This is a genomic window from Paenibacillus solani (assembly GCF_001277345.1).
Taxonomy (GTDB): Bacteria; Bacillota; Bacilli; order Paenibacillales; family Paenibacillaceae; genus Paenibacillus_AQ; species Paenibacillus_AQ solani.
The window spans coordinates 405,338-520,680 of the sequence record NZ_LIUT01000001.1 but is presented as its reverse complement, the minus strand read 5'-3'; the positions used below and the strand labels follow the sequence as shown (position 1 = coordinate 520,680).

81 protein-coding genes, 3 pseudogenes and 1 riboswitch (1 of these 85 cut by a window edge) are annotated in these 115,343 nt (G+C 47.3%); of the genes and pseudogenes, 27 read left to right on the top strand and 57 right to left on the bottom strand.

The genetic code is table 11. The features are described 5' to 3' along the window. The 5 genes from AM231_RS02195 to AM231_RS02175 all read right to left on the bottom strand — a co-directional run. Positions 1 to 1,038 carry the 5' portion of a tetratricopeptide repeat protein gene (locus tag AM231_RS02195; protein WP_054401147.1) on the bottom strand. It extends 933 nt beyond the left edge of the window, so only the first 1,038 of its 1,971 coding nucleotides appear in the window; its start codon is at positions 1,036 to 1,038; its stop codon lies beyond the left edge, outside the window. 202 nt (positions 1,039 to 1,240) lie between these two features. Further along, entirely contained in the window at positions 1,241 to 2,227 is a 987-nt protein-coding gene (locus AM231_RS02190) for an ABC transporter ATP-binding protein (RefSeq protein WP_054401145.1), read from the bottom strand. A 16-nt stretch (positions 2,228 to 2,243) separates the two neighbouring features. Next, entirely contained in the window at positions 2,244 to 3,044 is an 801-nt protein-coding gene (locus AM231_RS02185; RefSeq protein WP_054401143.1) for an ABC transporter permease, read from the bottom strand. Next, entirely contained in the window at positions 3,041 to 3,817 is a 777-nt protein-coding gene (locus tag AM231_RS02180; protein ID WP_054401141.1) for an ABC transporter permease, read from the bottom strand. Before AM231_RS02180 ends, AM231_RS02185 begins: the two co-directional genes overlap by 4 nt. 322 nt (positions 3,818 to 4,139) lie before the next feature. Further along, the gene (locus tag AM231_RS02175) at positions 4,140 to 5,051 is read right to left on the bottom strand and encodes a LysR family transcriptional regulator (protein ID WP_054401139.1); all 912 of its coding nucleotides are present in this window, start codon (positions 5,049 to 5,051) and stop codon (positions 4,140 to 4,142) included. A 118-nt stretch (positions 5,052 to 5,169) separates the two neighbouring features. On the opposite strand from AM231_RS02175, the gene AM231_RS02170 reads away from it, so the two are divergent. Continuing rightward, positions 5,170 to 6,558, top strand: a complete 1,389-nt coding sequence (locus tag AM231_RS02170; protein WP_054401137.1) for an MFS transporter — start codon at positions 5,170 to 5,172, stop codon at positions 6,556 to 6,558. Positions 6,559 to 6,866: 308 nt separating this feature from the next. Here AM231_RS02170 and AM231_RS02165 read toward each other — a convergent pair whose 3' ends face one another. The 4 genes from AM231_RS02165 to AM231_RS02150 all read right to left on the bottom strand — a co-directional run bounded on the left by AM231_RS02165 (position 6,867) and on the right by AM231_RS02150 (position 14,757). Continuing rightward, positions 6,867 to 8,729, bottom strand: coding sequence for an ABC transporter ATP-binding protein (locus tag AM231_RS02165; RefSeq protein ID WP_054401135.1), 1,863 nt, complete (start codon positions 8,727 to 8,729; stop codon positions 6,867 to 6,869). Next, complete coding sequence (locus tag AM231_RS02160) at positions 8,710 to 10,452, bottom strand: ABC transporter ATP-binding protein (RefSeq protein WP_054403514.1); 1,743 nt, start codon at positions 10,450 to 10,452, stop codon at positions 8,710 to 8,712. Before AM231_RS02160 ends, AM231_RS02165 begins: the two co-directional genes overlap by 20 nt. A gap of 278 nt (positions 10,453 to 10,730) precedes the next feature. Further along, entirely contained in the window at positions 10,731 to 14,042 is a 3,312-nt protein-coding gene (locus tag AM231_RS02155; protein ID WP_242615049.1) for an FtsX-like permease family protein, read from the bottom strand. A gap of 13 nt (positions 14,043 to 14,055) precedes the next feature. Further along, positions 14,056 to 14,757 (bottom strand): ABC transporter ATP-binding protein, encoded by a 702-nt coding sequence (locus AM231_RS02150; RefSeq protein ID WP_054401131.1) that lies wholly within the window; start codon positions 14,755 to 14,757, stop codon positions 14,056 to 14,058. A 668-nt stretch (positions 14,758 to 15,425) separates the two neighbouring features. Between AM231_RS02150 and AM231_RS02145 the strand changes: the two genes are divergently transcribed. Together AM231_RS02145 and AM231_RS02140 are read left to right on the top strand one after the other, a co-directional pair. Continuing rightward, positions 15,426 to 18,950: a copper amine oxidase N-terminal domain-containing protein gene (locus AM231_RS02145; RefSeq protein ID WP_054401130.1), complete on the top strand. Its 3,525-nt coding sequence runs from the start codon at positions 15,426 to 15,428 to the stop codon at positions 18,948 to 18,950. 212 nt (positions 18,951 to 19,162) lie between these two features. Continuing rightward, positions 19,163 to 20,875: a cellulase family glycosylhydrolase gene (locus AM231_RS02140; RefSeq protein ID WP_054401128.1), complete on the top strand. Its 1,713-nt coding sequence runs from the start codon at positions 19,163 to 19,165 to the stop codon at positions 20,873 to 20,875. 165 nt (positions 20,876 to 21,040) lie between these two features. Here AM231_RS02140 and AM231_RS02135 read toward each other — a convergent pair whose 3' ends face one another. From AM231_RS02135 to AM231_RS02110, 6 genes are all read right to left on the bottom strand, one after another. Further along, entirely contained in the window at positions 21,041 to 22,969 is a 1,929-nt protein-coding gene (locus AM231_RS02135; protein ID WP_054401126.1) for a PAS domain S-box protein, read from the bottom strand. A 158-nt stretch (positions 22,970 to 23,127) separates the two neighbouring features. Further along, entirely contained in the window at positions 23,128 to 24,144 is a 1,017-nt protein-coding gene (locus tag AM231_RS02130; RefSeq protein ID WP_054401124.1) for a phosphotransferase family protein, read from the bottom strand. A 133-nt stretch (positions 24,145 to 24,277) separates the two neighbouring features. Next, positions 24,278 to 25,138: a ribosomal RNA small subunit methyltransferase A gene (locus tag AM231_RS02125; protein ID WP_054401121.1), complete on the bottom strand. Its 861-nt coding sequence runs from the start codon at positions 25,136 to 25,138 to the stop codon at positions 24,278 to 24,280. Positions 25,139 to 25,461: 323 nt separating this feature from the next. Continuing rightward, positions 25,462 to 26,559 (bottom strand): leucine-rich repeat domain-containing protein, encoded by a 1,098-nt coding sequence (locus AM231_RS02120; RefSeq protein WP_054401119.1) that lies wholly within the window; start codon positions 26,557 to 26,559, stop codon positions 25,462 to 25,464. Positions 26,560 to 27,196: 637 nt separating this feature from the next. Further along, entirely contained in the window at positions 27,197 to 28,384 is a 1,188-nt protein-coding gene (locus tag AM231_RS02115) for an MFS transporter (protein ID WP_054401118.1), read from the bottom strand. Between the two features lie 254 nt (positions 28,385 to 28,638). Further along, positions 28,639 to 29,196: a DUF4256 domain-containing protein gene (locus tag AM231_RS02110; protein WP_054403513.1), complete on the bottom strand. Its 558-nt coding sequence runs from the start codon at positions 29,194 to 29,196 to the stop codon at positions 28,639 to 28,641. Between the two features lie 149 nt (positions 29,197 to 29,345). On the opposite strand from AM231_RS02110, the gene AM231_RS02105 reads away from it, so the two are divergent. From AM231_RS02105 to AM231_RS02095, 3 genes are all read left to right on the top strand, one after another. Continuing rightward, positions 29,346 to 29,669 (top strand): ArsR/SmtB family transcription factor, encoded by a 324-nt coding sequence (locus AM231_RS02105; protein WP_054401116.1) that lies wholly within the window; start codon positions 29,346 to 29,348, stop codon positions 29,667 to 29,669. A 17-nt stretch (positions 29,670 to 29,686) separates the two neighbouring features. Beyond that, positions 29,687 to 29,914 (top strand): hypothetical protein, encoded by a 228-nt coding sequence (locus tag AM231_RS02100; protein ID WP_054401112.1) that lies wholly within the window; start codon positions 29,687 to 29,689, stop codon positions 29,912 to 29,914. A 79-nt stretch (positions 29,915 to 29,993) separates the two neighbouring features. Next, positions 29,994 to 31,355 (top strand): MFS transporter, encoded by a 1,362-nt coding sequence (locus AM231_RS02095; RefSeq protein WP_242615048.1) that lies wholly within the window; start codon positions 29,994 to 29,996, stop codon positions 31,353 to 31,355. Positions 31,356 to 31,456: 101 nt separating this feature from the next. Here AM231_RS02095 and AM231_RS02090 read toward each other — a convergent pair whose 3' ends face one another. After that, complete coding sequence (locus AM231_RS02090) at positions 31,457 to 36,502, bottom strand: fibronectin type III domain-containing protein (protein WP_131724714.1); 5,046 nt, start codon at positions 36,500 to 36,502, stop codon at positions 31,457 to 31,459. A 271-nt stretch (positions 36,503 to 36,773) separates the two neighbouring features. Between AM231_RS02090 and AM231_RS02085 the strand changes: the two genes are divergently transcribed. Then, positions 36,774 to 38,843, top strand: a complete 2,070-nt coding sequence (locus tag AM231_RS02085) for an ATP-binding protein (RefSeq protein ID WP_165593365.1) — start codon at positions 36,774 to 36,776, stop codon at positions 38,841 to 38,843. Between the two features lie 83 nt (positions 38,844 to 38,926). Here the strand turns inward: AM231_RS02085 and AM231_RS02080 are convergent, their stop codons facing one another. Beyond that, on the bottom strand, positions 38,927 to 40,828 hold the full coding sequence (locus tag AM231_RS02080) for a PfkB family carbohydrate kinase (RefSeq protein ID WP_054401105.1): 1,902 nt from the start codon (positions 40,826 to 40,828) through the stop codon (positions 38,927 to 38,929). 239 nt (positions 40,829 to 41,067) lie between these two features. Here AM231_RS02080 and AM231_RS02075 point away from each other — a divergent pair, with 239 nt between their 5' ends. The 7 genes from AM231_RS02075 to rbsK are packed head-to-tail and all read left to right on the top strand — an operon-like array spanning position 41,068 to position 47,566. Further along, positions 41,068 to 41,697 carry an ECF transporter S component gene (locus AM231_RS02075; RefSeq protein ID WP_054401102.1) on the top strand — a complete coding sequence of 210 codons (630 nt, stop codon included), beginning with the start codon at positions 41,068 to 41,070 and terminating at the stop codon, positions 41,695 to 41,697. 13 nt (positions 41,698 to 41,710) lie between these two features. Continuing rightward, positions 41,711 to 42,475, top strand: coding sequence for an energy-coupling factor transporter transmembrane component T (locus AM231_RS02070; RefSeq protein WP_054401101.1), 765 nt, complete (start codon positions 41,711 to 41,713; stop codon positions 42,473 to 42,475). A 30-nt stretch (positions 42,476 to 42,505) separates the two neighbouring features. Next, a complete protein-coding gene (locus tag AM231_RS02065) occupies positions 42,506 to 43,387 on the top strand; it encodes an energy-coupling factor ABC transporter ATP-binding protein (protein ID WP_054401099.1) in 882 nt (293 codons plus the stop codon). Beyond that, positions 43,356 to 44,168 carry an energy-coupling factor ABC transporter ATP-binding protein gene (locus AM231_RS02060; RefSeq protein ID WP_054401097.1) on the top strand — a complete coding sequence of 271 codons (813 nt, stop codon included), beginning with the start codon at positions 43,356 to 43,358 and terminating at the stop codon, positions 44,166 to 44,168. The genes AM231_RS02065 and AM231_RS02060 overlap by 32 nt, the downstream gene beginning before the upstream one ends. A 17-nt stretch (positions 44,169 to 44,185) precedes the next feature. Further along, positions 44,186 to 45,616: an MFS transporter gene (locus AM231_RS02055; RefSeq protein WP_054401094.1), complete on the top strand. Its 1,431-nt coding sequence runs from the start codon at positions 44,186 to 44,188 to the stop codon at positions 45,614 to 45,616. A gap of 19 nt (positions 45,617 to 45,635) precedes the next feature. Continuing rightward, on the top strand, positions 45,636 to 46,583 hold the full coding sequence (locus AM231_RS02050) for a nucleoside hydrolase (RefSeq protein ID WP_054401093.1): 948 nt from the start codon (positions 45,636 to 45,638) through the stop codon (positions 46,581 to 46,583). 44 nt (positions 46,584 to 46,627) lie between these two features. Further along, a complete protein-coding gene (gene rbsK, locus AM231_RS02045) occupies positions 46,628 to 47,566 on the top strand; it encodes a ribokinase (RefSeq protein WP_054401091.1) in 939 nt (312 codons plus the stop codon). A gap of 115 nt (positions 47,567 to 47,681) precedes the next feature. Here rbsK and AM231_RS02040 read toward each other — a convergent pair. The 8 genes and pseudogenes from AM231_RS02040 to AM231_RS02005 all read right to left on the bottom strand — a co-directional run. After that, positions 47,682 to 47,988, bottom strand: a pseudogene (locus AM231_RS02040) (hypothetical protein); the annotation flags it as partial. Positions 47,989 to 48,041: 53 nt separating this feature from the next. Continuing rightward, positions 48,042 to 48,434, bottom strand: a complete 393-nt coding sequence (locus tag AM231_RS02035; protein WP_054401089.1) for a GNAT family N-acetyltransferase — start codon at positions 48,432 to 48,434, stop codon at positions 48,042 to 48,044. A gap of 210 nt (positions 48,435 to 48,644) precedes the next feature. Then, entirely contained in the window at positions 48,645 to 50,237 is a 1,593-nt protein-coding gene (gene rlmD, locus AM231_RS02030; RefSeq protein ID WP_054401088.1) for a 23S rRNA (uracil(1939)-C(5))-methyltransferase RlmD, read from the bottom strand. Between the two features lie 270 nt (positions 50,238 to 50,507). Next, positions 50,508 to 51,488 (bottom strand): DMT family transporter, encoded by a 981-nt coding sequence (locus tag AM231_RS02025; RefSeq protein ID WP_054401087.1) that lies wholly within the window; start codon positions 51,486 to 51,488, stop codon positions 50,508 to 50,510. A 139-nt stretch (positions 51,489 to 51,627) separates the two neighbouring features. After that, a riboswitch (FMN riboswitch) is annotated at positions 51,628 to 51,794 on the bottom strand. Between the two features lie 222 nt (positions 51,795 to 52,016). Beyond that, positions 52,017 to 52,397 (bottom strand): hypothetical protein, encoded by a 381-nt coding sequence (locus tag AM231_RS02020; protein ID WP_054401086.1) that lies wholly within the window; start codon positions 52,395 to 52,397, stop codon positions 52,017 to 52,019. A gap of 209 nt (positions 52,398 to 52,606) precedes the next feature. Next, entirely contained in the window at positions 52,607 to 54,229 is a 1,623-nt protein-coding gene (locus tag AM231_RS02015) for an extracellular solute-binding protein (RefSeq protein WP_054401085.1), read from the bottom strand. A 32-nt stretch (positions 54,230 to 54,261) separates the two neighbouring features. Continuing rightward, positions 54,262 to 55,143 (bottom strand): carbohydrate ABC transporter permease, encoded by an 882-nt coding sequence (locus AM231_RS02010; RefSeq protein WP_053489552.1) that lies wholly within the window; start codon positions 55,141 to 55,143, stop codon positions 54,262 to 54,264. Between the two features lie 16 nt (positions 55,144 to 55,159). Then, positions 55,160 to 56,050: an ABC transporter permease gene (locus AM231_RS02005; RefSeq protein ID WP_242615184.1), complete on the bottom strand. Its 891-nt coding sequence runs from the start codon at positions 56,048 to 56,050 to the stop codon at positions 55,160 to 55,162. A 363-nt stretch (positions 56,051 to 56,413) separates the two neighbouring features. On the opposite strand from AM231_RS02005, the gene AM231_RS02000 reads away from it, so the two are divergent. Next, on the top strand, positions 56,414 to 58,681 hold the full coding sequence (locus tag AM231_RS02000) for a helix-turn-helix domain-containing protein (protein ID WP_054401083.1): 2,268 nt from the start codon (positions 56,414 to 56,416) through the stop codon (positions 58,679 to 58,681). A 163-nt stretch (positions 58,682 to 58,844) separates the two neighbouring features. Continuing rightward, positions 58,845 to 59,303, top strand: coding sequence for a GNAT family N-acetyltransferase (locus AM231_RS01995; RefSeq protein WP_278044600.1), 459 nt, complete (start codon positions 58,845 to 58,847; stop codon positions 59,301 to 59,303). Here AM231_RS01995 and AM231_RS01990 read toward each other — a convergent pair. Next, positions 59,300 to 59,830 carry a GyrI-like domain-containing protein gene (locus tag AM231_RS01990; protein ID WP_054401081.1) on the bottom strand — a complete coding sequence of 177 codons (531 nt, stop codon included), beginning with the start codon at positions 59,828 to 59,830 and terminating at the stop codon, positions 59,300 to 59,302. The two genes, AM231_RS01995 and AM231_RS01990, sit on opposite strands and share 4 nt — an antisense overlap. Positions 59,831 to 59,887: 57 nt before the next feature. Beyond that, the gene (locus AM231_RS01985) at positions 59,888 to 60,844 is read right to left on the bottom strand and encodes a helix-turn-helix transcriptional regulator (RefSeq protein ID WP_054401080.1); all 957 of its coding nucleotides are present in this window, start codon (positions 60,842 to 60,844) and stop codon (positions 59,888 to 59,890) included. 275 nt (positions 60,845 to 61,119) lie between these two features. Between AM231_RS01985 and AM231_RS01980 the strand changes: the two genes are divergently transcribed. Beyond that, the gene (locus tag AM231_RS01980) at positions 61,120 to 61,602 is read left to right on the top strand and encodes a PH domain-containing protein (RefSeq protein WP_054401079.1); all 483 of its coding nucleotides are present in this window, start codon (positions 61,120 to 61,122) and stop codon (positions 61,600 to 61,602) included. Next, positions 61,595 to 63,226 (top strand): PH domain-containing protein, encoded by a 1,632-nt coding sequence (locus tag AM231_RS01975; RefSeq protein WP_106406042.1) that lies wholly within the window; start codon positions 61,595 to 61,597, stop codon positions 63,224 to 63,226. The genes AM231_RS01980 and AM231_RS01975 overlap by 8 nt, the downstream gene beginning before the upstream one ends. Positions 63,227 to 63,242: 16 nt before the next feature. On the opposite strand, the gene AM231_RS01970 is transcribed toward AM231_RS01975, so the two are convergent. From AM231_RS01970 to AM231_RS01940, 7 genes are all read right to left on the bottom strand, one after another. Further along, a complete protein-coding gene (locus AM231_RS01970; protein ID WP_054401078.1) occupies positions 63,243 to 63,896 on the bottom strand; it encodes a TVP38/TMEM64 family protein in 654 nt (217 codons plus the stop codon). Positions 63,897 to 64,008: 112 nt separating this feature from the next. Beyond that, on the bottom strand, positions 64,009 to 67,635 hold the full coding sequence (locus tag AM231_RS01965) for a family 10 glycosylhydrolase (protein ID WP_054401077.1): 3,627 nt from the start codon (positions 67,633 to 67,635) through the stop codon (positions 64,009 to 64,011). A gap of 300 nt (positions 67,636 to 67,935) precedes the next feature. After that, on the bottom strand, positions 67,936 to 72,048 hold the full coding sequence (locus AM231_RS01960) for an S-layer homology domain-containing protein (protein ID WP_054401076.1): 4,113 nt from the start codon (positions 72,046 to 72,048) through the stop codon (positions 67,936 to 67,938). 211 nt (positions 72,049 to 72,259) lie between these two features. Beyond that, positions 72,260 to 73,255: a Gfo/Idh/MocA family protein gene (locus tag AM231_RS01955; RefSeq protein WP_054401075.1), complete on the bottom strand. Its 996-nt coding sequence runs from the start codon at positions 73,253 to 73,255 to the stop codon at positions 72,260 to 72,262. A 39-nt stretch (positions 73,256 to 73,294) separates the two neighbouring features. Further along, entirely contained in the window at positions 73,295 to 73,621 is a 327-nt protein-coding gene (locus AM231_RS01950; protein ID WP_053489563.1) for an antibiotic biosynthesis monooxygenase family protein, read from the bottom strand. Between the two features lie 191 nt (positions 73,622 to 73,812). Continuing rightward, entirely contained in the window at positions 73,813 to 79,944 is a 6,132-nt protein-coding gene (locus tag AM231_RS01945) for a phosphodiester glycosidase family protein (protein WP_054401074.1), read from the bottom strand. Positions 79,945 to 80,304: 360 nt separating this feature from the next. Continuing rightward, on the bottom strand, positions 80,305 to 81,348 hold the full coding sequence (locus tag AM231_RS01940) for a CapA family protein (RefSeq protein ID WP_054403512.1): 1,044 nt from the start codon (positions 81,346 to 81,348) through the stop codon (positions 80,305 to 80,307). A gap of 314 nt (positions 81,349 to 81,662) precedes the next feature. On the opposite strand from AM231_RS01940, the pseudogene chrS reads away from it, so the two are divergent. The 4 genes and pseudogenes from chrS to AM231_RS01920 all read left to right on the top strand — a co-directional run bounded on the left by chrS (position 81,663) and on the right by AM231_RS01920 (position 84,037). Then, positions 81,663 to 82,149 (top strand): annotated as a pseudogene (gene chrS / locus AM231_RS01935) (chromate efflux transcriptional regulator ChrS). 33 nt (positions 82,150 to 82,182) lie between these two features. Further along, positions 82,183 to 82,779: a chromate efflux transporter ChrB gene (chrB, locus tag AM231_RS01930; protein WP_278044599.1), complete on the top strand. Its 597-nt coding sequence runs from the start codon at positions 82,183 to 82,185 to the stop codon at positions 82,777 to 82,779. After that, on the top strand, positions 82,779 to 83,321 hold the full coding sequence (gene chrA / locus AM231_RS01925) for a chromate efflux transporter ChrA (protein WP_054401072.1): 543 nt from the start codon (positions 82,779 to 82,781) through the stop codon (positions 83,319 to 83,321). The genes chrB and chrA overlap by 1 nt, the downstream gene beginning before the upstream one ends. Before the next feature lie 167 nt (positions 83,322 to 83,488). After that, positions 83,489 to 84,037 (top strand): hypothetical protein, encoded by a 549-nt coding sequence (locus AM231_RS01920; protein WP_054401071.1) that lies wholly within the window; start codon positions 83,489 to 83,491, stop codon positions 84,035 to 84,037. A gap of 140 nt (positions 84,038 to 84,177) precedes the next feature. Here AM231_RS01920 and AM231_RS01915 read toward each other — a convergent pair whose 3' ends face one another. The 14 genes from AM231_RS01915 to AM231_RS01855 form a co-directional block, all read right to left on the bottom strand. Continuing rightward, on the bottom strand, positions 84,178 to 84,537 hold the full coding sequence (locus AM231_RS01915) for a Rieske (2Fe-2S) protein (protein ID WP_053489570.1): 360 nt from the start codon (positions 84,535 to 84,537) through the stop codon (positions 84,178 to 84,180). A gap of 52 nt (positions 84,538 to 84,589) precedes the next feature. After that, the gene (locus tag AM231_RS01910) at positions 84,590 to 85,645 is read right to left on the bottom strand and encodes an amidohydrolase family protein (protein ID WP_054401070.1); all 1,056 of its coding nucleotides are present in this window, start codon (positions 85,643 to 85,645) and stop codon (positions 84,590 to 84,592) included. A gap of 29 nt (positions 85,646 to 85,674) precedes the next feature. Next, positions 85,675 to 87,225: an ABC transporter substrate-binding protein gene (locus AM231_RS01905; protein WP_054401069.1), complete on the bottom strand. Its 1,551-nt coding sequence runs from the start codon at positions 87,223 to 87,225 to the stop codon at positions 85,675 to 85,677. A 59-nt stretch (positions 87,226 to 87,284) separates the two neighbouring features. Then, positions 87,285 to 88,145, bottom strand: a complete 861-nt coding sequence (locus AM231_RS01900) for a carbohydrate ABC transporter permease (RefSeq protein ID WP_054401068.1) — start codon at positions 88,143 to 88,145, stop codon at positions 87,285 to 87,287. A 12-nt stretch (positions 88,146 to 88,157) separates the two neighbouring features. Then, positions 88,158 to 89,078 carry an ABC transporter permease gene (locus AM231_RS01895; RefSeq protein ID WP_054401067.1) on the bottom strand — a complete coding sequence of 307 codons (921 nt, stop codon included), beginning with the start codon at positions 89,076 to 89,078 and terminating at the stop codon, positions 88,158 to 88,160. A 192-nt stretch (positions 89,079 to 89,270) separates the two neighbouring features. Beyond that, the gene (locus AM231_RS01890) at positions 89,271 to 91,586 is read right to left on the bottom strand and encodes a helix-turn-helix domain-containing protein (RefSeq protein ID WP_054401066.1); all 2,316 of its coding nucleotides are present in this window, start codon (positions 91,584 to 91,586) and stop codon (positions 89,271 to 89,273) included. A gap of 222 nt (positions 91,587 to 91,808) precedes the next feature. Continuing rightward, positions 91,809 to 92,345, bottom strand: coding sequence for a hypothetical protein (locus AM231_RS01885; RefSeq protein WP_054401065.1), 537 nt, complete (start codon positions 92,343 to 92,345; stop codon positions 91,809 to 91,811). A gap of 238 nt (positions 92,346 to 92,583) precedes the next feature. Continuing rightward, on the bottom strand, positions 92,584 to 93,525 hold the full coding sequence (locus AM231_RS01880) for a hypothetical protein (protein WP_207383523.1): 942 nt from the start codon (positions 93,523 to 93,525) through the stop codon (positions 92,584 to 92,586). A 243-nt stretch (positions 93,526 to 93,768) separates the two neighbouring features. After that, positions 93,769 to 94,530 (bottom strand): CPBP family intramembrane glutamic endopeptidase, encoded by a 762-nt coding sequence (locus tag AM231_RS01875; RefSeq protein WP_054401063.1) that lies wholly within the window; start codon positions 94,528 to 94,530, stop codon positions 93,769 to 93,771. Beyond that, positions 94,511 to 95,056 carry a PadR family transcriptional regulator gene (locus tag AM231_RS01870; protein WP_054401062.1) on the bottom strand — a complete coding sequence of 182 codons (546 nt, stop codon included), beginning with the start codon at positions 95,054 to 95,056 and terminating at the stop codon, positions 94,511 to 94,513. The genes AM231_RS01875 and AM231_RS01870 overlap by 20 nt, the downstream gene beginning before the upstream one ends. Positions 95,057 to 95,226: 170 nt before the next feature. Then, positions 95,227 to 95,565 carry a hypothetical protein gene (locus AM231_RS01865; RefSeq protein ID WP_054401061.1) on the bottom strand — a complete coding sequence of 113 codons (339 nt, stop codon included), beginning with the start codon at positions 95,563 to 95,565 and terminating at the stop codon, positions 95,227 to 95,229. A gap of 46 nt (positions 95,566 to 95,611) precedes the next feature. After that, positions 95,612 to 97,252, bottom strand: a complete 1,641-nt coding sequence (locus tag AM231_RS01860; protein ID WP_242615047.1) for an outer membrane protein assembly factor BamB family protein — start codon at positions 97,250 to 97,252, stop codon at positions 95,612 to 95,614. A gap of 25 nt (positions 97,253 to 97,277) precedes the next feature. Beyond that, positions 97,278 to 97,523, bottom strand: coding sequence for a hypothetical protein (locus tag AM231_RS29805; RefSeq protein WP_242615046.1), 246 nt, complete (start codon positions 97,521 to 97,523; stop codon positions 97,278 to 97,280). Between the two features lie 156 nt (positions 97,524 to 97,679). After that, the gene (locus AM231_RS01855) at positions 97,680 to 98,030 is read right to left on the bottom strand and encodes an IS5 family transposase (RefSeq protein ID WP_242615182.1); all 351 of its coding nucleotides are present in this window, start codon (positions 98,028 to 98,030) and stop codon (positions 97,680 to 97,682) included. Between the two features lie 75 nt (positions 98,031 to 98,105). Between AM231_RS01855 and AM231_RS01850 the strand changes: the two genes are divergently transcribed. Together AM231_RS01850 and AM231_RS27960 are read left to right on the top strand one after the other, a co-directional pair. Then, positions 98,106 to 98,987 carry a DMT family transporter gene (locus AM231_RS01850; RefSeq protein ID WP_054401059.1) on the top strand — a complete coding sequence of 294 codons (882 nt, stop codon included), beginning with the start codon at positions 98,106 to 98,108 and terminating at the stop codon, positions 98,985 to 98,987. 253 nt (positions 98,988 to 99,240) lie between these two features. After that, positions 99,241 to 99,567, top strand: a pseudogene (locus AM231_RS27960) (SDR family NAD(P)-dependent oxidoreductase); the annotation flags it as partial. A 310-nt stretch (positions 99,568 to 99,877) separates the two neighbouring features. On the opposite strand, the gene AM231_RS01845 reads toward AM231_RS27960, so the two are convergent. From AM231_RS01845 to AM231_RS01825, 5 genes are all read right to left on the bottom strand, one after another. Continuing rightward, positions 99,878 to 102,805 carry a hypothetical protein gene (locus tag AM231_RS01845; protein WP_054401058.1) on the bottom strand — a complete coding sequence of 976 codons (2,928 nt, stop codon included), beginning with the start codon at positions 102,803 to 102,805 and terminating at the stop codon, positions 99,878 to 99,880. 242 nt (positions 102,806 to 103,047) lie between these two features. Beyond that, entirely contained in the window at positions 103,048 to 104,355 is a 1,308-nt protein-coding gene (locus tag AM231_RS01840; protein WP_165593364.1) for an ABC transporter substrate-binding protein, read from the bottom strand. A 13-nt stretch (positions 104,356 to 104,368) separates the two neighbouring features. After that, positions 104,369 to 105,514, bottom strand: coding sequence for an efflux RND transporter periplasmic adaptor subunit (locus AM231_RS01835; protein ID WP_054401056.1), 1,146 nt, complete (start codon positions 105,512 to 105,514; stop codon positions 104,369 to 104,371). A gap of 19 nt (positions 105,515 to 105,533) precedes the next feature. After that, entirely contained in the window at positions 105,534 to 106,322 is a 789-nt protein-coding gene (locus AM231_RS01830; protein ID WP_106406078.1) for a carbohydrate ABC transporter permease, read from the bottom strand. A gap of 159 nt (positions 106,323 to 106,481) precedes the next feature. Further along, positions 106,482 to 107,348: a carbohydrate ABC transporter permease gene (locus AM231_RS01825; RefSeq protein ID WP_054401054.1), complete on the bottom strand. Its 867-nt coding sequence runs from the start codon at positions 107,346 to 107,348 to the stop codon at positions 106,482 to 106,484. 176 nt (positions 107,349 to 107,524) lie between these two features. On the opposite strand from AM231_RS01825, the gene AM231_RS01820 reads away from it, so the two are divergent. Both AM231_RS01820 and AM231_RS01815 read left to right on the top strand, forming a co-directional pair. Then, positions 107,525 to 108,238 (top strand): response regulator transcription factor, encoded by a 714-nt coding sequence (locus AM231_RS01820; protein WP_054401053.1) that lies wholly within the window; start codon positions 107,525 to 107,527, stop codon positions 108,236 to 108,238. A gap of 1 nt (position 108,239) precedes the next feature. Continuing rightward, a complete protein-coding gene (locus AM231_RS01815; RefSeq protein ID WP_054401052.1) occupies positions 108,240 to 109,604 on the top strand; it encodes a sensor histidine kinase in 1,365 nt (454 codons plus the stop codon). Positions 109,605 to 109,676: 72 nt separating this feature from the next. Here AM231_RS01815 and AM231_RS01810 read toward each other — a convergent pair whose 3' ends face one another. The 4 genes from AM231_RS01810 to AM231_RS01790 form a co-directional block, all read right to left on the bottom strand. After that, on the bottom strand, positions 109,677 to 110,111 hold the full coding sequence (locus tag AM231_RS01810; RefSeq protein WP_054401051.1) for a hypothetical protein: 435 nt from the start codon (positions 110,109 to 110,111) through the stop codon (positions 109,677 to 109,679). Positions 110,112 to 110,720: 609 nt separating this feature from the next. Continuing rightward, on the bottom strand, positions 110,721 to 111,944 hold the full coding sequence (locus AM231_RS01800) for a sensor histidine kinase (protein ID WP_423212900.1): 1,224 nt from the start codon (positions 111,942 to 111,944) through the stop codon (positions 110,721 to 110,723). Positions 111,945 to 111,959: 15 nt separating this feature from the next. Beyond that, complete coding sequence (locus AM231_RS01795) at positions 111,960 to 112,652, bottom strand: response regulator transcription factor (protein ID WP_054401048.1); 693 nt, start codon at positions 112,650 to 112,652, stop codon at positions 111,960 to 111,962. Positions 112,653 to 112,801: 149 nt separating this feature from the next. Then, on the bottom strand, positions 112,802 to 113,986 hold the full coding sequence (locus AM231_RS01790; protein ID WP_054401047.1) for an acyltransferase: 1,185 nt from the start codon (positions 113,984 to 113,986) through the stop codon (positions 112,802 to 112,804). A 495-nt stretch (positions 113,987 to 114,481) separates the two neighbouring features. Between AM231_RS01790 and AM231_RS01785 the strand changes: the two genes are divergently transcribed. Next, on the top strand, positions 114,482 to 115,228 hold the full coding sequence (locus AM231_RS01785; protein WP_054401046.1) for a class I SAM-dependent methyltransferase: 747 nt from the start codon (positions 114,482 to 114,484) through the stop codon (positions 115,226 to 115,228). The last annotated feature ends 115 nt before the right edge of the window (positions 115,229 to 115,343 follow it).

Here is a 115,343-nt window from a genome sequence, read left to right as displayed (position 1 = left end):
GGCGAGCGGGGAGTCGGGCTGTCTTGCGTACAGTTTCGAGATCAGCTCATAGGCCGGTTCTTCCCTGCCATCCTCGCGATAAATCCGGGCCAAATCGAAATATGCCCGATAATCGTCGGGTGCTGCTTCTATCACCTGCTCCAAATCCGCTTTGGCAGCAGCTTTGCTGCCCGATCGGTTTAATACCTCCGCTCTCTTTAAGTAAAGGTCGTATGAATCCGGATACCGTTCAATGGCCTCCGACAGATAGCGCTCTGCCTGTCCCATGTCCCCAAGCTGTATATACAGGTCTGCCATAGGTTTTCGAAAAGAGTATACTTCCCGCACTTGCCGCTGAAACGTCTGAAAGGCACCATAGCTATAATTGGTGCTGCCCGCAAACATTGCATAACCGCTATCCGCTTCCGCCTCATACCGATCGACCAGCTGGATTCCCTCCTGCAGAACGCCTATGGCTTCCTGCACATGATCCATCAGATCCAGCGATACGGACAGCATATAGTAATACATGGGAATGGCACGCTCGGGCTTTTGGATGCTTAGACGAAAATAGTGCGCAGCTTCCTCCGGGTTACCGCTCTCATAATAAGTCATGCCCAGTTCATAGTAGGTCGAAATAACCGTGCTGTCATCCTCTCTTTTAATGCTTTCCTTCAGATCCCTTATCGCCTCGTCATACTGGTTCAAATCCTTATAGGCAATTCCCCGCGTATACCAATTCAGATAATTATCGGCATTCAAGCGAATCGCTTCATTTAAATCTTCAATTGCTTCAAGCTCCCGATTCAATTCACGCAAAATATGCGCTCGGCGCTCATAAGCGCGGTGGCTGCCGCTTGTATCAATCACCTGTCCCAAATAAGCTACAGCCTCTTCCGAATGACTGCTGTTGTGCAGCAGTTCCGCATAGAGCAGCTTATCATTGAAACGGATAATGGCTTCTTCACCTTTTCTCATATATTTAAGGGCTTGTTCAAAATCCCGCTTCTTCCGGTAATGGTTACCGATACGGAACCAGATCCACTTCATCAACTTCATGGTAGCTCATCCTTTATATGTAGATGTTATTCTATGACTTATGCACTTAGAGCACAGGACTCCTCCCTCTCATCTATATATTATACTTCCTCTACCTCCATTTGTACCCAAATGAAAGAGGAACCTAGCAGGCTCCTCTTTAGATGTATACTCTATTATATTGTATGATGATGGCAATCATGTCCACTCCAGCGCACAAAATCTAATACACCTTATGAATCACATCTTCGAAATCGGGATCTTCCATATCAATATCATCCAGCTCACCCCAGCGGCCCAGCTCTTTAAAAATATCAAGCGTCTTCATCTCGCGGCGGTTGACTTCTATTGTGACTGTATTGTCCAGAGAGCTTGTCACCCGGATGGGGACGGCAGGATTCCCTTGCCTCTGGAATTGCTCAGGGATTGCAAAAGGGCCGCGAAACGTCACGGTAATGACCGTAGGCAGTCCGATCGTATCACGCAAGGAATTTACCGTGCCATCATAGGAGAGCTCACCGTTATTGATAACCATCACCCGATTGCACAGCTGCTCGATATCATCCATATCATGGGTCGTCAGCAGAATGGTTTTGCCGAATTGTTCATTGATCAGCTTGAGAAAATGGCGGATATTCCGCTTGGCGTTCACGTCCAGCCCGATGGTCGGCTCATCCAGGAACAGCACGTCAGGATCATGCAGTATCGCGGCCGCAAGGTCAGCGCGCATGCGCTGCCCGAGCGACAGCTTGCGTACAGGCGTTTCCCAGAACGCCTGTAGATCGAGAAGCTCTGCAAACTGTCCGAGCCTCCGCTCCTTGTCCCCCACATCCACGCTGTACATTTTGGCCAAAATATCGTAGGAGTCCTTCACCGGCAGGTCCCACCAAAGCTGGCTGCGCTGACCGAACACCACGCCCAGGTTGTTCACGACGCTGCGCCGCTCCTTGTGCGGATTCATGCCTCTGATCGTTACGTGACCCGAGGTGGGATGGAGAATGCCAGTCAGCATTTTGATCGTGGTGGATTTGCCGGCCCCGTTCGGACCGATGTAACCAACGAATTCCCCCGGCTGCACTTGAAAGCTGATTCCCTTCACGGCTTCCTTCGTCCGGTATTCTCTCGTAAACAGGGTTCGCAGCCCGGAGAAGCGCCCCTCTTTCACAACTGGCGTTTTGAATTCCTTGCGTATGTTATGAACTTCAATCATTGATGCGTTCCTCCCTTTAGCTCCCTGTACTTTGATACTTCGTCAATCCAAAATGCCAGAACTTCAGACTTAGGCAGAGGCATAAAAGAGCAACTCCAGCCAACGCAGGCAGCACCCAGACTCCAAGCTCGCCCCGCAGTATGTATAACGACGGAATATAATTGACCAAACCGACCGGAACCACGATCAAGAGAATCGACGACATCCATTTGGGATAAAGGGTAAGCGGATATTGGGCTGCCGTCCGGGCCGCATCTTCTGTCAGATTCTGAAGCTCGGTGATCCGAGTCGTCCAGAAACCGAAGGTTGCGGTCGCGAGACCAATCGAGAATAGGATGACGGCGCCCGTGACAATAATGTACAGCGATTGCGGCACCGCGCTCCAGCCCACTTGACCTGCCGCCATCATGCCATGCAGCGACCACCAGAGCAGAAAGCCGCCCTGCAGCACTTCACCCAGCATGATCCGGAATTTCTGCGGCATGAGCGCCAGCAGTACCGGCATGGGACGGGTCAGCAGCTGATCAAGCTCACCGTTAACCAGGTAGTGTTCAAGATGGTGCACTTCATCCGCAAACGTCCGATAAAGCGTCTTCGACAGCGTCATAACCGCAAATAAATACCCGATTTCATGCATGGACCAGCCCTGAATGGCTCCGAACTTGAAGAGGACAATGGCGACCATGAGAAACTCGGAAATTTGGATTAACGCGGCAAGAAATGATGCCAGGATGAAGTTGAATTTGTATTGCATGCGGCTTTTGATGCTCGTTCGAATGAGCAGAGCATACAGAGATAGCCAGGATCTTGTTGTCATCCTCCTTGCACCTCCACTTTCCGCCTCAGGAAGCCGGTAGCCAGCAGACAAGTCAGCGTCAGCAGAACGCACCATAAGAGTGTTCCCCACAGATAGGAGACATCATCGAAGCCCAAATAGATCCGGGTCGGCACATAGAGCAGATACGGATAGGGCGACCACCAGGCAATCGTCTGGAGCCAGCCCGGCAGCCATTCAATGGGAATGAAGAAACCTGCTAAGAGATTGATCATTGCGTGGTTGCCCCAATACAACCAGGACGATTCCGTTGTCCATAATGCGGATGCGCCGATGAGATAGTTGATGCAGATCGATAAATAGGCAGCACCTGCGAGCGCAATGGCAACGTAGAGGAAGGTGACTGCTTTTCCGGGCAGCTGCAGCGAGAAAGCGAAGTAATACACCAGGTAGATCGGGATTGATTTGTAAACGAATTGATAGGCGATTTGTCCCCATTCCTTGGCCATCAGATGACTGAACAAATGAACGGGACGCATTAAATCCAGAGAAATATGGCCGGTTCGCACGGCTTGGGGAATGCCGAGGCCATTCGTCACGAAACTGGAAACCCAGAGTGCGGCTTGCGTAAAGGCGATATAACCGACCATTCCCTGCGTTCCATAATCTCCGAGCGCGTAGTCTGCACCGAGACCAAGCCAGATACAGGCATACATGAAGCCGAACATCGCGCTGGCGATATTATGCACCATGTGGGCGCCACGGTACTGCAAATTGCGGGCATAGGCTTTGGAAGCCAATGTGAAATAAAGCATGAAGCACCTCCGATAAGCATTTTAGATGGCGGTCCCATCCACTTCAGACAAGGCGAAAATGAGAGAAGGACAATAGCATACCAGAACGTTCCATTTCAGGCAAGGATTTTTTGTAAGCGAAATCAGTGACAAGATCCGGCAGGCAAAAAAGAAGCCTTCTCCTCCCAAGGCGATTGAGAACAACCATCTTGAGTATGCAAAGACTTCACTGTTATGAAACATATTGAACGGGCGGAGCATCCTCTTACCAAGCTTAGGAGGCTCATGCTTTGAAAACTATATATCTCGTATCTGAGAGCTTGGAGAAATGAGTTCAAACTTGTCAAATCACGTCCCTGTGTTTCATCGGCCCCTGAATCTCGCCGAAATAGTCTACCAGGAATGACTGGAACTCCTTTGCTGCCTTGGACAAATAGCGCCGCTCCAGCCAGGCTATAGTGAAGGTGCGGTAGCAGGAAGGCTTCTCAATGCGCACCATGGCGTAGGGCGGCTTTTCGTCCCCTCTGCAGCCAGGTACAAAGGCAGCTCCAAGTCCGGCGGATACGAGACTAACTATAGCTGCCGGTTCATCCACTTCACAGACGACATCACGGCTGATCCCCGCCAACCGGCAGAACTCCTCGTTCATTTTTCGAAACGGGTGACCTGCTTTGTATTCGATGAATGCTTCTCCTGCAACCTCCTGAAGGGAAATGCTGGTCCGTCCAGCCAATCGATGATCGTAAGGCACCGCCAGGAACACCTCCGCATGGAGAACCGGGATCTCCTGAATGTTGTCTTCTTCCAATGCCGCTGCAGTAAAGCACAAATCGACTTCTCCGTTTCCCAGCATCTGCACCATCTCCATGGTGGAGTCAGGCGGGATTTGAATAATGCGAAAATTCACGTCAGGATATCGCTCGCGAAAAGCGCCCAGGGCTTTGGATAGCCGGGGTAAAGCCGTTGTAGCTATGCGGATGCTCCCCCGCTCCATGCCTGCCAAATCGGACACCTCTCTCTTCCCTTCTTCAATGGCAGCTAAAGCCGTATCCACGCTTTTCAAAAAAGCCCTTCCGAATGAATTAAGCTTGATTTGCCGATTCTGCCGATCAAACAGTTGTACTCCCAAATCCTCCTCCAACCGGGCAATCGTCTTGCTAAGCGCAGGCTGAGCAATGCGGAGTTCCTTGGCGGCTTTTGTCATGTGTTCCATTCGGGCCACCGTCTGAAAATATTGCAGCTGCAGCAGTTCCACGGAATCTTCCTCCTTAATTGATAACCTATAGTATATGAATGCATGTCATAATATATATTTTCACTTATTAACTATCGATTGTAGAATGAATCGTAACCAAAGGGAAGGGGGAAATAACATGAACGAACATCAGCAACAACCACCATCGGCTGAAAAGCTAATACGTATTCTCGCTTTTACGATGATTCTCTCGTCGATGAGCGCAACGATGTTTAATATCGTGCTTCCGGAAATAAGCAAGCAGTTCCAGCTATCCATTTCCCAGGTCAGCTGGGTATCTTCAATCTATATGCTGATATATGCCATAGGTTCTGTCATATACGGGAAATTAGCGGATACCTATAAACTCAAAAATCTGCTCACTTTCGGTTTGCTCCTCTTCTTTGTCGGTTCCATTGCAGGGTTATCAGCACAAGCCTACTGGATGGTCCTGCTGGGCCGGATACTTCAGGCTGCAGGGGCAGCCGTTATTCCTGCAACCGCCATGATCATTCCCGTCCGTTACTTCCCTGCAGAGAACCGGGGCCGTGCGCTCGGTATAACCGCTACCGGCCTCGCGATCGGAAACGCAATTGGACCGGTGGTCTCGGCTTTGATCGTCAGCGTGTTCCACTGGAGATGGCTCTTCTGCATTCCGCTGTTGATTCTCGTCACCTTGCCCCTATATCGTAAATATTTAGGCAATGAACAAGGCCAAGGCGGACGAATCGATTGGCTCGGAGGCGGCCTTCTGGCAGGGACGGTTGCGCTTCTGCTCCTTGCGGTGACACAGGGAGGCTGGATATATGGCTTAAGCAGCTTGATCTTGTTCTTATTATTCCTCCTGCGCATTCGATCGGCTAAAGCCCCTTTTGTTCAGCCCCGTTTATTCCGCAACACCAGCTATACCGTCGGTCTTGTTCTCGGCATGTTCATTATGAGCGTCGGCTACGCACTGCCTTTTCTTACCCCACAGCTGCTGGCAGATCTCAACGGTCTGGCTCCGGGATGGATCGGATTTGTAATGGTACCGGGAGCCGTCGTCACGGCTATGCTGGGAGGAAGAGGTGGTAAACTCGCAGATACCAGGGGAACCCGCTATTTATTCTATGCGGCATCCACCCTGCTGCTGCTGTGCTTTGCCCTGTTGTCTACCTTCGCTGGCGTTTCGCCGCTTCTAATTGCACTGTTTCTAATCTTCGGCAATGTGGGCCAAATGTTTATGCAAATTTCGCTCTCCAAAACGATATCCTTGTCGCTGCCCAAGGAGCAGACCGGCGTCGGCATGGGACTATTCTCCCTGCTTAACTTTCTGTCCGGCGCAATCGCCACTGGGGTATACGGCAAAGCCGTCGATCTTGGCGCTGAAAGTTCCTGGAATCCACTGAACCCATTCCAGGGCGCCTCCACTTACAGCAACATCTATATCATCCTGGTTGCTCTGCAAGCTGGAGTTCTTCTATTGTTCATGCTGCAATTTGGCAAAGCGAAGCAGCGTAAGCTGCTGGTTCAAAACAACGGGCTCTAAATGAGGCTAGGACAAGAATTGTGTAAAGGCTGAGTTTGCCCGCATATTACTTGGCATGATATGAAGCCCGGCTAAAGGGACACTGCAACTATATTTTACAAGCTCAAAAGAAAACCACCGGAGCTACAACAATCGGCTTTTCAAGCCTCTCCGGTGGTTCTGCTATTCCGTTTTAATACTTAGTCCAATAAACAAAATGTGCAAATATCACAGTTTATGCCGGGTAATCTCTATGCGGCAACCTTAGAACATCATAGTAGTACTGGGCGTTAAAAATACGCATCTTTTTCTTGCCATGGATCCGAATATTACATCGCTGCCCGCTTTAACTGACTGTAATACAAGTCGCTGTAAAAGCCTCCCTGCTTCAGCAGCTCATCATGGGAACCCTGCTCCAGCAGACGCCCATCCTTCAGTACCAGAATACGGTCCGCCGAGCGGATCGTGTTGAGACGGTGGGCAATGACGAAGCTCGTCCGCCCTTTCATCAACCGCTGCAACCCTTCCTGGATTTTAATTTCCGTTACGGTGTCGATGCTGCTTGTCGCTTCATCCAGCACCAGCATCGAAGGGTTAGCCAGAATCGCCCTCGCGATCGCAAGCAGCTGCTTCTGGCCTTGGCTGATGCCGCTGCCGTCAGGCTTGAGCAGCTTGTCATAACCGTCCTTCATCCGCACGATAAAGGAGTGAGCATTGGCCAGCTTCGCAGCCTCCTCCACTTCTTCATCGGTGGCGTCCAGCCGACCGAAACGAATATTCTCCCGGATTGTGCCTTGGAACAGGAACGAATCCTGCAGCACAAAAGCCATCTGCGAGCGCAAGCTCTCCCTGCGGATCGAAGAGATATCCCTTCCATCCAGGGTAATGCTCCCACTATCCGGATCGTAAAACCGGGAGAGAAGCTGGATTAAGGTGGTCTTTCCTGCACCGGTCGGACCAACCAGGGCAATCATCTCACCAGGCTTCGCTTCAAAACTGATTCCTTCCAGAGTATCTCCGTCTTTCTCATAAGAAAACGAGACATTGTCGAACTTCACCGCACCCTCTACGCTTTTTAGCGAGACAGCAGCGCCTTCATCCTTCGCCTCCACCTCTTCGTCCAGCACCTCGAATACTCGTTCCGCGCCCGCTATAGCAGACAGCAGCGTATTCCATTGATTCGCCAGATCGTTCAGTGGCCTCGTAAACTGTCGCGCGTAACTCTCGAATATAATGATGACGCCAATCGTAATATGGCCCTTAATCGCCATAATGCCGCCAATGCCCGCTACGATGGCAAAGCTTAAATTGTTGAGCCCATTCATAAGTTTGGGGATAAAGCCCGAAATGCTCTGCGCCCAAAAGCCCGATAAACGAATCCGTTGATTTCGCTCATCAAATTCGCGTACAACGCGTTCTTCCTGGGAAAAAGCCTTAATAATCCGCTGCCCCGACAGCGTCTCTTCAATATAACCATTCAGATCCCCGAGGTTGCTCTGACGTTCTTTGAACAAGGGGCCTGTTCGCCGGGTAATCCAGCGCATGCCCATCATCATGAGCGGCACAACCAGGAATGTCAGCAGCGTCAGGAGCGGACTAAGCCATAACATAACGGTTAATGTGCCGATCAAGGTCAGTACGCTCGAGAAAATTTGGATCGCCGAGCTGTTCAGCGTTGAACTTACGTTCTCGATATCATTTGTCAGACGGCTCATAATCTCGCCCTGTTGACGCTTTCCGTAAAACGGAATCGGCAGCCGATGCAGATGTGTAAACAGATCCATCCTCATCCGGTACACCGTCTCTTGAGCGATGCCGATCATCCAGACGTTATGCAGCCAGGTGGTTAAAGCCTGTAGGACATAGACGGCGGCCAACCCAACGAGAAAATACAACCAGGCCGAGTCGATGGAGCTGCCCGGTTTACGCACATCATCCAGAAATTTGTCCACCCCGACGCCAAGAAGATAGGGACCAAGCAGTGCCAATCCCGAGCTGATCATTACCATCAGCAGCACCAGTGCCAGCTTCCCTTTTCGTCGGGCAAGATAAGCCCATATCCTGGAGAGGGTCCCCGACCAGTTTTTGGCCTTGGCTTTCGGCTTGCCGCCACGGCTGCCTACATCCTTGTTTTTATCAAGATCAAGCTTCGGTTTTGGGTGACGAAACGGTTCAGTGAATGCCTTGAGCATGCTGCTGCACCTCCTCTCCGTATTGGGATTCATAGATGCGTCGGTACAGAGAGGAATGCTCCATCAACGTGTCATGGTTCCCCTTTCCAATCAATCGTCCATCATCCAACAGCAGGATCAAATCGGCTGAAGTCGTCGAACTGATCTTCTGCGTGATCAGAAATGTTGTGCAGGACAAATCCTTCAAGGCATCCAGCAGTGCACCTTCCGTTCGCACATCAAGCGCGCTGGTGCTGTCGTCCAGAATCAGTATGGCAGGCTTTCGCACAAGCGCACGTGCAATCGACAGACGCTGCTTCTGACCACCGGACAAGTTGACTCCGCGCTGGCCCAGCATTGTCTCATAGCCATTAGGCAGATGCTCTATCGTCTCATGAATCTGGGCTCGCCGCGCCGCTTCCTGAATTTCTTTCATAGAAGCATCCTCGCGTCCCCAAGCAATGTTCTCCCGAACCGTACCCGAGAAGAGCAACACTTCCTGCGGCACATAACCGATGCTGCTGCGCAGATTCACCTCATCGATCGACCCGGCATCCATTCCGTCAATACATACTGTGCCTCCCTCTTCCTCGTAAAGCCGTGGAATCAGCTGTACTAACGAAGATTTGCCGGAACCTGTTGCGCCCATGATTGCGATCCGCTCTCCGGGCTTTGCCTCAAAGGAAATATCCTTCAGCACATCGATATCGCTGCCAGGATAGCTAAAGCTCACTTGTGCAAATTTTACGCCGCCTTGAATTTCAATCTTGTTCTTCTTGGCTTTGCGAGCGCTGGGCACATCCTCCTCCGTCTTAAGCACTTCCTGCGTCCGCTGAGCCGAGGCCCGCCCGCGTGAGAACGCAACGACAACCCAGGACAGGGCTGACATGGCACCGATACAGCGGAGGGAATAGTTTACTACTGCCACTACCTCGCCCACGCTGGCACTGCCGGCTGCAATGTCCTTGCGACCAAACCACAATACTGCCATGATCCCGGCATTCATAATGAGAAGAACAAAAGGCATCGTCGTCTCCGTTAATCGCAAGGTTGAGACGGTGGTGCTCATCAGCTTGCCGGAGGTACGCCCGAAGCGTTCAATTTCATGACCCATACGTACGAATACGCGTATCAATCGGATCCCTGTCAAATTCTCTTGAATGACACCGTTCACCGCGTCCAGCCGCCGCTGTACATTGCGGAATGCATCCGCCGCCCGCTTCATCATCCAAGCGATAAAGATAAACAAGAGAGGCACGGTTAAGACAAGCAGCAAGCCTAGCTTCACATTCACAACCAATGCCATGATAATGCTTCCTAACACAACTAACGGAACGCGCGTCATAAATCGCAAGCCCATAAACACCGTATCCTGAATCTGAGTGACGTCACCCGTAAGCCTGGTTATCAACGATGAGGTAGCAAACCGGTTAAATACCGAATACGAGAAGGACTGCACCTTTTCATACAATTGATCACGCAGATCATAGCCTAGTCCCTGACTCGTATGCGCCGCAAAAAAGGAGCTGGATATTCCAGCTATAAAGGCAATGATAGCGCTTCCGGTTAAAACGGCACCCCATGTCCATACAACGGTCAAATCCTGTTTCTGAATGCCTTCGTCAATAATTTTGGAGATGAGCAGCGGCTGTATGAGCTCAACCGTGAGCTCGATCAGCATCATCGTCAGCGCGGCAAAGGCTGCTACGCGGTACTTTTTCAAAATCGAGAAAACCATTCCCATATGCATTCCTCCGAAGCTGAAGACCTTTATCATGTATTAACATCCATTACCCGATGGTCTTCATGTAGTAGCAATATTACTTCATTTAAGAGCTGGATATGTCTATTATAATATATTTTCTCCTAGAACTTACCGGCAGATTAAAATTATCAAGAGAATCCTATTATAATTCTATTCATAAGTACTGATATGTAGGAGTCGAAGAACAACAATATGAAAAAAGAGCCCTATTCTTCAGGATGCTCTCCTTGAATAGGACTCTTTTGCTAAAGCTTGCTCTATTCTACCGATTTCAATGCTTCAATCATATCGATTCGCTTCAGCTTTACATGCATGGAGTACATGACAATGGCCGAGAACAACAACGTCAACAGCGCCGCATAACCATAACTGATTCCATGGATAACGGGACTGAACATCATCGCATCCACTTCGGCAGTCAGAAGCACGAACCTATGCAAGAACACGCCTCCCACACAGCCTCCTATTATTCCGAATACCGTCAGAATCATATTTTCGCGATAAATATACATCGTTACTTCCTTATCATAGAAGCCGAGCACCTTGATTGTTGACAGCTCCCGTATCCGTTCGGATACGTTAATATTCGTCAGATTATACAATACGACAAACGCGAGGGCCGCCGCAGAGACAATCAGGACAACCACCACCAAATTCATGCTATCCATCGCATCACTGAACGCATCGCTTACACCACTCGTGAAACTAACCATCGCCACCCGTTTGCTGGCGGTTAGCGATTCTCCAAGCTGGTCTTCCCATCCCGGATCAATCATGTCATACCTGAGCAACTGACTGTTCACTTTCGGTTTTGCATCAAAAATCTCTTCGTAATACTTCGGCGTCATATACACGTAATGCAGGGTATAGTTCTCCGATATCCCGGCAACACGTATTTCAAAGGGATCATTGTCGCTGTTCTGGATGGTGAACGTGCTGCCGACCTTGAGACCAAACAGCTTAGCTAACTTCTCCGTAATGATGGCGCCGTCATCTGTCAATGGGAGCTGCTGCTCCTTATTCTGTGATTCCAGTACAATAAACGAATTAATCTTCTCCGGCGTATTCGGTACGAACAGACTCACATCTTGAGTGTTCACCCCGGGGGCTGCCGCCGTCATGGCCTCCTGGGTAGCATCCAATGTATCCATAATTTCCGGCGTATCCGATATAAGCTTGTTATATTCCTCCAGCACGCCGCTGTCACCGTTATCTTCTTGGAATACAACCATAGCTTGATATTGCATGATCTTGCCGTATTGCATCGGTACCATATTCCCGATAGAATCCTTGAGGCCAAACCCAGTCAGAATTAGCGCCGTACAACCGGCAACGCCGCAGACCGTCATAAACATTCGCTGTTTATATCGGAATAGATTACGCGCGGTTACCTTACCGATAAAACCGAGCCGATTCCAAACCCAGGGCAATCGTTCCAGCCATATCCGGGATCCGTTCTTGGGCGCCCTTGGGCGCATGAGCACCGAAGCATTGCTACGGAGTTCCACGCGTGCGGCCACATAAGCTGTCATGGTCGTACAGAGCACAGCCACCACAACAGAAATGATGCTGTAGCTGAGATAAAAACGGGTTCTCACATCTGGCAGATTATATAGAGCACCATAAGCGTTATAGATAATGGAAGGAAACAATGTGAAGCCGACGGCTAGGCCAGCCGCTGCTGCGGCCACACTGGCCAGTGTCGAATAGACCAGGAATTTTGTCATCACATCCCGGTTGCTGTATCCGAGTGCTTTCAGGGTTCCGATCTGCAGCCGCTGTTCCTCAACCATACGGGTCATCGTTGTCAGGCTGACGAGGGCCGCAATCAAGAAAAAGAATACGGGGAAAGCCGTCGCAATGGAAGCTAAGCGGTCCGCATTATCGCTGTACTCGGTATATCCCGGATTGACGCTGCGGTCCATGACATAGACTTTGGGCAGCTCAAGCTGATCCAGCTCCTTCTGCCCCTTCGCCAGTTCCTTCTCGCCATCGGCGATTTCCTGCTCAGCCTTTACTTTTTCTTCATTAAATTTATTCAGGCCTTCCTGGTATTCCTTCTGCCCGCGGCTTAGTTCCGCCTTCGCATCCGCAAGCTTGGCTTCCCCTGCTTGTCTGGCTGCAGCCAGCTCCTCTGTCCCTTGCTTCCATGAAGCCTCACCCTGAACGAGCTGCCGCTCGGCTTGCTGAAGCTTGGCTTGCCCTTGATTTAGCTCGGCCCTGCTTGCATCCAGCTTCTGCTGCGCCTTGTCCAGCTGCAGTGACGCTTCGTTTAAACCACTCTGGAACGCAGAAGCTGCCTTTTGCAAAGCACCGCCATCCAGCTCGCCATCCATGAAACCTGCTGTGGCTGCTCCCAGTTTGGGGTCGGCTGCTTGAGCTGCTGCGAGCAGCCCTTGTCTCTGCTCTTCAGGTATATCCTTCGGATCTAATCCGGAGATTTGCTGCAACTTCTTCGCTAATTCCTGTCCTTGGGACAACTTCGGCGCTAGCTCCGACTTCTGTTGATCCAGCTGACTTTGACCCGTTTTAAGCTGGGACAAACCATTTTCCAACTGCTGCCGGTTCCGTTTCAGCTCCGCTCTGCCCTCGTCCAGTTTTTTTGCCGCCTCATCCAGCTTGGCTTGCCCCTGAGCGAGCTCAGCTTGCAGCTTGTTCACACCATCGCGGTATTCTTGCTCGCCTTCACTTAGCTTGACCTTCGCGTCCTTCAGTTCCTGCTCCGCATCGGCCAGTTGACTTTTGGCATTCTCGATCTTGTCCTTGGCCTCATCCAGCTTCTTCTGTCCTTCAGCACGGATCTCGGCTAGCCGTTCCTGCGGCATATCCGCAAGCTTCTGTTCAACAGCTTCCTTATGCCTGCTGATCTTCTCGTCATATTCAGGTGTATAAGGAGCTATTCCTGCCGTATCTTCGAAGGTCAAATAAACTTCCGTAAATACAGGCAGTTTAAAGTCATCCTGCGGAATGACTGCGAACACATCCGCCGTCCCTTTTCCGATACTGCTTGTCCCCCGGCTCATGCTGCTGATATACAGTGGGCTCTTCGCCTTTCCCACGACTTTATACGTCAGGTTATCAAAAGTCTCGTGCAGATCCACTTCCTGATTGGGATGGGTAAAGGTAATTTCATCCCCCAATTTAAATTCATTTCCGCGGTCTCCCGCATCGATGACAATCTCGTTTGCAGCTTCCGGCATTCGTCCCTCTGTAAGTACATATTGATTCAGTTTATTTCCTGGGTCATAGGAGAGGACTTTCGCGATCTTTCCGCTGTCACCGAGTGATACATTTGCGCTGTAACCAGGCTGGATAACATCTACCCCTGCTATCTGTTTCAGTTCATCAATATCGCTTTGCTCGAGACCTAAGGTAGATTGCACCTTGAGATCCATCAGGTTTAAATCATGGTAATAGTGATCTGCCGTATCCAACATATCCGGTCCAGTGGCCTTGATGCCGGCGAAAAAACCGACACCGAGCATAATAATGGCAAAAATGGACAGAAACCGAGCTTTCGTCCGTGATATTTCCCGGAAAATATCAGTCCATAACGCTCTTTTCTTCATTATACATATCTCCCTACCACTCGATGTCGTCTATAGAAACGGGATTCGGATTTACCACTATTTTCCGAACCTTGGCATTGTTGATCTCGATAACACGATCTGCCATCGGCGCCAAGGCAGAATTATGCGTAATGACAATCACCGTTGTTCCGGTATGTCGGCAGGTGTCTTGCAGCAGCTTAAGCACCTGTTTCCCCGTAAGGTAATCGAGTGCGCCCGTGGGTTCATCGCACAGCAGCAGCTTCGGCTGCTTGGCGAGAGCTCTGGCAATGGCAACCCGCTGCTGTTCTCCGCCGGATAACTGCGCCGGGAAATTGTCCAGACGATTGCCCAGCCCGACATCCCGCAGTACTTGTTCCGCGTCCAATGCGCGGGGGGAAATCTGCGCAGCAAGTTCCACATTTTCTTTTGTCGTCAGATTGGGGACCAAGTTATAAAATTGAAACACAAACCCGACGTCATTGCGTCGGTAGCCAGTCAATTCCTTGCTGTTAAACTTGGCAATATCCGTCCCATCCACCAGTACTTGTCCCTCATCTGCCGTATCCATGCCGCCCAATATATTCAGCACCGTGGATTTACCGGCACCGCTAGGACCCACAATGATTGCGAACTCGCCTTTTTCGATCTCCAGGTTGATTCCATCATTGGCTACAATCGTGGTCTCTCCCATACGATAGCGTTTGTATTCGTCCTTCATGCTCACAAAAGCCATTTCACTCCACTCCCTACTGCTGGTTGTAATATTGGCTAGAATCGTTATGTAAAATTATGTATCTCTAAAAATGCGGCGTCTCGGTCTCAAGTTGCTGGGATATTCACCGAAAAAGGAACCGTCTATCGGCTATTTTGATCACTTTGCTATGTCTCGCAACTGTATAACCCCCGTTGTTAGACTCCTTGTTACCAATCAATTAAGCAATGAAAATGCCTTTCAACCAGTGTAGCACAAACAAATCATTGAAAGAAAAGACAACTCCCTCAGTGAAGGCTATGTCACAGAATGTTCCAAATTCGAAAGCAGCCCAGGCTGATTCCCAAATTGAAAGCTCTGCTAGGCATTACTTAGCACTGCTCCCTACACACTCAAAGACCTCTACAGATTCTATCCGTCAGTTCTGGCAATGATCTATCGTTAAAGATGTCTGTCATAGAAAGAGACTGCTCATCCTTTATTCAACCTCAGAAATTTAAGGAATAAAACTTACGGGTGAGAATCTAATCCCAAAATAAGTGAGGTTGACGCCCAATACACATCGTTTATGATTGGCTTCTAAATAAATATTTTTAAATCACCGATGGTTCGTTGAAACTTTATTCTCGTCGGATGCGTCTTATTGTTGAGGAAAATAATAACAAAGAAAATTTTAGGAGGTTGAGTGTGTGAAAAGATTATGGACTGCCCTGCTAGCAGCTATACTGTTAATTCCTATGATGTTCCAAACACAGGCGCATGCGGCAGTGAACATTAGCGTCTTGATTGATGGTGTCAGGCTGAATACGCCTCAAGCACCGGTTATGATTCAAGGACGCGTCATGCTTCCGATGAGATCCATCTTCGAAGCCCTGGACGCATCGGTTAAATGGAATCAAAAAACGCAAACCGTCACAGCGGTCAAGGATGGCACAACCGTCATTCTGAAGATCAACTCCAAGACGGCTACCATCAACAACCAAACGGTAAAGCTGGACGTTCCAGCAAAAAACTTAAAGGGCAACACTATGGTTCCGGTTCGCTTCGTCAGCGAAGCTCTGGGGCAAAAAATCGGTTGGAATTCCAAATCGAAAACGGTAACCATCACAACGACGAACTCTACAGGCGGAAATGGAAATAATAATACCGGGATCACACCAGTCAATTATGTGACTCTTCGGGATATCGGCAATGCCGGGGATGGACGTGACCTGCAAGTCAGCTTCTCCAAGTCATCCACCGAATCTTCGATCTCCCATTACCGCGTCATGATTGTAAAGCAATCCAAGAGCTTGACCCAGGCCGAGGCACAGCGCTTGTCATCTGCTTTTTATACATCGGTATATCCAGCCGGATCGGATCTGTCTCAGACTCTCACATCGGATTCAAGGGATGTAGATGGCGACCTGATCCGTAACAATCAGGCTTATAAAGCTTATGTACTCGCAGTAAGTAAGTCAGGAGGTACCTATGCCCTTTCCTCCGCTTCGCCTTCGTTAACACTGACTAACACCAACTCGGTGAATGGGGCAACCAATGTCAAGGCAAACGATGTGAGCGACTACGGCGACGGCCGTGATCTGCAGGTCAGCTTCACACGTGCACAGAACGAGAGCAATGTACTCAACTATCGCGTATTCGCGGTAAAAACGAAGGATGCAGGTAGTTTTAATCTGTCAGCGGCCAGATCAGTTCCAACCCAAAACTATACAACCGTATCTAAAACCAGCACTTCTAATACGACACTGTCCACTAATTTGAGTTCTTCTGCCCGCGATACATCAGGCGAGCTCATCCGCAACGGAGTCGCTTATACTCTGTTTGTTCAGTCGGTCAGCAATAGCGAGAACGCGATAGCAAGCAATCTGTCATCGGGTTCGTCTTCCATTACGCTAAACACGGGATCCGCAACAGCACCAACCGTAACGCAGGTGACGGATATCAGCGATTATGGTGACGGTCGTGATCTTCGCATAAGCTTCAACAAGGTATCCGATGAATCCAATATTGATTCGTATCGTGTCCTTGTTGTGAAGGACAGCAACTACAGTAGTTTCTCTTTAAGCAAAGCCATTAGCGTCTCCAGTTACAACTCTACCTATGTCGCCAAAACGGGCAATAATATCAACAACTTGACGCTCGCCTCGGGTGCCAAGGATGTGGATGGAGATACGATTCGCAACGGCGTATATTATCGTGTATTCGTCATGGCTGTAAACAAGAATAACTACAATAATAATGTGCTGTCCGCTCCATCAAGCTCTATCCTGTTGAGCTCTAACTCCAATGTGGGTGCGGTTACCAATCTGACAGTCACTGACGTGAACAACTATAATGACGGACGTGACCTGCAGGTATCATTCAACCAGCCGTCCGACCGTTCCAACATCAGCCATTACCGTGTGTTTGTTGTGAAGTCCTCGAATGCTTACTATTTCGATCTGTCCAGAGCCAGCAATTTGGGAAGCTCCCACTATACACAATTTGATAAAACGAGCAATAACACCATAACTCGAACATTAAATTCCGGCAACTTAGATGTAGACGGTGTAAGGATTACTAACAACGTCGATTATCATGTATTTGTTATGACTGTCGCATACTCCGGAGAGAAAGTTTTGACTTCCTATGGTACACAAATTAAGCTTAGTGGTACTCAGATCGTGCAGCCTATTTCAGGATTAAACGTCCATGACATCTCTGATAAAGGCAATGGTAGTGATCTTAATGTAACGTTTAATCGAACTACAGATGACTACTACATCGATCACTACCGAGTTTTTGTTGTAAAGGCCAAGAACACCTTATCATCGTCTCAAGCGAACAATATTAATACACCTCACACAAGAGTAAACAAAGCAGGAAGCGTGCTATCTCAGACATTTGACAATAACGCCAAAGATACGGATGGGGATCTAATTAAAAATGATGTAGACTACAAAGTATATGTCCTGTCCGTTGGTAATAGCTACTCCAACTTCACCAATGCGCTTTCTGGACCTTCAAGCCTGTTTAAATTGCAAGGGACGGCTCCAGTTAACCAAGCAACTGATGTTGTGGGTAGAGACAACGGGCTCAATTCTGGTGATGGACGTGATATGACGGTCTCTTTCAAAAAACCAAAAGACCAAAAAAATATTCAAGAGTATCGAATCTTTGTAGTGAAGTCAGGGAAAGCAAACAGTTTTACTCCTTCAATCGCGACTGGCATCACGGATGAAAGAAGATATACTGTCGTAGGAACAAATAAAGAAGATTACAGCAGCAGTCTCACTGATTCTAGGAAAGATACAGACGGTGATATCATTAAAAATCTGGAACCATATAAAGTTTTTGTTCTCTCTGTGAGTACACAGAGCCCAAATAATAACGCTTTGTCTGCTCCTTCTGCTGATTTCGAGCTTACGGGTGTACCAGTGTCACCACCAACGAGTATATCTGCAGCAGTAACTGATACAACGGGTGAAGTTAGTGATGTTGAGATCAAATTCACAACTTCACCTAACGCAGCAAGCGTTAAAGAATATCGTGTATTTATCGTTCCGGAAAAGAGTGCTTTTGGAGAGGTCGAGGCAGAAGCAGCCAAAAGTTATATAACTCAAAAACCTCAGCCTGGTGAAATAAAACTCAACCTGTCAAGTAATACCAAAGATCATATTGGCAATGCTCTTATTGTAGGTAACGCATATAAAGCTTATGTGCTCGCTGTTGCCGATAACATTAACACAAGGGAAAACAAATTGTACCCGACAGGGAGCGAGCTCTTTGTTATACCTGGAGTTGGGTCTAATGAAGCAACTGGAGTAGAAGTAACCCCCATTAAAGCAGACGATAGAAGTATTTCGCTTAAATTCAATAAAGCTTCAAATGAGAAGAATATTACATCATACTGGGTATTATTCGTGCCAAACAGTAATGCTAAAACCTTTAATATAAGTGATGCATCTAAGGCAATTGTTGATGAAGAACAGAAAATTCAACTTCAAAAAACAAGCAACAAAAGAGCTCAATCTAATACAAATACGTTGACTCAAGAAATACGAATTCCAACAAACGATGCTTTCAATAAACCTTTAGTAGATGGGGAATACGCCGTTTTCATCTTATCTATTAATGAGAAGGACGGAAATAATCCGGTTCTTGCATTATCAGGTCCATCCAAATCTCCAATAACTATAAAAGTTAGTAAAGAAGAAACGAAAGATCAAAATTAGAGTCCTTTTTAAGAGTTGCCTGGTTTATATACCAGGCAACTCTTATTTCAATTTAGCTGTGTAAGTAAATTCCTAACTTTTCTACCCATTAACTAAAATCCACATGATTTTAAGTTAAATAATCCGGGTACTGCCTAATGGAAAATTATGATAATTTATATTAGAAAACGCTTTCAATCTTGATTCCAAATTCACTAACAAAGGAGATGCTAATGATAAATTTGAAAAAGAGATCCTTCTGTTCCTTGACCCTGATTGCCGCTCTATTTATTACTCTGCTACCCTCCTACGCATCAGCATACAAGAAGGAGCCTGCGCTTCCTCAATCTAACGGTCTCCAAGCCTATGTCCAGGATATGCAGCCTGGCTGGAATCTTGGCAATTCGCTGGATTCGGTAGGAGCGGATGAAACAGCATGGGGAAATCCGTGCATTACCAAAGCCCTGATCGATCAGATTGCTGCTCAAGGCTACAAGAGCATTCGGATTCCGGTAACGTGGAATGAACATATCGGCAGTGCGCCGAATTATACCATTAATTCTGCTTACATGGATCGGGTCCAAGAGGTTGTTGATTGGGCACTTGATGCCGATCTGTATGTCATGATCAATGTTCATCACGATTCTTGGTTATGGATTAGCCATATGGAGAATAACCGTAATGATGTCACGGCCAAGTACAATGCCATCTGGACTCAGATTGCCAATCGCTTCAAGCATCATTCCAACAAACTGATGTTTGAAAGCGTCAATGAACCTCGCTTCACGGATGGGGGCACAACCAACGAGACAACAGCATTTCGGATGCTGGATGAGTTGAATATGTCGTTCCATCAGATTATTCGCAGCTCCGGTGCAAACAACGCTAAGCGTCCGCTCGTATTATCTACCTTGGAAGCCTCTCCGACCCAGGAGAGAATGAACGAGCTGTACAAAACGATGAACAAGCTGAATGATGCCAATCTCATTGCCACGGTCCATTATTACGGGTTTTGGCCGTTCAGCGTAAATATCGCAGGGTATACCCGTTTTGAAGAGGATACCCGGAACGATATCGATCAAACGTTCAATAATGTGTACAACACCTTTATCGCCAGAGGCATTCCTGTCATTCTGGGTGAATACGGACTGCTTGGTTTCGATCAAAGCACGGACGTTATAGAGCATGGTGAGAAGCTGAAGTTTTTTGAGTACTTAACTCACTATCTCAAACAAAAGAACATTACCCATATGTTATGGGACAATGGTCAGCACTTCAAGCGAACCGCCTTTAGCTGGAATGATCCGGAGCTGTATAACATCATGAAGGCAGGCTGGAGTGGTCGCTCTTCCACGGCTGATACCGATTTGGTTTTTGTGAAGAAAGGAGCAGCCCTTCAGGATAAAAAAATATCATTGAACTTGAACGGCAACACGCTGACCGAAATTCGTACAAATGGACTGCCCCTCGTTGCCGGGCAGGATTATACCCTAAATGGAAATACGCTCACATTTACATCCAGTCTGCTATCCAGGCTGACTGCATCCGGCCAATTCGGCGTGAATGCTGTACTCACGGCCAAGTTCAACCGCGGAGCGGATTGGAACTTCAAAATCATTTACAACGATAAACCTGTACTGCGTAGTACACAGGGTACCATCAATTCATTCAGCATTCCCACAACGTTTAACGGGGATCAGCTAGCAACGATGGAGGCTGTTTACGCTGCGGGTGGCAATGTTGGTCCGCAGGACTGGACCTACTTTAAAGAGTTTGGATATACGTTCTCCCCGTCCTATTTGAGCAATCAAATCACGCTCAAGCCTGCCTTTTTCAATGAGGTACGAGACGGTGATGTCACTCTGAAGTTCCATTTCTGGAGCGGCGAGATCATCACATACAAAATCACGAAAAACGGCAGCAGCGTAACGGGCAGCACATCATAGGATGACCCTGTATATTGCTTCTTCACCTTAGCCTTCCTTTGCCCAGATCCCTTTCAGCAAAACAACAATAAATAACCGGTTGTATAACACATTAATTTACAGTACGAATTTACAGTACGAAATAACTAAAAGCTCAAGTGATTTCACTTGAGCTTTTACTCTGTATTAAGATGGAGTTGTACTCTTCTCCTCCAGGTATTTATCAATAATATTCGAAATCACATTCATGCTGACAGGCTTACTTACATACTCATCCATACCCATCCCTAAATATTTCTCGCGGTCACCTTTAATGGCATGAGCCGTCACGGCTACGATATAAGGTTGCTTGTCGGGCGGGGCCGATTCTTGAATAACCCGGACCGCTTCCATCCCATCCATATAAGGCATTTGAATATCCATGAATACCATGTCATACGGATAACGTTTGAAAGCCTCAACTGCCTCAAGGCCATTCGTAACGGTAGTGGAGTCATGACCCAGTTTCTGTATCATTTTTTTGAGGACCAGTTGATTTACCTCATTATCCTCTGCAATTAGAATCTTCAGATCGCTAATTGCAGAATGATTCTCATGAACTGTTCCAGTCTCTTGCGTGTTGCCGCCGTTCGTTTCAACCGAAAAGTCAACCGTAAATGTAAAGATAGATCCTGACTGGTTGGGATTTCGCTCATACCAGATGTCTCCACCCATCAATTGAACAAGTTTCTTGCAGATAGCAAGCCCCAGCCCCGTTCCTTCAACCTGGCGAGTCATATAATGATCCACTTGGTAGAACGGTTCGAACAACTGGGCGACCTTATCACTTGCCACACCGATCCCCGTATCCGTGACAGAGAATTGGAGAAGAGCCAAATGGGCCCGGCTTTTGACACACTGGACTGAGATGGAGACTGATCCATTCGAAGTAAACTTAATGGCATTAGTAAGCAGGTTCATTAAAACCTGTCTTAACTTCGTCATATCCCCGTAAACCTGAGTCGGAACATCACATGCTACTGAAGTGGTCACCTCAATATTTTTCTCCAGCGCTTTCGGGAGAATCATGTTCAGCGTCTCGGACAGAGCCATTCTTATGTTAAATGTTTCCTCCACCAGCTCGGTTCGGCCGGATTCGATTTTTGAAAAATCCAAAATGTCATTGATGATGTTCAGCAGGGTTGTCCCGCTTTTCTTAATAATTTGAACATATTCCCGCTGCTCGGCATCCAGCTCGGTGTCCAGAATCAAATCCGTCATCCCAATCACGCCGTTCATCGGCGTTCGGATTTCATGGCTCATCATCGCCAGAAACTCACTCTTGGCTTTATTGGTCTTCTCGGCTGCTTCCTTCTCGATAATGAGCCTCTTCTGTTCCGTCATGTCTTTAGCAATAATGTAGTAGCCTACGTTCTTGTTATGGATGACGATCGGCGCCAGAGTAGCGAGCACTTCTACCGTGTGTCCATCTTTATGATGGATAACATTAATGGCCTTCTCGACAGCAGCGTAATCCTCCATGGAAGAAAGCACGCGAGAAAGATTGCGCTCACCGATCAGATTGGAGATTCTGGTGCCTATTAATTTCGGAATCTTATAACCGGTCAACTGCTCTGCCATCTGGTTCCCGTTAAGAACCCTACCATCCAGATTAAAGGAGATAATGGCATCATGATTATACTTTTTCAGCGAGGTATAGCGCTCAATGCTCTCCTGGAGCTTTTGCTCGGCTACCTTGCTATCGGTTATATCAACAATTTGGGAAATGAAAAACAACGGGGTTTGATCCTGTTCGTCACGTACCAGAGAAACATGCATCGAAGCCCAGATGAGATTGCCATCTTTATGTACGAATTGCTTCTCCACCGCATTAATGGATGATGATTCATCCAGAGAACGAAACAATTTATCTTTATTGGTTATACAATCAGAATAAATATATTCGGTTGCCGGCTGTGCCATCAATTCTTCTTCGGTGTAGCCAAACATTTTGCAAGCCGCCGGATTTACGCTGATCCAATTACCTTCGATCGTAACCAGGGCAATGCCAATTGGAGCACTTTTGTATACATGTTCAAACACAGCTTGATGGCCAAAAATGTTAATATCGCTCATACACTGCACCTCCTGATACCGAATATTATACATCAGCACCCCCAAATTTGGGATTTTTCAAAGTTATTTTTATATGCCAATCCTTTACAGTGATGACAAGCAATCAAACGGTTCGAAAATAACGTCCAGACTTCACATTACCTACGGTTATGTAGTTCTTATTCCTTTACAAAATCGGCCGCATACACATACGTTTTGGCCCATTCAGAGAAAGAGAGCTCTGGGTCCCAAGTGACTTGGCCGATTGCGTGTGCACATCCCCAATTCAAAATACACTGATGCAGCATATGTACTCTGAAGCGTTCAGCAAAAAATGACTTGTCAGCCGATCCCAGCAGGTATGTCTCGATAAAATGCTGAGCTGCTTCTGGTTCCCCGAGTTCCAGATACATAATCACCATTTTAGGCAAATCAGCTGCTCCATCTCCGTAATAACCCGTCGTAAAATCAAAAATACCACTGACTCTCCACTCCAGCCGAGTGTTGTCATACTGGAACAGCATATTGTCCGCTTTGAAATCGCCCATAACAAAAGTAGGTGCGCACAAACGATCGAAGGCCTGCTCCGAGTCGCTCAGCACCTCTTCCACCCATTTCATATCGCTTGGAGAAATGACCGAGTACTGTTTAGCATCATCAAGCCAAAACCCTATACGATTATACAGCCACTTTTTATAAGATCCTTCGAAGGGTCTAATCGTACCCGTCATTGGTTCAAGTTCGCCGTATTGCTCTACTTTCCACGTATGCATTTCGTTTAATATCTTCGCTGATATGGCTGCAATTTCTCTTCGGTCTGGTTCGCTAGACTCTGCTCGATAAATAGGGTCATTCATATGTACCCCTTCAAGGCGATGCATAATCGCATAGCTCCAGCCAAATATATCCGCTGATTCATCTACCAAATAAGGAGACGATACAGGAAGTGATGTGTATTTAAGTAAATGCTCCACATAAAATTTTTCTTCGATTAACTGCTCCGCATATAAGGGGTTTCCTTTCAAAACATATCTCCCGCTGTCGGTGTCAACGAACAAGGTTTGATTTCCAACGCCCTTAGACGTTTTCTGAGCAGAAACAAGTCTCCCCAGATTGAATCGGTTCAGCATCAATTGGAGCTGTTCATTCGTCACATGGCCCAGTTGATTGGTTGAAAAGTAAATCTTCGTTGTCAATTCATCACACCGCCTTCACATTATTCGATATATAAGTTCTACACCTGTCGATTTATGACCTCTTCATTAAAAAAGAAAAACCTCTGTGTCGTAATAACACAAGAGGTTTCCATATAAATTATCAATTCAGTTTTTAAAAACCTTTACGTTTTTTGACATTCTGACGAAGCTGGGGCCAACGACTCGGTGGCACATGCTGAAGCATGGTATACAACACAACTGCCCATTGTTCTTCGTTCAGCCGACACATGGGGAGTTCGCGATCTATTCCAAGCACACGTACCAGCCTTGTGATTTGAGGAGGCGTGAAGATGCCGATCAGAGCTGCGGACAACGGCAGTCTCGGATCGAGCAATCCGTAAGCTCCAAGTGCTCTAAACTTCAGCTGGTGCTGCATGTCCACAAGCGGCTTACTTCTCCTACTAATTGAAAGAATAGCGGAGTCCACTTTGGGAGGCGGTGCAAAATGCTGGGGTGATACCGTCCTCACGAGTCGAATTTCGTAGTGCATCCTCCAGCTTAAGATACGCGGATCTTGAATTGGAACAGCTGTGAAACGTTTGGCTGCCCCCTTTTCCACAAGCAGAATTGCTCTCTTAAGCGGCACACTGGGATAATCCAATAATCTTCCCAGGATCGGTGTCGTTATCGAATAAGGGATATTGGCCACGACTACAAACGGACTTTTGGGAAGAACGGCCTCCAAAATATCGGCATACTTGACACGGATATTGTCTCTATTCTTCATATGGCTGAGCAGCTTATCGACGAATGCCGGATCGGCCTCAATGGCGATCACATGTGCACCTGTCTCTGCCAGTGGAACAGTTAATGCTCCCGTCCCTGCTCCGATATCGAGGATAGTATCGCTCGATTGGACCTGGGCCAGGTTGATCATATCATAAATCAGACGTTTGCTGATTAATTGATGCTGCGCGGAAAAGTTGGACGCTTTTGCCCCTTTTCCCCGCTTTTTTTTATTATATTTGGACACAAAAAAGCACCTCATTCATTCGTATAGTAATGAAAAAGGAACAGCACAAATAATCCTCCACATTTTCACATTAAAATGGATGGATATAGATGTTCTGTACCTTCATTAACGAATACGTATGAATGCGATGCAGCACATGTTAGGACAATCCTCCTTGCGGTTACAGGTAAATTGCAACCACATTATAACACAGCCCCCTGCCTGGTATTTGGGAACATTCTTTTAAAAGAGTTCTTCACCATCGGTGCAGGCGAGGGATTCCTTTTAGGAGTGAATTCAAAATAGCTGAATCCTTTAAATCTGCTTAGGATGCTTGGTGTAAACTAATAGGTTTCATATACAAGGTCGCCGATTATTTCAAGCTCGTTATTAAAAGCTACGTATATGTACAAATGTCCCGCCGGTGTTTCACCTGCATTGTACCCGAGTCGAAACATGTTGTCCTTGTCAAATTCCAGCTCGGACAGAACCAGCTCACTCACATCCTCATCGGGATGCAGCTCAGCAATACGGTTCAGCGCTTTGTCGTTCAGTTCTGTTAGATTTGCCCAAACCTTCTTGATGATCGGCGACAGCCGCTCTATATCCGCTTTGTTTGAGACATTCGCACGGAGGGAAAGTTCCTGCTCCATGAATTGAAGCGCGGATTTATAGGAAGGAAATGACACATCGTATTCGAATGCTCCAACACCCTGAACCGTATGGTCAGGCTCCATGATGAGGTTATTGGAATAATCCACCCCCTCCAGCTTGGGATTATGATGAGTATCCAGCTTTATAATTTTGTTCTCTGCACAATAGAGCTCTGTTATTAAGGCGTTGTGGCTGAGCTCCAATTCGGCGATGTGATTGTTGAAACATCGTAAGCTTTGAAGCTTGGGACTACCGGTTATGTCCAGCTTCGTCAGATGATTATGATTGCAGCGGATTTCAATCAAGTCAACGCAACCCTCAATGCTCAAATTGATTAAGTAATTGTTTCCGCAATTGAGATAGATTAGTTGGGAATTGCACTCCAATTGCAGATCAAATAGAGAATTGTAACTGCAATCCAGTTCTCGTAAATTCGTGTTCTGATCGAGGCGGAGCTCAGAGAGAATGTTCCAATAACATACCAGTTTGGCGAGCTGGTTATTATGACTGACATCCAGATTACGAATTCGGTTAAAACCGCAATTCAGCGTTTTTAGGTTTATATTGCTGCTGATATCAAGCTCTATCAAATGATTAGACGAACAGTCCAGCTCCTCAAGACACTTAAAATGTTCGATTCCTCTCAAACTGGAATATCCTTGATTTGCAAGCTTAAGCGATTCGATATGATCTACATCGCTCGTATGAATCCGTTCACGGTTCCCGCAAAACATTTCCAGAACATAGGCCTTGAAACGTTCATCAATGAAATCCTGGGTTATATCCATTACGACCTCCTCGGAAAGCTCCTGATCTATTTTGTTCCGAATTGGAAAAATCAGGACATGTTATTTTACGCTTTGATACGTCCGTTGGTTTCTGATTGTTTACAGGAAGCTTGGAAATTTGGAATGTTTACTCATACTGCTCCTGAATAGCACTTTCACATGTTCGGCATTCCCGAGGATAGTTATCCCATATCACTTTTCCCTTTCCAAGTATTCGTGCTTAGGCGGAAATGGGTATTTCCGTTTGCAGCTTGTAGGCAATCTACTCCGCGGCAACCACAAATCCCTCCTTGTGAGCTCCAAGAAGCCCCACCAGTATGGTGGGGCCTGAATAGGGAGTGTCCCTAAGTATGGATATTATGACAAAGGCAGCTCGTTTTTTCTTTGAGGGTGTCCATTTGAAGCCACCATTCATACAGCCGTTTACAATATTGCTTCTCCCGACGGTAATAGTACACGCCCAAAACGGAGCGGCTGCTCCGTCTATTTAATCCTATCTATTTAATTCAGGATGAGAGATCGGTCTTAATAAAATCTCTGACTAGAAATGCGTCTCGTCATTTCATCAATTAATCCCAAAAAGAAGAAAAGGCATCTGCAGCCTAACGCGCATAAGGAAATGGAATCGCTATGCCATTTATGAGTCTACTGACGACAGTACTTTTCTCAATCGACTTCCCGTAAAGATACTGCTCAATAGCAGTACAAACCCACCAAACAGATAGGGCAAGTTAAAGTGGACTTCAAACAAAATACCTGCCAGCATTGGTCCAAATATCGTACCCAGACTCGTATAAGCGTTATTCATCCCTGCAACAAACCCCTGTTCAGCTCCGGCCACTCTGGACAGCAGTGTATTGATTGTGGGGCGCAATATATTATTGAACGTAAAGAACAACATCGTGACCACCATAACATAGTAGAAGTGGCCTGAGAATAATAAGAATACAAGTGATAAGGCCGATAACAACAACATGGCAGCTATTATCCGTTTTTCTCCGAATCGTCGTGTGATCCCGTCGGTCAACAATAGTTGATTCAAGGTGCCGATGAGCGAACATACGGTAAGCAGTATAGCGATTTGACGCGTCGTGAATCCGTATACCTGGACGACAAACAGCGGAAAAATTGCTTCAAAATGTGTTAAACCAAAGGTCATGGCGAAAACAATGAGCAACAGGACAAAATAGCGAGAACGAACCGAAAGCACGATTTGCCGGAGCACATTGTCCCTTTTTTCCTTCACTTGACGATGCATCTGGCGAATGTTCTCCGACAGTGATTCAGGCAATCCCCATAGACTGCAAACCATTGCTAGCAGCCCTACACATGCGGATACATAGAATGGCGTCTTTATGCCCCATTCCGCAAGCAATCCGCCGACACCCGGTCCAATAATAAACCCCGATGTCATCGACGCACCTAACCATGACATGGCCTTGCTGCGCTGTTCATCTGCTGTAATGTCCGCAATATACGCAATAATGGACGGAATTAAGGCAGCTGAGCCTACTCCGCCAATCAACCGCGATACGAATAATAAAGTTAAATCGCCCGCTAACGCTGCGAGCAAGTTGGAGATGGCGAATAAGATCAAACCTATGATAATCATGGGTTTTCTACCATATCGATCTGACAAATTGCCTGCAAGGGGTGAGAATATAAACTGGGTCAGACCAAAGCAGGAGACCAAATAGCCCGCCGCCTGTCCGCTTGCCGTAAACTGTTCGAGAAGTTCTGGCACAATTGGAATGACTAGCCCCATACTTAGATTGGCGAGAAACATGTTGAGTAGTAGTAATGGAAACGCTGACTTAGTTGACATTAAGGACCACCTATATCAAATTAATAAAACTATGAATCGAGAAACCGAAATCAGTCCCCTCTCTAACTGCATTTGTATATGTTAGCATGTGGCTATCAACAATAAAAATATGAAAAACATATAGGGACTTAATCTTTTTGATATACATGGGATTGTCAAAAATCAACATAGTACTAAAAGATCCAAACGATAACAAACCCAACAAAAAAAGAGGGGGGCGCCCCTCTCTTTGCTATTTCCGCCAATTGTTCAAATCAGACCCTAAGCGAGCCACGGAATCCCCTGGCACCATAGTATGATTCAGCTCCATTGTGGTATACAAAGACAGTGTCGTAGCGACGATCACAGAAGAGGGCACCGCCGAGTTTTCTAATGCTAGCAGGTGTTACCACCCAGCTCGATGATTTCATATCGAAATTTCCGAGCTTTTGCAGTTCTCGATATTGTTCTTCCGTTAACAGCTCAATGCCCATAGCATTCGCCATTTCAACAGCATTATTTTTCGGTTTATGTTCTTTCCTTGAATCTAACGCTTCACGGTCGTAACAAATACTTCTGCGGCCTTTAGGACTTTCCGCTGAACAGTCATAAAAAATGTATTCGCCCGTCTGGTTGTCATGACCGACAACATCCGGCTCGCCGCTAGTTATCTCCATTTCATGGAGTGACCATAGTTTTTCAGGATTTGCTACGAGCTTTGCTTGTACGTCAGCCCATTCAAGGCCAGTATGACGGTTCATGTTTTTCTCAAAACGTGCTCTCAATGTATGGAGCAGCCCTTCATGTTGTTCTGGTGACAATTTCTTTGCCAAGTTAGATTCCCCCTCATACAATTTCAAACTTATAAAAGTATTCTCGGACTTGCTCATTTTCCCTTCCACTGGAAAGATTTAATATGACAAGTATAAGTAATAAAATTATTCAAAACTAGTTTATAACTAAATAAATAATAAAATGACTCATGACAGAGAACGGGAATGGTTTGCTACGTATTTTGGAAGCCCTGTCCAATCCCTACCGTCTGCGCCTCATTGCATCGTTGAAGGACAGACGAAAATATGTCAGCGAGCTTGCTCGGGAAATCGGTATAAGCCGGCCTTTGCTTTACTTGCATCTACAGAGGTTAGAAGGAGCCGGATTAATATCAGGCAGCTTAGAGCTATCAAATGACGGGAAGGCAATGAAGTTCTATGAGCTGACGGATTTTAATATCCCACTATCGCTCGAGACAATTGCGAAATTGGTCCCATCATTGAGTGACAAAGATTCTAAAATAGGTGATTGAGATTAGGAGGTCCATCCATGGATCAAGCCAGCGGAAGTTTATATGGTTATTTCGGAATGGCGTTCGCATTCGGTATTCTCATTCTGGGAGTAATTATCGCACTCGTGGTCACTCCGCCATTTTTGGAGCGGATGTCTTTTTTGGAGTTCGCTTACGTCTCTAATCTGGCTATGATACAATTGAATTGTTTTACATTTCACTTATTTGGAGGCGTATTTGAACATGCGACAAAACCATTCTGTTAGGGTACAACAATTAGGGGAAGACGCATAATTGACCCTATAAACTGCGATTCCTCTTGATCTTAAAGGGGTTTATATGCAAGTGCTACATCGAAATGAAGTTCACGATTCACGATTCATCCTTTGGCTGAGCATATTGACGTTTTTCAGCGTGATGAACGAAACCATGTTTAATGTATCATTGCCGGATATCGCCGCTTATTTTGATATTGCACCGTCGGCAGCCAATTGGACCAATACCTGCTTCTCGCTATCCTTCGCCATCGGCATCGCCGTGTACGGCAGGATATCGGAACATATAGGCATGAGAAAGCTGCTGTTATTCGGTATGCTGACCTACGGCTTCGGTTCGATTGTCGGCCTATTATGCCATGCCTGGTATCCAGGCGTGCTGTTCGCGCGGTTTTTTCAGGGAGTTGGCGCTTCGGCTGTTCCATCGCTTATTATGGTGATCATCGTCAAGATTGTCGAACCGGAAAAACAGGGCAGGGCGTTCGGCCTGATTGGATCTGTGGTTGCATTTGGCGAAGGGATCGGCCCAGTCATCGGTGGTACGATTTCCGGCTATATTCATTGGTCCCTGTTATTTGCACTGCCATTGCTGTCACTGCTAGCCCTTCCTTTTGTACTGCGGACACTGCCTGACGAGACTGCAGAGAGAAAATCATTCGATTTAACCGGCGCCGTGCTGTTATCCGTCGGTATTCTCTCGTTTGCGCTGTTCATGACGCTGTACCATTGGATGTACCTGGCTGCAAGCCTGGTTCTGTTCGGGCTTCTCTCTCGTCACATCCGCCGGCAACAGGTGCCGTTCCTGGAGCCGTCCTTGTTTCGGAAGAAAAGGTATATGGCCGGTGTGCTTACCGGTGCCTTGCTGCTCGGCACGGTCGCAGGATTCTTCGCCATGGTTCCTTATCTAATGAGAGCCGTATACCATATGTCGACCAGCCTCATCGGAAGCGCCATTCTGTTCCCGGGCACACTGAGCGTCATCTTGTTTGGGATGCTTGGCGGGATGCTGGCTGACCGGAAGGGTCATATTACCGCGATGTTGTCCGGGCTCGGCATGATTGCAGCCGGTTTTCTGATCGTACTTTTCTATACGGATCAAGCTCCTTGGCTTATTGCAAGTTCGGTGGTCATGACGTTTGGCGGTCTTTCGTTTGTGAAAACGGTCATTTCGGCAAGTGTCGCCAAAACGCTGGAGCCGGATGAAGCAGGTTCCGGCATGGGCATGCTCAACTTCGCCTGTTTCCTTGCCGAAGGCATTGGCATTGCCAGTGTGGGCGGACTGCTGACTAAGCCGTGGCTGGACTCCCCGCTGATCGCGACCGTAACCAGTCAAGCAGCCGCGCTTTACAGCAATATCATGCTGATTTTCATTGCACTCGCAACGTTGGGCGGCCTTCTGTTCGTCTTGTCGTTCAAGCGCAATCGTCCTTGATTTACTGCTCCAGGGATTTTCAGAAACTTCAATGAACATAAAGCCTCCAAGTCCATTTCAATCATGGATTTGGAGGCTTCTTCACGTTTAGTTTATTCCCTTTATTCCTCTTTCAGTTGTCCAAGCATTCGAAGCAGCATAACGATCCCTTCTGCTCGTGTCGCCGTTTCATTCGGAGCAAAGCGGTTCCCTCCGCGACCATCCACGATGCCAATTGTGCGAATTGCCTCTATCGGTCCTTTTGCCCATTGCGGAATCGCATCGTCGTCATCAAAGCTGGTAGACGCCTTGGCGTTGAGTTGCAGCTGAAGCGCCCGCGAAATCATAGCTGCCATCTCCGAACGGGTAATGTAGGCATTCGGACGGAAACTGCCATCTGCATATCCGTTGACTATGCCTGCTTGCACCACCTGGGCAACTGCCTCTTTTGCCCATCCCCCGATTAGATCGTTATCACTGAACGTAATGGATAATCCATTATTCCCCAGATTCAATGCCCCTGCCAGCATAACTGTAAACTCGGCGCGGGTAACGGGATTACCCGGTTTAAATGTGTGGTCCGGATAGCCGCTGACGATACCTTTCTCGGCAGCACGCTTGATGTCATGTTCCGCCCAATGTCCCGTGATGTCGGTAAAATGGATGATCGGCTCAGATGGCTTTTCAGATGGCTTTGATGTTTCGCGATAAATGGTCAGCGTATACTCCATTTTGTCCCCATTTTCCGCCTGCACGATCAATACGATCTTGTTGTCTCCTGCTTCCAGATTTACTTTCGTTCTGCCTGTAATCACTTTATCCTGCAACATCACTTTCGCCGCAAAATACGCCGGTTTCACTGCAATTTCGATCTGCTCAGCTTCTGTTCGAGCTGTATTACGTTTTGTGCCGGCTGTAAATGATGGTGTAAGCTCAAGCTTCTCGCCCTTAACCCATACCAGCAATTCTTCCAGATCGGTATTGCTGGATAATACGGGCCCGCTTCCACTACCTTCCGAACCGTTGCCTCCGCCCGAAGATCGGGCTGTCGTTACTTGTTTGATTAAAGGTGTACTCTCGTTACCAGACGCGTCGTAAGCAGTCACTTTGATCGTGTAGTTGGTGTTTGCGCTCAAACCGTCAACCGTCGTTGCGGTGACACCGCCACTTATCGTTTTGTGCTCCGTATCATTGACGTAAATCCGATAGCCACTCACCCCAAAATTATCTGTCGCAGTAGACCACGATATCTTAATGCTCGTCTGCGTAATGTCCGACGCCGTCAATTCACTACCTTCCAGCCACTGCGGTGCTTCGCTGTCAGGGTCCGGCGGTTGAGGTAGCGTCTTAGCCAATACGGTCAGGGCATCACTTTCGTTACCCGCTTCGTCAAAGGCTATCACTTTGAATGAGTAAGTGCTGTCTGCGCTTAAACCATCGATCATCGCTGCGTTGACATTGACACCTACCGTTTTATGTTCGGTGCCATTGACATAAATCCGATACTCGCTCACTCCAATATTGTCTGTCGCACTTGGCCACGACAACTTCACGCTCGTCTTCGTAATGTCCGAGACTTTCAACTCACTACCATCCGGCCATTGTGGTGATTCAGTATCTGGTTCCGGTGATTGCGGCAGCGTCTTGGCCGAGACGGTCAGGCCGTCACTTTCGTTACCCGCTTCGTCAAAGGCTATCACTTTGAATGAGTAAGTGCTGTCTGCACTTAAACCATCGATAGTCACTGCGTTGACATTGTCACTTAGCGTTTTATGTTCTGTGCCGTTGACATAAATCCGGTACTCGCTCACTCCAATATTGTCTGTCGCACTTGGCCACGACAACTTTATGCTCGTTTGCGTGATGTCCGACGCCGTCAATTCACTGTTTTCCGGCCACTGCGGTGCTTCGGTATCCGGTTCCGGCGGTTGCGGTAAGGTCTTAGACGAAACGGTTAGGGCGTCACTTTCGTTACCCGCTTTGTCGAAGGCTATTACTTTGAATGAGTAAGTGCTATCTGCGTTTAGACCATTGATAGTCGTTGCGTTGACACTTCCGCTTACCGTCTCATGCTCCGTACCGTTCACATATATCCGGTAGCCGGTCACACCGAAGTTATCTGTCGCTGTAGACCATGACAGCTTCACGCTCGTCTGCGTAATATCTGACACCTTCAACTCGCTGCCATCCGGCCATTGCGGTGATTCGGAGTCCGGCTGTGGTAATGTTCTAGCCGATACGGTCAGGGCATTACTCTCTTTGCCTTCTGCGTTAAAAGCTATGACTTTGACTGTATAGGCGGTGTCTGCGACCAAACCTTCAATAGTCGTTGTGTTTACACTTCCGCTTACTGTCTCATGCTCCGTACCATTCACGTATATCCAGTAGCCGGTTACTCCGACGTTATCTGTCGCTGTTGGCCACGACAGTTTCATGCTCGTTTGCGTGATGTCCGACGCCTTTAACTCGCTTCCATCCGGCCATTGCGGCGGCACACTAGGCGACAAGGCTTCTGGCGTGGCGCTAACTTCCTCCGAATAGTCACTTTCGGTCTCATCATTTCCCGCTTTTACAGCATAGTAACGGGTAATGTTATTAGTCAGTCCTCTAAAAGTATAATCGCCCGTGAAATTTGTGATTCTCTCAATATTTTGATAACTGCCCGAAGCTTCACCCTCATAAATATCGTAATAAGTGGCTTCCGTCACGGGCTCCCAGGACAAAACAACCTCGCCATCACCGGCTGTTGCTTTCAAACTGTCGGGCGCAGGGAGTTTGTCCGGCTTATAGATAATAACGCCCCAGCCTTTTAGCAGTTGCTGTTCGACCCCCGGTGCCTCTACTACTATGAATTCGTTCACGGCATACAAAGGCGCCTTGTATACGAAAGAGAACTGTCCTTGGTCATCTGTGTAAGTGTTGATCGTTTCCTGGATAGTGGTGATCGTAATCGGCAAACGAGCTTTGGTATCGATGTTTCCATTGATTGTGATCGTTTTGCCTGTTCCCAATATATCCGGAACGTCAAGGGAAATATCCGTTGGAGCTTGAAGCAAAACAACGGATTCCAAATCGTCGCCAGTAGTCTTATTTGCCGAAATATCTATTCGGATGCCTGTAGCAGGAACTGGCTGTGATGCGAGACGGAACATGCTAGTGTCCATCAAAGGTTCTGCTGAGTCAATCTTTAGCGAATCTGCGCCATCTCTAACGACTAAATTACCGGACGGACCTCTCGCTGCAATCCCTTTACGAATATCATCAACGAATACACTGAGCCCATCAGCGCCTTTTGTCGTGAACAATAGATCTGCATAAGGCTCGTTCGTGAGATAGACATTACTATCTATTTTTTTAAACTTTCCCGATTCATCTCCTCCATGCGGATGATCGGGGTCATGAGGAACGGGCCTCAACTGCGAGATTAATTTGCCGGTGTAAATCGGAAGCGTCACGGCTGTGCTCTCGACTGGCGGCAAGCTCTCCGTCTCGAACGAAAGCTTAGCTCCCGTTACCATGGCTGTATTGGTTGCTCCAAGACCGCTAAAGGTGACAACACCTGCACTGGCCTTCGCCGTCGTTGTTCCTGTTAGCGCCCACGCCCCCAAGTCTTTCTTCGATGCCGTCACAATGGTGCTGTTATCGCCCGCGCTCGTATTGCCGAAAGCATCGAGAAGCGTGACGACAGGTTGCTGCGCGAACGTGCCTCCGTTGCTAGCCGGAGCCTTAATGTCCGTTGTGAGCGCCATCGAGGTCGCGCTCCCTGCTACTGGCATGATGATCAACGCATTTGCCTCTGGTGATACCATGTCCGCTACACTTATATTGATCGTTTGCTCCCCCGCTTTGTTCAGCGCCAAATTTACTGTGGCTACGCCACTAGCAAACGCGATACTGGTCGTGCTCGAAGAGGCACTTAAAGCCGTCCCGTTAAAGCTGCCATAGGAGCCATCCGGCGCTTGCAGGTACCCGGATATCGTCACTTCATGCATGCCGTCAAACGATGTGTCCGTGTTCCCTAGCGCATTCTTCACGGTCAGTGTGATCGTATCATCCACGCCGACTTCGGGGATGGACGAGGCGGCGGATGCGACGACAGTTTGTGCGCTCAATTTTCGAATCCGATGACTGAAAACATCCGCTATATACAGATTTCCACTGCTATCTACCGCTATTCCGTAAGGGCCATGCAAGTCCGCCGAGGTCGCCGGTCCGCCATCTCCCGAATAGCCGAACCGTCCCGTCCCCGCTATCGTGCTAATGATCCCCGATGTATCGATTTTACGAATTCGGAAATTGGAACCATCTACTATATATACATTTCCGCCATTGTCTACAGCTATTCCAATGGGGCGGTTCAAATAGGCCGAAGTCGCCGGCACTCCGTCTCCCCAATAGTTCACTTCACCCACACCCGCTATCGTGCTGATCTTCCCCGTCACATCGATTTTCCGAATTCGGTGATTAGATGTATCCGATATATACAGGTTTCCGCTGCCGTCTACGGCCACTCCAGTAGGGGATCTGAATTGGGCCAACGTGGCATCTCCTTCATCTCCAGAGTAGCCGTAAACTCCCGTACCCGCTACCGTGCTAATGGTTCCCGACGTATCGACTTTCCGAATCCGGTGATTGCCTTTATCCGCGATATACAGATTATCGCTGCTGTCTACCGCCACTCCGTCCGGATAACTCAATCTAGCCGATGTTGCAGGTCCTCCGTCCCCGGAATAACCGCTATTGCCGGTACCCGCTACCGTGTTGATTTCCCCCGATACATCAATTTTCCGTATACAGTTGTTAGAGTAGTCCACAATATACAGATTTCCAACGCTGTCTAATGCGAGCCTATAAGGGTTATTCAATTGGGCTGATGTCGCGGCCCCCCCATCCCCCGAATAGCCGGCCGTGCCTGTACCCGCTATCGTGCTAATCTTTCCCGAGGCATCGACCTTCCGGACCCGGTGATTGGTAGAATCCGCAATATATATATTGCCGTCGCTGTCCACCGCCACTCCGCCAGGATTATTCAATGAGGCCGATGTCGCAGGCACCCCATCCTCTGAAAAGCCGCCAACTCCCGTGCCCGCTACCGTATCTATCATGTAAGTGCCTGCAGCAGCATAGACTTTTCCTTCCAACCATTCAGGCAGCAACGACGTGATCAATAGAAAAGCCAGTACGCCGGCTGTCAGCTTTTTTATTTGCTTGCGAATGTTGTTCCACTCCTTTTATCCAATCTGTGATGTACAATCCCATTTCATTGTATAGGACTATATTCGCAGCGGTATCTCATATTTATCGCAAATTCGTCTCATGTATCAGATGGCTGCTGCCATCAGGAAAAGGATGTTTGCCTTTTATGTCGAATTGGTACGAAATACGGACGTTCCGGGCGCAGGACCAATATCCCAATTTGTCGAAAGGAGGGACATAACGGTGATGCAAAAGCTCGCCGAATTACTTGATTTAGAACGAAGCCGACTGTTTGTTGGCAGAAAATCAGAGCTTGCTCTGGTGCAAGCTTGGCTGGGAAATGCGCAAGCTCCCACTGAAGTGCTGTTCCTCTCCGGTATGGGGGGAATCGGCAAATCCGCGCTTTTGCTGCAATTTATGAATATGGCACGACAGGAAGAAGCAGCCGCAGTCTGGCTGGATGGCCGCGCTTGTACCGATTCTCCTGCCGGCTTTATGGAGGCGCTGCATGGGTATTTCACTTCTCATCCGCAGGCCCCCCATGAGCTGGGCAATATCTATCAACAGCTTGCGAATCTCATTGCGTCAAAAAAGACCGTACTATGCATCGATCATTACGATTCCATACAGCGAATCGAGAGCTGGCTGCGCGAGGTATTTCTCCCTAATCTGCCTGCAACAGGCCTGCTCGTTATCTTGGCGGCCAGGCGGGACTTATCCGCAGCCTGGTCGAGTGACTTGGCTTGGCGCAGCCGCAGCAGAAGTATCCAACTCGGCACCTTGTCACGTGAGGAGATTATCAACTACTTGAGCCATAGAGGCTGGCAGAATACGAATGAAATGGAGCGGCTATGCAGCCATACCCGCGGTCTGCCTCTGGCAATGACCCTCTATGCCGAGCGAATGCCACACTCGCCATTGGAATCAGGCCAATCGGACTGGCCGATCTCGATGCGAATCAGTGCAGAAGTGCTTGGCGAAGAAGCCGCCGCCGAATTCAATGATCTGAGCGAAATTTTATGCATCGTGCCTTATGCAACTATAGAGTGGCTGGGGAAATTCCTAAGCGCCCCGTTAACTTTACAAGAGCTTGCACGGATCAACCGGCTCTCCTATATTCGGCCAACAGTTGGGGGTATTACCCTGCATGATACAGCACGCTTTTTTCTGGCTGATGACTTCCGAACTCGCGAGCCTGAGCGGTATCGGACATTATGGCGCCGCATTATTGATGAATTGGCATTGGAGCTGAGCCATGCGGCTAGTCAGGAAAAGGGGCGTATTGTCTCCTTGATGCTATCTGCCTCACAAGATATGTATCAAATCGATTCGATCCCCTTGCTGTCTCCCAAGCTGGATGTCTTATATATGGAACCCTTCCAGCCGTCGGACTTGCCCCACTTGCATCAAATGATGAAAGAAGAGAATCAATACTCTATTTCATCCGAAATCGACCATGCCATCATGGACGTCTTAGCCTCCTATTTTCCAGACAGCATCCGCGTGTATCGCGGCTCAGATGAGAAGCCTCTTGCCTTTACGGCAGGGCTTCACCTATATAAGGAAACCGTAGCATTATTGGAGCGTTTATTTCCCGGACTGCTTGATGCTGTCTTCCCGAAGGAGATCAGGCTGCTGAGGCGAACATCGATGGAAGAGGCCGACACTTATTATCATTTGCGAGCAAGCGCATCATCCCATAGTCCAGACTATTCTTACCATGAACTGATTGGAGTCATTACGAAAGATCTAATCACACACCATTCCATTGGAATGCGCTTTATCCTTGTGACAGCTTATAGGGAGACCAACGAGCTTCTCGGCAATGCTGGATTTCGAAGTCGTGATTTGCCAGCTCACATCAGGGATCATCTGTTCCAGGGGGCGAAGGCATCCCTTCATGAACAGGATTGGCGCGGCACAAATTTCGTTGATCAAATATTTGACCTCATCCACTTTACTCCGGACGGCAACGAAACCAGATCTAATCAATTCGAGCTGACGGAAAAAGACGTTAAAACCGCAATCGCTTTAATGAACGATCATGAGGCGCTGGCACAAAGCGAGCTTGCAGCCAAACTATCTTGCAGCGGGTTCACCTTACAACAAAAATTGCACAGTGTGTTCTCCGACTCCCCGCCCTTCCCGCTTAACAGCAATAATCTCGCATTGCTAAAGCTATATGCGAAGGCGCCGCAGCTAGGCGTAGAAATGGCTGCCCAGCAGCTGCACATGAGCCGGGCTACTTACTACCGTATCCGCAAAGAAACGCTGCTTAATTTGAGAGACGTGCTTATCCGAAAAACAAACTGATCACATGAACATATAGAGAAGTGTGGGCATGTAAAAAGCCGCTCTTGTGCTGTTCGGAGGAACAGCACAAGAGCGGCTTTTTTCTAATGTGAGGATAATAATAATTTGGGGTCCTTCTTTGCAATATAGCTTTCTAGAGTAACTCGATCAGCTAATGAATGGATGACTCCATCGCGGGAAACGGAAAAACCAGCGGCAATGGTCGCGATTTGAATCGCACTTACCAAAGAACATCCTCTTAGCAAATAGGATGCTAATGCACTAATGAAAGCATCACTTGCACCCGTGCTATCGACAGCAGCAAACTCTGATGCAGGGAAAAATCTTTCAACCTCTGCATTTTTCAAATAACATCCTTTTTTTCCCAATGTTACAATGACATTTTTGACTCCTTTGGATAGGAGAAAATCTGCTTTTTGTTCTATAGAACTGAACTGTGGGCACAACTCTAAGAGCTCATCTTCGTTCGGAATCAAATAATCGATTTGTTTCAAGATCGTATCTGATATTATCTTGGATGCTGAGGGCTTGAGAATGATGGATAGTCCCTCATTTTTGGCAATGGAGCAGGCCTTTTCAACGGTCTTGACCGGAATTTCGGTTTGAATCAAACAAAACTTAGCATCAGAAAATAAACCCGTCTGCTGTTCTATTTTTTGGGGTGAAAGATCAGCATTTGCCCCTGGAAGGACGGATATCATAGAATCCCCGCTAGATTCGACAAAAATGTATGCCTGGCCTGTTTCAGTATCACTTGAACGTGTGATTCCAATCGTACTGACACCATTTTTTTCTAAATCCTGAAATATGCTATTGGATTCCATATCTGAACCTAAGCATCCAATCAGCCTGACCCGGTGTCCAAGCTTTGCCGTTCCTACTGCTTGGTTGAACCCTTTTCCGCCTGGGTGTTTTGTAAAGCTGGATATAAAATTCGTTGCTCCATTGTGCGGCAGCTGAGGAGAGTAGAGATACGTATCCATATTTATGCTTCCAACAACAAGGATTTTGGGCTTTCCGCCCTCATCTGGAAAACCTAAAGTGTTGGTATTGTCTAATACCATTTGTTCCTCATAAGGTTTTATCGGATCAGCTCCAGCTATAGAGCTGATCAGCACATTACAAATATAGGTGCCAAAGTTAGAATTATTGATGGTTACGGTCGATATCGTCCCTTGATCTGTAACCAAGGAGGAGTCGTAGTCATTTTGTATGGAAAGCAATGAATAGTCCTTCGGTGATTTCAGACCGCTCTGGATAGCCAAATTATAAAGTTCAATAGACTTATATAAATGCGAGGAAATAAATCCTGTAGTTTGTCCACCAATGATAAAGTCATTAATGGTTTCGTCAAGTGATGAAAGCACCATAGATTCTTGGAATTTTAGATTACTATCAAAAAGCGCGTGCTTATACCCCTCTATAAAGGCATTCCTTCTCTGCCCTTCCCCTACGATACATGCGATCTTCGTGTGTTTCTTATCTATCAATTGCTTGGTAAGGAAGTAAGCTGCCAGCTTATAAGGCAATTCCAGAGAATTAGCTTGTCCCTCTCCTCCGACTAATACAACGGGAATGTCTAAAGAATTAAAATGAGTACGATTTTTTAAGCTTTCTTTATTTACCGGCTCCCAGATTATCCCGTCCACTTGCTTCGTAATGAGTGAGGTCATGTTTTTTAACTCTTGGTCCAAATCCCCGCAGCTATTCAAAATTAATGGACTATATCCTTTGCGTTGCGCTTCGTTAATAATTCCGTTAAGCATCGAATCAGCCGAAATGGTTGAATTTATCAGAACCCCTATTATTCCAGTAGAAGCCGCTTTGTTAATACTAGATGAATAAGGAGTGTAGTTGTATTCATGGACTATTTTTAATACTCGTTCACGGGTTTCTTTACTAATGCTTTGATCTTTTTTATTCACAATTTTGGAAACTGTGGACACTGAAACCCCTGCCAAATTGGCGATATCTTTGATATTCATAACCTTCTCCCCTCATCGTACCATCTGAAATCTGGCAAGTAGTTGCATCAAGACTTTAGTTATCATTTCTTATTTTACAATACGAATCAAGATCAGGGTAAGTTCTAGTAACCTATAGACTTGATAAATAATCTTGTTGACATTTCAATTTATCGATGATAGTCTCAGTTTACGGGAAAGCATTTTCCGAAATAGATTTCTTAAATGATTATATTACATTTTTAAAGAGAAGGGCTACTATGAGACAATCTTTTTTTCGAAGGTTTCTTCAAACCCAATTTTCCACGAAAGCGTTAGTTTTGATACCGATCGCTGTAGGGATTAATTTAATTGGAGGCACCCTATCCTCAACCTTAAAGTTGCCGCTTTTTTTGGATATGATCGGAACGGTCTTGATTGCATGTCTTGCAGGTCCTTGGGTCGCCGCACTTTGTGGATTGGCAACAAATTTATTCTTATCCATCGTCACCAATCCAGTATTTCTTCCTTTTTCGATTGTAAGCGTTTTATGTGGTTTGGTAACAGGCTACTTGGTTAAAGCAGGCTTCTTTAAGAATAAGCTTGGTGTAGTGATTACTTGGTTGGCTTGTACGTTAACGAATGCGATAAGTGCCGCTTTCATCACGATCTTTATTTATGGCGGCGCTACTGGGATTAATAGCAGTTCCCTCTTTACAGCAGCATTGATCGCAACTACAAAAGAAATCATGCTTTCGGTATTTTCAACTTCGATACTCGAAAATCTTATCGACAAAGGGATTGTATTTCTAATCGCTTACTGGTTAGTAAAGAAAATCCCCCGACGTTTTTCAAGTCAGTACGCTCCGCTGGACAAGGATTATTTACTTAAAGGCCGCAAAGGGTCATGAAGGTGATGGAACAATGGAAAACATCAACAACTCTATAGCTGTTCTAGTTAGAAAATTAAATCCGATAACGAAGCTGCTTATCGTATTTTGTTTAGGAATTGGCTGTCTCATTTATCCGCTGCCCTTTGTTGGATACGGAGTTTTATGTTTACTCGTCATACTGGGTATTTTGATCGGACAAGGAAAACAGGTTTTAAAGTTGATTGTTGGTTTTGGCATTCCGGTAACGCTAATGCTGCTTTTTATCCAAGGTTTATATAGTCCTAACAATAAAACAATGATTGCTGACTTCGGTTTTGCACAAATGGGACTAGAGGGCACGATGTACGCATTAAAGATTTCATCAACTCTCTTAATATTTTTAGCCGCATTCTATTTAATGCTGCAAACCACAAAAAATTCAGAGACTGTAGCCGCCTTAACACAGTCGGGGCTTAACATGAAATTAGGATATTTAATTTTGGCAAGCCTTAATGTTGTTCCTCAAATGCAGAGAAAAGTCAAGGTTATTCAAGAAGCGCAAGAATCACGTGGTGTTGAAACCTCAGGATCATTCATACAACGGACGAAAGCATTTTTGCCGCTTATCGGACCGGTTGTTCTCTCCTCTCTGACAGACGCTCAAGAAAGAGGAATGACGCTTGAGACCCGGGGTTTTGGAATCAGTGGGGACAAACCGACGAGTTATATAAAGGTTGAAACGACAGGCCTCGACATCGTCCTAAGAATGATTGCAATTTGTTTCTTAATCTCGAGTTTGCTCCCAAGGATCCTCTGATGTTTTGGAAAAAGAGTGGAGGTGACAAGAATGACGAGTACATTAATACAAGTCAATCATTTTTCTTATCGTTACAACCAAGAAACAGAAGTTGCTTTGAAGAATGTCCATTTTGAAGTTGCATCGGGTGAATTTGTTGCAATAATTGGCGCGAATGGTTCCGGAAAATCAACCTTATGTAATGCATTGGTAGGGCTGATTCCTAATTATTTTGTTGGATTTAGTGAAGGGAGCATAATCGTTGATGAAAAAGATACGGCTGCCGTGAGTGTAGGGGAACTTTCGCAAACGATTGGGCTTGTTTTTCAAAACCCTTTTAATCAGTTGTCTTATACCGCAGATACTGTTGCTGAAGAATTAGCATTTGGGCTTGGCAATCGCGGGGTTCCCAGGGAGCAGATGTTTAGCAAGATAAAGGAAATAGCCGAGTTGATTCAGATAGATGAATTATTGGATAAAAACCCTCTTGAACTTTCCGGAGGTCAGGTTCAAAGAGTCGCATTGGCATCAGCAATCATTCTAGAACCGAAAATTCTCGTCTTGGATGAGTGTACAACACAGTTGGATCCTATTGGCAGTAGACAAATCATGAATATTATTAAAAAGTTAAATGAAAACGGAATCACGATTGTAATGGTAGATCATGACATGGAAAGGGTAGCTAAGTTAGCAGATAAAGTCTACGTCATACAGCATGGCACGATTGTTCTGGGAGGCACACCCGAAGAAGTGTTTTGTTCACCGCATCTAGCAGAGTTCTCAGTAAATCCGCCTGATTATTATGAGATAACCAAGAAATTTATCAAACCCGGCTATAGTGAACGAGATTTTGCTTTAACAGAAAGTCAAGCGATTTCATTATTACAGGAGGTGATTCTCTATGAAGATAGAAATCAAAAACCTCAAGCATAAATACCCTTCTGGAGGTGAGGCTCTCAGAGGAATAAATACTACTTTTGAGGGAAGTAACCCTGTAGCCATTATCGGCCAAAATGGAGCCGGCAAGACGACTTTTGCTAAGCACCTCAACGGTTTATTGCGGCCTACCGAAGGCCAAATTCTGATTGATGGTGAGAGTATCAGTGATCACACGACTGCCTACTGGTCAAAGTATATCGGCTATGTGTTTCAAAATCCCGATAATCAACTTTTTCTAGAAACGGTAAGAAAAGAATTTGAATTTGGACCTAAGCAACAAGGCTTGTCAAGACATGAAATTAATGACCGCATTGAATTTATCTCAGATTTGGTTGGACTAAAACATCGGCTTTCAACACATCCCTTTGATCTCAATGCGACTGAGAAAAAGTTTTGTACGATTGGTTCTATACTCATGATGGATCCCAAAATAATCATCTTGGATGAACCAACTTGCGGTCAGGATGTTGAAGGCAATCAACGATTAGCCAAGATCATCAACTATCTTAAGAACAATGATCGACTTTGTATAACGATTACTCATGATATGAAATTTGTAGTTCGTAACTTTGATCAGATCATCGTGATGTCAAAAGGTGAGATTTTGAAGTCAGGCAATAAGTATAATGTTTTTTCTGATGTCAAGACTTTATTAGAGAGCCATGTTGCACCGCCGCCTATCACTCGTGTAGGGCAAGCGTTGAGGCTTAAGGATATCTCATTCAGTAAAGAAGAGTTTATCGATCATTTCACAAGAAGAATACATCAGAGCTGAGAGTGAGGACAAATGAAATGGAAAAAGTAATTGGTGTTCCTGTTCCCAAAGAAGGAACAGCAGAATTCGAGCGTATGAATAAAATGGCAAAGAGGGCCATTCCGCTGGTTTTATTGATTTTTACATTAGGTATTTTGGAACAACAAGCATTTGGCATGATTTTTGTTAATATTGGCGAACAGTTAGGAGTACCTAACCTTTCTTCGTTAATTACTTCAATTCCTGGTATTGTTTTGGGTATTGTGTGTGTTATTTATGGTGCATTAGGTGATTTTGTTTCACTGAAGAAAATGACCCTTTTGGGGATAATCCTTTTTGTTGCCGGTTCAGCGATAGGGTTTATATTTGGACCAAGCAGTATTTGGGCAGTCGTTATTGCCCGCGTATTGCAGTCTGCAGGCGGTCAGGTGGCAGGATCTGTATTCCTGGTACTTGTCTCTAAATATATAACAAAAGTAAATCGCGTTATTTACTACGGCATTTTCGTTGCTGTTTTCCGCTTTTCTGCCGCACTAGGTGTAGTAGCTGCCGGATATATCACAAACATCGACTGGCGCTGGCTTTTTGCAGTACCGCTGATTGCTGTACTGTTCATTCCTTCTTTATTAAAAAACCTGCCGAACGAACGTGCTAAGGGCGCAAATATAGATTGGGTCGGGTTTACGCTTATTGGCGCTTTCGCCGCTGCGATGACCATGTTCTTTACAGATATGAATTGGTTCTGGGCTATCTCCTCTGTTGTAACTTTGATATTGTTCCTTGTCTACATCAACAAAGCTAAGAATCCGTTTATTACGCCTAAGTTTTTGAAGAACCCGGCTTTTGTCGCAACGATGACGGTTATCTTCATTGGTTACTTTTTCAGTTACACCCTGAATGCGGGTGTGAATGCTATCGGGCTGAACGTATTTGGTATTGATTCTGCTCAAGTTTCGTTGCTATTAGTTTGGTCGATTCTTCTGGCGGCTGTTCTGGGATTTGTGTCTGGTCCAATTGTGAAGAGGATTGGCCGCTCAGCTTCCATCATTATGGCTTTAACATTCATGGGGCTTGGATTGCTTGCAGTTGCGTTTCTTATTCCTTATGGCAAAGTTCTGGCTTTGGCTGTGGCGCCATGTATTTATTACTTTGGCACCTCCTTCCTCTATTCGCCAATCGTGGATACCGCAACGCTAACCGTAACGCCTGAAGAATCAGGTCGTGTACTTGGTGTGAATGACCTGGTTCAGGCCATAACTGGCTCTGTCGGTGTCGCTGTATTTGTGGGAATGATGTCATCAGGTGTTATGAGCGGTGGTAGTATGACTGGCACGGAAGCTGGGCTAGCATCCACATATGCCAATGTTTTCTTGGTTGGCGGCGGCGTTATATTCTTAGCATTGATCATTTTCCTCTTCACCAAAAAAATGATTTATGCGCATGCTGAAAAAATCCAACAAAAAAATTAGATTTACGGAGGAGCTAAATATGACAAAGAAAGTGATTTTGGATTGTGATCCCGGACATGATGATGCATTGGCTTTATTGATGGCTATCGCCTCTGAAAAAATTGATTTACTTGCCGTAACTACCTCTGCGGGAAATCAAATCCCCGAAAAAACATACGTAAACGCTAAAAGATTGTTAACCTTGGCAAAAAGCGAACATATTCCAGTAGCAAGAGGCGCATCAAAACCTTTGCGCCGAAATCTGATTATTGCTGATGATGTTCATGGAGAGTCAGGAATTGATGGAGCAGAATTGCCTGAATCTACTATTCAGGATTTTGATATCTCTGCCAATGAGTTGATAGCTAACATATTAAGAGAATCTGAGGAGAAAGTTACGCTTATTGCGACAGGACCTTTAACCAATATCGCTATTTTCCTGTTATCACATCCTGAGCTGAAAGAAAAAATTGAAATGATTTCATTCATGGGCGGTGCATGCTTCGGAGGTAATATCACACCCCATGCTGAGTTCAACATCTATGTTGACCCGGAAGCTGCAGATATTGTGGTGAAATCAGGAGTTCCTGTAGCGATGTTTGGTTTAGATGTTACGTTAAAAGCTCAATTGTTCGAACATGATATCAAGGAAATCAGAGAAGTCGGGAATGATGTTGCACGAACAATGGCTGACTTGTTGGATTTCTTCAATTTAACAACAACTCGTCCATTCTGGGCAGATGAAGACCATGTTGAAGGCATTCATATGCACGATCCTTGTGCCGTTGCGTATATCATTGATCCCGATATGTTTACCGTTTATCCGATGAATGTACAAGTTGAGACTAGTGAATCACTGGCACTAGGCAGTACAGTTGTTGATTATGACAATGTGTTTAAAAAAGAGAAAAATGTCCTTGTGGCGTTTAATCTTGACTTACCTAAATTCAAAAAATTAACGATGGATACGATTAAGTATTTTTCCTAAAACAAAATCTTTAAAAGAGCGGTACGAAGTGGAGACGAGAAAAAATGAATAAGATTACAGTAGTTGGCAGCATTAACTTTGATACCACTATTCGAACAGAGCATCTGCCAAAACCAGGTGAAACCGTTCACTCTAAAGAAATGTTTACGAGTGGCGGCGGTAAAGGCGCTAATCAAGCGATTGCTGCCGCCAGAAATGGCGGACAAGTTAACTTTATCGGTGCAACAGGAAATGATGATACCGGAACGGCTTTGCTTGGATTGCTCAATCGAGATCATATTAATACTGCAGGTGTGAAGAAGTTAGATACAACCAGAACAGGCAGTGCTTATGTCATGGTCAACGATGAAGGCGAGAACAGTATTGTCATTTATGGCGGTGCCAATCAAGCGATTACAGACGATCATATCGATGAGATGCGCGGTTTAATCGCTGAGAGTGACTATGTCATCGCTCAATTTGAAACCAATTTGTCCAGTATCGAGAGAAGTTTTGAAATCGCGAAACAGCATCAGGTTACAACAATTTTAAATCCGGCACCTGCGAGAGCAATGATTCCTGAACGGATTATTCAATTAACCGATATTTTGATTCCTAACGAAACGGAGCTAGAAATCATTTCCGGACAAGCCGTTACGAATCAACAAGAATTGATTGCAGCAACACAAAAAGTACATGATATGGGGATTCAAACCGTAATTGTCACTTTGGGAAGTAAAGGCGCATTCTATTCCTTTGCAAACGGAAATACAGGCTTTGTACCAGCATTCAACGTCAAGGCAGTGGACACTACGGCTGCCGGGGACACATTTATTGGCGCATTAGCTACCAAAATTTCTGCTGATTTTGGCAATATTAACGAAGCAATTGTATATGGATGCAAAGCCGCATCGCTAACCGTTCAAAGATATGGAGCACAGCAATCTATCCCATACGAATCTGAGATCAATAGATCTGAATCAGACAGCTTAGTGATAGAGTAACTAAAGATTTCTGACACCTTCAAGAACATTGAACCATGTCGTAAGATATGGGGATAATCTTGGAGGTGTTTTTGCGTTGGCAACTAAAGTGAGCTATCCCAAATCATTCAACATGTTATTCTACGCTCTTTAATGATTCAATCATATGGATGCGGTTCACTTTCCTCCTCAGCAACAAGCCGCCAAAGCTCTCCATGTAGTCCGGGGTACTGTAAAATGAAGGATTCGAGTACTGATTGGAAAATGTTCAAAACCTTCATATCTACCGCTTTATTATTCAGCACTGGTGCCGTGAACTTGATTCGAATGATATCTCCTACCGAAATATGATGTTTGTCGGCATAGGATTTGGGTACCAGCAAACCATGATCTTCCAAAGCGATTCTGTTATCACTTTCGTCTAAGAAATGAATGAGACTGTGCAGCACTCCACATGCATGGAATGCTCAATATTGACGAGAAGATAAGGGCTACCTTAGGCCCTTTTCATTCCAACTGCAAAAACTTCAAAGTTCATATTTTCATAGTATGACACTAACTCTTCTTCACAAAAAAATTGCAGATGCAAGTTGTCTTTTTTGCAATGCTCCACAAGTAAACGGGTAATTTCAGATCCAATCCCTTTATTTCTATAATCAGAGTGAACCCCCAAGCCGCATAAGTAAGCATTGATGACCCCATCAGAAACTATTCTTCCAGTACCGATTAGACGTTTTTCATGATATGCATAGATAACGTACCAGCTTTGTTTCATGGCGGTTAGTAGCTTATCTTTACTTAGTCCCAAATATTTATTCCAGTGAAGGTTCTCATATAGCTCATATAAGCTATCTTCTGTAGGTAGCTCTGTAACATATTGTGTTTCCATAAGAAGCCCCCCTTGCCCCAATTATATTATTTATTTGATTTATTATATTACTATTCAATTATTCACTGTTAAGCCTAATGACACATGTGTAAATTTACTTTTAAGTATGGATACAGAAAGGACAACTATCTAAGCAGCCCACATTAAAGCATAAAAAAGAAGTGGGCTATTAACCCACTTCGTCAAATTACCCGCCAATACACTCAACTACTAGTCTTTCCGTACTAATAGAGTGCAGCACTCCACATGACTTGTCTGCGGGAACATATCGACAGGCTGTGCCCATTCGATCTCATAGCCGCCCTCCAGCAGAACCTTACAATCCTTCGCCAGAGTAGAAGGATTGCAAGAAACGTAAACAAATTTTTTCGGCTTGGTGCGGAGCACGGTTTCCAAGAAGCGCGGATCCAGGCCTGTTCGAGGCGGGTCAGCAATGATTACGTCGGGTTTCATGCCTTCCTTGACCCAACGCGGCAGCAGCTCTTCTGCCTGGCCAACATGAAAGCTGGCGTTAGCCCGTCCATTACGTGCAGCATTGGCCTTTGCATCCTCGACCGCTTCAGGAATTGTCTCGATCCCGCGTACTTCCTTGGCATAAGGCGCTAGCCACAAACCGATCGTGCCGGTGCCGCAATACGCGTCAATGACGGTTTCTTTACCTGTCAGGCCAGCAGCTGCCCTTACCGATTCGTACAGCTTCACCGTCTGCTGCGGATTCAACTGGAAGAATGCTCTCGGCGAGAGTGAGAACTGCAGGTCACTCAGCGATTCCTGCATACTCTCGGCTCCCCACAGCGTAATCGTCCGGTCTCCAAAAATAAGCGAAGTCTTCTTTGGATTAATATTTAATGAAATGCCGCTAACCTCCGGAATCGTAAGGCGCAGCATACGAACGAGATCATCCTGCCTTGGCAGCTTACTGCCAGCCGTAACCAGCGTTACCTGCAGTTCTTCAGATTGGAAACCATGACGGACCACGATCGTCCGCACACCATCCTTATTTCCGTTCTCTTTATGAAGCGGGATCCGTAATTCTTCAAGAACCGACTTCACCTTCTCCACAGCTTCATTCACCTTCGGGTGCTGAATCGGGCAGCCGCTAATATCCACAATCGTATGGCTGTCCGCCTCATAGAGCCCTGCAATCACTTCGTTGCCCTTCCGTTTAAGCTGCAGCTGGGCCTTATTTCTGTAATTCCATGGATGCTCCATCCCCAGAATCGGCTTAAACTTCACATCGTCCCGCCCTGCGTATCGGCTGAAGGCTTCACGGACAATATCCGTCTTGGCCTGCAGTTGTCCTTCATAAGAGATATGCTGAATTTGACAGCCACCACAGATGCCAAACACAGGGCAAGGGGGCTCTATTCGGTGCGGTGAACGCTTCTCCACTTCCACGAGCTGGGCCTTGATAAATTTGGACTGGATTTCTTTCACTTCAGCTTTGACCACTTCGTTAGTAATTGCTCCGTCAATAAACACGGCCTTGCGGCGGTAATATCCGACTCCTTCACCGTTAATCCCAAGCCGTTTAATCGTTACGACGATAACGTCACCTGCCTGCAGCTCATCCGCATGCTCTCGTCCGGATGAAAGCTTTGGGCCACGTGCTTCCTGCTTATATCTATCAGATGCTTTCTTCCCCAAATATGATGGAGCTGAAGAGCTCCGATTCTTCCTATGATCATGCTGAATAGCCGACTTGGTGCCAGCTTGCTTGGCTGCTGTTCTCTCACCCGGCTTTTTTCCGTATGCTGTTGTTTTATTATTGGTTCCTTGTCTGGAACGCCGTTGTTCACTCATGCTATGATTTCTCCATCCTTAATGGTATCGTGTCCAATATACCATGCCAAACCCGTGAATGCGAACAGCCCATGGTTCCTTTTCCGGTCCTTTCGTATTCTTCTGTTTCGCAAGGCAAGATAATTCACTCCCATAAGCGTATCATCCGCAGATCCATTTAATCAAAAGAAGATGACCTCTCTGCATGGAGAAGTCATCTTCTTTTTTTATCTAGTCAACTATAAAAGCTACAGGATTATCCCAGCGAAATGATGTCTTCCCAATGGCTAGTTATGATGATGGCGCAGAGATTGTAGACTGTTGTCTGGATATGATAAACAGCACGACCCATATCAGCAGGAACCCCAGCAGCTGGGGAACAGTCACGATTTGCTGGAACACGATCCAGTTGATAAGCACCCCGACCATAGGAAAACTCAATTCCGCAAGGGTTGCCACGGAAGCTTTAGTCGTAGTTAATCCTTTATAATAAACGAGCAAACTCAGGAGACCTGGCAGCAGTGCCTGGCCGATCAGATTCAATGATACCAAGGCAAAGGCTCCTGTGCCCCATGCCGGCATATTCCATGCTGCCCCCTCGCTCCACGTCAGGACGGTCAAGAGTGGGAGTGCGAGTACAAAGCGCAATGAGGTGACCGTCTCGTATTTCAATTTACCTACCATCAAGCGCCCCATGACCGTTGAACCCCCCCATAAGGCTGCAGCCCCTAAAGACAGCAGGCTGCCGACTTGAATGAACTCACTCCAATGGCCAATCGGCAGGGTGAGACCAAAAGTCAGTAAATACGTGCCAGCTATGGCAATGACGAGTAATATTCCAAAATGACGCGGAAGCTTCTCCTTCAGGAGCAAACTGGCTAGAATAATGGCGAATAGCGGCTGGAGCTTCTGAAGCAGCAGAACCGCGTTCAGATTTCCGCTCGACAGTCCCATCGTAAACAATACCGTGGCTAGAGCCGAACCGCCCCACGATATAAACAGCAGCGCGCCAACATGACCCCATCCAAGCCCTCTTAACTCTTGGCGGTTCTTCCACAATACAGGAATCGCAATCAAGGAAATGATGATGTGTTCCAGCAGCACGATCTGCGCAGAGGTCAGATTCTTAAGCAGAATAACCCGAAATAAAGGATCCACACCCCAGAGAGCTGCGCCCAGAACGACCAGCCAGAACCCTCCTTTAAACCGTCCGCTTGCCTTTGTGTTGGAGTCATAGGGTTTAACCTTGACTCCCGTATTAATATTGCTCATTCTTGCCCTCTCCTGTCTTGAATACGGAGGTCTTACTAGCAGAAAGCCCCCGCAATCGACACAAGTCGATATATACGGGGGCTGATCAAACAAGCCTGCCTCAAGAACAGAAAAATCCCGTTCCGATAGCAAACTCATCATTGATCTTCTCCCATCCGGACTTTACCGTCGGCCTTGGAATTGCACCAAGTCAGTCGCTGCATTCATATAAGTACCAGAACGCAGCGAGTCGCGGGCTGAGTTTCGTCCAAGGAGGTACGAACCATCACCGCCGGTTAGGAATTTCACCTTACCCCGAAGATCCATATTCATGTTTTATTTTTGTAACCATTCCATACAATTAACCGACAATTCCTATTACTTTAGTTGCCTTGTTGAAATTATACCATGAATTCTTTCATGTAAATACATCTATTTTCACAATAAATGAAATTAGGCAGGATTACAATGAAGAACATCACTTTTATATATAATACTGAGAATTATACAGCAAGTATAATTTCGTTACCATCATGTTTTATTTCCATTTCAAATCTCTGACTTCAATTTCATGTTCCAATACGTACCGGATGAAATGCCAGCGGCTCCCGCTTGAAGGCTCAGCAATTCGAGAGCCTCCTTCGTATTAGTGTTCGTTCCCTCCGTTTGCGGCAATGGTGACACTCGCTGGGCTGAACTGGTGTCAGTTCCGTCATCGTGCTGTTTCATTTCACTTAATAATATTTTGCTGCCATCAGGGCGAACAATGTACTGACGTAAATAACCACCTTCTTTTACTGTCACCATCTTTCCTTTACCCTCTTCTTCCTTGTGGCTCTTCTGAAGCAAAAGTTCAAACCCTTCTTGGGCAGGTTTAGCTTGTTTCTGTCTAACCGATCTTCCATAAGTATATTCAGACGCAATATGCATGATCTCACATCCTCATTCCATTGTTCTTTTCATCCTAAACCATATATCGGAGAGCCACCTCAATCGTGTGAATCCACTATTCCCCAGATTGACATCAAATCGCGCCCTCTGTTTAGAATAATACCAGCTTTCTGGATGCTTCAACTGAATACCAAAAAGCGCGATGCAACAACCTAGCCGCACCGCGCCCTTGAAATGAACAAATCGTTTTATTTTCCCTGATAGCGGTCATATGCCGCCTGATATACTTCCATATACCGATCCAGTCCCATCTTGTTAAGCGTATTTACGTACTCCTCCCATTGGCTGAACGAAGCCGATCCGTTCACGAATTTCGCTTCCATCTCTGTTACGTAATCCTGAATGTCTTTACCCACCGAAGACATCAAATCAGTCTCCTCTAGCGTAAAGTTAAAGTTGTACAGGATATCCTTCACAGCATATGGTTCTGCTTTCTCGGCAGCAGCCAGGGCAGTTGGCAATGTCTCCGAACCTTTAAACCATTTTTCACGAACGAGTCCAGGATAGCTGCCGCCTAGCCATGTGAAGTTTTTGGCAAGCGCCTGATCCTGTGTCAATCCATTGGCATTCTCGGTAATATCTTTAACGTACTCCAGCTGTCCATCCGCACTCACCGTGTAGGTCTCGCCTTCCTTGCCCATGAAATAGAACTGAGCCCCTTCATCACCGTAGAAATAATCCATCCAACGAATCGTTGCTTCCGGGTTCGGGTTCTTATCTGTTATGGCAAAAGCCCCCACATGCACCATTGGCACCTTTACATGGGAATAGAGCTGGTCTCCGTTAGGTCCCTTCAGTGCTCCAAGTCCAATGTATTCCTTGCGTCCCATTACCGTCTCTGGATTCGGAACAATGGTTGAGCCGAGCAAGCCTTCCTGCCCCTTGGCATTCAACGCACCGCCTTCAATGGTGAAAATCTCTTTATCCAGCAATCCTTCTTTATAAAGCTTGTTCAAGAACTCCAGCATTTCCTTGTATTCCGGCTGTGCTTTGGTAAAACGGAGCTTGCCCGTATCCGGATCAACGTCCACGAATTTATGACCTAGTCCGCTCGTTCCCAGTCCCCAAGAACCTTTCAGATGATCAATGATGCCCGTAATACCTGTAGCAGCGAAGGGAACCTCATCATGTTGCCCATTACCGTTCAGGTCAGTTTCTTTGACCGCCTTCAAATAAGCGTAGAATTCTTCGGTCGTCTCCGGCTCCTTCATCCCCAGCTGATCCAGCCAATCCTGATTAATCCAGAGCGGCGTGCCAATCAGCATGGACAGCAGGGCCGGATCGTAGAAGGAAGGCAGAGAATAGATGTTGCCATCCGGCATCGTCAATCCCTTGCGAATATCCGGATATTCCTCCATCAGCTTTTTGATATTCGGAGCGTACTTGTCAATCAAATCATTCAGCGGAATGAACACTCCCTGCTCACCATAACGCGTCAATTCTGCTGAACTCACCCTTGCTGAATAGAATACATCCGGGTAGTCTCCTCCTGCCAAAGCGAGATTCCGCTTCTCGGTCAGGGTCTCAAACGGAATGAGGTTCCAGGTCACGTTGATGTTAGACATTTCGCGATAGGTTTTCCATACGAGTGTCTCCTCGAATTTGCTTCCGTTCGTCGGCGATTTACCGGTAAAGAACGTGAGGTTCAAAGGCTCGTTTACGATCGGCATGCCAGTTTCATTAACGTTGGCCGCAGGTGATGCTCCTTTATCCCCAGCAGCCCCTTCTCCGCCCTTGCTTCCACAGCCAGCCAGTAATCCCGCAGCCAGTACGGCAGCCAATGTGATCGAAGTCCATTTTTTCATAACCATAAATTCATATCCCCCTCATCATTTGTCCGTAATCAACCTTTAATGGCGCCAATCATAACGCCCTTTACAAAGTACTTTTGCAAAAAAGGATACAATAACAGCATCGGCAGATTCGTCACAATTACCGCTGCATACTTGATCGCTTCTGCATCCATCAGGCTGCGTGCCAGCGAGTCATCACTGATATCCACCATCTCCTGCATTTGCCCCTGAACCAGAATTTCTCGCAGGAACAGCTGCAATGGATAGTTCGAACGATCCGACAGATAGATCAACGCGCTGAAGTACGAATTCCAGTGACCGACGGCATAGAACAGCACCATAACAGCCAGAATCGGTCCGGATAACGGCAGAACAATGCGCCAGAGCACCCGCATATTGGAAGCTCCATCAATAAACGCCGCCTCCTGCATCTCCTTCGGGATCGAATTCTGGAAGAAGGTTCGCATAATGATGATGTTCCACACGGATACCGCCGAAGGAATAATCATCGCCCAGATCGTATCCAGCATCCCCAGCTCTTTAACCAGCAGATAATTCGGAATCATCCCGCCGCTAAAGAACATGGTAAATACGATAATCGCGGTGAAAATACCCCGGCCGTTAAAATCGGCTCTCGATAACGGATAAGCGGCAGCGATTGTCATCATGACATTCAAGGCTGTTCCGGTAGTCGTATAGAGCAGTGTGTTCAGGAATCCCCGCATTAGCTCCGAATTAGCAAATAACCGTTCGTAACCGACAAATGACAATTCCCTCGGCCAGATCCACACGTCCCCCCGCATCACCGTTTCCGGAGCACTTATGGAAGCAATCAGAACAAAATATAAAGGATATAGTACAAGAAGCGTGATAAAAGATAGTATAATGTAAATAAATACTCCAGCTATTCGTTCACTGCGGCTTTGCGGCATATGCCATCATTCCTCCTTACCATAAGCTGTTCTCGCTGACTTTCCGGGCGATCCGGTTTACAGTAATCAGCATGATGAAGTTAACGATGGAATTGAACAGGCCCACCGCAGCCGAGAAGCTGTACTGCGCACCCAGTATACCGCTTCGGTATACATTGGTGGCGATGACGTCAGACGCTTCCATGTTCAGCGGGTTTTGCATCAGGAAGATCTTCTCAAAGCCGACGCCGAGAACAGAACCGATGTTCAGAATGAGCAGGATCGTCATTGTGGGCGCGATCCCCGGCAGATTAATATGCCAGATTCGCCGCAGCCAGCCTGCACCATCCACCTTGGCCGCTTCATGCAGCTGTGGATCAATTCCGGCGAGCGCTGCCAAATAGATAATAGAGCTCCAGCCCATGCCCTGCCATACACCGGACCATACATAGATGCTCTTGAACCACGAAGGTTCCGTCATGAAAGCTATAGGTTCTCCACCGAAGGAGGTGATGATGAAATTGACAAGGCCGCTGACCGGCGACAGAAACATCATGATCATACCAACCACAACGACCGTAGATAAGAAATGGGGTGCATAAGTTACAGTTTGTACAAATCGGCGGAACCGGCCCGACCTGGCTTCATTGATCATCAATGCCAGAATGATCGGAATCGGAAATCCGACTGCCAGCTCATATAAACCGATACCCATTGTATTTTTGATAATGCGCCAGAAATAAAAGCTGTCAAAAAAACGTTCGAAATGCTTGAAACCGGCCCACGGACTACCCATAATCCCTTTGTTAGCCATAAAATCCTTGAATGCAATCTGGACGCCATACATCGGCACGTAATGAAATACAATGAAGTAAATCAGAACCGGAGCAAATAGAACGTATAGCTGCCAGTTTTTGCGTACCTGCATCATCCATCTTCGCCAGGCACTTTTCTTGCCAATGTTTGAATGCGCTTCCAAGTTGTTAAGATGACGTTGTAAAATCAGTTATCCCCTCTCTTTCGTTTATGCGTTTCGTGTGACCCAAGGTCCACGTCTGAATCATAAACGACCCGAGTGCATAAGGGATATTGACCATTTTATTGATGTCTCGCTTTTCATTGGATAGACGGGTAAATAAGCCATTTTCCTAAAGCAATGCCTATAATCTAAAAATTTGACTATCCCATTTTTACGTTTGTTTAACACAAATCAGGTACATTCCTTATAACTTGTCCTATATAATGTTGGGAAGCCTAGAACATCAGAACATACACAAAAGGGGGGAAGGCTGTGAATTGGATCAGACATAAAAGCCGCAGTGTATTCTTTAAAATATTTCTGAGCTTTCTGGCCATCATTTTGTTATTCGGATTGTTCTATATGGTTATCTTCCAGCTTTTCAAGAACAGCTTTCAAAAAGAAATCATTGATACCAACCAGCGGGCGATACACGATACCACGGAACGGTTCACCAACCAATTCAGCAGGCTTCAGGTATTGATGTTTGACATATATAATCAATCGAATTTAATCGGGTTCAACAATCAGCTTCGCCACCAAGCCGGATACAATGTGAATTACTTGAAGGCCCGCGAAGTAATGATTCAGATGCGAAGCGATATCTACAATCCGCTCTTCTTCCTGGAAGACACCCTGATATATTTCAGGGAGCATAATTTTGTACTTAGCAAATCGGGAAGCAGCGATGCTTCATATATGTTCAATCGTTCCTATACAAGTCCTATGTATCCATATTCATTCTGGAACAGCTACGAGGGCGAGCAGGAATCCTTCACGCTCCTCCCAGCTGACACCTATCAAATCAGCAATGAACTGACTGAGAAGAAGCTAATGCCCTACGTCTATAGACAGCCGGACAGTCCATATGAGGTCATTGGGCTCATCGATATCGATAAAGCCGCCCAGTCGTTCTTCGGCGAATCGGATGATCGTGCCTTCGCCATCCTGAATGCCAAAGGCAAAGTGCTGTATGCTTTAGGTTCGCTTAACCAAGAGGAGCTGCCTTCATTTGAAGCAGGGCAAAAAGCGGTGCTAAAAGACGGAACCTACTATTTAATGGAGACTGGAGCGGAGGGGCTGACCTACGTTTCGGCTGTGCCGTACAGTCATGTTTCTTCCCAGCTCAATCGGTTAACCGGCGGTTTGCTGCTCATCTTCTGTTTGTCTTTAGGCGTGGCCCTTGCCGCATCCTATTTCTTCAGCCGCCGATTGCACAAGCCGGTGAAGCAGATTCTTACAACTGTACTGAACAGAGCCAGCAACTCACCAGTACCGGATACGGGAAGCATTACGGAGTATGATCTGATTCAGAACCGCATCCAGGAGCTGTTCCGGGAGAAAGAAGAAATTCGGGACCGTATGAACAAGCATAAGTCCGTTCTGACAAGTTACTCTTATATCAGCCAGCTGAAGAGCATCAATATGGACATCAGCGAGTGGGAAGATTTCTTGTCGGATGACGGAAGCTTTATCGTCGTTCTGTATCACATCCGTTTTCGGATGAATCCGGTCTACGAGCTTCCACTCCATACCGATCAGGCTGTCCGCCATATGCTGGAGCATATTCATTTGATCACGGCCGAACGCTATCCAGGATCTCATACATTCCAGATCGAGAAGAATGAGATTGTTTCCATCTTCAAACGGGAGGAGGCCACTCATTTAGAGGAGCTGCTGCAAGAGATCAGGGATGTGCTGAACGAAGAGAAAGAGTTGTTCCTTGTCACGATTGCGATCAGTTCCCAGGTAAGCGATTCGTCTGAGTTTAACCAAGCCTACCATCAGGTCAAGGGATTGACTGCCCAAGCTCAGCTTCTCGAGGAATCGCAAATCGTGACCAAGCAGCGGGTGCTGCCAACCACCGTCAACCTGAGCCCGTCACAGGAAAAAGGACTGTTGGATGCGCTCCAAGCCGGCAGCGAGGATCGCTGTTTGCAAATTATCGATCAGGCACTGGAAGCCATGCAGCGGAAAGAGGCAGGTATCGCACAATTTCGTTTCTTCGCCGATTCAGTCGCTGCCAAAATTATGGGTTATTTAGAAATGGCCCAGATCGACAAGAACGCCCTTCATTCCTTGAAGCAGTGGAGCACTCGAATAGCAGAATGTCACTGCTTATCCGATTACCAAGGGGTATTCCGTCAGCTCATTGAGGCTTCATGTGCGCTCATTCGCAAGAAGAAGGATACCGGAGAAGAGCCGCTGATCGCCATGTTTATGAAGATTATTCATAACCAGTATGCAGAAGATCTGTCTCTCGATTATTTATCAGCGAAGCTGAACTTATCAAGCGCCTACCTTTCTGTTTATATCAAGGAGAAGACCGGCCTCAACTTCAGTGATCATCTGCTTGGGATTCGTATGAACAAAGCCAAGGAATTGCTGGCGTGCACGGACTTGACCGTAAATGAGATTAGTCAGCGTGTCGGTTATCTTAACATTACCTCCTTCAACCGGACATTCAAGAAGGCTGCTGGCATGACGCCCGGAGCTTACCGCCGGCAGCATGTCGTGCAGACGCATGCAAGCAGTTCATGAGTCTCGCGGTTAACACATAGAAAACCTTCTCTTACATAGCGTGACCGGACCTAGCCCGGCTTGTACGCGGAAGAGAAGGTTTTTTTGCTTCCAAATCGAAATATAAAATATACAGAATCTGTATCAACAAAAAACCAAAAGGATGAGAATGATGCTTTTTCGTATGACAACCATGACCGCTGCCTATGCTGATCAAATTTTGTTATGGAGCTACGAACCGCCTTATGACTTCTATAATAGCGACCAAGATGAGGAGTCTTTAAGAGAGCTCTTGGAAAATTCATATTACGCAATCCTGGACGAGGAAGATCAGCTTTACGGCTTTTGCTGTACAGGTCCCTCTGCCCAAGTTCCGGCTGGAATCCCGCTAGGTGCCTATGAAGAGGATCTGCTGGATTTCGGTCTTGGGATGAAACCTGAATTTACCGGAAAGGGACTGGGAAAAGAGTTCCTCCCCTTCGTGCTGGCATCCATTGCTGAGCTTCACGATCACAAGCCACTGCGGCTGACCGTGGCTGCATTTAACCAACGTGCGATTCGTTTATACACCGGACTCGGTTTCACAAAAGTTACTTCATTTGATAACCGTGGCACCACGTTTATAACGATGGTCCAAACTTAATCTTGATTCTGTGATTCAATGGCTATGTAAACATCCACTACGGTATTCGCTGGATCAAATGCGTGGACATCATAGCGTTCATAATCGCCCGTATACGTCCTTCTCTCCGCTGCATGCTCAAAGTAACTCCAAATTTCACGCCATACCTGAGGGACAACTTCCATGACGGGACCTCGTCTAGTCCGAAATACCAAGTACCTGGATTCCGGCACGAATGCTTGTCGCTGTATCCCGGAATTGGTGTCCGCTGCAGCTGCGGCTCCCTCATCCATCGAACTGCCGATGATCACGGTGTAAGCCCCGGATGCATCGCTCTCGTATTCGGTATACAAGGCATAGATGGATTGATCGTTATCGGATATCTGTGCTTGCATACCGCTTTGGAAGTAGCTGTCCCATAATCTTGGTATCTTGCCTTGCGGCCCTGCTTCTTCTTTATTTGTCGTTCGAACTCCAATACCTTGAATAGACATGGCCGGCCTGGTCTCGATCCATCGTTCACTTTGATTCTGCTGATGATTGCTCATGAATTGTTGCCTCCTTGAAATGAATATAATTCTATTCTAAGGAGGTAATGTGGACACCTATCTGTCCTGGTTACCGTACCGACTAATAATCCTTTGTGCCCTTCGCTTTAATTCCTCCGCTGCCTCAGGCGGTTGCTCAACCAGCACTTGAGCCCCAAAGCTCAGAATCATGCCATAAAACCACTCATCCAACTTATATCTCGTTTGAACACGAATAGCCCCGTCCGGGGTAACAGTTACTTGTTCAGGCGGAAAAATATCCGCCACTCGCTGACGTGCGCTTGCCTCAAATAACAGCACCGTCTCCTGCTCCTGTTCCTGTTCATGCGACCACGACGTTTTCCATTCCAAAGATTCCTTACCGGAAAATGGTCTTGACTCATATTGCTCACTCAGCATCTCAATCTGCTGCATCCGCGACAGCCGGAAGATTCGCTCATCCTCCCGCACCAGACAATAAGCTTGTACATACCATACATTACCCTTCAAAATCAGGGATACTGGTTCAATGATTCTTTGCTCAGAAGCTCCCTCCGAACTAATATATTCTATGATAACCCTGCGGCTTTCTTGAATCGCTTGTTTGAGTATGCTTACACTGGTCTTTAAACCTTGGCGCTGCCCCCAGGGCTGAAAGTCCATCACAACAGACTCCCTGCGGTATTCACCACCAAAACTCTGCTCCACTCTATGAAGCAGTGCCTTTACTTTCTCAAGCAGGGTATCCATCTGCTGATCGGCCAAGGCGCTGCTCATTCCTTTGACGGCCGCAACCAGCGTACTCATCTCCTTAGCGGACAGCCAGTATTTGTCGATCATGTAATGCTCCATAATTTCAAATCCGCCAGATATCCCCTGATGGGCAACAATGGGAATCCCGGCTTGAGACAAAGTATCCATATCGCGATATATCGTTTTGCTTGATACTTCAAATCGCTCAGCCAGCTCCTTGGCGCTCAGTCTCCCGCGGTTGAGCAGCAGGACGGTTATGGCTAACAGCCGGTCAATTTTCATTACGCTACCCCTTAATTCTCAGTCATTTATTATATAGGAAAGTTGTGAAACCTCGATCCAGTTCGCCAAATTCCTTAACTCAAGCTTAACAGATTCGGCATGTGTTCACCCAACCGTTAGGTTAGGTTCAATTGCTCGTCAACCTGTTATGCTACAATGATAAGCACAGCAAGCAAGTCGGGGGCCTTGAAGAAACGAATCTTTCCCGAGTAACGTAGACATACATATAAATACAAAGACTGCTCGAATCTTTAACATCAAGGAGGAACATACATATGGATAATCGGCTTGACGCCATGCGCAGATGTCACCCGGACTCCGTAACGATCTCCCGCATAACGGGCATCATTACGGATGGGGTTATCCTGCTCGCAGCTGTAGCATATCTGATTATCGCCGCTATATTCGGGTGGACCCTAATACCAGGCTGGATCACCATCGGATTGCTGGTTCTCGGAATCTGGTTTACTTGGGCTGTGCCCTCCTTCACCTACAAACAATTCGGCTTCCGGGTAAGTGAGGAAGAATTGGAGCTACGATCCGGCTGGATCTGGCTCAGCGATACCCTGGTCCCCATGACGCGGGTACAGCATGTCGAGCTGGAGCGGGGACCGCTCCTCCGTAAATACGGCTTAGCTAAGGTAAAGGTTGTTACCGCCGCGACGACTCATGTCATTCAGGCGCTTAAGCTGGAGGAAGCAGAGGAACTGAAGAAACAAATCGGCGAGCTGGCAAAAGTGGTGGATCACGATGAATGAACCAACAAGACTTCACCGGCTGTTCATCCTGTTCCCGCTCGTAGGTAGCGTAAAATCGCTCATTCCGATCGCAGCTCTAGTATCCCTCAAATTCCTCAACGGAAAGTCGCTGCGTGACATCCCCTGGTACTGGCTGTCGGCTGTCATCATCATCCTGGTTACGCTTCTGCTTCTGTACGGATATCTGAAGTGGAAGCGCTTTGTCTATACGTTGGAAGAAGACAAAATCCTCATCCGCCGCGGTGTTCTGTTCCGTGAGGAATTGTCCATCTATACAGGTCGCATTCATTCCATGAATATGGAGCAGCCTTTGCTGCAGCGTATTTTGGGACTTACCCAGGTCCGAATAGAAACACCGGGCAAAACCGAAGGCGGAGGCATACTTCCTGCGGTCACCAACAGCGAAGGCGAAAGGCTTCAACGCTGGCTGCGCGAGCAAACGAGAACCAAGCAGACGGAACGTGAAATACACCAACATGAAAGCTCCGACCCATCCGACCACTGCCTTTCCGCGGAGAGTGAGAGGCCATCTGTTCAACCGTCGGAAACCCGGGAGAATCAGGAATTCATTCACCCGCCGAACCATAACCAGGGATTTGAAAGCAATCGTTTGGCGAATCCCGATTCCAACACCGCCGGGAGACACTCCGCGGGCAATCCAGGAACGGTAGAAGATGAACGCAGCACGCTGCTGCAGCTATCCTCAGGACGCCTGCTCATAGCCGCTCTCTCCTCGCCCAACCTGTCACTGGCTTTAGCCTTTGTGGGTGGTATTCTATCTTTTGCGGACGACCTGCTCCCGGATCGGATGTACCAATTGCTGTTTCAATCGGCAGGGAAGCTGCTGCCCGGCAGTTGGATCGGCATCGCCGCTTTGGCGCTCATCGCATCCTGGCTGCTCTCGGCCGTGCTCTATACGATCAAATATGCGGGCTTCACTGTTGAGCGCATTGGGAAACAAATCTCGGTCAGCTGTGGACTACTGGAGCGAAAGAGGCTGCTCTTCTCTCCCGAACGGGTGCTGGCCATTACTGTCAAAGAAGGCGTATTCCGACGCTGGTTCGGTTACGCTGAGGTGAAGGTCCATGTGCTGACGTCCGAGTCCGATAAGCATTTCATGCTTCATCCTTTACTGAAGATCGGAGATATTCCAGCACTGCTGAATCGGGTTACGCCTCAATTCAGCGCTCAGGCCATTACCGCTTCCCCGCCGCCCCGCGCAAAATGGATGTACCTGCGGTGGAAGCTGGCTTTTGCCGCTATCATTTGTGCTGTGTGCATTTGGTATTTTCAAAGTCTCGGTTTGTTATCACTTCTGCTGCTCCCGCTCTCGTTAGCTTGGGGACTCCTTTCTCACCGGGATTCCGGACTCAATCTAACGGACAAACAGCTCACGATTCGCAGCCGTTTCATTGCAGTCTCCACCAGATATATACGCCGCCCGCAGATCATTGCCATGGAGGTTAGCGGTACACGTAGACAGCGAAGAAGAGGGCTTCTGTCACTTCAAGTGAAGATGATATTTAGCGAGATCAACGAAGGTTTACGCGGAATGGATCAGCGAGAGATCGAGGCTGTTCGGGCATGGTTCCAAAAGAAAAAGGGCGAGACCTCCGCCTGCTAAGCGGAGTGGTCTCTCCTCATCGATTGATCAACTCTGACTGTTTGGCCTTCGCTCTTCCCGAAGTGCCAAAGCCAGATAACCGGTAAACCAGGAATGTTGCCACGAGAAATACACCGTACACACCGATAGTTATGAGTATATGTGAAGGATCGGTCATAAGACGGTCTCCAACTAAAGCGAACAGAAGCATAGCAGGGATTTTTCCCAGAGCGGACGCCATGCCGTATGAGATAAACGTCACTTTGCTGATCGCCGCATACACATTGACCACAACAGAAGGGATAAACGGGATCAAACGGGAGAAGAGTATGGCCAAAAAAGCATTCCTCTCGAACATCGTGGTCACTTTTCCCAGCCTGTTATAACGATAAAGCACCCGTCCGCCCCATTGCTGAAATCCGTAGCGGATGAATATAAACATCAGAATAGAAGCAGCAATAGAGCCGACCCAAGTGACGATCCCGCCGATGAGTGGTCCTAAGGCAGCACCGATTACGCCTCCTACCACCGGGTATGGGATCACGGGAAACAAGGCCATGATGACAGCCATAAGTATGATCAGCATTATCTCGTCAGTCGATCGTATCCAGGTTAATATGGCATCTCCATAATGGTAAACCAAGCCGCCTATCGCAGCGTATACCAACGCCATTCCTATCTTCTTAAACATAATCACGCTCCATGCCGTAATGCACCTATTGTATCACGGAGCATAGAAAGGCGGACAAGCAGAAATAGGGACATCCCCTCGTTACAGGGATGCCCCTTCTCTGTTTATATCTTTAAAGATTCAACAAGTTATAAATAATAACTGCTGCTTGAGCACGATTGGCGATGCCTTTTGGTGTAAATCGGTCATGACCAGTCCCTTGAATCACGCCTTTCTCGGCCAAGAGGGCGACAGCACTTCGCGCATACCCCGCAATGCTGCTGTTATCCTTAAATTTCGCCAAGGCTCCGCCCTCGTCGTCAGCCTTCATATCGGCGAATAAGGACAAGGCATTAGCACTCATAATAGCCATCTCCTGACGGGTAATCGGACGATTCGGCTCAAATTTACCCCCGCCCACGCCTTGAACTAACCCAGCATCTACCGCAGAGGCGATCAGCGCGTAGTGCCAGTCGGTTGGTTTCACATCCGTAAATTGAAGATCTATCGATCCTTCCAGCTGGAAAGCACGAACCAGCATCGCCAAGAATTCGGCTCGAGTTACCGGCTTTAGCGGCTCGAACGAGTCCTGTCCCATTCCTTCCACAATGCCCAGCGCAGCCAATTTCTCAATAGCCGACTTCGCCCAGCCCACCTTCTCTATATCGCTGAATTCCCGTGTCTTCGGCGTTGTCGGCGGCTTTACGGGAGGATTCACCGGTGGTGTCACGGGTGGATTCACTGGCGGTGTCACCGGTGGTGTGACTGGAGGCGTCACCGGCGGTGTGACCGGTGGCGTCACGGGTGGATTCACCGGTGGTGTGACTGGAGGCGTCACTGGCGGATCCACCGGTGGTGTCACCGGCGGATGACCATTGTCACCTGTTTTGACCGTCACCGATGAATTCGAGTCACTTTCGTTATGAAGCCGATTAACCGAAGTCACCACGTAAGTATACTCCTGATCCTTCAATACGCTACGATCCACCAGCGATTGCACCGTATCCGCGGACTTTCGGAATGTCCCTATCAAATGTGATGGATCCTGGATATTGCCTGCCTCTTCGCCTTCAAAGCGATATACGGCATAATACGCTTCATCACCTGCTGATGACCAGCTAAGCTTTACCCCTTCCTGTATAAACTCAGCCTTCAGACCCTGCGGAGATGACGGCGCTGTCGAATCGATCCAAGGCATCGCCGGGATTAACGCCGGATATCGGTATAGGTCATTTTTCAGCCTGTCTGTGAAGCCAAGCGCGTTATCCCGAAACCATTTGGAGCTGAAAAACATACTGCCCTGGACTTCTTCATAGTTGCGGTTGTATTTGATCTGGTTCGGCAATTCCTCGGGGTTTGACCAATCGGTGTTCGAACCGATTTTATACAGAGCTTGTCCGCTGTACAAATGAACCCTTTTGCCTGAGACTACCTCGCTCCACCAATCGATCAGCTTATCATAAGCAGCCGCGGAATACCCGATGTTCCAATAAATCTGCGGCGTTATATAGTCGATCCATTCTTCATCCACCCATTTTTTTGAATCAGCATAAATGGCATTATAACTTTCCAAACCGTTAGTTTCAGAACCTGCCGGATCACTGGATTTATTTTTCCAGATGCCAAACGGGCTAATACCGAATTTCACATAGCTCTTCTCCGCCTTAATGGCAGCATTCACGTTCTGTATGAATTCGTTGACATTATTTCTTCGCCAGACACTCTTATTTGTAAAGGTACCCTTGTATTGATTAAACGTGTCCGTATCCGGGAAATCCACACCGGTTACAGGGTACGGATAGAAATAGTCGTCAAAATGCACAGCATCAATATCGTAGTTCCGCACGACCTCCATAATGCCATCGATAATAAACTGCTGTGCCTCCGGGATCCCTGGATTAAAATACAGCTTGCCGCCATATTCTTCAACCCATTCCGGATGCTGCTTCGCTGGATGGTCCTCTACAAGTTTGTTGACATCCCCTTGCAGACTGATGCGGTACGGATTAAACCAAGCGTGAAACTCCATGTTCCGCTTATGGACCTCTTCAAGAAGGAAAGCCAGCGGATCGTAACCCGGATCTTTGCCCTGGATACCCGTCAACCATTCGGACCAAGGGCCATATTGGGAGGGATAGAAGGCATCTGCCGTTGGTTTGATCTGCATAATTACGGCATTCATCCCTGCATCCTCGAGCTGATCCAGCAGAGTGATAAACTGTAACTTCTGCTGCTCCGGATCGGTGACGCCTTTGGCAGGCCAGTCAATGTTGTCCACGGTCGCAATCCAAGCAGCTCTCATCTCGGTCTTCGGATGCCCGGAAGCTTCATTTACCGTAACATAGAGCGAGCTGCTCTTTCCTTGAAAATCAGCTGTTATTCTCGTGGAACCTGTCATCAAGCCGGATACCACTCCTTTAGGATCGATAGTAGCTACATTCGGATTACTGCTCGTAAACGTAACACCTTCCGTAATAATCACCGGCTCCTCCATCCAGGAGTAGGTTGCCGATACTACGGTCTCGAATGAGTCACTGACCGTAACCGCTGTAAGGCCTTGAAGCTCGATGCTCTGCAGTACAGGAACCGGGTCCGTTACCGTAATATCATGCTTCGCGGACATGCCGTGGTACGAAGCGGTGATGGCTGCCGTTCCAGCGGAAATAGCAGTCAATTGGCCGGCTTGGTCTACCGATACAACGCCCGGCTGGTCGCTGGCATAACTGATATCTTCTGTCAGCCACACAGGGTCCGTCGGGGTACCGTAAACGGAATAAACCACACTGGTTCTCATCTTGCCGGTAACGCTTGTCTCCATATGAAGCGGCCCGGATAACAGTAATTCACCAGGGTGTGGCGTATCCGCCGTAATATGAAGCTCATACTGAGATTTCGGCGCGTCACCGTATTGAGCTGTTATCGTGACCGTTCCCGGTGCCAATGCCTCGATCGTGTCGTAGGTCACTCCTGTCACTGTGGCAATATTGTCGTCACTGCTGGTCAGCTTCACACCGTCAGTAACCAATACAGGCTCGGTTTGTCCTTCGTATGTAGCATATACTTGAGGCTTCACCGTTTCTCCAACACTCAGGGGAGTCAGTCCACCTATATCGAGCCCATACACTTGGGAATTCGAATAGAATGCGGACAACCTGTCGAAGTACACGGTCCCCCTGTTCTTATTCGTGTCTTTTAATTCCGCGATATAGATTTGGTTCACTTTAAGGGGATACTTGATAGCAGACGGAACGTTAAATTTGACGTACCTCCAGCCTTTCCAGCTAAAGCCGCTCGTCGAGGTTAAGTCCACGGTATGCGTGCCACCGGATGAATCCAGAAGCTGAGCTCGAAGCCAGTGATCCCCGCCATCGCCGTAAACCCATAACCCTAGAGCAGTCGGTGAGCCTGGTACGCTTCTGCCCATTGACCCGTCCGGGTCTCTGAAGTTGAGATACGCCGCCGAAGTGCCGGATTCACCATCTACAAAATCATAACTTAAAGCTGCAGCATGATGACCATAATAGATCGGCTCAGGCCTCCCCACTAAATCCAGCTGGGCCTTTCCCCGGGCCGAAGAAGCGAGCAAATTCGTTACGGATTCAAAATTCTCCAGGACGACATGCTCAGAACCTTCAGAAGTTGCAGACATATCAAAGAAATTTTCCGCTGCGGAAACTGCCGAGCTGAACATTACTGTAAAAGCTAAAACCATGGGCAAAATGATTCTGCTGCTTCGCTTGATACGCCTCTTAATTCTCATTCACTAATTCACTCCTCATTAGAAAATGTATGCGCTTACGATTCATGAAAACCGAAGTCTGATCGAAATCGGCAGTTCCCACCTCCAATCAAATAGTCAAATTAGATGATCCTTATGGAACAAAAAAACATCCAAATTCATCTCTCCTCTATCATAATGAAATTTTATTTCAATTTTCAATAGTTTTTATAAAATATAATTTTATAAATTAGGCAGGAATTTTCTATCTCACGACGTATGAGACCAAAAAAAGAAGCCAAACGAGAGTTCTCTCCCCTTGGCTTCAGCTTCAAAATTTATTCAGTTCACGTATTCAAGAAGTTCGATGATCAGCGTCACGGCTTCCGCACGTGTTGCGAATTGCTGTGGTGCAAAGCGGTTGTTACCTACACCGCCAACCAATCCTACTTCCACTGCAGCCGCTACATAGGGACGAGCCCACGCTTGTATCTCCTTCGCATCTTTAAAAGTCAGCTTCGCTGACGAATCCGGGCTGATTCCGCTGGCGCGAACGATCATCGCTACCAGCTCCGTCCGATTTAGCGGCTTATGAGGGCCGAAGGAGCCATCCTTGTAACCGCTGATAATACCAGCTTCCACTGCTTGTGCTACAGCATCCTTCGCCCAAGCAGGAATTTGGGCTGCGTCACGGAATGAGAGCTGAACACCGCCTTCATCAAGATGCAGCGCGCGTACCAGCATCGTGATGAACTCTGCCCGTGTAACCTGTTGATTAGGCCTGAAAGTTCCATCTCCATAGCCGTTAATGAAACCAGCTGCCACAGCCTTATCGATGGCTGATTTGGCCCAGTGCCCCGCAGTATCCTTCAGCGCTGGCGGATTACCTTTGTCTGAATCCGTATCTTGATTGCTTCCATGCTGGGAATCTGTACCCGATCCATTATCCGGCTTCGTCCCATTCCCCGTACCTGAACCGTTTGCAGGGACTGAGCTTGTTCCATTCCCAGAACCGGAACCAGGATTGCTGCCCGAACTAGAACTGCTTCCCGGTCCTGGATTGGAAATGCCGGAGTCCGGATTTGGTGTCCCAGGATTCGGTGTCCCAGGATTTGGAGTACCCGGATCAGGTTTCGGCACAACAGCATCCTTCTTCACAATACCGAATTGATCAACGATAAACGGCTGTGCTCCTTTAAGATTTTGGTCAATTTCATACGTGACCGCAGTCAGCTTGCCGCCATCTATCGTAATACCGACGAAATTCTGTACCTGGCTGCGTTTCGGTCGCCGATTATCGTTTGGATCGGGGCCATATTTAGCCGCGTGGTTTTCTTCCGCACGTTCGAACAGTCCGTAGTATGCATCTCCAAGCTTTTCACTCGGATTCTTATAATAGACCTTAGGTCCCGCGGTGGCTGGAATCAAATAGATTGCACCTTCCGGATTGACCGAATATTCCAGCTTCTCACCATTTAGCATTTCCGTAATTTTCTCTACCTCTGCCGCTTTTCCGTCAGCTTTGATCGGTTTGGTGCGGGCATAAATATGATCATGACCCTGTAATACCAAATCAATGCCGAGCTCTGCCATTAACGGAGCAATCTTGGATCTAACGCCATTGGCTCCCATAATATCGGAGTCCGTCGCATGATTCGAAGTGGTGTACGGACCCTTATGAATATTAACGATCACCCACTGTGCGCCGGCTTTTTTAGCCTTTTGCACATCTTGTTTAAGCCATTCCACCTGTTCGACCGAGAAATTATCGTACGTGTCCGAATCCTCATTGGAATTCAAAACAACGAAATGCGCGTTGCTGTAATCGTACGAGTAATACGCTCCAGTCTCTGTTGCCGAGTTGTCCGGCTGCTGCACATTGAAATGCTCGATAAAAGCGTAGTTCTCATCCTCATGGTTGCCCGCAGATGGCACCAGCGTTGTATGGAGCAAGCTTTGCTGCGAATACCCTAACAACCAGTTCCACTGTTCTTCCTTGACGCCCTTGTCTACAATATCGCCGTTATGGATGACGAATTGTGCTTCCGGCACAGTAGCCAGAGCTTTGGCCAGTGTCTCGGATGAGAGCAAGGCCTCCTCTTCTTCCTTCGCCTGCGTATCGGCCAAATCAATAAACGTGAATGCACCTTTCTCCGGCGCAGTCTGGAAGGTTCCCGTCTCGCTCCAAACCCCAAGCGCTGCATCCCCTACGCGGAAATAGTAGGATGTGTTAGGCTTGAGCTTTGTTGCTTCTGCTTTGTGCACAAGTTCTGCCTCAGAATTAGTAGAAGCAGCCGAACGTCCTTGGAACGAGATCCCATTCGTAAAGTCAGCCGCAGCCGCAGACTTCTCCACAACTTGAAGATCACTGTTTGTCACCTGCTGAGAAGTATACCAGGTAAAACCCTTGGACGTTTTGGCATCACCATGGAATGTAACCGTTACTTTACTCACTTTTTCTTGAACAGGATCCGGTTTTGTCTCCTTCATGATACCGAACTGATCCACGATAAACGGCTGCCCGCTGTTCTGATTCTGATCGATTTCATATGTTACGGCCGTCAGCTTGCCCCCGTCGATCGTAAAACCGACAAAGTTCTGAACTTGACCTCTGGCAAGGCTGGTTGAATCCCCGTATTTACGGGCATGATTCTCTTCTGCCCGCTCAAACAAATTGAAATACGCGTCTCCCAGCTCCGGCTTTTGGTTCTTGAAATAAACCTTGGCCCCTGCGGTAGCAGGAATCATATAGATGGTTCCATCCGGTTTAACTGCGTACTCGATGCTCTGCCCATTTAGCGTCTCGGTAATTTTGGTGACATCCTCTGCAGTTCCATCACGCTTGATTGGCTTCGTACGCGCATAGATGTGGTCATGTCCCTGCAGCACCATATCAATCCCAAGCTCGTTCATCAGGGGAGCAATTTGGTTTCTTACTCCATTAGCGCCAATTATGTCTTTGTCAGTTGCATGATTCGATGTTGTATAAGGCCCTTTATGGATATTGACGATAATCCACTTTGCTCCAGCAGCCTTCGCCTGCTCCACATCCTGTTTCATCCACGCTACTTGCTCTGTTGAGAAGTTCGCGTACTCGGATGAATTCTCATTGGAGTTAAGCACGATGAAATGCGCATTGCTGTAATCGTAAGAGTAGTACGCGCCAGTAATTGTCGCAGCGTTATCCGGTTGCTTCACATTAAAATGCTCATAGAAGGCATAGTTCTTATCCTCATGGTTGCCCGCTGCCGGCACGATGGTTGTGTTCAAAAGACTGGATTGCGAATGGCCCAGCAGCCAGTTCCATTCCTGCTCTGAGGTGCCGTTCTCGACCACATCTCCGTTATGCATCACGAATTTGGCATTCGGGATTGTGGCAAGCGCTTTGGACAAGGTGGCTGCCGACAGACTGGCCTCGTCCTCTTCCTTCGCCTGTGTATCCGTCAGATCAATAAATGTGAAGGGACCGCTGATAGGTGCTGTTTGGAAGGTTCCTATCTCACTCCATAAATTCAGACTTTGGTCCCCGACCCTGAAATAATAGGAGGTATCTGCCGATAAGCCTGTCGCTTCCGCTTTATGTACATGCTCACCTGGAGAATTCGAGGAAACGGAGGTTCGCCCGCTAAATTCCAGGGCCTGGCTAAAGTCCGGCGCAGTGCCGCGATTCTCCACAACCTGTACATCACTTTGCGAAGAGACCAGCGGAGTATACCATGTAAACCCCTTCGTGCTTGTCGCATCTCCATAGAAGGTTACGGTAACCTTTGAAATATCAAGCAGCGGCGCCTGTGCTAACGCGGCAAGTTCCATATCAAAATACAGATCTGAGCTGCTATCACTCTGCTGATGAACCTCGACCGCGATTTCGTTGTTGCCATCCTGTAAATATGCTTTCAGCGGCTCCGTCAGATCGACATCCTTATACACAACAGGGAGGTCCTTGTTCGAGGTCGCCTTTGTATCATAAGTAATCTCACCCTCAGGTAAACCCATACGTCTGATTTCATGACCATTGACATAAACGACGGCGCCATCATCAACACCAAACGTGCCGAGAATCTGGCCGTAACCGTCAATTTGATCCTTGTTGACATGAAGATTCGTACGGAAATAAGTTGTGCGGTGTTTGAGCTTCTTGTCCGGACCATAGGAAACTTCGGTATTTAGCGACCCAAATTCAGCAGTAGATACCCCACTACCGTTATCTTTATACCCGAAAGGAGCCAGTCCGGATTCCCAAGAGGAATCATCATAAGTGGCGCGCCATACGGTTGTTAAATCTTGGCCCTGATCAAAATACTTCCACTCGGCATTCCGATGCAGCAAAATATCTGGTTGATCCTGTGTAGCGGCTTCTACTGCTGTAGGACCCCCAATACCTGTAAAAAACCCTAACACAAGTGCCGTAGATAACAGCATGGATAATAGCTTCTTGTACATGTGATTAATCATTTATTCTCTCCTTTTGTTATGTAGGTGGGTCTGTATCAAGAACTCTCAAACAGCTCCAGCATAACAAAGGGGGATTAATGGGTTGTTATCCCAGCGTAAAACGTATGTAAATAAAGACATGAGAACCTAAATACTGCCCCTTATTCATCCCAACTAAAAAAAGCAGTGCGAGAACACTCTCTCACGCTGCTTCCTTAAACTTCTATTTGGCTTAACCTTCCGACGGGTATTTCAGCCCCCACTGCCCCCGGATTTGATCCAGCAGTCTCATAATGGCAAGCGACTCATCCAGCGACATCACGTCGCTCTCAAGCCTTCCTTCCAGCAGGCATCGCCCCACTTCGTAAGCCTCGAAGCTATATCCCTTCTCCTGACGGTCATCCGTAATGATCACCGGTTCCTTGCCATCTACATGAAGCGATGCGGATGTCGCATTCAGAAAGGATGGAATGTGAATATGCCCGCCCGTACCATAAATGTAAGCTTCATTTGTCAATCCAAGCCGGATTGCCCCGTTTAACGATGCAGTTTTGCCTGACTCATAGGATAGAATAACGGAGAACTGCTCATCCACCCCCGTCTCGCCAATATGCGCGGTACTCCATATCTTATCTGGATCTGCTCCAAAAACCATAGAGGCAAATGACACCGGGTAAATACCTGCATCCAGAAGTGCCCCGCCACCTAGTTCCAAATTCAGCAAACGGCCTTGCGGATTCCAGCCGCTCCGAAACCCAAAGTCAGCCTTCAGCAGCCGAACGTCACCGATAAGCCCATTATTCAGCCATTCGCACACTTGCCGGATCGGTGGAAGGAAACGCGTCCACATGGCCTCCATCAGAAACAGCTTCTGCTCCCGTGCAGCCGCCACCAATTCCTCGAGTTCATCCTCATTGATCGTGAACGGTTTCTCACACAGCACGGATTTACCGGCCTGGAGACACATCAAAGCATGATCCCGATGCAGCGGATGCGGAGTTGCTATGTACACGACGTCGACATCAGGATCCCTCACGAGTTCCTCGTAACTGCCATAAGCCCGCGGTATGTCATATTTCGAAGCAAACTCGCCTGCATGACTTGCCGTGCGAGAGCCCACGGCCAGAAACTGGGCATTCTCCACATACGCCAGATCGGCTGCAAACTGCTCTGCAATCCAGCCCGTCCCCATGATGCCCCATCTAATCTTGCCCCGATTCTGCTCCATAAATCTTCTCCTCTCTTCCTCTCCATGATATAGCGCTACCTAAAGGTTGTAGAAGCTGTCCCTCTCCACCCTGCAAATTCGCAAGCCAAAGCTTTCATACCACTCGTTCCTGCCCCGCTCCTGCGCTACCTGATGAGCGGCATTCTCCTTCCATAAACGAATGGCCTCCAGGGAATCCCAATAGGATACCGTAATTCCCAAGCCTTCGTCCCGGGCAGACTCCACACCCAAATAGCCGGGCTGCTGCGCTGCGAGCTCTGCCATTTTGTCCGACATCACGCTGTAACCCTGATCCCCTGCTGTGCGCTTGGACACAAAAATGCAGGCATAATAAGGCGGTTTCGGCGTATTCGCGTATTCCGTCATTCTTTCGCCTTCTTTCCGGTTACCAGATTAACCATTACTTCTGCTTACGTTCGTATTTGAACTATGTATATCATTATATCGGAACTTCCGTTATTTCTTAACCTGCAAAAGAAGGACTTAAAAAGAAAACCGCCTCCTTCTTCTGTGATACTTTACAGGAGAAAAAAAGCGGTTCTCTGGCTTTCCATTCTTTACTTCAGTTTGTGCAACAGATTATAGATGACCTGCGCGCTTTCCGCACGTGTCGTCAAGCCTTCCGGTTCAAAACGGTTCGGAGTGTGTCCCTCAACTAAACCTAGGACATGCGCGGTTTCTACCGCTTCCCGAGCCCATTCCGGGGATGAAGCGAGATCAGCAAATTCGCTGCCTGACCTGCTGTCCCCCTGCGGTTGGTTCTTCGCGTGGGCATATGCCCGAACTAACATAGCCGCCATTTCCTGACGCTTAATTGGAGTTTCGGGATCAAAATGCTTTGTGCTGGTTCCGTTCACGATGCCTGACTGGGCGGCTGCTACCACCGCCTTTGCGTACCATTTGCCAGAAGATACATCGTCAAACGGCGCAGAGCTCTCTGCCCGGAGATCAAGCAGACGAACCAGCATTGCTGCAAATTCAGCCCGGGTCACCTGCCGAGCTGGAGCAAAGCGTTCCATGCTGACCCCTTCAATAAGCTGCTTCGCGGCTAACTCACTAATCACATCCGCAGCCCAGAACGAGGCTTTCACATCGGCAAATATTTTCTCATAGTTGAGCAAGCCGTATGCACTGAAATGCCTGATCTTCCCGATTATGCGGCCATCTTTGTTCATGCCGTCAATATACTCCAACGCACCGTTGTCTGAAATATAGTACATGGAGATTCTCTTGCCACCAGCATCTGTTGGCAGCGGTAATTCAAGCATGATGGGTTGTGCAAATTCAGTTAAGCTAAATGCTTGGCCATCCGCGGTGATCCTTTGCAGCTGGAACTCCAATACATCTCCCGCAGCCGTCAGTTTAGCGCTGGAGACGCGGGCAGCTTGTGTGATCCGCTGCTTCAGCTCCGCATTCGATAGTGTGGCGGCGCTCAGTTTTATCGTGCCCTTCTCAAGCTGATCAGCCTCTGCAAGGCCACCCACCTGACGAAGCACTTCAGCCGGAATTGTAATAGCCATGTTACTCGCTTCTATACGAAGGGAGCCATTCTTCTTGAGAATGTCAGCTGCATTTCCTGGCAGCGTGATATCCGTAAAGTTTCCGTTTAGCATTAAAATTGCCTGTCCATTTGACAGCTTGGCTGCCAGTTCGCTCGCGGATAAGGCAATGCTGCCTGATGGCGGTGATACGGGCGGTGCTATTGGTGGCGTCACCGGTGGTATTACGGGTGGTGTTACCGGCGGTTGGACCGGTGGGTTTACCGGTGGCTGAACCGGTGGATTCACCGGTGGCGTTACCGGAGGCTCCGGACCAGGATTACTACCATCAACCATTCTTACTTTCAAATCATATACCGACTTAAATCCTTCGTAGGTCGCCGAAATCACGGTCGCTCCTTCTGCCAATGCAAGGACTAAGCCCTGTTCATCAATGGAAGCGACCTCCGGCTTGCTACTCTCGTAAGTAATACCATCAATCAAACGGATCCGGCTGCCATCGGAATATACCGCCTCTGTAACAGTCTGATCCGTATCCCCCACCTTCAGCTCTGTTCTGCCGTTCAGGGTAATCGATTCAACGCTTCCCTCTGGCACACGGTCCACCGTAATTAACACATCTGCATAGACCTCCGGGGCTGCCGTGCTGGTCGCTCTTACAACCGCGCTGCCGATATTTTGTGCCGACACGATTCCGTCTACGGAAACACTGACGACATCCTCCGCAGGTTCGGATTGGTATACAGACCACACCACCGTCCGCTCAGCCCCGCTTGGCTTCACTTGGACGCTTAAAGGATGGCTCTCGCTGACGGCAAGACTCAGCTGATCAGGATTTATGATCAACCGCTCCGGCTTGGGCTTCATTACCGATCTCGTCAGTGTAAATTCATCCACGACTCGGCCGCCAATCGTTTTGGTTACAAAGTGAAGCTCGTCTCCCTTCACTTCCACGGAGGCATACATCTGCGCCGGTTCATCATCGACCACCTCATGCCAGCCCCGCTCCGTATGGGAATAGAATTTAGGCCCCGACGAACCTGCGACGACGTAGGTTGAGCCTATTCCATCGGCTGCAATTTGGTTATTCATCATTGGGAAGGTACGAATATAGATATGATCATGACCGTTCAATACGAGATCCACACCGAATTCCTCAAGCACTGGCGCCCACAAGCTCCGTACCTCTGCGGAATCATAGATGCTTCCATATGGCCCGCGGTGGAACATCGCAATGGTCCAATCCTTGTCATTGCTGGCCAGGTCCTGCTGGAGCCATTTTTTCTGATCTTCCAGCTGATACTCGCTGTTCAGCATAATGAAATGAATATTCTTGTAGTCAAAAGAGAAATTGGTTCCCTTCAGACTCTCCAGACCATTGCCCGGCTGGTTGAAGTGAGCAAGGAAATCCCCGTTCTCCTTCGTTCCCATCACTTCATGGTTGCCGATGGCAGATACAAGCGTCGTATGGAGGAAATGTTTCTGGGCTTCTTCAAACCAGTAGTTCCACTGTGCCTCCAAAAACCCCTTATCCACCATATCGCCGGCATGCACCATAAACTCAGCATCCGGGTGCTCGGCTGCCGCCTTATCGATCGTCTTCCCCCACAGCTCGAACTCTTTAGCAGAGGATGCCTGTGAATCAGCAAAATATAGAAATTTTGTCGTATCTCCCGTTACCTCTGTTGTTCTAAAAGAGCCTTGCGTGCTGTAATGACCTTGTCCATCACCGACACGATACACATATTCCGTGTCTGGCTCAAGACCGGCTGCCGTTGCCTTATGGACACGGACAGTGCCCAAATCCAGCGTATGGTACAACTCGCTGGTACCAACGAATTTTTGGATATTCCCCGCAGCGAAATCCGTAAATTCCGATTGCTTGGCCAATTCCACAACAGTATGTTCCGTAGCAGGATCTGTATGCCAGTTCAGCATCCGTGACGTGGTAGGATCTTCGCCCATGCCTACGCTGATATTAGTTGGGATCGGGCTTCCCGCCAGCGGGGAAACCTTGAACTCCAAGGCCGGGCTATATTGATTATTCTTCACGGCCTGTACTTCGTACGTCTTTACCTGAGATGTCAGCGTTCCCGTCTTTAAAATGCCTGCTGCATCTGTCGTCCCAACCGCTGCTCCATCAGCCATAATCATAGCGCCTTCGACAGGCTGACCCTGTGCATCGGTTACGGAGAACTCGGTTTCGTACCCCTGCACCGCACCCTCCTCACTCCAGCTAAGCGCATAATGCGTAGCAATCTGCGAGTTCAGCGGAAGACCGTAGAATGAAAATTCGGTATTACCCGTATCAGCAAAGGACACTCCACCGGATGTAAGGGAAATGATGCTGCTTCCGGTTGCGTTCTTCTTCACGTCATATCGGATTTGTCCAATCCAATCCGTATCCTGCAGAGAAGCGGCATGAATATCCTTCCAGGTCACTCTGACCTTTCCTGTAGTAGGGTCAATGCTTACGCTAATCTGGGATGGACTCAGCTTGTCCCCTGGTATAAGCTGCAGATTCTCCACCTTGGTTAGATCAAATTGAAATTCCAGATGTCCGCTGTGTATTAAAGATGTTTTTACCCCGCTAATGTCCACCGTATAGCTGCCGCCTGCGTAGACCGTATCCGGTGTGCCATACACTACCTTGGCAGCATCCGTGTTTACCGTGAAATGCCATTCCTCGGTCGTTTGGTTGCCGGAGAGGTCACGGACGGTTACTTTCGCCTGATGCACACCATCGGCAAGCGGAACACTCGGGGTGTAATAGATCTTCCCTTCCGGCGGATACAGGGTATGCTGTACCAAACTGCCGTCCAGGTAGAATCGGATTCTGTCCGGATCGATCAGCGTCGTTCCGGGGTGTACCTCAGGATCATAGCCTGCATCCTCCGCGTAAACGGTAATGGTCGGCGTATTCACCTTGATCTCTTCACCGTCCGCAGGCGAAAATTTCTTCAACACCGGCGGATCGATATCGTCATCTGCCGGACCATATAATGCACGTATCTCATCTACGTAGATAACCCCGGCATCCTTCTTCGCGGCCTGAGGCTCCATATAACGAACGGGCATGTCCATCTTCAGAGGAAGGGTTCTTCCCTTGGGCACGGAAGCTTCAAGATACTTCCATCCTTTGAAATCAACACCGATGCTCTGATCTGTAAAATCGAGCGGTATATTGCCCTTGCTGTCATAGATCTGGGCGCGGAGCCAATGCCCGTTACCATCTCCGTAAACCCACATACTAATCTTCTCTGGATAACCCGGAATTTCGATATGATCTCCGGCCTCCTTCGCCTGCAGATAGGCGCCAGAAGTGCCTGTCGTTCCGGTAAAATCATATTCCAGCTTTAATGCTCCATTTCCTGATCGAATGTAGGTCTCGTCGGTCTCAATGGATACTTTGGTTGACTTATACTGGGCTCCTGCGCTTGGTAGATAACGGTCAAGCCCATTCTCGAAGTCCTCCAGCATGACGGGTGGAATTCCCACGTTCACATCCATGGAGGCCTCCACTTGACCGTACTTCACGAAGATTTTACCGCTGACATCCTGTTTATCCGTTGCGGTGATCACGCCGTTCCCGTCAATCGTACCGATCTCTCCTTCCGTTCGCCACTCCAAGCGGTTATTGTCTGCTTGCACCACTTGTCCATTGCGGAGCGCAATGACCTTGAGCGTCTCTTTAGAACCCGAAGAGAGGGTTTTTACGACGTCGGGAAATCTGAGCTCTGTTAGCTCGTCCACCACCTCAACTTTAGCTGTTCCGGTCAGATTGCCGGATTGCACCGCAATCTCCGTTAGCCCGGCAAGTTCCCCGGTCTTGAGAGTGCCGCTAGAGTCAATGGTTCCATAAACTGGGTCGATACTCCACATCAATGACTCAGTCATCCTGGCCGGATGCAGATTCTCATCCACCGCTGCCGCCTTAAAAGTTGCAGAGGAACCCGTTAATACTCTCTCCATTGTGGGAGCCACGACCAGTTTATTCGCTGCTCCTTCAAGAGCCTTGTTCACCAGTAAAATACCGTTGGCCGTCTTGCGTTCACCGCCATCTGATGGCGAGTTGAGTACCTTGACCATCGATTCTCCAGGCAGACGCGCGACAAATGTAGCCGAACCGCCACCGTCCAAATTCAGCGCGTTAACCACACCCAGCTCTTTCAGCATTTCGCCAAGCTCCATGTAGCTAAGCCCTTCACTGAAGCCGGGCTGACGGCCATCAACTTCAAACAACACAACCGATCCGTCCGCTTTGGTGCCAACCACCGTTCTTGGATGTATGGCTGGATCGGTATGCTGCTGAACAGCGCCATCCTGCACCAGCATCACATTACCGCCGATCGCCATCGTGACGTCCTTCCAAGCTTCTTCAAACGCAAAGGTCGCGGTCACTTCGTCACCTGGATTTAGACCTGCAAGCTTGTTTCGCTGCGATCCTGAAGCTGACAGCACCACTTGATTTTTTCCGATAGAAGAGTTCCCCTGATCCTTAAGAATGGAGGCCACTCTCATTGTCATGGTTTCCCCACTGGCGGCTCTGCCGCTTACGATATCCAGGATAACCTCGTCGCCAAGATTATTCGTCATCGTTGTTGCTTGAAATTTTTCAGTATAAAGAACAAGGGCGTCCGTCCCCCGAAGACGGTTGATGGATGATAGACTGCTTAGGGTTCCGCCTATCGACACGTTTTTCGTCAATTTCGGACTTCCGAACAAAGTAGTTCCATCCTTCTTGATTCCGAATGCCAGCCGTCCATTAGGCGGATCAGTCAGAAACTCCCCATCTCCCATAAACAATCCGAGCGGAATCCCGGTGGACATATCATAAAAATCCCCGTTTACTGCGGCAATGACACGGTTGCCTTCCTTGTCCGCCGCGGATGCCATGCTGCTGACCCCTTGCATGCCGTATACCTTGCCGTCCGTGAGTCCGGGCTGAAGCTCGAGATTCCCTTGCGAGGAATGAAATTCTACCATGTGGATCTTCTGCTCACCACTGCCCTTCTTCATATTTGCCCATGTGTATGTAGCCCCTGGCCCAATCTCCGTTTGGCGCATATCAATAACCGACGGCGAGGCAGCAGGATTAGCAGATGAAGCAGATAATCCGGTAGGAAACAGAAGCGATAGAAACATCACTCCGCTAAGCAACGATGATATTTTCTTTTTGTTCCGAAACATGTACATGAATTCCTCCTTCTCTAAGCTGGGGATCTGATTTCTCCCTACTGCGTCTTTCAAAAAATGAGAGACCTACTCGGGAGTATAGAGCTTACTTGTTAATTCCACCTCCAATCTGTATTAACAAGAAGTTAATTTACTCTCTCTATCATATTGAAATTTTATTTCGAAATTCAATATATTTTATAAAATATTATTTTAATTTTGGGCAGGAATTTTCTCTTGGATGCCGTAAGCTGGCCCTCCCTCTCCTTTTCTGAACATGCCTAACATATATTCACGCTGAAAACGGTAAATACACTATCTTCACAAACACCAAAAAAAACTGCAGCCCTTAGCTGCAGTTTTTCAAGTAATTTGTTATTTTTTTGGAGTGACGTTGCCACTTGCATCAATCTTCGCATTATATGAAAGCTTGTTCAATTTCGCGATAATTTCTTTATTATACTTTTTATCCATCAAGTTCGGTTGACCGCTAATAATTTTCACTGGTGTTACCCGGCTTGTGATCTTGGAACCTTGGATATCCACATGCACCATCATGGATTGCAGCGTTTTATCTCCGCCCCGGGTCGAACGGTTAAATACGAAATTACCGAGTGAGTAATAAATAGGTTTACCTTTGTAGTATTCAATGCCCATCAAGGTATGGCTATGGGAGCCGATAATGATGTCCGCACCGGCATCAATCATTTTCTTCGCCATCGTACGCGCATAATCTTCGGGATAATCCGCAAATTCCTGGTTCCAGTGTATGTACACGATCGTATAATCATTCATTTTCGCCGACTGTTTAATATGACTCAGCATCGGCTCCATCGTGTAGGCAGAAGCTGCGCCGGGATGGTTCTTGCCGGCAATCCAGGAATTATCCGAGAGCACCCGGCTGACGCCCAGTACTGCTACTTTTTTGCCGTTTATTTTCTGCACATAAGGCTTGAAAGCCTCGTCAATCGTACGCCCTGCACCTGTATACCCGATCTTCTGGCGATTCAGATGTGTAATCGTATCCAGCATAGCCTGCTGCCCGTAGTCCAGAATGTGGTTATTAGCAAGTGTAACACCATCGATCCCCGCATAGACCAAGCATTTGAGGGTATCCGGCTTCGAACGGAAAGCAAAGGTTTTCTCCGCTGCCTTGCCTCGAATGGACACTGGGGTTTCCAGATTGGCAAAAGCCATGTCCGCCTTTTTCAAGATAGGGGCTACCTTTTTAAACGGGAATTCATTTCCGAATCTATCAATCTGGCTGCCGACAAATCCGTCCAATAATATATCACCAGCAAAAACCAGCTGGATCGGTTTGTCATCTGCAGTCTTCTTTCCCTCGGTGCCTGCCGCTGAAACGATACTCATCGGTAAAATCATGGCAATCACCAGAATAAATCCTATTAATCTCTTCATACGCATACCGCCTTTCCACTCATATCTCCTATGAAACTAGTATTTCCCTCAAACATCCTATCACAAATGGATATAAAAGGGTAATTGCATAGAGGGAACCATAAATCGAACGAAGAGGATTATTCCCTCCCTATTTGTTCATAGTCATAGACTTAAATCGGGGGCAAAAAGTTTCATCTTTTTGGTGTTATATTGAAAACATCATCAAACCCTTATATATTTAAACTTATCGTCATTAATAGAAGCGATGAGATTACGTTTTGCAGCAAATAAACAGTGTAATGGTTACATATAAGTAAAAGGAGCTGCAATTCATGGATACGGATATTCACTCTATTGGAGGGAAATCAGCCATCATGGATGAAACGGACCGCAAGATCATTGCCATTCTTGGTAAGAATGGACGAATATCCTATACGGATTTGGGCAAGGAAATCGGATTATCCCGGGTTGCCGTACAGGTCAGAGTCAATGCCCTGATCGATGAGGGCGTCATTGAACGATTCGCGGCGGTTATTAATCCGGAGAAAGTCGGGATTTCGGTGTCCGCTTTTTTTTAATGTGGAGGTTGAGCCCAAATATTTGCAACAAGTGGCGGATACGCTCGAGCACGAACCGCAAGTCACAAGCCTCTATCATATGACCGGTCCAAGCAAATTGCATATGCACGGGCTGTTTACTGATCATCATGAAATGGAATTGTTTTTACACGAAAAGCTCTATCTGCTCCCGGGCATTACAAGCGTAGATACACAAATCTTAATCAAACGCTATAAAAGCCGGATGGGTATCAGACTCTAACTCTAAATGACTTCGACAGAAAGGAATCCTGCCTTGAATGATAAAACCAGCAATCCATATGTAGAATTAATACTCGGTATGTTTCGAACCGGAATACTCGGTTATGGCGGCGGTCCTTCCGTTATTCCTTTGATTTATCATGAAGCGGTCATTCGTTATAAATGGCTCAGTGACGATGAATTCGGTGAAGTACTCGCCTTGGCCAATGCCCTTCCGGGTCCCATCGCCACGAAGATGGCAGCCTATCTCGGTTATCAGAAAAAAGGGGTGCTCGGCGCTGTAGTGGCCGTTCTCGCGCATATTTTTCCAACGAGCATCGCAATGATTGCACTCTTGTCAGCGGTGACTTTTCTCAGCAGTTCCAAGATCGTTGCCGGCATGATCGCTGGCGTTACACCGGTCATTGCGGTCATGCTGGGAACGATGGCTTACGAGTTTGGCGAGAAGGCAGTCAAAGGTCTCGGCATCTATGTCGGCATCGGATTTTTCGTCCTGTCGTTCCTTCTGCTGGAGAGCATTCAAATTCACCCAGCCATCGTTATTTTACTGTTCCTTGCTTACGGCACCGTGCATTTCAAATTCGTAGCGAAGTTAAAAAAACAAAGACGGGATAAGGAGGGCTCCGCTTAATGGAAGAATGGCTTCAGCTGCTGATCAGCTTTTTTGTCTCCAATGTCCTCGGATACGGCGGCGGTCCCGCTTCGATTCCGCTCATGTATAAAGAGATCGTCACGAATCACGGCTGGCTCTCCGATACGGAGTTCTCCAACATGCTTGCCCTGGCCAACGCGCTGCCCGGACCGATCGCGACGAAGATCGCCGCATTTGTCGGATACGGTGTATCCGGCTGGATGGGCATGACCCTTGCCCTTGCAGCGACAGTCATACCTTCCGCTGTAGCCCTCGTCTGGCTGTTGAACCTGCTGCAGAAACATCGCAATTCGCCGGTCGTTAAGGGTATGACACTGTTGGTTCAGCCCGTCATCGCCATTATGATGCTAACGCTGACGTGGCAGATCGGCAAAAACTCCGTCATCTCCATCGGCCTCCTGCAATCCCTTGGAATTGCGGCCGTCGCCTTCTGGGCCATGAATATCCGCAAAATCCATCCGGCGCTGGTGATTTTGGCGGCTTTTGCTTATGGAGGACTGGTGTTGTCGCAGGTGGTGTGAGTTTTTCTCGATAGATTCGCTTAGCATTAAGTATAAGTTTTAGCGAAAGGACTACGGATCACCGTAGTCCTTTTTTTCTATTTCAATGAAGTTACATTCTGAAAGAATAAATCGGTCAGGTTGTTGCGAAAACTAGGTTAATTCTCATCCAGGAGGAAATGAAATAGATGAAAAAGATAACACTAACCCTTATATGTGTCCTACTTTTATTAGGATTACCACAAGGGGCATTTGCAGATCATGAAGCTTTACGGCAGCTCAGAAAGGACACAGATTTCATTATCTATGTGCCTCAACAGTCAAAAATGGATTGGAAACTGGAAATCCCTGTTCCTTATCCGTACAAACCTGGCGAGAAAAAAATTACCTATACCAGATTTAGTTACTTTGATATGTCTGGAGCTATTTATTTACTTGGAGTCGAACAGCATAAAGCATACGATTACAAGGCAACCCACTCAATTACTAGCATCGATTTACAGAATAACACCAGTTTAACCAAACAAGAAGAGCGTACATTTACATTCAATTCAAGAGGAGAACTGGTCACATGGGGAGATATTGAAGCACGATTTGAACCTTGGATGAATAAAGAACAGAATGGTGGCTTTCTGAAATGGATTCAAGGTAATACTTACATTGAAATGAGCAGCGTCGTATTGACAAGGGAGCAGATGATTGAAGTCGCTCAATCAATGAAGCCCTTTGAATCCTAGTTTATTTCATCAAGTGAATTCCTAGAAAGCTACATTTTTTACCTATCCAGTATAAAAACAAGGCCAAAAGAGCGAGTTTGATGGGCATATATCCATCATATACTCGCTCTTTTTTCATAATTCCCCGGGGAATACAGGGCCTACCCCCTCCCCATCACCACCCCCACCTTGCCCTCATGGACCTCCACCTTATACTTCTTCACCCGGATCCGGTCACTGAACAGCGACTTGCCGGTTTGCAGGTCAAACTCCCAGCCATGCCAGGGACAGCGCACGATCTCGCCTGCCCTGCCGTATTCGTAATCATATACTTCCGAAGGAAGCGTCGTGCCGGAGACCAGTCCCGCGCAGATCGGCGCTCCCTGATGCGGGCAGTAGTTGAGAATGGCATGATACTCGCCATTTATTCGATAGATGCCAATTTCGCGTCCCTCAATGTTTACGACCGCGTGGCCGCCCTCCGGAATGTCCTCCTCCGAAAGTACGTAATATACTCCCATGCCAGCACCTCCTTGCCATCAACCACGGGGTTTATCAACATCATCTACTCCCTCAATCCAGCCGATACAGCTGCTTCGCATTCTCATAAAAGATCTTCCGCCGCGCTTCCGGCTTCAGGCCCCGCAGAATATGGCTAGGCGAGTCGAAGTCCCAATGTGGGTAGTCGCTGGAATAAAGCAGCATGTTCTCGGCATCGATCATATTGAAGAGATCGATGAGATGCTGCGGATTGTCCGGCTCCTCGATCGGCTGCGTCGATAAGTAGCAGTGATCCCGGATGTATTCGCTTGGCATTCTGGTCAGCCAGGGCACGGTTGAACGCAGCGCCTTATAGTTTTTGTCCAGTCGCCACATCAGGGCCGGCAGCCAGGCCACTCCGCCTTCAACCAGAACGACCTTGAGGCTCGGATACTTCACAAACACGCCCTCGCAGACCATGCTCACCAGATGCGCCATGAACATCTGGGAGAGACAGGTGTGCCACTCGATGTAGCGGGTCGGGTAACCGGCTGCGGTGGGAGCCGTTGAGCTCCCGCCGCCTTCTGCTCCCGGGTGGATCGCGACCGGAAGACCTTTACGCTCCGTCGCTTCGTAGATCGGATGATAGTAACGCTGTCCCAGCGGCGAACGCGCCGCGCTGGAGATCATAACCTCCACGATATCCGGATGGCCGCCGATCCTATCGATCTCGCGTGCCGCCAGCAGTGGGTCCTGGGTGGCCACCACCATGGCTCCCTTGAACGCTTTATGCTTGCCAAGCCACTCGGCAATCAGATAATCGTTATAAGCTGAGCATATCGCTGCAGCATAATCTGGATCATGGGTAGACGAAATGTTGTAGACGACTCCCGTCAACACGGCATAGTCCAGATTGTAGCCTTCGATTAACTGCTTGATCATATAATCGGGATCCGAGCCAGCTTTGCCTCCCCCCGGAGGGATCGAGTCTTTTTTCATCACGCCGATCGGCGAGTAATAACCTGAGCCTGCATAACCGATGCCGGATGCAGCAACCCGGGAGCGCCAGGGCTCCTGCAGATATGGAAGCAGCGCCCTGTCGTCCTGCTCGTTATGAACGTCGACATCGATAATTTTCATATCGTCCATTGCCTGATTCCTCCATCTCCGCTTGTGGATTATTTGCCGCCATATGTGCGAGTATAGGCGGTGTTATACATGGCAAGGAGTTCATCGGATCCGAGTTTTTTGGCCTGGTCAATAAATTGCCCATAGGTGGTATCGTTAATCGGCGTTTTGCCGGTAACAAACTCCGTCACCTTCTGCTCAAGGAATTTGTTCAGATTGTTCAGCTTCGATTTCTCAAGCTCCAGCTCTTCTTCTGTCTTTACGATCTGTTTCGGTGCGGGAATAATGTACTGCTCATACCTTGCATTGATATCCTTGCTCTTCTCGCTCAATCCGCGCTCCCATACTTCACGGGATTTGGCATTATTCAGTGTAATCAAGTCATACCATACGCCCCAATCCTTGCGCAGCGCATTAAACGGAGACTCGCCGAAGTCCTTGTTATAAACGGCTTTGCTGTCCTCCATCGTATAAGTTTTACCTTCGATGCCCAGGGATAAATAATTCGTTCCCTCTTCGCTGACCAAATAATCGAGGAACTGGACTGCGCGCTCCTTATCCTTCACCTTGGCCGAGATGGCTCGACCAACGGTGCCAACGACCGGACGGGAAAACTGATAGTTCTTGATCCCTTCGGCGGCAAAGGAAGGAATCGCATCCAGTTCATATTCCGCCGTCCCTGCCCCCCGCGCTTTCGCGACAAGCGACTCCAGATCAGCCTTCCAGAAGAAGGTCACCAAGGATTTACCGGTAAGAATCCGTTCCTCCCATTGCGCCTGCGTCAGCAGTGAAAATTCCGGGTCCAGCAATTTTTCCGCATACAGCTTATTCAGGTACACCAGCATATCTTGATAATTCTCATGGTAAGGTGCGAAAGCATATTGATCCGTAGTCGGATCCAGATTGTAGAAGCCGCTGATGCCTGTGAAGATACGCCCAAAGGTTGTATACAGCCCCGTATCGCCCACAATCGCGTTTGAGATGAGCGGATAGGAACCCGGAACCTTTTCCTTCAACATTTTCAGATACTGATAAAATTCATCCACCGTGCTCGGTGCTTGTATCCCGTGTTGGTCCATAATGTCCTTGCGAGCATACCAGATAAAGTTGAAGCCCTTGCCTTCCGCATCTCCCTCCAGTACAGGTACGGTGTACAAGCCTCCGTCCGTACCCGTTGCCAGTGCCTTGGCTTCAGGATATTTCTCGTAAAAGGCTTTCAGATTCGGCGCTCGATCCAAATAATCGTTGAGATTCAGGAACACCTTCTCCGGCCCATGCTCCCTGCCGTCCTGCGTCGGCACCTGGATAAAATCCGTGGCGGTATTCGTAGCAATCATGATCTGTCTTTTCTCCTCAAGCCCTTCCTGGCTGACGATCTGGAACTTCACTTTAACACCCGTCTTGGCCTCGATCTCTTTGAAGATCTCCCAATCATCCCGAACCTTGCCCTCGACCCGGTCGTATACCAGCCATGAAAAAGTAACCGGTTTGTCAGGGCTTAACGTCCCCGAATCCCCCTTGCTGCCGCCCGTGCATCCCGTAACCAGCATCGCGCAGAGCAGGATTATGGCAAGTGCTGTTCTGAACCCCTTTCGCCTCATTCCCAAACCTCCTTTTTATCTCCACAACGTATAGAAATGGATTTGCTCGAAATCCATAACTACCCCTTAATGCCGCCAATCATCGTGCCTTGTACAAAATATTTCTGAATAAACGGATAGACGCACAGGATCGGCAGCGTACCGATTATGATCATGGCGTATTTCAATGTCTCCAGATGCGTCAGATCTCCCTCGCCCTGCACATTCGTGCCTGCGATCAGAATGTTGCGCATCATGATCTGCAGTGGATACATTTCCCGGTTATTCAGGTAGATCAAAGCGCTGAAGAAAGAATTCCATTGATTCACGGCGGTGAACAGGCCGATCGTTACCATGACAGGCACAGATAACGGCAGCACAATTCGCACCAGAATCTGCATGGACCCACACCCATCGATGGCGGCCGCATCTTCAAGCTCCTCCGGCAATGCTTCAAAGAATGTCCGCATGATGAACAAGTACCATGTGCTGATCAGAGACGGGAGGACAATCGCCCAGATCGTGTCCAGCATTCCCAGCTTCTGAACGATCAGGAAGGTCGGAATCATCCCCCCGCTGAAGAGAAGCGTGAACGCCGCCATCAGCAGGATCACTCTTCGTCCAGGCAGCCACCGCTTCGCCAGCGGGTAAGCCATCGCCGATGTCGCAATTAACGTCAGCAAAGTATGAAGGAATGTGTAGCGAATTGTATTCCAATAACTGACCCAGAGATCGGGGTTATAGATGAGCTGCTCGTAAGCGATCAGCGTAATCTTTTTCGGCCATAGCAAGACCGAACCGCTCGCAACCATGGCATTGTTGCTGATGGAAGCCGAGAACACGTACACCATGGGGTAGGCCATCACAATGATCAGCACAATCATGAACAATACATTGAGTACGTCAAACAGCTTCGAGGCCAAGCTTTCCTGCTTTTTCATCGCGCACCTCCCTTACCACAAGCTGGTCTCCGAATATTTGCGTACGATCCGGTTGGCTGCAACGACCAGAATGAAGCCAATCGCCGATTGGAACAGGCCCACCGCGGTTGCGAAGCTGAAATCGGCGTCCAGGATACCCCGCCGATACACAAAGGTGTTAATGACATCCGAGGTTTCATAATTCATCGTGTTGTAGATCAAGAGGATTTTCTCAAAGCTGGCCTCCATGAAATTGCCTAGCGACAGCACGAACAGAATGATCATGACCGGCACCATGCCGATGAACGTAATATGCCGAACCTGCTGCCACCGATTCGCTCCGTCCATCTTGGCCGCTTCATACAGCGTCGGATCAATGCCGGCAATCGCAGCCAGATAGAGAATGGTGCCCCATCCTACCTTCTGCCAGATTTCAGAGCCCACATACACCGTCCTGAACCACTCCGGTATGCCCAGAAACATAATCGGCTCCATACCGAACAGCTTGACGAGGAGATGATTCACCACACCCGTGGTCGGAGACAGGAAGGTGACAAGAATGCCAGCGATCACGACGGTAGACAGGAAATGCGGCATGTAGCTGATGTTTTGCACAAACCGTTTGAACCATTTGCTCTTCAGTTCATGGAATAGAATCGCCAGGATGATCGGCGCCGGAAAATGAAACAAAAGATCGTATACATTCAGCATGATCGTGTTGCGAATCAGCTTCCATGCATCGGGGGTGACATAGAAGAATTCAATTAAATGCTTGAGACCGACAAACTTGCTTCCCAAAATGCCCCGGCCGATCGAATAGTCCTGAAAGGCGATAATAATGCCGTACATCGGCGCGTACTTGAATATCACGTAGTACAAAATGCCGGGCAGCATCAGCAAGTACAACGCTTTATGTTTTCTTAGAATATAGATGGTCCGTGATAGCTGCGCCAATAATCCCCACCTCCGCTTGAAAGCATTTACATTTCGGTTGTTGTCCCCACTATACGAGCCGTGTTCCCTCCCCGTAAAGCTAACATCTTTTCCTTAAGACTCTCCTTTTGCAGCGCAGGCGGTGCAAGGCTTTACGCCCTAGTCCTATGCAAAAAAAGAGACTTCAGAAAAAAATGCAGTCTCTTTTTTTCCCTATTGATGAAGGTTCCTGTATTTGGCAGGCGTGATCCCTTCATACCGGCGAAAAGCCCGAATCAAAGAGTTCCTCCCCCAATACCCCACCTTCTCGGCAACATCATCGATCTTCATATTCGTTTCGAGTAATAGGTGCTTGGCCTTCATCAGCCGATACTTTGCGATATATTCCACGTACTTCTCGCCGACCTCCTCCTTGAAGGTCCTGCTGAAATGCCCAATCGACATATTCAACATACCTGCAAAATGCTCGATCGACAGCTCTTGATCATAGTGCTCATGAATGTATTTCACAACCTCACTGAATTGTTGACTCCGGCTGGTCGAAGCCGGCTTCCGAAACAGAAAGCCATGAATGTCCTCGAAGCATTGCGTCAGCTCGTCCCATGTCATGCAGCGATTCATTCGTTCGAACAGACTCGAGTAATACGGAACATTCAGTTCATTGCGCTCGGATTCCACGGCGCGAATCCAGGTATTGAGCACATCGGCAAGCAAATACTTCATCTGAACTGCTGATGCATCCTTGGTTTTCCCCTCTTCCAGCAGAGCAAGAACGGATTGAAGCAGCTTGTCATACTCACGTGTTTTGTACTGATTGACAATTCGCTGGACCTCCTGCACTGCGAGGAAAGAATCCCACTGCTGAAGCTCCCGGGAAGGCTGACTTCCACATATCTCCACGGGTGAAAGCAGCCCGCGATATGTCAGCATGGCACAAGCATGGTCATAGGAATAGTGCAGTTCTTCCACCACGTGGACGGTTCTGCCGATACCGATCGTTGCTTTATAGTAAGGACTGTACTCCAGCAAAATGTTCCGAATTTGCTCCGCTAATTTTTCCGGATAACCTTTAACCTCCGTGATATGACCGTGCTCCACAATGCAAGCCATCAGATCCGGCCTTGTCTGGCAGATCCAGACCATACCGGGTGCCAGCCGGTGAATTTTGTCCTTCAGCGCTGTCAGCAAAAAAGTCTTGGAGGATTCCGATGCCGCATCGTAAAACGACCGGTCATAGTGGAAGGAGATACACAGTACAGTTCTAGCGGCCTTATGGATGTAAGCGAATTCAATTTCCTTGGCATAGAATTCAATTGATAGAGCATCGCGGTATTGCCCCAGCAGGATTTTCGTTAAAAATTGCTCCTGCATGACTGGCAGCATCCCATTCACCATCTGAAACAGCTCTTTATTCTCCGTCATAATGAACTGAGAGTAACGTTTGATGAGGTCGAACTCGTTTCCTTCATGACCGGCCTCACCCTTCGGAACATGATGCAACTTCAGTCCATCCTTTATCTCCCGGATCGGCAGGTATAAGCGCCGGCTTAGATAGTACGAGGTAAGTGCGCCGACAACGAGGAAGAACAGCAGGAACAACCAACAGATCCAGCGAGTCATATAGACTGGCTTCATCAATGTGCCTACATCAATCATGCTGATATAATGCCAGGACTCGTTAAAGCCGGATGGCATAAAGGATAACCCTGTCTTGTCCGATATCGTAAATCCCGAAGAAAAACCATCCGTGCGTATTCGCTGCTGCAATACGAGTTGATCGTACGGTTTCAAGCCATGTTGGGCTATCACATTGGCGCTCTCATCCATAATCGCGGTGCCCGTGACCCACCTCTCTGGCATATGGATCTGCTCCTCAAGCTTGTCTGATTTCACCTCAACCAGAAGATAGACTTCAGGGGAAGCCGTATTAAACGGATAGCTTATCGAAGCTGTTAAAGAGGTTGATGACTGCATGAAATCCATCATTTTCTTGCCAGACAATTCGGATTCCAGCTGATGGCGGCGGTTTAAATCCAACGGATATCGCGATTGAAAATAATATGCTTTATTCGTATAGGTCTCTGCATCGATCATCAAATCCTGATGTACAAAATAGTAATAAGCCTTCTCGACGAGATCATCCGATTCCAGCTGCTGCAGCTGCTCCCGCAGGGAATGGAGCAGTTCCGGAAGCAGCTGGCTATCCGGCGAAGAAGCCATGGGAGTGAGAAGCACGCTCCGTAATCTGGAGGTGCTGAGGATATTAATCATGCTTGTCTTCAAGGCTTGAAGCTCCTTGTCCGTCTGCTCGGAGAATCGATTCATCATCACTTGATTGAAACGCTCGGCATCCTTCTCTATGATACTAACGACCAGCACCTGGGCAAGAACAGACGCAACAATTACAGGAATGAGAATGAGGAGAAAATAATTGGCGAACAGCCTCCAAAACAGGGTGTTTTTCCTCGGCTGCTGAGAGTTGGCATTCCCCGGCTCGGGAGATTGGTTAGGCAGTATTCTGGGCTTCATGCATGTTCCCCCTATATTGAAATTGCAAATATAATCTTGTATTTACGTCTACTATATTTTGGTGAATGTTATATTATTCGCTACATCTTCTGTGCATGGGCCAAAAGCTTATAATAGAATCAGTGCTAACCAAAAAGAAACCTTGGACGGCATCAAGCCGTTCAAGGTTTTCATTGATTTTTGAACTTTTCAATTTGCACTGAGACCCTTTTATCCCAATTGTTATTTTTCCAAATCAAATGTCTTAATCAACTCACTAACTTCTTCCAAAGTTTTATATTGTTCTCTTAAACTCCTGCCTTTAATTTTATTTTCCAGATCCAGTGTTTCTACTATTTGAGATACATAAGAGGTGTATACTTCCAGCTTTTGATTCATCTCATCATTTGATTCGCCAGCAACACGGTTACTTAAAGAGTAACCAACGGGTAATGATGTCGTAGGACTATTAAAAATATTTATATCATCAGGAAAATTTACGTACTCACCAACAGAATTATATTTTTTGGTCAGATTGAAGTTATGATAAATGTTGGCATATGCTCCGACCAGTGCATTCACATAATCAACATTGTCCTCTTGATGGCCAAGTGCAGTTTTTAAATCTAGTAACACTTCACTTTGCTGAAAGGCATATTGAAGGATCGCTCCTTTTTTCATATCCGTATTTTCACGATATAAGAAAAATAAACATACTATTAAAACAACATTTAAGCCTAATGAAATCGAGATTATGCTTTTCCATTTACTAATCCTCATAACGGATTCCTCCCACGCGAAGATATATTCTAGCCTGAGATCTTATACAAACAGGGCCAGGATTCCCTGGCCCTTGATATCATCTTTAGTCATTTCATTAAGAAGGAAATACCTTTAAGGCTCTATACCGATCTATTGAGACCGCCCCTATTCTTGTTGTTCCGCTGTGTTTGATTTCTTGAACATCATGATGCTCACTGAATCGTTCAATTTAATCATTGCATCGATATCCGCACCCTTACTGCGTAACCTCCACCATTAAACGGTCGCATTCCTGTAGGAAGTCGTGAGGCTGATCCAGGAACAGATAGATTTGATCCACCTGTCTACGCTTTCCATATGGACCCGTTACCATGATTGGTTCCTTCAGCTGAATAAGCACATTCGGCTCAGTGACTAGAGGTATAAATGATGTCTTTAGTTGTTCATTCGTCAGCTTCTCATACTTAATTAAGTCCACAGACGCGATATGCTCCCTATCGATAGTAGATAGTAGCTGATTTCCATACCGAACCACGATTCCCTTCTCGGAAATCAATATTGGATTTAAACGCATCGCTCGTAATTCGGCAATAAGTACCATAATTAAATACACATTTCCTGCAGAGATGATCCATGCAATCGTGTGAGACCATTGCGCCATAATGATGTGCACCAAAGCGCCTTCTAGCAGCAGCATCTTGGATGCAAACAAAACGATAATCAACCATCCTGAATTGAGATGATAACTGAACGAGGTGGAGTCTGTTCGCACATACGGCTTTGCCCTCCAAGAGAACATGGCATAAAACAGCACGGAAAGTTCATGCATGAGAACAGGAACCATTTTGGAGTGACCCAACGTAGTATCAAGGCTTAACCTGAGAGTCTCAAAGGGATGAGTATTCACGATACTCTGTCTTTTCATCCTGAGCAGATTGCGCACAACGGAATAAATCATACAGCCAATGAATGCTGCTTCTAAAGGGATCAAAATATATTTCACAACGTCAAGCGTTCCTTGTGCTGAATTCGGCATAATGAACACCAAAGCGATATAACCCAGCAGCGCGAACGGAAGAACTGACAGGAATCGTTTGTTGCTTTTACGGTAAACGAGGAAATACAGCAGCACCGGGATCGCAACCACAAAATCCAAAGTAATCCCCAAAGTAAGCCACGTATCATGATTATTAAACAAGGTTAGAGTTAACAAGGATCAGATCCGCCATAATAATCAAAAGACAGGCACCTATAAAATAACTCATGTTATTTCTCTGAAACTTGACCATTGTCCCAAACCACTCCCTTTGTTCGTATCTCATTCTAATATAGGGCAGTTTGGTATATTTTCCAATTAATTATGAAATTATTTTAAAACAATTCAATTTCACTCGGACCCGGTACTACTGTGTTCTTAATACTGTAATGCGGCTAGAACACACTAGATCGCATGATCTATTCCTGCAGAAACCGGAGTTTTTTTCAATGAGAAGGACAGCCATATACAGTAAAGGACAAGCACCAGCAAAATGATTAGATCATATCCGATAAATGCATCACTATTGTCATTACCGACAAACTGGATAAAGTTATGTATGAAGTGGAACAGAATGAGAGGAATGATATTGTTGTTTTTCACCATTAACAGAGCCAGGACGGCGCCTATAAGCAGAGCATATACAATCTGTAAAACCGTTTGAAATGCATCCTGCCCGGATAAAACGTTCAGTACATGCGTGATTGCAAATAGTATACTGGAGGTGATGACGGCCGTTTTAACGCCTTTTGGCAGCAGTGTCTTCAGGATCAAGCCCCGATAGATGCTCTCTTCGACAAACCCAACAAGCAGAGTGAAGAATATAAAGAACAGGATCTCAGAAACACCGATCTCACGCATCCCTTTAAGAGAAATGACGACCAGAATAAGGAGTAAGGGCGAATAATAGACCCAACCGGCGGCGGGGATACTACTCAGCTTACGGAATCCGAGCGCATTCCACTTCTTTTTCCATGTAAAGTACACCATCAACACCAGAGCGATTGGGATAAATGAAATCAGAACAGGTGAAGTATAACTCAATTCATTAATGGTAGCATAAGCTCCGGCAGCAAATACGGCTAATAACAATAGAACCTCGATAATAACAACAGTTAGAACCGGTCTTCTGTGTGATAAAGAAACCTTAGTTTTCGGGTTTGACATGGTTCAAATCCTTCCTCTCCATAATATCCTTCAGCCATTGCCGTTCCATCTGTAGATGGTTCAGTCCATACGCCAGAACCGAAACCCGATAATAATAATTCTCCGGATGTTCGATCTCAGCCAACTCTCCCGCCACGATGCTCTTCACCGCTTCAAGCATGTGAATTTCTTCATCTACCTTAAATGTATATTCTGCCAGACGTTTTTGACGAATATCTTCATCCAAATAATCGAAGAAGAATATGCGGATTAGCTGCTCATTGCGCCCCGCCTGTATCGGTCCGGACAACCATTCGAGAAAAGCCTGTTGGCCGCTAGGCTGCAGAGTATACAGCTTCTTGTTCTTGTTATTGTCGGTTTCTGTTAATGAAACCATGTCTTTGTCTGCAAGTCTCTTGAGAGCAGGATATAGACTTCCATAACTCGCTTTGTAGAATGTGCCTACAGTACTGTCAATTGTTTTCTTTAAGTCATAACCGCTCATAGTTCCTTCCATCAGCATGCCGAGGAGGATGTACTCCAGCATTTCATCACCACATTTCTTATAATGTATCTATTCGATATATCTAATCGATATATTTATAATTACATTTTTCTCCAACATAGTCAAGGATAAATTTAAAATATTTCCTCTTCTTCTCCTCAATCAACAAAAAACCGCGCTTGAAGCCCGTATCCAGACTTCAAGCGCGGTTGTTATTCCATTCGTTCAAACACTTTAAAACGCCGATTTTCCAGTAATGCCACCAACCTGTCATCATCCACAATATAGATTTCCGTACCCTCCGGCAGCTCATTCGATGCAAAATTCGTATCCGGATATTGGTCCGGCTCTACCTTCTTCTGAACCGTGCCCGCCAAGGTCAGGTCCGTGTCTGCAAAAGCCTCAGGGCGCTCTATACCCTTTCCTATATATTCATCATCATTATACTTCAACAGTGAAGCGTAACTGGCTGACTGTTTGCTGCACCCTACGCATTGGATCAACAACAGGCTGAGAACCATAATCCCTGCTAGCGGTAGCTTTCTGCCCATAGGTCATCCTCCTTTGCAGTATAGTCCAGTTCGTATCATGTCTTATTTACTGATAAAGCGGAGCATACAGCACATCCAAACGTTCCATCAATTCTTCCGCATCATAGCGAATGAACGCGCCATTTACCGTACCGATGAGCACTTCATGATCCGTTACACTCAGCGCGCCGTTTCTGGCATCCTGTTCGAGCAAATCCACATTCCCAGTGATTACGTTATGCAACCTTCCCAAACTCTTGCCACTCTCCTTGTCCAGCACCACAAGATCGCTTTCCAAACTCAAAAGTAAATAGCGTCCCAAAATTCCATAGCTGCTGCCAACCAGATGGGAGAGATCATCGCTCGCTGCAGCCGTATTCACCATCTTCCATATGACGGTGCCGTCCTCTATTGCCACGGCTGCCGGAATGCCATTTAGGGTAAGATACACTCGTTCTCCCTCTATGACCGCCCGCGCTGCTTTCCCCTCCACTGTCCAAACAACCTTGTCTTCGTTACTATCATACAATAAACTTTCATACGCGGTTGCCCCGCTGAAGTATTGTCCATTCAGTGCCCGCTGTACCAACAGATACCGCTCATTCAGCACCTCAAACCGTTCCATCTCACGGGCTGGGTATCCACCTTCACGCTCGCCGGTTTTTGTATTGAGCAGAACCCATTCCTTGCCCAGCATCATCCATCTTGTTGTGATGTCCGCAGGAGATAACGGATCATACCGATATCCTCCTGTGAAATAAGGATCTTGGGTCGGATCATCCATAAACTTGTTCCCGACTTTGTAATTCCACACGGCTTTGCCTGTATCGTGATCATACGCGTAAAGCCGTCCATTCTGTTCGATCAGCACATACGGATCATCCGAGCCCTGATTCAGCAAACGGTGCTCACCGGATAATGTCTTTTTCCAGCGGAGCTTTCCGGTTTCCTGATCCAGCACACTCAGCACGCTTTTGGTTTCATTCAGATTGAGCGGCTCATCTATAATAATTGTGTTAGCTGCAGCTTTCATCTTCAGGCCAAACTCATTCTTGGGTTTAACCTCCCATAACACTTGTCCATCCGATAACCGGATATGTCGCACTCTGGCCACATAGTCCTTAATCGCCGGGTTATAGGCCGAAAACATCGTGACATGCTTCCGATCTTGATCCACAACGGCCGTGTATGCTCCAAATCCTGCATCCTCCTGCCACAGCTTCTTGCCGGTGCTGCGGTCTATGGCGTACAAGGAAGAATTGTCGTGCATCCCGCTGAACCCTCCATCATCCCCCTTGAGGAGCAGGACATCCTCATTAGCCTCAAGCAGAAAGGTATGATTCAAATTACCCCGATTCCTCCAATTCGGCTCAGCTTCTATGGTTTTTAGAGGCGGTGTTACTGTAAAAAGGTAGGTAAACTCGTAATCATCGCCTGGACTATAACTCCGCTCGAATGGCCCGGCTGCAGGAATTGCCCACTCACTGGCTGTCAGCTTTCCGGATGGGGAGAAGGTCACGCTGTAATAGCTATCATGCTGCTCATATCTCCAGGTCTCTCCAAATATCATCGGTTTGCCTGAACGGGGCTCCTGATTCCGTGATATCTCTCTTGCCTGCGGCTCCCCAAGAAGTGTTTTCACATAAGTAGAAGGGGTCCCTTTCTTGAATAGAATTTCCGTCAAGTTGCGCACTACATCGGTCGGCACTTCTGAATCCCCACCCAGAAGCTGGTCAGGCATTGATTTCCCTGGCTGTTACGTCCTTACCCTGCACCCACAATATTGCCGGACGATATATTTGGTAATCTTCCTTCCACTTAGAACGACTGATCATGACGCCATACCAGTCCTTCCACTGCGCTATAGCGATAAGGGATGTTTCCGTTTGGGATATCGGCCATCTCAATGCACTTCCGGGAGCAAGATAGATATTGCCGCTGCTGCGCAATTGAAGCGAGAGCAGGGAGATTTCCTTCACATTGGCCGCTTCCTTGGAAAGATACCAGGTCGGGAGCCATAAGTCCGCCGGTTACCGAATCGTGGCATTGATCTCCTGTTAACTTAAAGCGCAAAGGATTACCTAGCGCATCAACCACGGCGTGAATTTTGGGGGTTAGTCCGCCACGGGAACGTCCTATTGCTTGCTTGAGGCTCCCCCTTTTGCTCCTGCTGCATGTTGGTGAACACGGACGATCGTCGCGTCAATCATGACGCTTTCCCAATCAGGTTCTGTGGAGACATGCGCTAAGATTTTGTCCCAAATGCCGGCGATTTTCCAACGGCAAAATCGGCTGTAAACGCTGGACCAAGAGCCGTAGTACTTCGGTAAATCCCGCCAAGGTGCACCAGTTCGTGCAATCCATAACATGGTATTCAGCATATAGCGATGATCTTTCGGGGGTCTCCCTCCTTGTGGTTTTCGTTCCGGCGGCAGTAGGTCCTTAATCTTTTCCCATTGGTCGTCACGTATTTCATATCGTCTCATCATACTTATTATTTACCCAAATTATGGGGTCACAGTTTGCATACACGCCCTAGTTCATTAGTGAGGATGATGATAATGCTCAACAGTAGCAAAAAAGGTCTGATACTATTAATTATTGCAACATTATTCTGGGCAGGGAACTATATCTGTGGACGATATCTTGCCCCGGCTTTGCCTTCAACATTGTTGAATACAGTTCGTTGGGGAATTTCAGCCCTAATTCTGTGGGCGATGTTACGAGCAAGAAAACAGAAACTCCCTTTATTCTCTAGATGGAAGGAACTATCACTACTTGGATTTCTCGGAGTCTTCGTTTTCTCAACGCTTACGTATGAGGGATTAACATTAACCGGGGCGTCAAGGGCTGGTATGATTACGGCACTGATTCCGATTTTTATTTTGTGTACACCGCTCGTGTTAAAAGAAAAAGTTGCACCACGAGCTTGGATTGGATCAGTGATTTCGATTGTAGGTGTTTTTTTGTTATTCGATAGTAAAACATCCGAATCGAGTAGTGGTTCACTTATGGGAGATGTCATTATTCTTCTGTCGTGTGTTGTTTGGGGGTTATATACTGTACTAGGTAAGAAGTTTGGTGATACTATCGATTCATTAACATTAACGGCAGGCGCGGCAGTTTATGGAAGTATTTTCAGTGCGATTAGCTGTATAGGTACAATTAATCCGGCGGAAATTGATATGACACCAATCGCATGGCTCTGTATTCTTTACGTGAGTACATTCGCATCAGTAGTTGCCTATTTATCTTGGAATGCAGGCGTAAAACTGATAGGAGCGGCAAAGGGGGCTCCCTTTATCAATCTGTTACCAATATGGACTGTACTATTAGGTGTAGTTTTACTTGGAGAGCAGATCTCATGGATTGCTTTAGCGGGTGGTGTTATAGTGATGTTGGGAGCCCTGCTTGCAAATAGCAGAACTAATAAATCAACATAAAATGGGTTAATCCAATTTATTTTACAACATAGTTACCTTGTATGTCTCTCAACTCATTACGACCGCTGAAGCAACAGGATTGAGTGACCAGTTGGTTCTAGTCGATTGGAGGAATAAAGCTGAAATTAATAAGCAAAGTTGCAGTTATAACAGGTTCAGGAGCAGGTATATGCCAAGCTATAGCAGAGAAATTTTTGCAAGAAGGAGCAAAGATTGTTCTAAATTCAATTGAAGCTATCAATTAGAAAAAAACAGAAAAAGCATTAAGGAAAAAGGATTCACTGACATCCATAGTGTAGTGGCAAACATCTCAATTGAAGAAGAAAGTAAAAAATTGATAAATAGTGCACTTGAGCATTTTGGACATTTAGATATATTAGTAAACAATGCGGGTATTAACGCTATTGGTTCATCGTACGATTTACCATTAGAACATTATAAATCAGTTTTGGATGTTAATTTGACAGGAGCTTTTATTTGTAGTCAAAATGCTGGGCTTAAACTGTTGTCGATACTCTATTGGCGACAGTTTATTTTATTTACTGTGGTCAATGATCGATGTTGTGGTAAATCCATATAATTCCTCCAACTCAATATTTTATAATTATTATATACTCAACTTTCTCAGACTCAAAATCTGCATAGCTTTTGACTCGTACAGGTTTAGCCATACTGAACTAAAGGTCTTGACAAAATAGAAAAACAACGCTTCGTTTGGTAAAGTGAGAGTGCCGAAGCTTTCACTAAACCACAGAAACGCTGGTCTTTCCACTTTTTTATCATATTTTATCTGCATCCAGAAGAATAATTACCATGTAAAAAAACAACCTGAAAATATTATTCATATCTTCAGGGTTGTTCTCCTCTAACCGATGTGCGTCGCTGATACTTTAATCGCTTGTGCTGTCAGTTCCTTTGGTTGGGTTCTCTTCATAAATTACTGGATACGATTCGCTTCCGAGCAGCATTCTCCGCCCCTGGAACTCATCATACAGATTAATGCGAACCGCCCCTCCACTTACGTTTTTGCTGAAGTTCCCATTCAATGTAATGGGGTATGATTTATTGTTGCCGATGGTCAAATCGGTGCCGAAGGTTAAAACCTTCTCCGTAGATTGTCCGGTTGGATCAATAAGCTCCATGATGAGCTTGTGTTCATAAGAGCCTATCTCGTAATCGCCATTTCTGGAGAGATTATAATGAATAACGGTATCAATCCTATCTTTCCCTTCGCTAAGCGCAGCTTCTCCTCTCGTAATGGAGAGATTGTACGGAAACAATTCCACATTTCGCAGATTCGTTGCTGGTTGTATAGCTCTAGGGCTAAGTGTTAATCGCACGGTATTGATAGATCCAATAGCTCCCGTTGATTCTTCCCCTAAATCTGTCAGCTTTTTGCTGGTTACACCTTCGCCGACATACAATGCAAGCTGAGACGTATTCACATTCAGCGGAAGCTTGCTCCAGACCGTAACCAAGTTTTTTCCATTCGGGCTTGTCCTGACGGACGATTGACTTACCTCTGCCTCAAAATACTCGTTTTCCGGTGTTTTATAGTAAGCAACCAGCTGTGCCTGCATGGATTGACGTGTTTCCTGGCTGGCCATCTCCAATTCCGTATAAATCAAATTGGAACTGCTGTCATGGTAAACGGTAGTCAAGCGTTCACGGACCTCCGCTTTCTTGCCCGGAGTATGGATAAGATAAGAATCGCCAGCAGCCACCTGTTTCATCACATTGTTGAGCGAATTGGTATTCAGCGACAGAAATTTCTTAACGTCCTCTCCTGAAGTTTCCTGCAGATCGATTCGCAATTGATTGAAATGATAGGAATACGGTACATTGGCAAGTACATACAGTTCCACTGTTTCATTCGGTGCCAGGGTCGTTTGGTCATTCGGTACTACGACTTGGGCCGTACTGCTGAGATCGCGCATTCCTGCCTTAACTGCAGCTTTGAACTCAGGCAGTTGTACGGTCGACGATGTGGTATTACGAATGCTGATTTGGGCTGCAATTTGATCCCCATCTCCCCAAGGCAGTCGCTGATATGAGCTCAGCTTTACGCCGAATGTCCCATGATCGTTCTCGATCATATTTTCTAAGCCCAGATGGCTTTTGCCTTCTTGAGCATAAGGAATTTTATAACGGGCTGCTGGGAAACGGATCTTACCCTCTGAAGCAGGCTCCGTCAATTGCAGCTGCAGTTTATTCTGATTCATGTGTAATGGCACATCTGCCGTGAGATCGATGAGCTTCTCCTCTAGCGGCTTCAGCGTAACCTTGTCGAACGCCTTCGTATTCACCGGTATGTTGTAGCCTTCATCCGTGAGGATGGAAGGCTCATAAACCGGCAGCTTCAATGATTGTTCACCAAGATTTTTAACGCGGAATTGAAGGTTCCATTTGCCGGTATCGTTCTCAGCGTATACGGAAGCATTTTTCAATTGCGTCTCCAGCGTTTGATGGTTCACCGATATTTTCTTGATGGCATAATCCGCCGCAGGCACATCAGCGGTAACGGCGGGTAGCTTGAAGGTTTTTACCGGTAACGTCATGTTCAAAGCTTCATCTTCCTGCGTGAATTGCATCGTCAGATTGTCTGTTTTAAGATTGGACGGAACCTCGGCCAGATAATAAATCGTTCGCTTCTGTCCTGGCTGGATCTTGAAGCTGCTTCCTGTTTCATCCTCAGGCACAAGGTCGAATACCGAGCCGCCGGCCGACTTCAGTTGTACTTTATATCCAGGATCGCTCAGTACCTTCTTGCCTACGTTAGCAAAATTGACCCCCACTCTCATATACACTTTTGCATTATGCTTTATTCGCTGCATATTTTCCGCCTTGATCGTAACAGGCTGCTGTTTCATGATAATCTTTGCGCTTTTGCCCTTAGCCACGGCGATATCCGAGGCTGCCGCAGGAAGCTTGAACGATTGCACCGGAAGAGGTATTTTCAATGCTTCGTCTTCCTGGGCGAGTTGCAGTGTCATGCCATTCGTCTTTATCGTGGAAGGGATCTCCGCCCAATAGTAGATGACTCTGCCCTCCTGAGGCTGAAGCTTGTAGCCGGAGCTGGCTGAATCGGGAATAAGCTCAAATATCGAGCCGCCGGCCGACCTCAGATATGCTTTATATCCGGGGTCCCTAAGCACCTTTGTTCCTCTATTCGAGAGCCTGAGCCCCAATTGTATATATACTTTTCCATTGATGGTATACCTCTGCAAGGTATCCGCCTTGGCCATAACAGGAAGATTATTCAGCGTGATCTTCTTGCTCTGCCCTACAGGAACGTTGGTTGAATAATGGTTTGGAACGGTAAAAACGCCCAGCCTTTTCAGATAATTGGCGCTGCTGAAATCAAAGCCGAATATAGATACCTTTACTCCGTTTACTTTGGCGGTCTTGCCGATATTTACATAATAAGTTACAGTTTGGCTGCTTTTGGCGGGCACTGTTTTTATGGCGGCATCCCTCGTGACAGGTTTACCTTGTACGCCCGCACCGCCCGGCGTAGTTACCTTGGAAAAATAATCGTTGAGAGAGACGTTGCCCCCGGTACCGTTGTTATAACTTAACGTATAGATAAGGATGTTACCGCTTGGCTGTGCAAGAATATCCATATCCGTCAGCTTCACGCTGACATTACTCTTCAAAGCTACGGATCCAAGGCTCTCCAGTGTGAACACGGCTGCGGCTGCTGATTTGGGAGTGGGTGGAACGCTTGAGGGTGCTGCATATGCTCCGTATGCAATAGACTGACTTATTACCGCTGTGCCGAGCAGTACTGCAGCATAGTATTTTATGGGCTTGTGCATAGATTTCCCTCCTTGTATAGTATCTTTTGAAAGCACTTTTAGGTTCTTTCCATCCCCCTTGGGGGATGGAAGCCGCCTACGTAATTGCTTCAACGAGTCAAAGTGACAATAAGCCTCAAGAACCGCGTCCTGCGCCAGCTCACGATCCTTGGTGAGAAGGCGGAATAATATACTTGCTTGAAATATCGGGAATACAGAAGTTGGAACGATTCGACGCTGCTTTACTCTGCTGCTCTCTTCCGTTACTCATTCAAATACGTCTTCACCCGGTTCTGGATCAGCTTGCTGACTTCTTCTGCGGATTTCTGCCCGCTCTGGAAGCTTTCAAACTCCTCCAAGGCGATATTTAACACTTTCATATCGCTGGATCTTTGGACGCCCGCCTCCGAGATCAGCTTCTTTACCTCTTCAATCCGTTTTTTCGTCGTTTCGCCATCCAGCAGCTTGTCTATCGGCAAATCCAGCGTTCCGTTCTCAATTTTTTGCATAACTTCATTCAATTTCTTATCGGTGACTCCTTTATTCATCGGCAATCCAAAGAGATCAGGCTCAGCTTGCATTTCATCGGAAAGCAGAAACTTGATAAATTCCCACGCTTCCGGTTGCACATCGGATTTGCTGTTCAGCCCCAAACTGTAAATGGACTTGAAAGGTACGCCTTCCTTTTTTCCGCTCGCACTTGGCTTCTGGTAATATTCCATATCTGAGGGCATCGTTAGTGCTGCCGTGGGGTTCTGTATACCCACCATTTGAAATACCGCTTGGCCGGAATCACTAATCCCTCCGCTGATCAGGCCTTCGTCATACATCGACTTGATTTCCTTCATCATGTTGCGGAATAGATCCGAGTCGAAGTTCGGATTGCCCTGCCCGACGAGCTGGTCGTAATTCTCCTCGATATATTCGAAGAGCAGCGGGGTGAAAAGCACGTTGTAGTATTCTTCGTTTTGTTGTTTCATTTTCCTGGCGACATCCTTAAATTGGCTCCAGCTCCAGGGTTTATCCCTGTCGACTGAAATATTCGCCTTCTTCACTAGCTCGGTATTTCCCCGAACCAGGTCGAGCGAAAAGGCGAGCGGCATGACGTACAGGCCGTCCCCGTCTTGAGATGCCTTCAAAATATTGGCGTATAACGCGTTTCGATCAAACGAGCTGTCTTTGACCATTAGGTCGTACAAGTTGACCAACATTTTTTTTTCGACGAATTTGTCCTGGGGCAAGTTGTTCATGAGAATAAGATCGGCTCCTTTGCCGGAAATCATCTGCGTCGTCACCGATTGAACGTACTTTTCCACGTCTGCCATCGAGGTGGGCTCTATGGCGCCGCCTTCTCCGGTTTCCTCCAACGCCTTGTATTCCTGTATTTCGATATGAACATCCTGATTCTTTTCCTCAAATTTCCGCACAGCGGTTTCCAAGAAACGATCTTTCGTCATGACAGACAAGACGACGGTTTTCTTGCCGCCCTTCGTCTCGCTTCCGCCGTTGCCCGAACAGGCGGAAATCAGCAGAACGATGGACAGCGTTAAGAGTAACCCTAATTCTTTCAAATGAATCATCCTCTCAATTTAATCGAATTCGATTGCCTTCCTGCAGCGGTTCGCTCGACTCCGTCACGATGTCTTCTTCCGGATAAACGCCTTCGAGCACGACGATCTCTTCGTCGTTCCCCTTGCCTGTCTTCACGTAAGCTTTCTGAACCGTGTACGTGTTGCCGAGTGAGCTTCGCTTCTCGCGAACGACGAACACGTAGCTTCCGGTTCCGTCTTTTTTAAGCCACTTTTTGTTGATGACATATCCCTGCTCTTGGAACGGCTTTTCCAAGTAAACGCTGGCTAATTCACCTCCTTGGAGACCGTCGCCGGACACGTAGACGATGATCGTTTTTTGTGCCTTGACTCCTCCGTCAGGATTGCCGTTATCAACGTCTGGATTGCTTTCAGACCCTCCGCCGCCGCTTCCCTGGGAAGCGGCCTTGATTTCGGCGACTGTTCCTTCGAGCTGCCAGGGCTTATCCCCATTCACGCTAACAGACACTTTCTCATTCTTCTGCATCAAATCGGCGGAATCTTTATCCACCGTGAAAGTGAATTGGAACCCCTCGCCGGTTTCCGCCAGCGTCAGCACCGGCTGCCCTTGGGGAACGCTCATGTCTTTCTCGGCTTGAAGATTCAACACTTTGCCGTCTGCAGGCGCTGTCAGCGTGCGTTTTCGTGCCAGATCCTTGCGCAGCGTTTCGATTTTCCGCACCGCCATGTCCCAATCCAGCTGATCCAATTCCAAGTCGCGTTTCGCTTTCCCAATCGCCTCCTCGTCTCCTGATTGCTGGGCGGCCATGAACTGTTCTTTCAGCAGCTCCCGGTTCAAATTCCGTTTCTTCAGCTCGTCTTCCGCATCGAGAAGCTGCTGCTGCGCTTCCGTTCCGTCGAACGTAACGAGAACCTGGCCCTTCTTTACTTGTTCATCATTGCGGACATGCACCTTCTCCACCTTCCAACCGCTCTCGCTGTTTAACTCGATTTGCCGGCGCGGCGTGATCAGACCGCTGCCTTCGATGCGATGCGACAACGATTTTGTCGCGGGTTTCTCTGTCGTCACTTTGGGCAGCAATGCAGTTTGAAGGGTTTGGCTGAACAACGTGAACCCAGCCAAAATGAGGAGAAAACCAATTAATGCAATTCCGGCTATTCGTTGTTTTTTCAATCCCATCTTGCCAACCTCCTTTCACTCAGCCTTTCACACCGGAAAGCTGGATTCCTTCGATAAAATACCGTTCTGCGCTTAAGAACAGGAGCACCATCGGCATCATATACAAAACCGAAGCAGCAAACGAGACGCCGAGCGCATCTTCCTGAATGCGGGAGAGAAAGACAGAAAGCGGCTGCATCGCGGCGTCCTGCAGAAAAATAAGCGGCTGCTCGACCATGTTCCAATAGTCGACGAACAGGAGGACGACGAGTGCGGCGATACCCGGTTTCACCATCGGGAGCGCAACCGATACGAATATGCGCAAGTATCCCGCCCCGTCCATTTTGGCCGCTTCGATATAAGCCGAATGGATGTGGAGCATGAATTGCCGCAGCAGAAACACGCCGAAGGCGCCGAACACGCCCGGCAAGATGATGGAGCCAGGATGTTTCAGGAGGCCTAGCCGATCGACCATCAAGTAGTTGGGTACGAGCGTCACCTGGAACGGCATCAGCATCGTCATCAAATAGATAAAGAACAATCCTTCCCTGCCTGGAAAATTCAGTTTTCCGAACGCGAACGCGGCGAGCGTGGCCACCAACGCTTGTCCGATGATGATGGGAACCACCATCGATACGGAATTCCAGAACAGGTACAGAAACTTCGGCGTTGCGATCAATACTTTATAATATTGCTGGAACGACACCCAGTCGGGAATCCATTTGAGATTAACGAATACGCTCGTGTCGGTTTTGCCCAGCATGCCGTAATTCGCCGCAATTTCACGTTCCGTCATGAAGGAACTGACGACAGTCAAGACGACGGGCATCAGCAGCAGAACGGCGATGGCGATCAGCAACAATGAACGCAACAGCGGTGTGATCCATAACTTTATCAAGTCATTCACCTCTTTTTTTCCGGGGCCCCCGCAAAGTACCTGAATACGCTTCGAAGCAAAAGCCCCACTTTTTGTGGGGTTATCTGGCGCTTACTCCATATAAGAACGGAAAATCCGCTCCGTGCGGAACAGGATGAATACGAGCGCCATTATGCAAAGCGCCATCAACACCGCCGCGGACGAAACTTTCTGGATATCGAGGGACAGAAACATATTGTTCATGTAATGCTGCATCATATAGATGCGATCGTGCGGGTAAGCGCCAGCGACGAGATACGTCTCGCGGAACACCTTGAACGAATTCAGCACGGACATGAGCACGACCAAAAACGTCGTCGGCGTCAAATACGTGAGCGTAATTCCGAACAGCTTGCGAACAGGACCCGCCCCTTCCAGATTGGCAATTTCATAATATTGATCCGGAATGTTCTGCAAGCCGGCCAGGAACAGGATGACGTTGTATCCGATGTTCTTCCATACATAGACGAGCACCATTACAAAACCAGCCCAATCGGATTTCATCCAGTCTTGGCGGCTAAAACCGAAATGCTGCAAAACGGCGTTTAATGCGCCGTTCCAATCGAACAAGATTTGCCAGACAAGCACGATCGAAGCTACCGGTACAACTAGCGGCAGTACATAAGCGGTACGGAGCCAGTTCCGGATGAATACCCGCTGATTCAAAAGTAGTGCCAGCAAGAGCGATACGGCGACGAGGATCGGCACGCTGATCGCGGTGAACCAGAATGTGTTGGACGCCGCTTGCTGAAACGAGGAACTGAGGAGCAGTTCCTTGTAGTTGGATAACGTGAAGCTTCCTCCAAGTCGATCTTGGAACGAGATCAGGATGCTCTGGCCGAACGGGATGAGATAGAAGACGGAAAACCCGGCCAGGCTCGGAGTCAGAAAACCGAGGGTAGCCAAAAGTTCCCTGCGGGCCATACGGTGCAATTTCATGAAGAAACCTCCAATCGGGAGCCGGAAAACGATCTATGCGAAACGGCATCACGTCTATTAGTGTACATACAAGCTTGGGTAATAAGTATGGAAACAGTGTGGAAAAAGTGTGGAATCGGGCTGCATTCGGATCTTTTATGATAAAATGGTTCTCGATAAACGTTAGGAGGGGCCGCATGAAGTCCTATCAAATCGCTGTAGTCGACGACGATGCCCAGATTCGGGAAATTGTAGAGGCTTATTTGCATAAAGAGGGATACTGTACGATTACATTGTCAACGGCGGAAGCCGCGTTGGAGCTGTGGAAGGACAATCCGCCCGACATGTGGATTCTCGACATCATGCTTCCGGGGATGAACGGCTTCGAGTTGTGTCGGCAAATCCGCAAAGAGGCGGAAGTTCCGATCATCATGATCTCGGCGCGCGATGAAGAAGTCGATCGCATCCTCGGGATCGAGCTCGGCGGCGACGATTACTTGACGAAGCCGTTCAGCCCGCGGGAATTGGTCGCGCGCGTGAACCGCTTGTTCCACCGGGTCAGCTCGATTCGTCAAGCCCTGGAGAATTCCGTCCCTTCACAGCATGGGCATTCGACGGTCGAAGTTGGCGAGCTGCGGCTCGTCCTGGAGGAACGGCGCGTCTTCTGGCGTGGGGAAGAAGTCGAAATGACGCTGAAGGAATTTAAACTGCTGCAGACATTGTCCGAGCAGCCGAATCGGGCGTTCACCCGGGACGAGATGCTTACGCTGATCTGGGGAGACAATTATTATGGGTACGACCGGGCGATCGACGATCTGGTGAAGCGGCTTCGAAGGAAAATAAAAGAGCTTCCGGTCGAAACGGTATGGGGACATGGCTATCGGCTACGGACGGAAAGGACGGGACAATAAGATGAGAATGATTTATCGGCTTCATCTTTCATTTGCATTGCTGCTGTTATGTATTCTGGCGATTACTGCTGTTCTTATTTATCCGCTGCTACTCGACACTTTGGTGGACAACCAGCGGAAAGAGATGCGGGATCAGGCCAGTTTGCTGACGAATATCAATCCATTCATGCCGACCAAGCCGGCGCCACAAAAGGGTGCGCCGATAACCATCTGGAAGGATTCTTCGGCCAGCTTCGACGTGGTGCTGACCTCCCCCAGGGAGATAGCGGTCTACAGCTCCCTGTCCAAAGATGCGACGACCGAACTGATGGAATCATCAAAGCAAGGCGACCTCGGGCCTGGGGGAATCTGGAAAGGATTAGACGATCAATATATCGTCGAAACGCTCACGATAAGGCTAGGCATCGAACCGGACGAGGGGTTTACGGCGGTGATGGCAACGCCGCTAAGCAAGATCAAAACGATGCAGCACGCCTTGTTTAAACGGTTGATGATCATCCTGTCCGTCGGCGGGATCGTCGCTTTCCTGCTGAGTATGATCATCACGAGGAGACTCGTCAAACCGCTCGGAGATCTGAAGAAGGAATTGAACAAGGTGGAGAAACGCCGATTCTCCGAAGTCCGGTTGATTGAAACGGGAGGCGAGATCGGAGATGTCGCGAAGGCCGTTTACGATCTCGCCGGCGAATTGGATAAATACCAGCACACGCAGAAGCATTTTTTTCAAAACACCTCGCACGAGTTGAAAACGCCGCTCATGTCCATCCAGGGATACGCCGAGGGCATCAAGGACGGCATCTTTACGGGGGATTATGCCAATAAAGGTCTAAATGTCATCATCAAGGAATGCGAGCGGTTGAAAAAAATCGTGACGGAAATGATTCTTCTCGCCAAGTTGGAAAGCGAAGAAGGTATATTCCATATGGATCGCGTCCCGGTACGGGAATTGATCACGGAGACGCTCGAGCGCATCAATCCACTGCTGCTCAAGAACGGCTTGCGGATCGAGATGAACGAATTCGACAGCGACCAGGAGTGGTCTATCTATGCCGACCGCGAGAAATTACTGCAAGCGCTCATCAATATTCTGGGCAACGCAGCTCGATATGCCAAGGAAACGATTCGCATCCAAACTTCCGTCGACGCTGAAGGAATCGACATCGGAATCTCCGACGACGGCGAAGGAATTCCCGAACCGTTAATATCCCAGCTTTTTGAGCGGTTTTCGAAAGGAAAGAACGGAGATACGGGGCTGGGTCTCGCGATTTCCCGCGCCATCGTTGAGCGGTGCCGTGGCCGCATTTCGGCCCATAACGAGCCGGGCGGCGGTGCGGCGTTTGTTTTGCGATTTCCAAACCATTTCTAGCTTGCATTCGTTGAGTAAGTATTTAGGTCATGAAAGCCGATTGTCGAAGACCGAAAGTCCCGACGATTTTGATCAGCAGATACAGCTACAGGAAATGTATAACTTGATTTTACAAACAACCATATTCACCATCAAAATGCCGTGTTCAACTCTGTTGTCGGCGCTCACGCACTTTGTCGGTGTCGTAATCACCGTCAAATCGGTTTGGAAAAACGCCATTTCTCCCTTCACAGAGCTAAACCTTAATGATTCTCCCTTGGCCCCATAATAACTCACCTTGAGATTCTTCAGATTGCTGTTCTTGCTAAGCACACTAGGGAAAAAGGCAGTCTTATGCTGAATCGTTACGCGCTGACCGGATGTGAAACTCCCTGCTCCGGCAGTATCAGCGAATACCGTATGAGCATGCTCCTGCGTTTGCAGAGCGGGAAGACCAACAAGTGAAATACAGACAGTAGCCGCTATTCTGATGAATAGTCGCTTACGGATCGACATGCGTGAACCCATAGATATCCCCCTCTCCCATACAAGCTCTTATATTTATGTGAACGCTATTATAAGACAATATGTTCCAAAAACAAAAAAGCTCCTTTTGTTTAAGGAGCTCCTTTCACAGCTCTATATCCATTTGTCATACCAGATGGGTGAGGAATACCTCCAGTTGGTCTGCCTGTCGTTTTACTAATACGGTCGTTCATCCCATTCCTTATATCTTCCCATATTTGCCCGAGATTGGAGGTATGGGTAATCGATATGTCTCGAGACATCGGCTCTCCTACGCATCCCGATAATAATATGATGCCAACGATCATAAAGACTGACAGACATCCATGCACTAGCTTATAGTTTCCTTTCGAATCAGGTGATAATTGCATTTCCGGATACCTCCTTATGTATGTATCACAAGAAAGTATAGGAAATAAATCTTATCATTAAGTAGGACAAATTCTTAACGATTACTTAAATATAACTGAACATTTACATTCAACTGCATAAGTAACTTGTCTTCTTTCTTGGCTCATTAAGAAACGCTCCACTAAGGGAGCGTTCTAGATTGAATCCTGATCAACTATGAAGATAGATAAACAGACTTAAGGTAATTGTTGAAACGTTCGGTTATACATATCTAGGAAACCGCGTCTCGAAGGTCGTCCTCTGACGATCACTTCGTACCCGGATCTCGCCTCCCTGCACCTCTACGATGCTTTTGGTTATTGCCAAGCCCAAGCCAGTCCCCCCTGTCTGCTTCGAGCGGGAACCCTCCACCCGGTAGAAGCGATCGAAGATGAACGGCAAATCCCGCTCAGGAATAGGGTCGCCATAGTTGGTAAAGCTAATGCTCACCTGGTCTCCATGGCTGCGAACCGCGATGTCGATTCTCTTGCCACTTCCCCCATAACGGATCGCATTGGATATTAGATTCTCATAAGCACGTACAAGCTGAGCGCCATCGGCCTGAATGACAAGTCCTTCTTCAGCTGCAAGATGGCATACTATCCCGGTTTTCTCCAAAACCGGAACCGTTTCCTCAATCAGCTGCCTGATGAACTGTGCCATATCAATCTCCTGGATCTCCAGTGGAAGCCCGTTGTTGATTCTCGTATATTCAAACAGATCATCAATCAATTTCTTCAGATTTTGCGCTTTTTCATATGCGATATTCACGTAATAGCGCAGCTCCACTTCATCTTGGTACCGGTCTTCCTCAATCACTTCAAGAAACCCCAGTATCGATGTAAGGGGCGTCCGCAAGTCATGTGAAACTCCCGTGATCAGGTCATTTTTCGTCTTCTCCGCGTTACGCTCCTCCAATATAGACTGATGAAGCTGCCTGCTCATCTGATTAATACTCTCAGCCACTTCGCCCAGCTGGCTGCCCGAATGAACCGGAATTACGGTGTCAAAATTTCCTTTGGCTATCCCGCGAAGCCCTTGGGTGATCTCTCCCAAATAGGCATTCAGCTGCTCGGTCATGAGATTGATGCTGGAAGCGATGTCGCCTAATTCGTCTTGGGATTTAAGCTCGATTCTCGTATTGAATCGTCCAGCTGCTACATCCTCGACACCAATCTGAATCTTCTTCAGATCAAGGACAAACCACTTTGTGCTCATATAATAGCTAACCAAAAAGAGTATAGGGCCCGTAACCATCAAGACCGGCTTAGAGCCAATGTTATTAATGAGCCACGCTAAGGGCTGGTTAATTACCGGAATGCCGAGTATGAGCGTACTTAATGCATAGAGTATGATAAGCATGGCTGCTGAGATGCCGATGCTGGTAAGCAGCATAAACAGCATCTTCAGACGTATGCTTTGAAGCCTCATTCCTTTCAAGTTCATCACCTCTGCCAAGGTTTACTCTATTTTGTATCCGATTCCCCAAACCGTCTTAATATATTGCGGCTGTTGCGGGTCTTTCTCGATCTTCTCGCGCAGTTTGCGAATATGAACCATGACCGTGTTTTTCGATTCCATGAACGGTTCATTCCACACCTCGGTATAAATCTTGTCCATGCTTAAGACGAGTCCACGGTTAATGGCCAAGGTGTGCAGAAGGTCAAATTCGCGAGGCGTCAGCTTAATCTCCGCGCCAGCCACTGTTACCTTGTGGGAAGCGACGTTTAGCACGAGCTCATCGATCTGGATTTCGTTATCATTTCGTGCCGATTGGCTATTCAACTGTTTATACCGGCGAAGCTGCGACTTGATTCTTGCGATCAATTCCAGCGGACTGAACGGTTTGGTCACGTAATCATCCGCCCCGATGCTGAGCCCCGCGATTTTGTCGATCTCCTGACTCTTGGCAGACAGCATAATGATCGGCGTGTTATTCTCCTCCCGAATCTTCATGCATGCTTCAATCCCGTCCATATGTGGCATCATGACATCGAGGATGATCAAATCCACCTTGCGGGTTTTTAGAATGTCCAGCGCCTCCAGCCCATGAGATGCAGTAAGCAGCGTATGGCCTTCATTTTTGACGTAAATCTCCATCAGCTTCAATATTTCCGTTTCATCATCAACCATTAATATTGTAACTCCAGACATTGGGCCCCTCCTTGATCAAATGGCTGCTGTCAGCATAACAGCCTTTCCTTATCTTTCTTCTGGATTCGGAAGTTGCGCAACTGCCGGTTTCTACATACCAGTCTCGCCTACGGCTTTTTATATAAATAATGGCTGGCTGTGATGCTGGCTTATGAACCAGAAAGCGGCAAAGCTGGGGAATCAGCTTGTTTAACCGGTTTCTTCGCCTTCGGTATATTGCCAAATATCACCCAAGAGCCCGGTATGAATCGAACCGTCAGCTCCACCACAATCCATGAGCAGCCTAAGGCTGCCGCAAAACCGCCTGCATACCATAGATGGATCAGTATGGAATTCCCTGTGATTAGCGGGAAATGACGGTAGAGAAGCAGAAAGAACGGATGAATGAGATAAATCCCGAAAGACACGGCCCCCATTCTCTCAAACGCCGACGTCCAACTGCGCACTCCTGCCCGGTAAAATAGAATGGCAAACTGGAGGAGAACCAGCGTCCCTAAATAAGTATGGGCATTCCACATCAGCTCATACAGCGTTGAGTTATAAACAGTTCCGTAAAGTCGGCTGTTGTAATACATGCTCACATGAGCGAAACCCGCAGCCCCCCATGCAATCCAGAGCATCAACCAAGCAACGACGCGGTAAGATCGGGCATTTGCGCGGCTAATGACAAGCCAGGCTTTTAGTTTCGGATAATAGATACCGATAAAAGCTCCCAGCATAAAGTACGCAATATAAGAGAATGCCCAGCTTCCTTTATTCGGTACTTGCCAGTAATACTTATTCATCAGTATAAACATCCACTGGATCACCAGTCCAATCGGAATCGCCCATTGTACGAGTTTGGGGACTTTCTTGAACAGCCACAGCACAAGCGGAAACAAGACATAGAATTGAATGCTGATAAACACGAAATAAAGATGAGTATAGGCTTTGCCCGTCAACAGCTTTTGGACAAAACTCTCGATCGTGTCCCCGAAAGGCCGGCCCTGATAATACAGAAAGTGCAGCAGCGTGAAGTAGAATACAGAGAATAAGGTATACGGAATGATAATGTACAACAGCCTTTTTTTATAAAAGCCGCCAATCAGTTTCTTTGTCATGGGGCGGTCATAGTAATTATAGAAAAGTACGAAACTGCTCAGAAATATGAATGTCGGCGTTCCGTGCTTCATGAAGATATTCATAAAGTTGTAGATAAAAAAGTACTTGGAGTCTGTCATTGCAGATACAGCATACGATGTGGAGTGAACGGACAGCACACCGATTATGGCAAATGCTCGTATCAATTGCAGCTCAGGCAGACGCTCCCTTGGCAAAACGTTCATGTTGTTCATGGCAATACCCTCTCATCTCTAATTCGAATATTCTCGTTTCCTTGCCGAAACGGATTCAATTAGTATAGAAGACAGTTCTTAACGCCATGCTATTCAAATTCTTAACAATTACTTAAAGATTCTGGTTCATACTGCTGAGGAAATAATCCTTGGACAGGAATATGCCTTAAGCTTACAATGGATATAATCTTTCAAGCGGGGTGAATGGGGTGCTGTTCTTGATCCAAATCGTTCGAAGTAGCTAGGCTCGTGTTCAATCTGGACCGGGCCATGTAAATAATATCGATGTCACAGCCAAATACCGCATTTCACTTCCTCTAGTATGTAAAAAATAGCATGCTGGCGGGTAAGGGAGAAGTCTGTCCTTTTTGTGCCATTTTCACTTGTTCTAACAAGGGGATGTGACCTGCTACCGGCTTTCGGCATCGAACGAATGAATAAGGATCCACTCTTTTACAGCATCTTATTAATCTCTAATGGAAGGTGACAAGGTATATGAATTCACAAGAATACATGCAATTTTATGATCGCGTTGGTTTGTTGAACGGCTGGGACTTCAGCCAGGTTAGATGCACCTCGGAAGGTGTTAAGTGGAATTTTTACGATGAGGTTATAAAAAATTGCAAGGCCTCCGACATTCTGCTGGATATTGGAACAGGCGGCGGAGAGAACTTATTATCCATAGCAACAAGCCCAGCCTTATTGATCGGAATCGATCTTTCACATGCTATGGTAGAGACGGCACAGAAGAATATGCAGAAGGCAGCGGCCTCCAATGTTCGCTTTATGCAAATGGACGCACAGCAGCTTCAATTCCCGGAATCATTTTTCAATGTAATTTCGTGTAAACACTCCCCTTTTTGCGTTTCGGAAGTTGCAAGAGTATTAACGAAGGATGGTGTGTTTCTGACCCAGCAGGTTCGCGAGTGTGACAAAGCCAATCTGGCTCAGGCATTTGGCAGAGGTCAATCCACCCGTGAAGACGGAGCTTTATTGGACCAGTATATGAAAGAACTTCGGCATGCAGGATTCCAGGATATCGAGTATGCCGAATATGATGCCGTCGAATATTATGAGCGTGAAGAGGATCTTCTGTTCTTGCTCATGCATACCCCCATCATTCCCGGATTCGGACGCGAGGAAGCGGATTTCCGCACCCTGCAGCAGTTCATCCGTGACTATCGAACAGATCAGGGAATTCGGACGAATTCCGCACGCTTTATGATTGTGGCCCGGAAATAGCGAACCCCTGGTTCCATATCCGATACAGCATCACGTTTTAATCGAGTAGGAGGGGGTGACTAACCCCCGTCCTCTCACACCACCTAGCATGCGGGTCCGCACTAGGCGGTTCCAA

Excerpts from the sequence above, each read along its gene's own strand:
- AM231_RS02120 (WP_054401119.1), bottom strand. The coding sequence starts at position 26,559 with ATGGATATAACCCAGGATTTCATTGATGAACGTTTCAAGGCCTATGTT.
- AM231_RS01855 (WP_242615182.1), bottom strand. The coding sequence starts at position 98,030 with ATGAGACGATATGAAATACGTGACGACCAATGGGAAAAGATTAAGGAC.
- AM231_RS01945 (WP_054401074.1), bottom strand. The coding sequence starts at position 79,944 with ATGTTTCGGAACAAAAAGAAAATATCATCGTTGCTTAGCGGAGTGATG.
- AM231_RS02105 (WP_054401116.1), top strand. The coding sequence starts at position 29,346 with ATGACAGAGAACGGGAATGGTTTGCTACGTATTTTGGAAGCCCTGTCC.
- AM231_RS01950 (WP_053489563.1), bottom strand. The coding sequence starts at position 73,621 with ATGACGGAATACGCGAATACGCCGAAACCGCCTTATTATGCCTGCATT.
- AM231_RS01990 (WP_054401081.1), bottom strand. The coding sequence starts at position 59,830 with ATGAGCAATCATCAGCAGAATCAAAGTGAACGATGGATCGAGACCAGG.
- AM231_RS02005 (WP_242615184.1), bottom strand. The coding sequence starts at position 56,050 with ATGCAGGTACGCAAAAACTGGCAGCTATACGTTCTATTTGCTCCGGTT.
- AM231_RS01810 (WP_054401051.1), bottom strand. The coding sequence starts at position 110,111 with ATGGGTTCACGCATGTCGATCCGTAAGCGACTATTCATCAGAATAGCG.
- AM231_RS02135 (WP_054401126.1), bottom strand. The coding sequence starts at position 22,969 with ATGAGCGATATTAACATTTTTGGCCATCAAGCTGTGTTTGAACATGTA.
- AM231_RS01875 (WP_054401063.1), bottom strand. The coding sequence starts at position 94,530 with ATGTCAAACCCGAAAACTAAGGTTTCTTTATCACACAGAAGACCGGTT.
- AM231_RS01865 (WP_054401061.1), bottom strand. The coding sequence starts at position 95,565 with ATGGGCAGAAAGCTACCGCTAGCAGGGATTATGGTTCTCAGCCTGTTG.
- AM231_RS01885 (WP_054401065.1), bottom strand. The coding sequence starts at position 92,345 with ATGAGGATTAGTAAATGGAAAAGCATAATCTCGATTTCATTAGGCTTA.
- AM231_RS01815 (WP_054401052.1), top strand. The coding sequence starts at position 108,240 with ATGAGAATGATTTATCGGCTTCATCTTTCATTTGCATTGCTGCTGTTA.
- AM231_RS01900 (WP_054401068.1), bottom strand. The coding sequence starts at position 88,145 with ATGAAAAAGCAGGAAAGCTTGGCCTCGAAGCTGTTTGACGTACTCAAT.
- AM231_RS02140 (WP_054401128.1), top strand. The coding sequence starts at position 19,163 with ATGATAAATTTGAAAAAGAGATCCTTCTGTTCCTTGACCCTGATTGCC.
- AM231_RS02180 (WP_054401141.1), bottom strand. The coding sequence starts at position 3,817 with ATGCTTTATTTCACATTGGCTTCCAAAGCCTATGCCCGCAATTTGCAG.
- AM231_RS01800 (WP_423212900.1), bottom strand. The coding sequence starts at position 111,944 with ATGAACTTGAAAGGAATGAGGCTTCAAAGCATACGTCTGAAGATGCTG.
- AM231_RS01785 (WP_054401046.1), top strand. The coding sequence starts at position 114,482 with ATGAATTCACAAGAATACATGCAATTTTATGATCGCGTTGGTTTGTTG.
- AM231_RS02015 (WP_054401085.1), bottom strand. The coding sequence starts at position 54,229 with ATGGTTATGAAAAAATGGACTTCGATCACATTGGCTGCCGTACTGGCT.
- AM231_RS01920 (WP_054401071.1), top strand. The coding sequence starts at position 83,489 with ATGAAAAAGATAACACTAACCCTTATATGTGTCCTACTTTTATTAGGA.
- AM231_RS02080 (WP_054401105.1), bottom strand. The coding sequence starts at position 40,828 with ATGAATATCAAAGATATCGCCAATTTGGCAGGGGTTTCAGTGTCCACA.
- AM231_RS01980 (WP_054401079.1), top strand. The coding sequence starts at position 61,120 with ATGGATAATCGGCTTGACGCCATGCGCAGATGTCACCCGGACTCCGTA.
- AM231_RS02035 (WP_054401089.1), bottom strand. The coding sequence starts at position 48,434 with ATGGAAACACAATATGTTACAGAGCTACCTACAGAAGATAGCTTATAT.
- AM231_RS01965 (WP_054401077.1), bottom strand. The coding sequence starts at position 67,635 with ATGAGAATTAAGAGGCGTATCAAGCGAAGCAGCAGAATCATTTTGCCC.
- AM231_RS02100 (WP_054401112.1), top strand. The coding sequence starts at position 29,687 with ATGGATCAAGCCAGCGGAAGTTTATATGGTTATTTCGGAATGGCGTTC.
- AM231_RS02150 (WP_054401131.1), bottom strand. The coding sequence starts at position 14,757 with ATGGCTTTTGTGAGCATGAAGGACGAATACAAACGCTATCGTATGGGA.
- AM231_RS02055 (WP_054401094.1), top strand. The coding sequence starts at position 44,186 with ATGGAAAAAGTAATTGGTGTTCCTGTTCCCAAAGAAGGAACAGCAGAA.
- AM231_RS01915 (WP_053489570.1), bottom strand. The coding sequence starts at position 84,537 with ATGGGAGTATATTACGTACTTTCGGAGGAGGACATTCCGGAGGGCGGC.
- AM231_RS01790 (WP_054401047.1), bottom strand. The coding sequence starts at position 113,986 with ATGAACAACATGAACGTTTTGCCAAGGGAGCGTCTGCCTGAGCTGCAA.
- AM231_RS01960 (WP_054401076.1), bottom strand. The coding sequence starts at position 72,048 with ATGATTAATCACATGTACAAGAAGCTATTATCCATGCTGTTATCTACG.
- AM231_RS02170 (WP_054401137.1), top strand. The coding sequence starts at position 5,170 with ATGAACGAACATCAGCAACAACCACCATCGGCTGAAAAGCTAATACGT.
- AM231_RS02065 (WP_054401099.1), top strand. The coding sequence starts at position 42,506 with ATGACGAGTACATTAATACAAGTCAATCATTTTTCTTATCGTTACAAC.
- AM231_RS01985 (WP_054401080.1), bottom strand. The coding sequence starts at position 60,844 with ATGAAAATTGACCGGCTGTTAGCCATAACCGTCCTGCTGCTCAACCGC.
- AM231_RS01975 (WP_106406042.1), top strand. The coding sequence starts at position 61,595 with ATGAATGAACCAACAAGACTTCACCGGCTGTTCATCCTGTTCCCGCTC.
- AM231_RS01890 (WP_054401066.1), bottom strand. The coding sequence starts at position 91,586 with ATGAAGCCCAGAATACTGCCTAACCAATCTCCCGAGCCGGGGAATGCC.
- AM231_RS01995 (WP_278044600.1), top strand. The coding sequence starts at position 58,845 with ATGACAACCATGACCGCTGCCTATGCTGATCAAATTTTGTTATGGAGC.
- AM231_RS01850 (WP_054401059.1), top strand. The coding sequence starts at position 98,106 with ATGCTCAACAGTAGCAAAAAAGGTCTGATACTATTAATTATTGCAACA.
- AM231_RS02185 (WP_054401143.1), bottom strand. The coding sequence starts at position 3,044 with ATGACAACAAGATCCTGGCTATCTCTGTATGCTCTGCTCATTCGAACG.
- AM231_RS01910 (WP_054401070.1), bottom strand. The coding sequence starts at position 85,645 with ATGGACGATATGAAAATTATCGATGTCGACGTTCATAACGAGCAGGAC.
- rlmD (WP_054401088.1), bottom strand. The coding sequence starts at position 50,237 with ATGAGTGAACAACGGCGTTCCAGACAAGGAACCAATAATAAAACAACA.
- AM231_RS02025 (WP_054401087.1), bottom strand. The coding sequence starts at position 51,488 with ATGAGCAATATTAATACGGGAGTCAAGGTTAAACCCTATGACTCCAAC.
- AM231_RS02010 (WP_053489552.1), bottom strand. The coding sequence starts at position 55,143 with ATGCCGCAAAGCCGCAGTGAACGAATAGCTGGAGTATTTATTTACATT.
- AM231_RS02115 (WP_054401118.1), bottom strand. The coding sequence starts at position 28,384 with ATGTCAACTAAGTCAGCGTTTCCATTACTACTACTCAACATGTTTCTC.
- AM231_RS02050 (WP_054401093.1), top strand. The coding sequence starts at position 45,636 with ATGACAAAGAAAGTGATTTTGGATTGTGATCCCGGACATGATGATGCA.
- AM231_RS01955 (WP_054401075.1), bottom strand. The coding sequence starts at position 73,255 with ATGGAGCAGAATCGGGGCAAGATTAGATGGGGCATCATGGGGACGGGC.
- rbsK (WP_054401091.1), top strand. The coding sequence starts at position 46,628 with ATGAATAAGATTACAGTAGTTGGCAGCATTAACTTTGATACCACTATT.
- AM231_RS01940 (WP_054403512.1), bottom strand. The coding sequence starts at position 81,348 with ATGAAGAGATTAATAGGATTTATTCTGGTGATTGCCATGATTTTACCG.
- AM231_RS02075 (WP_054401102.1), top strand. The coding sequence starts at position 41,068 with ATGAGACAATCTTTTTTTCGAAGGTTTCTTCAAACCCAATTTTCCACG.
- AM231_RS02155 (WP_242615049.1), bottom strand. The coding sequence starts at position 14,042 with ATGAAGAAAAGAGCGTTATGGACTGATATTTTCCGGGAAATATCACGG.
- AM231_RS01835 (WP_054401056.1), bottom strand. The coding sequence starts at position 105,514 with ATGGGATTGAAAAAACAACGAATAGCCGGAATTGCATTAATTGGTTTT.
- AM231_RS01970 (WP_054401078.1), bottom strand. The coding sequence starts at position 63,896 with ATGTTTAAGAAGATAGGAATGGCGTTGGTATACGCTGCGATAGGCGGC.
- AM231_RS01830 (WP_106406078.1), bottom strand. The coding sequence starts at position 106,322 with ATGCCCGTCGTCTTGACTGTCGTCAGTTCCTTCATGACGGAACGTGAA.
- AM231_RS02060 (WP_054401097.1), top strand. The coding sequence starts at position 43,356 with ATGAAGATAGAAATCAAAAACCTCAAGCATAAATACCCTTCTGGAGGT.
- AM231_RS02160 (WP_054403514.1), bottom strand. The coding sequence starts at position 10,452 with ATGGGAATGGTTTTCTCGATTTTGAAAAAGTACCGCGTAGCAGCCTTT.
- AM231_RS01845 (WP_054401058.1), bottom strand. The coding sequence starts at position 102,805 with ATGCACAAGCCCATAAAATACTATGCTGCAGTACTGCTCGGCACAGCG.
- AM231_RS02165 (WP_054401135.1), bottom strand. The coding sequence starts at position 8,729 with ATGCTCAAGGCATTCACTGAACCGTTTCGTCACCCAAAACCGAAGCTT.
- AM231_RS01825 (WP_054401054.1), bottom strand. The coding sequence starts at position 107,348 with ATGAAATTGCACCGTATGGCCCGCAGGGAACTTTTGGCTACCCTCGGT.
- AM231_RS01905 (WP_054401069.1), bottom strand. The coding sequence starts at position 87,225 with ATGAGGCGAAAGGGGTTCAGAACAGCACTTGCCATAATCCTGCTCTGC.
- AM231_RS01795 (WP_054401048.1), bottom strand. The coding sequence starts at position 112,652 with ATGTCTGGAGTTACAATATTAATGGTTGATGATGAAACGGAAATATTG.
- AM231_RS01870 (WP_054401062.1), bottom strand. The coding sequence starts at position 95,056 with ATGCTGGAGTACATCCTCCTCGGCATGCTGATGGAAGGAACTATGAGC.
- chrA (WP_054401072.1), top strand. The coding sequence starts at position 82,779 with ATGGAAGAATGGCTTCAGCTGCTGATCAGCTTTTTTGTCTCCAATGTC.
- AM231_RS02020 (WP_054401086.1), bottom strand. The coding sequence starts at position 52,397 with ATGCATATTGCGTCTGAATATACTTATGGAAGATCGGTTAGACAGAAA.
- AM231_RS01820 (WP_054401053.1), top strand. The coding sequence starts at position 107,525 with ATGAAGTCCTATCAAATCGCTGTAGTCGACGACGATGCCCAGATTCGG.
- AM231_RS02190 (WP_054401145.1), bottom strand. The coding sequence starts at position 2,227 with ATGATTGAAGTTCATAACATACGCAAGGAATTCAAAACGCCAGTTGTG.
- AM231_RS02070 (WP_054401101.1), top strand. The coding sequence starts at position 41,711 with ATGGAAAACATCAACAACTCTATAGCTGTTCTAGTTAGAAAATTAAAT.